Origin of the sequence: Asticcacaulis benevestitus DSM 16100 = ATCC BAA-896 (genome assembly GCF_000376105.1) — a bacterium.
GTDB classification, from domain to species: Bacteria; Pseudomonadota; Alphaproteobacteria; order Caulobacterales; family Caulobacteraceae; genus Asticcacaulis; species Asticcacaulis benevestitus.
Map to the genome: position 1 here is coordinate 1 of NZ_AQWM01000010.1, position 113,263 is coordinate 113,263.

Sequence of the window (113,263 nt, forward strand, 5' to 3'; positions counted from 1 at the left end):
CACCAAGACATTGCTAAAGGATATCGGGCTGGAGCAACGCTCAACGCCCGTCAGAAGTCCTGAATCCAATGGCATGGCGGAGGCCTTCGTAAAGACGTTCAAGCGCGATTATGTCAAAGTAAACCCGCTGCCCGACGCTCAAACCGTCATCGATAATCTACCAAAATGGTTTGAGCACTATAATGAACTTCACCCCCACAAGGCTTTGCGCTATCTCTCACCGAGAGAGTTCAGAGCCATGCAATCGAAAACCTGATCCTGTCCGGGAATTAGGGGGCAACTACACAGGACAGTTGTGCGGGTGAAGTGTGCCGATTTGATGGTCTCGAAAGCCATATTTTCTCAATAAAATCAGCAACTAGCAGCTTCCTAACTGTGCCGATTCACTGTGCCGATTCTATGCGTCCACCACGAGAATCGGATCATGCAGAATCCACCATCAAAAATGATCCGATATCGGACGATCTTTCACGTTCTAAAAAACGACTTGTGAAGCTGTTTGGTCAACGATCTGAGAAGGCTGTTCAGACCGAAAGACTTCCCCGATCCTCCCCTGTGAGATCGAGACGGATGGGAATCATTTCCAGAGGCAAGTCCTATTACGTTCGGCTCAACGTCCCTAAATCGCTGCAAGCCATCGTCGGCAAGACGGAATTTCGACGGTCTCTCAAAACTGGTCGAATGGCGGAGGCCGTCAGGAAGGCTCGAATTGTATCCGCTGAATTTGAGCAATGGCTGCTTGAAGCCGAGGGGAAGGCCGTTGAAGGCATTGCGCCAGTCGCGCTGGCGACGCCTTCGAGCTTCAAACCCGAGCCAACAGGCAAGTCCCTACGGGAGCTTTGTGAGGTCTTCCTGAAAGACCCGACCAAGAATAGGTCAGGCAAGGCCGTTTCTGGCTATTGGAACGCCGTCGAACTGTCAGAGGCGGTTCTGGGGCGTGACAAAGTCATCGGCGCAATTGAAAGGCAGGACTCACATCAAGCTGTTTCCAGAACTGTCGATTAGCGCGACAGGCTATTACAGTGACCCATTCTCGAAATGGTTTACGCGCTTCTTGATTAAGTGCGGCGCGGCGCGCGACAAAACATCATTCCACTCATTTAGACACTGCTTCAGAGACGCAATTCGGGACGCCAACCTTGACCATGAAATCGGACTGGCTTTAGGTGGGTGGACATCGGCTAATGGCAAGGACGCTGAAATCGCATCTAATTATGGCAGAGGATACAACACGAGGTCATTGAAGCAAGCTATTGATAAAATAGCATATACCTCCTTGAACCTGACACACCTACTTAAATAGCTTCAAAATCCAGTCTGGCTCTTGATTTGCCATAGAAAGTGTCTGTGTCGCCAGTTGCGCCTTTACCTGCGCGGCCTGCAAATTGGCACTCTCTTTGCCCATATCAGCGTCAACCAAATTGCCGACCCCTTTAGTCAGGCTATCAGAGAGCTTATTGTTCTGAGTAAGCATCTGGTCGATTGCATTCTGTTGCGACCCAAAATATCCCGCGTAAGTGGAAACCCTGCTTATTGCGCTATCGACGCTATCTAAGATCGCTTGCGGACTCAGGTTATTTAAATTGTTTAGCCCCAACCACTGTGTTGTCATCGGTTGCTTGAATAGAGTAAAATTACCGCCCGCTGGATTAGAAAGAAGATCCACACTATAGTTTTTAAAGGGCGTGATCGTAATGCTTGTCAACGCTACGCCATAATTATCGGGCATGGGATTTGAAACGGGTGTTACGTTAGCCGTTGCGTTAAAATTTACGGTAAAACTTCCAGTATTTGCCTGCCCTTCCCCCATGTATCCTTGTGATACTGAACCATATGAAGACTGCTGATTATATATCTGATCAGAGCCATTGTTCGGAGCACGCACAGAGATACTTTTTGAATCATTATACCAATCACCCGTCATGTTGATTTGAGCAGTAACGACTTCGGAAGGATTGGGGAAACTGCGTGCGAGCGCGTAATATGAGTCGCGCTCAGCAACGGTCACATTGCCGTCTGCGTCAGTGTCGATGTTGGCAAAGACGCCGTCTGCCTGAGCAGTCGAACCGCCAACGCCAGTATACCAGTTTTCAAATTCGGATTGATCGACACCACTGCTGGAGTTCGCATCGAGCGACGCCATGGTTGGCTCCTTGAAGAAAGCGTCCCTTTCAGTCGTCGTCAGATTGCCATCGGCATCACCATCTATTTTATCGAAATAGTAGTCCGCCTGCGCCGTCGAATAGCCCAATGAATTGAAGTAGGTTTCCACGTCAGCTTTTGTAGCCGTAGAAGCCCTATCGTGATCCGCAGCCATATAATCGCGAGCATAGCGAAGGTAATTATGCACGCTGTAATCATAGGTGACCATGCTCGGAGGCCCACTGATTGTCGCGGAATAACTAATGCTTTTTTGGTAGCCTGTCGAAGAACCAGATAGCGTCTGCGCGGTTCCCATCTCTGGCTTCATAAGATTTTGGCCGTTGAAGGTGGCATTATCAACTGCGCTGCCTATTTGTTTTCCAAGCGCATTAAGATCGTTCATCAAGGCGTTATGCGATGTAGCATCCAACGAACTATCATTGAGCGAGACTGCTATTTCTTTCATCCGCACCAGCAAATCGCTGATGTTTTCGGTCGCAGCAGCGGTGACGTCCAGTAGGCTTTTGCCACGGTTCAGGCTGTCGTTTACCGCCTTCCATGAACCGATATCACCGCGAATATTTTGTGCTATCGCATATGCCGCACCATCGTCCTTCGCGCTTGATATCTTCTGCCCTGTGGAAATGCGATTTTGCGCCTCTTGCAAGTCACGATTATTGGCGTTCAATATTTGAACTGCCTGCATCGCGTTCTTGTTGGTTAGGATAGAAGCCATCTACGAATGAATTTTGCCCGAATCAAATCTCGCTATTCGGGTAAATGGTTACACGTCCGAAATACGAAATTGCAACCTCCATCTGCACCGCCACCACCTGCGAGGGCGGACATTCTTCATCGCATCAATACAAGGTCTGACGCGAGACGCCGATCTCTTTGCACAGATCACCAACGATGGTCTCAGGCTTGCCCATCGATGGTTGTGCCAGCCGCAGCTTGGCAGGTCTCATGGTGAACTTCCTGCCGCCGCTACGACCACGCGCACGAGCAGCCGCCAGCCCCGCCATCGTCCTTTCTCGGATCAGTTCGCGCTCGAAGCCCGCAAGGCTGGCGAAGATTCCAAAGATGAGCTTGCCTGATGCGGTCGTCGTATCGATCTCGGCCCCATGACCTGCCAATACCTTGAGGCCGATCCCTCGGTTGGCCAGATCATGCACGGTGTTCACCAGATGGCGCAGGTCTCGGCCGAGACGGTCGAGCTTCCAGACAACTTAGGTGTCGCCTTCACGCAGAGCTTTGAGACAGGCCAGCAAGGCAGGTCGATCATCCTTCTCACCCGACGCCACATCCTGATAGATGTTCTCTGGATCAATGCCGAACTCGGCCAGTGCATCCATCTGCATAGAGGTAGCAAGCTTGAGCTTTTGCTTTTTTTACTGGCGTCTTCAGAACGCGAAGCGCTGTCATTGCGCTGGCATTTGTTAGAATGGATGGCTACTGAATTCCGTTTGCAAACAAAGGGACTTAAATGCGGCCGGTATTATACACGGCGAGCCACACCGCATGGAAGGCCACCGTCAACGAGCCTATCTGGCATGGCTTAGGACGGACAGGAAGGGTCTCAATGACCGTGCCGTCTCGCTGTAGCCCAAGCGCTCAACATGGCCACAGAGGGCTCACAGCCGCCTTCAAGGGGCTGCGTGGAGTGGCCAACGCTCAACAAAGCGTCCACGATTCTTCGACAGAATGGGCCTGCCGTGGTTGATTGAACAGACCATTCGTCGAAAGAACACCATTGAAATTAATGCCCAAATGCCCCCCAAAGCCAAGCTGACAATCACAACCAAAAGCGCACCCGCCGAGTCCACCGTCGCCTTTTATTCCCCGAAGTCTTCAAGACTCCTGCTGGTCTTCCTTCAGGATGCCTTCCAGTTCCTCCCGGGACAGCTTGGCGAAGTTGATCATATCCGGCTCACTTTCGAAAAACTCGAACGAACGGCGCAGAGTCTGAATGTCGTGCGCGCGGAACTTCTTGGCCTTGCGCTCGATAACGGCCTTGGCATAGCCCATGGCGACCATGGCGTCGCGCGCCAGGGTGAGTGAAGAATCGAGCGTTTCGCGGTGGTAATAGTCGACGCCGGCCTTGTGAAGTTCATAGGCGTGACGGCGGTTTCTCGCCCGTGCATAGACCAGCAGCTTCGGGAAGTGCAGCTTGCTCAGCTTGACGATCTCAACCGCGCTTTCAGCGTCATCGACCGCCACCACCAGCATGCGCGCTTCCGCCAAACCGGCCGAACGCAACAGATCCAAGCGCGTGGCGTCACCGAAATAGCCCTTTGAGCCAAAGCGGCGCAGCAGCTCGACCTGATCGGGGTTCTTCTCCAGAACCGTCACCTTGAGCCCCTGCGACAGCATAAAACGACCGACGATCTGCCCGAAACGGCCAAAGCCGGCGATGATCACCGGGTTATGCTCGTTGATGACATCGTAATCGCGCTCCGGTAAGGCGCTCATGAAACGCGGCAGGATAAACCTGGAGAACAAAGTGGTCAGGATCGGCGTGGCGGCGATGGAAAGCGCCACCACCAGCACAAGGAACTTCTGCGCGTGCGGATCGATGATCTTCAATCCGCCGATCAGTTGCAGAAGAACAAAGGCAAACTCCCCGCCTTGTGACAAACCGAGCGCTAGCCCCATGGCGGGCGCGCTATCGAGCTTGAATATCTGACCAAGGCCATACAGGATGACACCCTTGATCAGCATAAGCCCGATCACCGCGCCCACCAATCCGAGCGGGTGATGGGTAAATTCGGTGAAGTCCATCCCCATCCCGACCGAGATGAAGAACAGGCCAAGCAACAGCCCCTTGAAGGGTTCGATATCGGATTCGATGGTGCGGCGGTATTCGGAGTTGGCCAGCACAACGCCGGCAATAAAAGCGCCGAGCGCCGGCGAGACGCCCACCAGTTCCATCAGGATGGTCACGCCGAACACCAGGGCCAGTGAAACAGCGGTGAAGACCTCGCGCAGATTAGCGCGGGCGATGGCCTGAAAGACATAGCGCGACAGATAATTGCCAGCCAGGATGACCGCGGCGATGACGGCGATGACGGCGATCGGCTGCAACCAGGCCGGCCAGTGAGCGATCAGACTGGCGCTTTCCGCCCCCTCCACGACCGGCATAACCCCGAAATTGAGCGTGGTGGCCAGAATGGGGATGATGATGAGGATAGGGATGACGGCGATATCCTGAAACAACAGGATCGAGAAAGACGTTTCGCCAACCACCGAATGGGTCAGGTTTTTTTCGTTGAGCATCTGCATGACCAACGCGGTCGAGGACAGCGCCAGCGCCATGCCGATGGCCAGCGAAGCCTGCCAGCCGTGGCCTAGCACAATGCCTACCACCATCAGCGCCAAAGCCGTCACCGTCACCTGCAGGCCGCCTAAGCCGACAATCTGCCGGCGCAGACGCCACAGAATGGCTGGCTCGAGTTCCATACCGATCAGGAACATCATCATGATGACCCCGAATTCGGCGAAGTGCATCACCTTGTCAGCGTCGCCGATCAGGCCCAGCACGAAGGGCCCGATGATAACGCCGGCGATCAGGTAGCCCAACACGGAACCGAGTTTGAAGCGCTGCGCCAGCGGCACGACGAGACAGCCCGCCAGCAGGAACACAAACACATTGAGTAAGAGATGAATGTCCATGATGCGCCCTCAGAATCTTCAAGAGGCAGTATCTAGGTACGAAGCCCCATATGGCAAGGCAAGATATACCCTTTCGCAAAGGCGCCCTTGACCGCGTCAGGATCGCGGCGCTTAATCAGCCTGTCATGACCGACCATTTTTCCACCGTCGCCCGACAGTATGCCGAAGCCCGCCCGACCTATCCGGCGGCGCTTTTCGATTGGCTGGCCACCCTGACACCGGCGTGCGATCAGGTCTGGGACGCCGGCGCCGGGTCGGGACAGGCGTCATTAGCCTTGGCTGAGCGTTTTCAGCGCGTGCAGGCCACCGATATCAGCGCCGAACAACTCAAGTCCGCGCCTCAGCATCCGCATATCACCTGCAGGGTTGACGACATGAGCGGCCTGGTAGATGCCTCGGCCGATCTGGTGACCGTGGCACAGGCCCTGCACTGGTTCAATCTTGACGCCTTCTATGCCGAGGTCAAGCGCGTGCTCAAGCCGGAGGGCGTCATCGCCGTCTGGAGCTATGGCCTGCTTACGACCGATGATGACGATCTCACCCAGGCGGTGGCGCATCTGCATAACGATATCGTTGGTCCCTACTGGCCGCCGCAACGCCACGACGTCGAGAATGGCTACGCCAACCTGACCTTCCCTTTCGTCGCCCTGCCCGTGCCCGACTTCGCCATGACCGCGCAATGGGACCTGAACCGCCTGCTCGGCTATTTCCGTAGTTGGTCGGCCACGGTACGCATGGAAAAAGACACCGGCGACAACCCGATCGATGGTTACGCGCCCGTTCTGCAAGCGCTGTGGGGCGATCCGGAGCAACCTCGCACTCTCACTTGGCCACTGATGGTGAGGGCTGGCGAAGTCACGGCTTGACAGTTCGCGCCGGCATAGGTTCAACTGAAACCATGCCCTCTGACCATCAGACCACGGACCATCCCGTCTTTGCCTTTCACGAAGGCACGTCGCCGCTCGTCATCGCCGCGCCGCATGTCGGCACCTACATTCCGCCTGATATTGCCGCAAAGCTGAACGACACCGGCCGGGCCGTGCGCGAAACCGATTTCCACGTCCATCGCCTGTTCGATTTTGCCAAAGACCTCGGCGCCACGACGCTTTTCGCCACCCATTCGCGCTATGTCATCGATCTCAATCGTGATCCGGCTGGCAACAATCTCTATCCCGGCAAATTCGAGACCGGCCTCTGCCCCATCAGCGACTTCGACCAAAACCCGATCTACCCCGAAGGCCATAACCCTTGCGCCGCCGAGGTTGTTGATCGGCGCGACCACTTCTGGCAGCCCTATCATGACCAGCTCAAGGCTGCGCTCGAAGCCGCGGTTGCACGTCATGGCAAGGCGCTTCTGATCGACGCCCATTCGATCCGCGGCGTGATCCCCAGCCTGTTCGAGGGGCGCCTGCCCGATCTCAACTTCGGCACCAATTCCGGCCAGACCATGCGTGGCGACACCTTGAAGGCGCTGGAGGATTGGCGATCAAAAACAAAAGTCTACAGTCATATCCTCGATGGTCGCTTCAAGGGCGGCTACACCACGCGGCACTACGGGGCCGTGTCACCACAAATTCAGGCCCTGCAGATTGAAATTGTTCAGGACACTTATCTGGACTCCACCACGCCGCACCTGTATGACGCCCGCATCGCCGCCCCTTTGTGTCATACCCTGCGCCCGCTCGTTGAGGCGCTTGTGGCGGCCCTTTAAATTGCAGGTGTCCCGATGAGTGCTCCCTTCCACCAGAAAACCGCCGAGCGCGGCAACATTATCGATGGTGCCGGTTACGCCAAGAGCCTGCGCGACCGTCTGGCCGTCCATGTTACCAATCTGAAAGAGGCCCATGGCCAGACGCCATGCCTCGTCGTTGTCATCGTCGGTGACGATCCCGCCAGCCAGGTCTATGTCAAGTCAAAGGGCGAGATGACCCAGGCGATCGGCATGGAATCGCGCACCGTCCGCCTGCCCGATACCACCTCCGAAGACGAACTGCTGAAACTGATCGACGACCTGAACCGAGACAATGTCGTCAACGGCATTCTTGTGCAACTCCCCCTGCCGAAGCATATGTCGTCGCTTAAGGTGATCGACGCTATCAACCCTGACAAGGACGTCGACGGTTTCCACGTTATCAATGCCGGCAAGCTGGCTGTGGGCCTCGATGGCATCGTGCCCTGCACGCCACTGGGCTCGCTGATGCTTCTGAAGGACGCGGCGCTGGCCCATGGCGATACGCTGGCTGGCAAGAACGCGGTCATCGTCGGTCGCTCGAACATTGTCGGCAAGCCCATGGCGCAACTGCTGCTGAACCAGGACTGCACTGTCACCATAGCGCACTCGAAGACGAAAGATCTGGCCGAAGTCTGCCGCGCCGCCGATATCCTGGTGGCCGCCGTCGGCCGGCCGAAGTTCATCGCCGGTGACTGGGTGAAGGACGGTGCCTATGTGATCGATGTCGGCATCAATCGCATCGAACTCGATGGCAAGGGTAAGCTGGTCGGCGATGTCGATTTCGATGGCGCGAAGGACCGCGCCCTAGCCATCACGCCGGTGCCGAAGGGTGTGGGGCCCATGACTATCGCCTGCCTGCTCAACAACACGATCAAGGCCTTCTGCCTGCAAAATCACTTCCCGGTGCCTGAAGGCGTTTAAAGTTTTTGCTATGAAGGCCCCTCGCCCGGCCTTCGCCCCCCTCTCCCCGGCCTCGGCGGCAGGCAAAACAGGGAAAAGGACATGATAATCTCCTCGCCCCGCTTCCGGGGAGAGGGTTGGGGTGAGGTGCTTCTTCTGGATACCACACATGTCTCAAAGCGTTGTCATCATTGGCGCCGGTCACGCCGGCGGAGCGGTCGCAGGTACTTTACGTCAGTACGGCCACACCGGACCGATCACCCTGATCGGCGCCGAACCCTACCTGCCCTATCAGCGCCCGCCTTTATCCAAGGCCTGGCTCAAGGGCGACGCCTCGCTCGATGATCTCTATCTGCGCGGCGATTCCTTTTATGCCGATCAAGGCATGACCGTCCGCACGGATACCCAAGCTGTCACCATCGATCCCGCCGGCAAGACCGTCACCCTGCTGAACGGCGAACACATTTCCTATGATCACCTGATCATCGCCACCGGCTCCAAGGCTCGCCCCTTCGCCGTGCCCGGCGCCGATCGGGTGCCGCACCATCTGCTACGCACGCTCGATGACGCAGAAGCGCTCAAAAACGCCCTGCGGCCAGGTCATCGCATTGGTTTGATCGGCGCAGGCTACGTCGGGCTCGAAGTCGCCGCCTCCGCTCGCTATCTAGATTGCGAAGTCACCGTATTCGAGCGCGAAAGCCGCATCCTGGCGCGCGTCGCCTCACAAACCCTGTCAGACTTCTTCACCGATATGCACAAAGGGCGCGGCGTCGGCATCATCACCGAGGCTAGCGTCACCGAACTGTCCCTCGGTCAGGGTGACCGCAAGGTGGTGCATCTGGCCGATGGCCGCACCCACGAATTTGACTTGCTGCTCGTAGGCATTGGCGCATTGGCCAATGACGATCTGGCCGCTCTGGCTGGCCTTGCCACCGCCAATGGGATTATTGTGGACGAACAAGCCCGCACCAGCGACGCGCACATCTTTGCCATAGGTGACGTTACTTCGCGCACCCTGCCCACCTATGACGGCCGCTTCCGACTGGAGAGCGTTCCAAATGCGCTAGAACAGGCCAAACAGGCCGCCGCCGCGATCACCGGCTACAAGCCACCGATCGTTGAGACGCCATGGTTCTGGTCGGATCAATATGAGTTCAAGCTGCAAATCGCCGGCCTGCTGCGCCCGGATTGCCGCGATCTGGTTCGCGGCGACCCGGCCAGTGGTGCCTTCAGCGTCTACCACCTTGACGGCGATGGCCGACTGATGACCGCCGAATGCGTCAGCAGGCCGGCTGATTTCATGGCCGCCAAGCTTTTGATCGCCAAGGGCATCGCACTAGACGACACCATCGCTGATCCGGAGGTTTCACTGAAACCTTTCTTGCAGAAATAGTTAGGTAGAAATAACACCAGCGCCAGACTGTCGCACTGCACAAAATTGAGGTGACATTACTTGCGGTTTGCGCTTAGGTCAGAGGCAGAAACAACCCTCAGCCAGAGGATTCCATGCCCAGTTCCCCCAAAGTCTTCCCCGACGCCAAAACCGCCCTCGAAGGTTTAGCCTTCGACGGCATGACCGTCATGTCCGGTGGCTTCGGCCTGTGCGGCATCCCGGAAAACCTGATCGCGGCCCTGCGCGGTTCCGGGGTCACCGGCCTGACCGTTATCTCCAACAATGCCGGCGTTGATGGCTTCGGCCTTGGTCAGTTGCTGACCACGCACCAAATCAAAAAAATGATCAGTTCTTACGTCGGTGAAAACAAGGAGTTCGAGCGGCAATATCTCGCCGGCGAACTGGAACTGGAATTCAATCCGCAAGGCACTCTGGCTGAGCGCATACGCGCCGGCGGCGCTGGCATACCAGGCTTCTACACCGCTACGGGCGTCGGCACGATCGTCGCCGCGGGCAAGGAGATCAAGCGCTTCGGTGATCGTGATTACGTGCTGGAAACCGGCCTGACAGCTGATCTGTCCATCATCAAGGCGTGGAAGGGCGATGCCCGCGGTAATCTGGTCTACCGCAAGACGGCGCGCAATTTCAACCCGATGATGGCGACGGCCGGCAAGGTCTGCATCGCCGAGGTCGAGGAAATCGTGCCGGTCGGCGCGCTCGATCCCGACACCATCCATACCCCCGGCATCTATGTCGATCGCATCGTGCAGGGCACGTTTGAAAAGCGCATCGAGCAACGCACCGTGCGCTCAAGCAGCGAAGCGATAGCGCAAAATAAAACTGCCAAAGAGGAGGCATAAATGCCCTGGACAAGAGACCAACTGGCTGAACGCGCGGCAAAAGAACTGAAGGACGGTTTCTATGTCAATCTCGGCATCGGCATCCCGACGCTGGTGGCCAACCATATCCCCGCTGGCATGACCGTCACGCTGCAATCGGAAAACGGCATGCTCGGCATGGGCCCCTTCCCGACCGAGGATGAGATCGACGCCGACCTGGTCAATGCCGGCAAGCAGACCATCACCGAACTGGATGAGACGAGCTATTTCTCTTCTGCGGACTCGTTCGCCATGATCCGCGGTGGCCACATCAACCTGACCATTCTGGGCGCCATGGAAGTGGCAGAAAACGGCGATATCGCCAACTGGATGATCCCCGGCAAGCTCGTCAAGGGGATGGGCGGCGCTATGGATCTGGTGGCCGGCGTTAAGCGCGTGGTCGTGGTCATGGACCACGCCAACAAGCTCGGTGAATCCAAGGTACTGAAAAAGTGCGACCTGCCGTTGACCGGCACAGGCGTCGTCAATCTGATCATCACCACGCTTGGAGTTTTCGAGGTCAAGCCCGACCGCTCAGGCTTGAAGCTGATCGAACTGGCGCCGGACGTAACTTTGGAAGAGATCGCCGAAAAGACCGAGGCAGCATACGAAGTGGCTTTGTAAAGAAGATTTTTATCCACCGATAAGCCAGATAGCACAGATGATATGTGCATGTCCTCGTGTGCAGAGAACATGAATTAAAATGGAAAAGGCGGCCTCTAGGCCGCCAATTCTTTATCTGTGCTATCTGGCTTATCGGTGGATAGACGTCCTCAAAGTCCTTCGACCTTCTGGCCCGGGGTCGCCGGCACATTCGGCGCCGGGGGCTGAGCGGCGACGAAGGGCGCCAGCGTGGTTTCGCTGAAATCAATCAGCCCCGCCACGACCTGCGTCGTCGCCTGATTATAACCGTCGGCCATCAAATTCATATCGTTACGGCGTACGGCTACATCGGCGCTGATGAATTTTTGCCCCACGACGACGCGATCGGAAATGCGGATCAGGCGAGCGTCGAGTGCAATCGATACGGTCGGCTTGTTGCGCGTATAGCTGGTCTCGAACTTGCGCACACTGATGTCGATCCGATAGTTGGCCGCAGTGGGCACGCGCGGCTCCAGCGTCACCGTCTTCGCCGTGCGGGCAAATCCAGTCGTGATAGCATCACTAAACAGGCTGGAGGCGCCGGTCGTCCAGCGCGCCTCGGCCACGTAGGAGGCCTGCGCGCCATCGACCGTCAGGATCTGATCTCCGGCACTGTCCTTCGGGAAGGTAACACCGCCAAAGATGACGCCAAGCGGCGACCTGTCCGGCATAACCGCCGTCTGCGCTTTTCGCTCTACCAATTCCGGCTCATAGCCGAAACGATAAAGCTGCGCCGGCTTGGTCTTGGGAAGCAGAGTGACGCAACCGCTCAGACTGACCGCCAGACCCGCGACCATCAGGGTTTTTACGAGCTTTTTCATTGGCTCACCTTTCTTTCCTTGGCGACCGGTTTATTGACCAGGCCCTGCGGGCTGGCCTGCACGCTGTCGACCAGCGAGCGCACCGAAGACGAGGCTTCATTGAGATTGCGCAGAGACTCCTGCAATTCCGGCAGTGTCTGCGTGTTGAGTTGATCGGCAGGGGCCTTCATCGAGTCAGCCAGGGCGCTGACGTGATCAGCGGCATCGGCCAGTTTTTTGGTCGCCGCATTGATCTGCTCCATGGTTTCCGGCAGTTTTTCCGAGGCCACGCCGTTGGTCGAATTAGCCAGCTTGGTCACCGCATCGGCGGCCTGACCGGCACTGATAATGGCTTCGTGAGCGTCATCGATCAGTTGTTCACGGCCCTTAAGCATGGCCGTGATGTCCTTAAGGTTGGTCAGGCTGTCCGAGAAGGTCTTGATGTTTTGATCGGAAAGCAGCCGGTTGACGCGGTTGAGGCTTTCATAGGTATTCTCGATCACAGAACCTGACCCGGACAGCAGCTTTGACAGCGCGCTTTCCTCGGAATGGATGAGCGGCGGCGGCGCGTTAGGCTCATGTTTGAGCAGAGGCGCATTGGCCGAACCCGGCGATATCTGCATGTAATAGAGGCCGGTGATGCCTTGTGGCTCTAGCGAAGCCACCGAATCGACACGCACCGGCGTGCCCTCGTCGAGTTGCACGGTAGCGATCACCTGGTGGGTGTTGGCATTACCGAGGCGCAGGCTCGTCACTTCGCCGACCTTGATGCCGTTGAAGTGGACCTCGGCACCCTTGGTCAGACCATCGACCGGTGTGTTGAACTCGACCTCGTAGGTGCCGAAATTCTTGTTGAAATCGAACTGGATGAACCAGAAGGCAAAGACGAGCAACACCAACGCCAGAGCGAAGGTGGCCAGGCCGACGAGAGCATAATGGGCTTGACGTTCCATAACCTTAAGCCTTGAGTCTACCTCTGGGGCCATGAAAATACTCATGAATCCAGGGATGGGTTGATTTTTCCAGCACCTCGACGGTGCCCTTTTCCACCACGTGCCGTTCCGCCAGAACGGCGATTTCGTCACAGATGGCATAGAGACTATCAAGATCGTGCGTGATCATGAAGACGGTGAGATCGAGACTGTCCGCGAGTTCACGGATCAGGGTATCAAAAGCGGCCGCGCCGATCGGGTCGAGGCCGGCGGTGGGTTCATCGAGAAACAAAAGCTGCGCATCGAGCGCCAGCGCTCGCGCCAAAGCGGTGCGCTTGATCATGCCACCCGAAAGCTCCGAGGGCGCCAGTTCCGCAGCCCGCAATGGCAATCCCGCCAGTGACATCTTCATCAGGGCGATGGCGCGGGCCTCCGTCCGGCTCAGACGGGTAAATTCCATGATGGGGGTCATGATGTTCTCGACCACGCTCAACGTCGAAAACAGAGCGCCGCTCTGGAACAGCACACCGGTCTTGGCTTTTATCTGCCGCGTCCGTTCTTCGCTGCCCTCATAAAGCTTATGGCCGAAAATGCGAATATCGCCCGACGTCGGCTTTTGCAGGCCAAGGATCGAATTGAGCAGAACGGTCTTGCCGGAGCCGGAGCCGCCGACAATGCCCAGAACCTGCCCGCGCTTGACGGTCAGGTCGAGATTTTCGTGGATCACATTCGTGCCGAAGCTGTTATTCAGCCCGTTGATGACGATGGGATCGTCACTTTCATTGTCCAGCGGGGCGAGGTTCTTTCTCTTCATCAGAATACAAATCCATTAAAGAGCATGGCGAAAATGGCGTCGATCATGAAGACGAGGAAAATCGACTGCACAACCGCCGTGGTCACCTGACGGCCGAGCGAAATGACATCGTCCTTGACGGTCATACCCATGCGGCAGCCGACGACGGCGATGGTGATGGCGAGAAACGGGGTCTTGATCATGCCGACGAACAGATTGACCGCCGGCACATAGTCATGCATGCGCTGCACAAAGAACGCCGGACCATTGCCCAGCGAACCCCAGATGGCCAGGGCACCGCCCAGCATGCCGGCGAACATGCCGACAAAGGTAATCAACGGCATCATCACCACGAGCGCGATAACGCGTGGCAGCACCAGAGCCTCGTAAGGATCAATACCCATGACGCGCATGGCGTCGATTTCCTGATTGATCTTCATCGAACCGATTTCGGCGGCGAAGGCCGAAGCGCTGCGGCCGCTGATCAGAACGGCGGCGATCAGCGGACCAAATTCGCGCAACACGCCGATAGCGACCATATCGACCGCGAAAACGGCGGCGCCAAATTGTTTCAATGTCAGCACCAACAGGAAGGCTAGGGTCGCGCCGACGAACATATTGGTAAAGAAGATAATCGGCAGGGATTCAAGCCCGGCACGCTGCATGATGTTGAACAACGCGGCCCAGCGAACGCGTGACGGCCGCACGATCGACAGCATCCATAGGGTAATGACGTGGCCCATGAAGACGGACTGATTGATAAAGCCGCGTCCGAAAGCCGACATGATCCGGCCCAGATGCTCCAGCACATAATAGACAGGATGCAGCCAGAACTTTTGTTTTGACGGGTTATCCTGCTCATAGGCATCGACATCACCCTTGCAAGTCGTCACCAGAGCATAGATGCGGGCGTAGTTTTCATTGTCAGAGAAGATGTCGCCGTCAAGCTTGTCCGCCACCGCCTGTCGCAAGGTAAAGGCGCCGGCAGTATCCACGGCCTCAAGCCCCTCACCCGTAATGCGCACCTTGTCATGCTTTTTAAGCGCTGCGACCAGTCGAGACGACACGCCTTCGAGACGGGTGACGATCCACTGCCCAGTCAGGTTCAGAATGGCGATAGAATCGCCCTTCGCGTCGCCCTTTTCAGGCAACGTAAGGGTAAATTTAGCCTTGATCGCGGATGGTGGCGCCTTGGGCATGGAGTTCGGCAAAGGTCTCAGACATGAAAAACGTAGCTGTTACCGGATCATAGAGGCTTCATATTGATAAAATGGCAATAGTGAACGTAAAAAAACTGTACGGAAGTGTTCACTTTTTGCCACGGGCGGTAACAGATATGAACTTACGATCTGTGTCGCCTTTGAGATTATGCCTTTTGCGGCAGACGCACGCGATAGACGCCCTTAAAGCCTTCCGGCTCAATCGGCTTGCCCTTGCGCAGCACTTCCAGCTTGCCCTGACGCGCCAGGCCGATGATAACGCCGCGCACCTTGGGCAATTCGCGGCGCCACTGTTCGGCATTAACCGCCTTAGCGACATCGTTAGGGCTTATAGACTCTCCGTCTCGCACCTGCGATAAGAGCCCCAAAAGCGTCTCTTCGATAAGCTGAGACATGTGTGATTACTCCGGAGTTGCAAGATGAGTGAGCGTGAGCTGATAAAGGTGACCGAAGGCGATTTCGCGGGTTGGGTGCTGTCGCCCGAAGGCGAAAACTTCAACGGCCTTGTGGGCCCCTATTACTACCAGTCCGATGATCCCGCCAACGTCAAAGTGGCCTTCAAAGCGGAAAAGCGCCATTTAAACGGCGGCGGCACGGTGCACGGCGGCTGTCTGCTCACCCTGGCCGATACCTCTTTGTTCATTTTCGCCCTGCCCCATCTGGGCGATGGCGGCGCGGTCACCCTGCAACTTGACTCGCAGTTTCAGAGCCCCGGCCGCGAAGGCGACATCATCGTGGCGACCGGCGAGATCACCCGCGCCGGCAAGTCGGTCATCTTTGGCCGCGGCCAACTGACCTGTGGCGACCGCATCCTGCTGAGCTATTCCGGCATCATGGCGCGTATCGCCTCCAAGCCTTCGGGCGACGCCTGATAGGTTCGTGTTTGCGGCATCTGCTGTAAGGTTTGTCCACAGATAAGCCAGAGAAGCACAGATTTCACGGTCATTATTTGACGACTGAATATGTGGTTCGCTTAAGCCTTGGCGTCGTATGCACAAAAGCATCTGTGCTTATCTGGCTTATCTGTGGATCACTTCACGTCTTAATATCTAAAGCCCGTACACCGCATTCGGCAGGGCACCGACGATCGCCGCCGACAGGCAGGTCGCCAGGAACGCCGCCGCCAGCGCTTTCCAGATCAGGGTCATGATCTCCGGACGGCGATCCGGCATAAGTGCGCCAAAGCCCGCAACCGTAATGCCGACCGAGCCGATATTGGCGAAGCCGCAGGTGGCGTAGGTCAGCAGGATACGCGTACGCGGAGTCATCTCGGCCACGGGAATCGCCGCCAGTTTGAGGAAGGCGACAAACTCGGTCAGCACCATCTTGATGCCGAGGATCTCGCCGCCCTTGGCCGCTTCGTTCCACGGCACGCCGATTAGCCAGGCCAGTGGCGTGAAGGCCACACCGAGCGCACGCTCGATGGTCACCGGCTGGCCGCCGATGGGGGGAATGACGCTGAGGATCATGTTGGTGAGCGCCGCAAGCGCTACCATAACGATCAGAATAGCAGCGATATTGACCGCCACCATCATGCCGTCGACCGTGCCTTTCGACACGGCGTCGATGGCGGAATCATATTTCAGCGCGCTGTCGTAATCTAGCTTCTCGATCTTGTGGTTCATCAGGTCGGGCACGATGATACGCGCCAGCAGCACACCCGCCGGCGCTGAGACGATGGCCGCCGCCAGAATATGTCCCGCCGCATTGGGCAGGACGTGTTGCAGGATCAGGACATAGGCTACCATGGTGGACCCGGCGACATTGGCCATGCCGACCACGACCAGCACGAACAATTCGGAACGGGTCAGCTTGTCGAGATACCCCTTGATGATGATCAGGCTCTCGACATTGCCGACGAAGATGCCCGACGCCACACCAAGCGACGTGGCGCCGCCGAGCCCGATCAGCTTTTCAAAAGCATAGCCAAAGCCACGAATGATAATTTTAAGCACACCGATATGCCACAACAGGGCCGACAGCGCCGAAATGACGAGGATTAGCGGCAACACCCGAAGCGCGAAGACGAACAACGCGCCTTCATTGACCACCTGATAGGGCTGTGCGCCGCCGCCCATATAGCCAAAGACGAACTGCATGCCCTGATCGGTGGCGGCCGACAGGGACGTCATGCCGTTGGCGATGCCCCCAAGCATCACGTGCGATTGCGGGATGGCGAACAGGGCCAGGATCAGCACAACCTGAAGACCAATGGCGCCCATAGCCAGGAAAACGGGAAACCTGCGCTTGTTCTCGGATAGTCCCCAGCAGATCAGCAGGATGACCACAATCCCCAGCAGGCTCTGCGCGTTTTCAAGACCGTAATGGATGGGCACGTAGGTACTCCTGAGCAGGCAACAAACAAAAAGCTATAGTGACGGCATGTGCAGGATTTGTGACAGCCGTGTGTCTATGCAGAAAGGCGGGCTCCGCCAAGGAACCCGCCTCCCTATCATACGTGTGTAACGAGGCTAGAACGACGAACCGAGGCGCACCCCGAAGGTTTGCGGTGTGTTCGGCACGATATAGTTGCGCTGATAGCAGATGCTGCACTGGACATAGCGTGACAACTCGGCGCGTTCATTAAAGGCGTTGCGCAGGTAAGCCTCCAGCGTCCATGTGTCCCACTCGACGCCAACGGCCAGATTAACGACCTTGAATCCTCGCAGGCGACCAAGCGCCTCTGCCTGGGCGACACGAATATCGGTCGAGGCGCCGGATTGATAGGTGGCGTCGATCTGCCAATAGGGGCTGTACTTGCCAACATCCCAGCTATAGCGGGCGTTGGCGGCCAGCTTGACCTGTGGGGTGATCGGCAGACGGGTGCCGATGGGCGCGGCGATCGAATCCTCGTGAGGGGCGTAGACGTCGGTGGCGACGCCATCCTTATACTGGGTTTCGTGCGTCGTGATGGTACCGGAGCAGTCCGCGTTCGAATCCCCCTCATAGGCGCAGAGATTGCTGGTCGTCTTGGCGTTGGTCAGGGCGCCGCTGGCGCCTATGGTCAGGCCCTGCATCGGCACCCAGGCCAGATCCATTTCCAGACCCTTGATATCTGCATCGGGGCCATTGTGGATTTCGGTAAAGCTGTTCTGACCCAGGAAGGCGAACTGGAAGCTCTCCCACTTCTGATCATAAAGGGCGCCGTTGAGGTGGACCGTCTTGTTGAACAAGGTGGCCTTCCAGCCGAATTCAACATTGCTCAGATAGTCCGGTGCGTAGTTCGGCACGCTGGCGCGGCGGTTGATGCCGCCCGGACGGAAGCCCTTGGAATAGGTGCCGTAGAGCATAAGGCTCGGTGTGGCCTTCCAGGACAGGTTGACCTTGGGCGAGAAACCGCTGCCCTTGGCGTGCTTGGGCGAGATGGAGCCGTCGGCGCTCTGGACTCCAAGATCGGTACAGGGCGTGCCTTCAATACCTCCTTTGGTGAGGAGCGTGCCCGTCGGATCCTTGGGGTTATCGACGCCATAGGTGTCGGTGGTGAAGCAGCGGCGGACGCCTGTGCTGGCACCTAAAGCATTTGGGTTACCAAAGCCGAAGAAGCCGATCAGCGAATTGTCATAGGTGAAGGAGCGCCCGCCCGCGGTCAGGGTCAGTTTCGGCGTGATGTCGAAGCTGACCTCGCCGAAAATGGCGGCGTCGCGGTCGATGCGGCTTTGCTTGGTCAGCCAGAGCGTGCCTTCCCAGCCGTTGACCGATCCATCGACGCCCAGATTGGGCACCTGATAGTCTTGCAGGATATCGTGCGTTTGGTATTGATAGAAGGCGCCGGCGACAAAGCGCAGACGATCGGTCGTGGGTGACGCGATACGGAATTCGTGGCTCTGCTTGGTGAACTTGTCTGTGCCGAAAATGGTCTGACGCGGGTCTATCGTATTGCCATCATTATCCTTAAAAGACTGAACGTTAGCCAGTCCTCCGTCAGAAGCATAATAAGCTTCATAAGCCTCGGCGTAGTCGGTATAGTCGGACTGCGTATTGACCTTGCGTTCCATATAGGCGCCGGCATAGGTCAGGTCGAAATTGCCGATCTTGCCCTGAACGGTGAGCGCGGCCTGAGCAAAGCGGTCATGGCCACTTTCGGGAAAGAAGCGCTGGACCTGCAGATCGCCGAGCGAGCTATCGTAGGCATAGGTGCCATGGCTCTTGGTGTCCTGCGCGATGATCGTCGCCGTCGTCGTCCAGTTGTCATCAAGATCAACTTTCAGCGCGGCGCGACCACCAACAACGTCTGTGTCGTTATAGTCCTTCTTGACGAGCTGATTGTTGTAGACCGTGATACCGGGCAGGTAACCCGTGATATTTTCTTGCTCATCCTTAATCTGCAACCCCTGGAAGGTGCGGGTGCCCGGAATATTGTCGATATACCCGGCGTCATGGTCATACCAGCCGACGAGGCGCAAGGCGGCCTTACTGCCGATCGGGGTGTTGAACATGCCTTCCAACTGGCCACCCATCCCGCCATCGGTAACCTTGTTCACTTCGCTGTCGAAGCGGCCATAGGTGCCGGTCATATCCGGCTTGTTGGTGATGATGCGCAGGGTGCCGGCTTCGGAAGAAGCGCCGTAGAGCGTACCTTGCGGACCGGCAAGCGATTCGATGCGGGCGATGTCATAGACGTGGACATCAAGCGCACCGTCGATCGTGGTGACCGGCTGTTCATCCAGATAGATACCGACGCTGGGGAGCGAGCCGGAGTGGTTGCCATCACCGCCCGAGGCGACGCCGCGGAAATAGACCTTCGTCGAGCCCGGCGAACTGGTCTGGAACGAGACGCTGGGGAGTTGGGCGGCGAAGTCGTTGAAATTGGAGATGTTGAGTTCATCCAGCTTCTTGGTGCCGAGCACCTGAATGCTGATCGGCACATCCTGGAGGCGTTGCGAGCGCTTCTGCGCCGTGACGATGACCTCGATGCCCTCGGAGTCCGAACCTGCGGTGACCGTGGTGGGCGCACTTTGAGCGAAAGCGAAGGCTGGCAGCGTGGCGAGCATGGTGCTCGTCAGAAGGGTGGTGGTTAAGCGACGCGCATTCATAGGTAGCCCCCGTATGTCGGTTTAAGCTATCGAGACTGTGCTTCGCCTTTCAAAGCGTCAATGGCCATCTGTTGCGGCGCAAAATTGAGATCACAAATGTGTCGCAATTGCCGCACTTTTTGCCACAAACACCCGAGCGGAATGTCAGTCACCCAAGTAAATTAAAGGGATGCCGCATATTTTCGCAAGATTGACCTTACGTTATGCTATCTCGCACATGCGAAATGAGAGACGTCAGGATAGGCCTCAAGCACAGGGCCAAGAGCCGCCTTCAGCGGCCCAAGCCACGGCTCGAAACCTTGCCAGCCTTCGGTGCCCTCGCGGAAAATCGGCTTGCGCACCTGTTCGGACGAAGCCGTGCGCACCGCACGTTCGGTTTCGTGAAAACGCAGGGTTGCCGCCTCAAATTCCAGTCCGCAGGCGGCCAGCAGGGCGCGCACTTCCGTCTCGGTATCGTCCACCATGCGCTCATACAGCACGCGCTGCACCCGCCCCGGCAGAACGTCATCGACATGCTTCATCAGCCGCACATAGTCGGCGTAATAGCGGCCAAGATCGTCCAGACTGTAAGAAAAGGCCTGCCCCTTGGCGAAGTGCTGCTTGAAGTTCGAGAAACAGCAGCCGAGCGGATGGCGGCGCGCATCGATGATGATGGCGTTGGGCAGGATCAGATGGATAAAGGGCACATGCGCCCAGTTGTTCGGCAACTTGTCGATGAACAAAGGACGGCCGGTCTTGCGCTGGATTCGGGTACGCGCCAGGTAGCTTTCGCCGAGGTCTCGCAGATGTTCCGGTGTCAGGCCAGCGACGGGATTGGGATAATCCTTCGAGGTGCGCGCCAGAGCCGGAATATCCGGCAGTTCCGAGGTGCCTTCAATCTGGCTGTGGCTGGAAAGTATCTGCTCGACCAGGGTGGAGCCGGCGCGTGGCATTCCCAGAATAAAGATAGGATCGTGGGCGTCGCAGCCCTGCCCTTCACGCGCCTTGAAAAATTCCGGCGTAAACAGGGCGATGCTGCGATCGACAAAAGCCGTGGTGTCTTCGGCTCTGTAGTCGATCGTCTCCCGCCGAAGCATGTTGCCAGCCTCGTAATGCCGGAAAGCTTGCGCGTAGGCCTTCTGGTCTTCGTAAGCCTTGCCGAGCGCGAAATCGAGGTGGAAGCGATCCTCGTCGCGCAAGGTCTCGCGGGCGAGCGCGCTTTCCATCGCCGCCACGTCGTCCGGCGTGAAGCGCACCGTCTTGAGATTGGCCAGACTCCACCACACCTCGCCAAGAGTCGGGGTCAGCTCAAGCGCCTTGCGATAGGCGGCGATCCCATCCTCCTGCCGCCCCACCGTCTTGAGCATATGGCCGAGGCTCATCCATACCTTCGGCTGGTTCGGCGCTTTCGCCACCACGTCCTGATAGAGCTGGATGGCCTCGTCGAAACCACCAATCCTGCTGAGCGCCGCCGCTTTCAGATTGTTGAGGCCGATATTTTCCGACTCGCCGTCAAGCAGGCTATCGAGTTCGGCAATGGCCTCCGGCGCGCGGTTTTGTTTATAGAGCACCGAGGCCAGATTGGCGCGGGCCGCGCCAAAGGTCGGCGCCAGTTCCAGGGCGCGGCGCAGCAGGTTTTCCGAGTCACGATAGCGCCCGATGCGCGCCGCCACCTCGGCCAGCATGCGGATGGCGGCCACATCGAACGGATCGGTTTTGAGGTGCTTGCGCAGCAGCGGCTCGGCGACCTCAAGGCGGTTATCGTAAAGCGCCAGCGCCGCGTTCATGACGTCGGCGTTCTGCATGCCCTGACGGATGGCGATCTGTTCGGGCGTCTCGGGGCTATCAAAAGAAGGGGACATGCCGATTATGTTCAATAGAAACCCGGCATTGTAAACTGAAATTGTTTCATCCACCGGACAGGCGCCATCAAGTGACGGATCAGGACTTTACAAAATTAAAGGAATAGTGATCAGTCAAGCTTTACATATCTGTTTAGAGTCGTCGTAAAGACCCACAGAAAGAACACTGAAATGAGCCTGGCCACAGGGCAGAACGATGCAACCACCCGCCACCTGCTTGTGGTTGACGACGATGACCGCATCCGCACCCTGCTGAAAGAGTTCCTGTCACGGCAGGGTTTCCGCGTCACTGCTGCGGCCCATGCCGACGCCGCCAAACGGATGCTGCAACTGCTCGATTTCGATCTGTTGATCGTCGATGTCATGATGCCGGGCGAGGATGGTTTCTCGCTGTCTAAATGGGTGCGCGCCAATTCCAATGTGCCGATCCTGATCCTGACGGCGCGCGGCCTGCCCGATGACCGCATCATGGGGCTTTCGATCGGCGCCGACGACTACCTGTCCAAACCCTTCGAGCCGCAGGAACTCTTGCTGCGCATCGAGGCGATCCTGCGCCGCACCGGTGTCAAGCCCGCCCTGCCCAAGGCCATCGCCATGGGGCCGTTCAGCTTCGATCTTGAACGCTCAGAACTGAGCAAGAGCGGCACGCTGGTGCGCCTGACGGAGGCAGAATCGCAACTGCTTAAATATCTCGCAGAACGCGCCAATGTGCCGGTCGATCGCATGGATCTGGCCAAGGACAGCGTCGATACCACCGGCCGCGCCGTCGATGTCCAGGTTACCCGCCTGCGCCGCAAGATCGAGCAGGACCCGAAGAACCCGCGCTATCTGCAAACCGTGCGTGGCAAGGGCTATATGCTGGCGCCTGACTAATGGCGCCAAAGATGGCTCAGGGCACACGGCGTAAACTGCCGAAAATCAAGTTCTGGCCGGCCGTGCTGAAACGCAAGTTCCCGCGTACCCTTATGGCGCGTGTGCTGCTGATCATCGTCCTGCCGATCGCGGTGATGCAACTGGCGATCACCTGGGTGTTCTTCGATCTGCATTGGCAGACCGTCACCGCCAAGCTTTCCGAAGGCCTGGCCGGCGATATCGCCTGGGCGGTGCAGGCCTATAAGGAAGATCCCGACGACGACAATCTGAACAAGATCAGGCTCCAGGCCGAACAATCCATGCAGCTTTCGATCACCCTGAAAAAGGGCGAAAAACTGCCGACCACCCTGCGCCCGTCGATTTTCGTGGCACTTAACCGCACCATCGACAAGGCGCTGGGTGACCAACTCCAGGAAACCTACTGGTTCGATACCACGCGCTATCCCGGCTTTGTCGATATCCGCGTCCAGACAGTGCAGGGTGTTCTGCGCTTTATCGCACCGAAGGACCGCGCCTTCGCCACCACCGGCTATATCTTCATCTTCTGGATGCTCGGCGCCACCTGTATCCTCACCGCCGTGGCCATGCTGTTCATCCGCAATCAGGTGCGCGCCATCGAGCGGCTGTCACAGGCGGCGGAGAAATTTGGGCGCAATGAGGAAGACCCCGGCTTCAAGCCCTATGGCGCCACCGAGGTGCGGGCCGCCGCCGAAGCCTTCCTGAAGATGAAAGCGCGCATCCAGCGCCAGATCGAACAGCGCACCACCCTGCTCGCCTCGGTCAGCCATGACCTGCGCACGCCCCTCACGCGCCTCAAGCTCGAACTGGCCATGTCAGAGCAGGATGAGGCCAACAAACGCATGAAGCAGGACGTGTCGGAAATGGCCTATATGATCGACGAATACCTGGCCTTCGCGCGCGGGGAAATGTCCGAAAATACCGACAGCGTATCGGTGCGGGTGCTGATGGACACCATCACCGATAATGTGGCGCGCGCCGGCCACAAGCTGCAAACCGAACGCCTGCCGGAAGATCTGCGTGTCAATATTCGCGAACTGGCCGTCCAGCGCGCCATTATCAACCTGATCATGAATGGCTTCCATTACGGCAAGTATGTCCGCTTCCATGCCGAGGTCGATAGAGCCAGCGCCGTCTTGCGCCTGTTCATCGATGACGATGGGCCAGGCATCGCGCCGGAGCGCCGCGAGGAGGCGTTCAAACCGTTTTCGCGGCTTGATGAATCACGCAACCAGAACATCAAGGGTGTGGGCTTGGGGCTCGCCATCGCGCGCGATATCATTCGGGGCCATGGCGGCGAACTCGTGCTCGATACCAGCCCGCAAGGGGGACTGCGCGCCTCTATGAGCTTGCCGATCGCGCAGGTTTAAAGTGCCCTGACCGTATCTGAAGAATACTGCGCGTCAGCATAAAAGACATTCATTATGGGTGCGGACACCAAAAAGGGCGCCCCCGAATGGAGACGCCCCAGTCTTGGCTTCCTGTATCCTAGTAGCTGTAGGCGAAGCGCAGGATGAAGTTGCGGCCCGGCTCCATATAGTCTTTCTGATACGATGGGCTCTTGCCCTTGGTGGTGTAATAGCGGTGACCATCGAGGATGTTCTGCACGTCGAAATCGACGCTCAGGCCCGAACGGATGTTGTAGCGGGTATGCAGGTCGAGCGACTTGTTCGGCTGCACCCATTTGTCGACCGCATTGTCACGCAGGTCTTCGATATACTTGCCCTGATACTGATAGCTCAGCTTGCCCTCGAAACCGTATTTCTGATAGGTCAGCGAAGTGTTGTAGATCAGGTTCGGCGCCTGAATAAAGGTGATCGGATCGCCCTTGCGGTAGTCAAGGCCGGTCTCGGCTTCCGAGGTCTGCACCGTGATGTTGGCCTCGACGCCGAAGCCGTCAAACGGAGCGGCCAGGCCTTCAAACGACTTGATCAGGTTCAGTTCGACACCGGAAATCTTGGCGTCCTCACCGTTCTTGGTTTCGGTGATCTCAATCGTGCCTGCCTTGGTGTCGGCATTGACCGCTGAGCCGTTGGTGAAGATGAAGTTCTTGATCGCCTTGTGGAACAGGCCGACCGACACCACGCTGGAACTATCGGGATAATATTCCGCCGACAGGTCGAAGTTGAGCGCCTCAGCCGGCTTCAGATCCGGATTGCCACGCGCGATGGCAACGATTTCCTTGGTAATCTTGTCGCGCGTGATCGATTCGCCACGGGTGATGTTGCCATATTCCGGACGCGAGAAGCTGGTCCAGATAGCGCCGCGATACACCACATTGTCGCTTTGACGATAAACGGCGGTGACACTTGGCAGAAAGTTGGAATAATCGGCCTTGGTGTTGGCGAAGTGTGAAACGCCGCCATTTTTGGTGTCTTCGTTGATCCAGCTTGTGTTGTCGACCTGGGTGTTCTCGATGCGTGCGCCGGCCACCACTTCCCAGTTTTCGGATTTCATATTGGCCAGGGCATAGGCCGCATAGATGGTTTCCGAACCATGCTTGTCGTCGCCGTTCTGATCGGCTTCCGAATAGGTGACCGGCGTCGTTTTCATCGCCCCGTCGATGGCGGACGTCACCTTGTCACGGTTCAGGACAGCGCCGTAATAGTAGCGCCCGCCCAGGAAGCTGTCGAGACTGCGTTCGATCAGGCCTGACTGCGCCAGATTGCCCGTGTTGGCGATATCCCCATCCCATAGCTTCGTCTTGTCATATTTGCGCTCGGATTTGGAGTACTTGACGCCCGCCTTGACGTAATCGACAAAGCCGCCAAGATCGTAGCGCGCATCCAGCTTCAGGGCTGTGCGGGCATCTGACTGCTTGTATTTTTCCAGCGAAGCGCCGTCATATTGCAGCAGGCTTGGGTCGGACTGGACCGTGCTGGCGAAAGCCGGCAGTTGCGGCAGAGGGAAGCGCGGATCGAAGGACGACCACAGTACGCCGGTCGAATTAAAGATCGGACCGCAAGCCGCCTTAGCGCCCAGGTTCTTGCCATCGCAATTGTAGCCGATGCTGTAATCGCCGTCGCTGCCCTTTTCACCATAGGAATAGCTGGCGTCATATTCGAGCGTCAGGGCATCCTTGTGCGTTATGCCGCCGGCGTTGATCGTCGCCAGGCTGGACTTTTGATCCTGTGTCTGGAAACTGCGGGCGAACTGCATCGCCTTAGGGTCCCATACCCCGGAACGACCGTTGAGCGACCAGTAACCGCTGCTGTTGCGATCCTGATCCGTTATGATCCCATCACCGACCATAACAACCTTACCGTTGACAGTAGTTTTCTCGGTAAGCTGGTCAACAATCTGGCTGGTCGTATAGCCGTAGATATTGCCTTTGACCGGATCGGAGCCGGTAATCATGCTCTCCGGCGCGCGGAGCGTGGTGTCGTCAATATTGACCTGCGTCAGACGCTTGGTCGGACGGCTGCGGAAGTCCGTGTAGTCGTTGGTGCCAGTACGGTCGAGTTTGGCAAACTGCCCGCGCAGGTAAAGCTGAGTTGCATCGCCATGATAATCGAGCGAGAAGTTGCCACCGTAACGCTTCTGCTCACCATGGCGGAAGTCGAGGTCGATACCCGGCAGATACATCGAGCGCGAGTCGATGGCCTCCTCGGAGTCCTTGCGCCAGCGATAGGGCTCCCACTCGCCGTCGTTCTCGGTTTCCTCGTTGGAATAGGCCGACTTGCCGTAATAGGCGGAGGCGAAGATGCCGAAACGGTTGGCTTCACCGAACTTGCGGGCGAGATCGACCTGAAGCTGCCCACCATCGGCGCCTTCGCCATTATCGGGAGCGCGGTCGTTATGGGTGAGCGCGCCGAATACACGCACCGTCGGCTTCTTGAAATCAAAGGCCGTGGGCGTGACGAAATTGACCGCACCGCCGATGGCGTCGCCATCGAGATCAGGCGTCAGGGTTTTGGACACCGAGATCGACTTCAGGCCGTTGGGCGGCAGGACCGTCATCGACATCTTACGGCTGGCGCTGTCGGTAAGTGCGACGCGAACACCATTGATCGAATAGGCGTTGAACGTGCCGGCCATGCCGCGCACCGAGACATATTCGCCTTCACCGGTTTCCTGATTAACCACCACATTGACACCGGGAATGCGCGCCAGGGCGTCAGCGACATTGGCGTCCGGCAGTTTGCCCAGATCGTCGGCCGAGATGACGTTCACAACGCCGGTGGCTTTCTTCTGCGCGCCGATCGAGTTGGCGTTCGACAGGCGCTGACCGGTCACAACGACCGTCGTCGGTTCTTCAGTGGCCTGCGCCGAATCCTGTGCAAAGGCGCTTAGCGGCAAGGCACAGATCAGGGCCGCGACACTGGCCCCCATAAACTTTGATTGAGAGGTTTGCGATGACATGGGTGTTCTCCAACGGGTCCATAAGCCTAATAATGACGCTTCTTCTGACCACACGCCCGATAGGCGCGCCGGATCGTCACCCCATCCCGCTCCTGGCCCCCGCATGTCGTACAGGCGCAAGGGTTCGCACCTTCTGACACAGGACAGAATTCGATATGGACAGATGATGCCCGGGTCATGATTGTTAATAAGAAGCCGTTACTTCATGTCTTAAAATAAATCTGGTGTAAACCAGTTTAGATAGATTTGAAAAAATTATTTAATAACAATAATTTATTTATAAAAATGTCACATTATAATGCTTTTCTGCAAGGCTGCCCTTTGAGGCAAGCCCATCACGCAGCCGCCCCATAACGACTGCTTGTTCTGAAAAATTGTCTATTTTCAAACACTAGAGCGAATTCCGATCTGATTGGATCAGATCAGATCGGCGCTCTATTTTTATTTGTTTTGACGCGCTTTTTTATCCGAAAATGCGTCACACTTTTCGGAAAGCACTCTAGCCGACGCGAATATCGACGCTGACCTTAAGTGCATCGTGGCGCCAGTATTCCTGATCATATTCGACCACGCGGCCTTGCGCATCGTAACTGATGCGCGTTACCAGAAGCCCCGGCAAGCCGGACTTGACGCGAAGAGCGGCAGCTTCCGCCTGCGTCAGCGCGCAGGGCTGCATATCGATGCGATTGCGTGCGACATCGACAACATATTCCCGCTTGAGCACCTGGGTGAGCGAGCCGTCGAGATCATGATCAAGCAGGCCAGGCGCCAGACGCGGGTCGACATAGATGGTCTCAACCAGCACAGCGCGGTCATCGACATAACGGCGGCGACGCAGTTCATAGAGAGTCGCGCCAGCATCGACACCGAAGATGTCCGCCAAAGCCGCCGTGGCCTGCACCTCACATGTGCCGAGAAGTTCGGTCTTGGGATCGCGTCCCTGCGCCTTCACATAGGACATGAAGCCTTCCCAGCGCGTCGGATCATAGACGATCGGCGCCGGCGACACATACCAGCCGCTACGCTCCTTGCGATAGATCAGACCCTCGGCCTCAAGCTGGAACAGGGCGGCCCGCACGGTGCCGCGCGCTGCACCCGTGCCGCTTTGCAACTGGCGCTCGGACGGCAGGCAGGCGTTGTGCCCCAGATCACCGTTTTCGATGTGGGCGGCTATACTGTCACGCACCCCCAGATAATGGCGTGTATCGGCGCCATCCGGCAGGTCCATCCACCAGTCGGGCCGGGCAAGCGATTTCTTCAGGGTCATGCAGGTCGAGTTCCGGCGGTCAGTTCAAGGCACCACCTGCATACGCGACTCGCGGCGTCTTACCTAGCCTTCTCATCAAGCAGTGACCGGATCATCGGCGCATAGCTGGCGAAGGCCGGCATTTCGGCGCCGACCACCTTGCCCAGTTCATCGTATTTCCGCAATTGCATAGCCGCGTCATGCCTGGGATCAGCCAGAAAGGCGTCGACCTCTTCCGGATCCATGATACCGCCCTGCAGCACGAAGCTTTGCAGGGAGGCTTCACTCAACCCCTCGATATAGGGCGGGTTCGTCGTCGCCAGATAACGCTTGGCGCTGACGTGCAGCGCTATCGGCGCGGTCACACTCGGCGGCAGGATGCGCGCCAGCCAACCTGAGCCAATGCGCTCATGTCGCGTGTCGATACCGCGATCGGCGGCATCTTCGCCGAACTTATGCAGCAGGTGGCCGATGTCATGCAGCAGGGCCGCAATAATCAAAGCGTCATCAGCGCCGTCTATATGGGCATGATAGGCGCATTGCTCGGCATGTTCGCGCTGACTGATGTCCTCGCCGTAGTGATCGTCGCCGCGCGTTGCGTAGAGGTGGAGGATATAATCAACACTATCGGAGGCGGCGGCAGGCTCAGGCGACAGGGCAAGGTCAGGCAGGGACATTAAGATTTACTCGGTTTGAAAGGCATCAGCTTATCTGGTCTATACCAGAGAGATTGTCCAAGAACAAACGCCAAATGGCCGCAGTTAAAAATGTCACAAAAATTTAAAACTACGCCTCCCGTCACTGGTCTATACCAGATCAAATTCTGCTGAAGGGGCCTGATCATGACCAAGACACCTGCATTCGACGCCAGCCGCCGCCAGCTTCTGCAAATGGCCGGTGCGGGCATCAGCCTGGCTTCGCTTGCCTCGCTGCAAAAAGCCATGGCCACGCCGGCGCATAATGTCAGCGGCACCCTCATGGATGTCGAGCACGTCGTTATCTTCATGCAGGAAAACCGGGCCTTCGATCATTATTTCGGCACCTTCCCGGGTGTGCGTGGTCAGGGCGATCCGCGCCCCTTGCGCCTGCGCAACGGCCACAGCGTCTGGCGTCAACCGAGTGACCAGCACCCCGACGGTTTCGTGCTGCCCTACTGGGCCGATTCCAAAACCGCTAATGCCTATGTCGTCGATGGCGCCGATCAGGGCCATGACGCCGCCACCATCATCGTCAATGGCGGCCACTACGATCAGTGGGGCGTATCAAAGCAACTGCAAAACCGCATGACGCACTACAAGGCGTCAGACCTGCCGTTTTACCATGCGCTGGCGGCCAACTTCACCATCTGCGACGCCTACCACTGCTCGACCCTGACCCAGACCTACCCGAACCGGCTGCATCTTTGGACGGGCTGCAATGGCGCGGGCGCGGTCGGCGGCGCGCCGGTGCTTTCCAACTACGGCGAGGACGAGACGCCATCGGCCGACATGGCCGAGGACCGACCGATCAAGGCCTATGAATGGACCACCTATGCCGAGCGCCTGGAAAAGGCCGGCATCAACTGGAAGGTCTATCAGGAATACGACAATTTCGGCGACAACATCCTGTCGGTTTTCAAGCCCTTCCGCCCGTGCGACAAGACCTCGAACCTTTATAAGCGTGGCCGCTCGTGGGTTTCGGAAACCAAACCGGCGCCCGACCGCACCCGCTCGGATGGCCAGCAACTGGTCGAGGCTTTCCGCGCCGATATCGCTAACGGCAAACTGCCGCAAGTGTCGTGGATTGTCACCGCCGCCGCACTTTCCGAGCATCCCAGCTGGACGCCGGCCGACGGCGAGAATGTCTGTGCCAAGCTGATAGAGGCCCTGACCGATCATCCGGAGGTTTTCGCCAAGACCGCCTTCATCATCAATTACGATGAGGCCGGCGGGCTATATGATCACATGCTGCCGCCGATGCCGCCCGCCGACGACACACAAGGCTATAGCGGTGTCAATGTCGCCGGAGAGTTCAAGGACTATGGTCACGAGGCGGGCAAACCCAATCAGGGGCTGCAACCGCTCGGCCTCGGCATCCGCATTCCGGCCATGGTCATCTCGCCCTGGAGCCGTGGCGGCTTCGTCTGCTCGGAAGTCTTCGATCACGTCTCGACCATCAAGTTCATGGAAAAGCGCTTTGGCGTGATGGAACCGAATATCAGCGCCTGGCGTCGCACCATCAGCGGTGATCTGACCTCAGCCTTCGATTTCAAAACACCCAACCGGGACTTAAGCCAGCTCAACCTGCCCTCGACGGACGATTACAAGGCGCGCCTGCTCCACGCCAGTCAGCAGCCGTCTCTGAAGATTCCCGGTGTACAGGTCGCCGGCGGCCAGCCGGCGCAGCAGCGTCCGGCGCGGCCCCTGCCCTATGCCGTCAGCGCCAATATGCGTCAGGTTGAGCGCAACCTTCTGATCGATCTGCTCAACAGCGGCAGCAAGGCCGCCGTCTTCACCATCCACGATTACGGCCCCTACGCGGTCAACGGCCCCTGGCGCTATACGCTCGATGCCGGCCAGAGCCATAGCGCTGGTCACTGGAACAACCCACACCGCGAAATCTACGATCTGGCCATACATGGTCCGAACGGCTTCTATCGCCATTTCACCGGTCGCCTGCGCGACGATGACAAGCTTACACCCGATCCGGTCGCCGTTACCCTGCGCGAAGACAACGCCATGGGCGAACTGGTCGTCACCCTGCAAAACGCTGGCGGCAAGCAGGCCGTGCTTAGCTTAGCCTTTGATCCGCGCTACGCCCGCGGCAATCTTCTGCCCGCACACCGCGACATCGTGCTGGCATCGGGTGAGACGCAAACCCTGCGCTTCAATCTCAGCCCGGCCGATCACTGGTATGATCTCAGCCTGACCCTGGCCGACACCTCCGGCTGGCTGCGTCGTTACGCCGGTCATATCGAAACCGGCAAGGCCAGCCGTACCGATCCCGGCATCGGCGCGATGGTTATCTGATGAACGCGTCTTATGATGTGGCGATTGTCGGCGGCGGCATCGTCGGACTGGCTCACGCCTATGCCGCCATCAAATCCGGCCTGAAGGTGGCGTTGTTCGAGCGTCATCCGCAGGCGCTCGGCGCCTCGATCCGCAATTTCGGCTTTGTCACAGTCACCGGGCAGCAGCGCGGCGAGTTTCATGCGCTGGCCATGCGGGCGCGCGATCTCTGGCTGGAAGTCGCGCCGCATGCCGGCATCGCCGTCGAGCAGCGCGGTCTCTATGTCAGCGCGCGCTATGCCGAATCGGAAGCGGTGTTGCGCGCCTTTATTGATACCGAAATGGGTGAAGGCTGCCGCCTGATGCCGCCTGCCGAAGCGCCTTTTCTGGCCGATGGCCAGCGGCTCGTCCTGCACTCAGCACACGATATCCGCGTTGAATCGCGCACCGCCATTCCGAAGCTCAGCGCCTGGCTCGGCGAACGCGCCACGTTGCGTTATGGCGTGTCGGTTACCGGCATCGACAGCGGCAGGCTGGAAACGTCGATCGGCACGATTCTGGCCGAACGCATCATTGTTTGCCCCGGTGATGACCTTAATGGCCTGTTCGCCGATCGCATCAGGGCCGCACACATCTCGCGCTGCCAGTTACAGATGCTGCGCCTGGCCGATCCCGGCTTTCGACTGCCCGGTGCGGTCATGTCCGATCTCAGCCTGATCCGCTATCTCGGCTATGCCGACCTGTCCGAAGCCGCCGCGCTGAAAGCCCGACTGCAAGCCGAACACGCCGAACAACTGGCGCAAGGCGTCCACCTGATTGTGGTGCAGAACGCCGATGGCTCGCTCGTGGTCGGCGACAGCCATGTCTATGGCGACGGCCCTCTGCCCTTCGCCTCCGAGGCCACCGACCGGCTTATCCTGGATGAATATCACGCCGTTCTGGGCGCCCCCCCGCCGGTCATCGAGCGCTGGACCGGCACCTATGCCGTAGCGCCCGACCGTCTCTATCTCATCGACACACCCATGCCGGATGTCCGGCTGGCCGTCGTCACCTGCGGCGCGGGCGCGTCTACCGCCTTCGCCATCGCTGAAAAAACCTTCTCCACCTTCTGAGGCACTCATGACTTCTCCCATCAAGGCGTTCGTATTCGACTGGGCCGGCACCATGGTCGATTTCGGTAGCATGGCGCCGGTGCGCGCCCTGCAATCGGTCTTCGCTCTGGAAGGCATCGACCTGTCCGCCGCCGAGGCCCGCGCCGACATGGGCATGGCCAAACGCGCCCACATCACCGCCATCCTCGGCCGCGAACCGATGCGCACGGCCTGGCGTGAACTGAAAGGCGCAGAGGCGGGCCCCGCCGATATCGACCACCTGTTCGAGGCTATCGGCCCCTTGATGGAACAGGCCGCCACCGAATGCGCCGTCATCATCCCCGGCGCGGTCGATCTGGTGACCCTGCTGCGCTCGAAAGGCGTCCGCATCGGTTCAGGCACGGGCTACAGCCGCGAGATGATGCGCGGCATCCTGCCCAATGCGGCGGCGCAGGGCTATGCGCCTGATCTGGTCGTCTGCGCCGGGGAAACCGCCGAGGGACGCCCCTCGCCGCTGATGACGTGGAAGGCGATGGTAGATCTTGGTGTCTGGCCGGCGCGCGCCTGCGTCAAGGTTGATGATGCCACCGTCGGCATTATCGAAGGCCGCGAAGCCGGCGTCTGGACCATAGGCGTGGCGGCCTGCGGCAATGGCGTCGGACTCGATTTCGCCGACTTCAACGCCCTGTCACACGATGATCGCATAAGCCGTGTAGCGGCATCTGCGGATGCCTTGCAGGCGGCCGGTGCGGATTACGTTGTGAACAGCGTCGCCGATATCGCGCGCCTGTTGCCTGAAATCGAAGGGCGTATTGCCTCCGGTGAACGTCCCGGCGTCCAAACCGACCCTATCCGGCCTTAGGAGCCTTATATGAGCAGCATCGACGCCCCCCTGACCACGTCGGGTAAACTCTCCGGTTTTCAGGGATGGCTGGCCAAGGCGCCGCCGGCGGTCTTTGCCCTTTATGGCGGACTGATGGCGTTCGGCGCCTATTTCGCCATGTACGCCTATCGCAAGCCTTTCGCCGTGGCCAGCTTCGCCGATGTGGCGGGGTTCGTCGTCGATTACAAAATCGCTCTGGTCATCTCGCAGGTCTTTGGCTACGCGCTCTCCAAGGTCATCGGCGTCAAGGTCATCTCCGAACTGCCGGGGCGTTATCGCGCCATCGCCATCCTGATGCTGATCGGCTTTGCTGAGCTTATGCTGGTGGCCTTCGCTGCCGTGCCAGCGCCCTACAACATCGCCGCCCTGTTCTTCAACGGCCTGTCGCTCGGTCTGATCTGGGGCTTGGTGTTCGGCTTCCTCGAAGGCCGCCGCGTCTCGGAAATCCTCGGCTCTATCCTGTGCGCCAGCTTCATCGTCTCGTCGGGCGTCGTTAAATCGGTCGGCAAATGGGTCATGCTGCAAGGCATCGCCGGCGAATTCTGGATGCCGGCGGTTACGGGCCTGATCTTCGCCCCGCTTCTGCTGATCTGCGTGCTCGGCCTGTCGCAACTGCCGCCCCCCTCACCCGAAGACGAAGCCGCCCGTATCGTGCGTGCGCCTATGAACAAGGCTGCGCGCAAGGCCGCCTTTTCCGCCTTCGCGCCCGGCCTGATCGCCCTCGTCGTGATCTATGTTGGTCTGACAGCCCTGCGCGATTTTCGTGACAACTTCGCTGCTGAAATCTGGACCGATCTCGGCTTCAAGGACAGCGCCAGCATCTTCACGGTATCTGAACTGCCGATCGGCATCGTCGTGCTCTGCGCCATGGCGCTGCTCACCGTTTTCCGTAACAACCGTATGGCCTTCCTGGCCAATCTCGTCATGATCGGTATTGGCCTGGTGCTGGCGGGCGCCTCCACCTTGGCTTATCAGGCCCATTTGCTCGGTCCGGTAACGTGGATGGTACTGCTGGGTGGAGGTCTCTATCTCGCCTATACGCCGTTCAACGGCCTGTTGTTCGACCGCTTCTTTGCCGCCAGCGGCATGGTCGGTACGGCCGGCTTCCTGATCTACGTCGCCGACGCCAGCGGCTATCTCGGCTCAACGGCCTTGCTGCTGTTCAAGAATTTCAGCGGCCTGACCCTTCCGTGGACGCAATTCCTGATGGGTGCAGCCTACGGCACGGCCGGTTTGGGCTTGATCCTGCTGGTCTGGAGCAGCGTCTATTTCAGTCGCCGCCTCAAGGCCTAGCAGGATCACTTTAGACGTTAAGACGCCGAGGGCTGATAGACCGGCTTGCCCTTGGCGACAATGGCGGACCATTGCCCACGCACCATCGATTTCACCGTCTCCGGCATCGGCACGTAATCCAGTTCGGAAGCGTTGCCGTCGCCCTTGGCATAGGCCCAGTCGAAGAATTTCAGCACCGCTGCGCCCTTGCCGGCATCGGCCTGCTCCTTGTGGATCAGGATGAAGGTGGCGCCGGTGATCGGCCACGTGCCTTCGCCCGGCTGATCAAGCAACAGGAGATAGTTGCCCTTGGCGCTGGTCCAGTCGGCGCTCGCCGCGGCCGCAGCAAAGGACGCGCCGCCGGGTGCGGGGAACTGACCGGCCTTGTTGCGCAGAACCGCATAGGCACCACCGGTTTTCTTGGCATAGGCGTATTCGACGTAGCCGATGGAACCTTCGGTTTGCTTGACGAAGGCCGCGACCCCGTCATTGCCCTTGCCGCCCAGGCCAACCGGCCACTCCACCGTATCGGAGCCGCCGACCTTTGACTGCCATTCCGGTGATTGCGACGACAGGTAGGTGGTGAACAGGAAGGATGTGCCAGAACCATCGGAGCGGTGGACGACCGTGATCGGCGTGGCCGGCAGCTTAACGTCAAGGTTCAGGGCAGCGATGGCGGCATCATTCCACTTGGTGACCTTGCCGAGGAAAATGTCGGCCAGCAGCGCGCCGGTCAGCTTGAGTTTACCTGGCTCAACGCCCGTCAGGTTGACGATCGGCACGATGCCCCCCATGACCGTGGGGAACTGGTAAAGTCCGGCCTTGTCGAGTTCTTCCGGCTTCAAGGGCTTGTCGGTGGCACCGAAATCAACCGTATTAGCTTCGATCTGCTTGATGCCGCCGCCGGAACCAATGGCCTGATAGTTCAACTCAGCGCCACCCGTTGTCTTATATTGTCCTGCCCATGCCGTATAAAGCGGTGCGGGGAAGGTAGCGCCGGCGCCTGAAATCTTGGCTGCCGATTGCGCCGGCTTGTCCGGATTGCTGCACGCGGCCAGCGACATCATAAAGGCCAGGGCGAGGACTTTTTTCAACACGAGAGATTCTCCATTATTGAGGGATCGATCTACAGACTTACGCCGATGTTTGCGACGTTACTGTCACAAGCCCATAAGGATGAACCAAGGATCAGGCAACCCTTATGTAAGGTCACCATAAGGGACGCAGACAGCCGCTTTAAGCCAGCATGTTGCGCTTGTGCGCCGGAAGCTTGCCACGCGGCTTCGGTGCAGGTGGTGGTGGTGTCGGGTCTGGCGTTGGATCTGGCACCGGTTCAGGGGTGATCACGGGCGCGGTTCCTGCCGTGTCGGCATCTTTGAGCGCACCGGCCACGGCGGCCTCGATCGTCTTTGACACGGATTCCGGCTTTTTCAGCAGCGGCTTGATCTCTTTACGCGGCTTGCGTTCCAGTTCGTCCTGCGCCGCGATAATCATGGCCATGATCTTCGGCTTGTCGCTCCAGTAGGTGTTGAGCGCCTGCAGGGCCTTCCAGACTTCGAGGTAATGGGCATCGGTCGGCAAGGCCACCTTGACCTTGGCCGGCGCCGGTCCTGGGGCTGGCCCTGTCGCCTTGCCCTCCAGCGCCTTGTCGAGCGACTGGATGATCTTGCCGGGCTTGTTGGTCAGGGCCAGCACATAGCCAAGACGCGCCTCGATCAGATCGCCGACCTCGCGGCCACGCTCCAGAATCACGCCACCGGATGATTTCAGCGCGCGATCGAGATAATAGCGCACACTGGCGTATATGGCCTCCGCCGAAGCCAGCCGATCGGCGGCCAGACGGCGCAGGCCACGCTGACGACCGGCATAGAGCCCACCGGCGCAGATCGCCATGACCACGCCCAACACGACACCGATCAGGACGAGCACCCACAGGTCGATATGCGGCCCGTAATAGCTGGGATCAATATCCGGCGCATCAAATGGTTCTTCAAAACCTCTGTCGATTCCCTGAGCCAGCAGCATCAGTCGGCCCTCGGCTTCTGGAAGGGGCTGCGATCGTCATTACGCGGATCGATCCAGCGCTCGGAGAACATAAGCTGCTGCTGCGCCGCACGGAAGGCTGCTGTCACCACATTGAGATTTTTCCAGTAGCTGAAAAGCTTCTGAACCGCCTTCCACAGCGATTCGCTCTTTTCTTCCGGGCTCATCATATCCGGTTCACCAACGGCATGAGGCGGCGCATGGACTGGCGGGGCACTATGCCCCCCGGCATCACCGGCCGTGGCCGTGCCGTTATTAACCGCGATATTGATCACCGTGCCGCCCGCCATGACGGGGCCGCCACCGTGGCCGGCATGAGGCGCATCCTTCTCGACCGTGCCTTCGAGCGCCTTGTTGAGTTTATCGACCACCTTATTCAGGTCAGCGCTGAGTTTCAGCGTCTGGCCGAAATTCTCGGCAATGGCGTCACTGGCCGCTTGCGTCTGCGCCACCTGCTCGTCCTGACGGGCGCGCGCCGCATGGGACAGCGCCTTCAGCACCACCTTGGCCCGGCCATCGATGGCATCGCCCAAACCGTTGCGCACGCGACGCTCAGCTTCCTTGAAAAGAACGGTGAGGACACAGGCGAGAACGATCAGACCAATGGTGACCAAGGCCCAGAACAGCAGATCATGCTGCACGATCGGATCGGCCGGAAAGTCGCTGGGGGCTTGCGTCGGCGCATCAAAATCATCGTGCATGTCGAACCCTCCCCTCAACGCGCTGCAACTCTGATACTAAGGGTTAACAGATTGCCAAAGGGGAAGCCAGTACACAACGCCTAATTTGCGAAGCCAGTGGTTTTACGCCTCGGCGCCAGCCTGCGCCTTAAGCGCTGCGTCCTCGATCCGGCGCAGCAGACGCTTCATGATGGCGACTTCTTCCGACGAAAAATCGGCAAGCATCAGCTTTTCATACTCAACCGCCGCCGGTGCCACATCGGCAAACAAACGCTCCCCCTCACTGGTCAGAATCAGATGGTGCGAACGCCCGTCATGCTCATGCGGCGCGCGGGTGATCAGGCGGCGCTTGGCCAGGGCTTGCGCGGCGCGAGAAATCGTCACCTTATCCATGCCGGCGCGCTTGACCAGAGCCTGCTGCGTCGACGGACCATCCTCGCGCAAAACCACGATCAGCCGCCATTCCGGTATTTTGAGACCGTAAAGGCTGTCATAAAGGGTGGAGATCAGCGTACTGACCGCGCTTGATGCCACGGCGAGGCGGTAGGGTACATACTCATCCAGAATCAAAGCATCTTGAGACATTAAACGGTTCCTTCGTAGGGAAATTACTCTTTGCCCTGACGGAAGGCCAATTACAAATCAGTTATTGTTAAGATAGGCTCTACCTCAGCTAACGCAGAACGCTGTAATTTGATTTTTTAGCCTCTGAGGTCTGCGTGCAGGCGACAAGCCGGCGAACTACTGGTAAGGGTTTGACCTGTTCGTATTTTCAGGAGCTTACGTGCTTAAACGACTTTACAACTGGCTATTGAAACTGGCCGGCACACAACACGCCGAAAAAGTTCTAGCCGTCGTCTCTTTTGCCGAAGCGTCCTTTTTTCCCATCCCGCCCGATGCCATGCTGATCCCTATGGTGCTGGCCAAACCCGAGCGCGCCTGGCGCACCGCCGCGATCTGCTCGATCGCCTCGGTGCTCGGCGGCTTTCTGGGCTACGCCATCGGCTACTATGCCCAACCGCTCGGTCAATGGCTGCTGGCCCTGTTCGGTCATGCCGATGGTCTTGCCGAATTTCATACCTGGTTCGCCAAGTGGGGCGTTGGCCTGATCTTCATGAAGGGCCTGACGCCTATTCCTTACAAGCTGGTGACCATCGCCGCCGGTCTGGCGCAGTTCAGCCTCCTGTGGTTTTTTATCGCCTCGACCCTTACACGTTCGATCCGCTTCTTTGCGGTTGCGGCGCTGGTGAAGAAATTCGGTCCTGAAATCACAGAATTGCTGGAAAAGCGTTTCTATCTTGTCGGGACTATTGCCGTGGCCGTGCTCGTGCTAGGGATTCTCGCCATCAAATTCATTCCGCACTGAGCCCCATGAACGCCCCCAAATCGAACAAGTTCGGTAAACGTCTGGCCCTCGTCTTCAGCCGCTGGTGGAGCATTACGGCGCTTGTCCTGTCGCTGGCTATGCTGGCCACAGCCTGGTCCTTCCAGTTGTTTGCCCACCTGAGTCCCTGTCATCTCTGTCTGAAACAGCGCGATGTCTACTGGATCGCCGTCGGCGTCTCTCTGGTGGCCAGCGTCTGGGCGCTTTTCACCGGCGCCAAGGGACCGCCGCGCGTCTTCTCGTTCGTGCTGTTCGCCATTTTCACCACCGGCGCGGCCATCGCCCTTTTCCATGCCGGCGTCGAACTGAAATGGTGGACCGGCCCGCAAAGCTGCACCGCTTCGGGTGCCGAGATCAGCCTTGACCAGATGGCGGCCTTCCTCGCCGGCGCCACCACCAAGGCGCCGATGTGCGATGTGGCGCAATGGCGCATGTTCGGCATCAGCATGGCGGGCTATAACGCCATAGTCTCAGCCATTCTGGCCCTGCTCAGCCTGATCGCTTCGCTGCGTTTCCGGCCAAAGCGCAAGATTTACTAAAAGGCGCGTTCCATGTCCGATGCTGCAAAAACGCTTCCCCCTCGCCCCGGCCATGGCGCCTCGCGCCGCCGGCTGGAGGAAATCCTGCGCGTCGATCATGCTGGCGAACTTGCGGCCGTTCATATCTACAAGGGCCAGAGCATGGTCTTCGCCGATACGCCGAAGCGAGCCTTGAGCCAACAGTTCGAGCATATGCAGGGCGAGGAACAGGTCCACCTCGATGCTTTCGAAGGGCTGATGCGCGAAAAGAATGTTCGCCCCACGGCCATGTCACCGGTCTGGCGCCTGGCCGCGCTGGGCCTCGGCGTCGGCACCGCCCTGCTCGGTGAAAAGGCCGCGCACGCGTGTACAGAGGCGGTGGAAAGCGTCATCGCTGATCATTATGCCAAGCAGATCGCTGAACTGGAACCGTCCGACCCGGCGCTGGCGGCGCGTCTGACGCAGTTCCGCGAAGATGAGATCGGCCACCATGATCGCGCCGTCGATCAGGGGGCGCGCGAGGCGACAGCCTATCCCCTGCTGTCGGCCCTTATCAAAACCGGATGCCGCGTCGCTATCAAGATCAGCGAAAAAATATAAACAAATCCGCATAGACTGTGCATCGCTTTGGGAACCTAAGTCGCCATGCCCGTCATCGAACTGCCAGACGCCAAGCCCGAAAAAGAAAAGCCCAAGGGCTTGAAAGCGTTATGGAACTTGCTTGGACCGGGCCTGATCACCGGCGCCAGCGATGATGACCCTTCCGGCATCGCCACGTACAGCCAGGCCGGCGCGCAATATGGTCTGACGACACTATGGACGGCGCTGATCACCTTCCCATTGATGGCCGCCGTGCAGGAAATGTGTGCACGCATCGGCGTGGTCACGGCGCAAGGCCTGACCGGCATCCTGCGCAAAAACTACCCCAAGCCTATCCTGTGGTTGATGGTGCTGTTCAGCTTTCCCGCCATCATTCTCAATATCGGCGCGGATATCGCCGGCATGGGCGCTGTGGCCAATCTGATCTTTCCGAACGTACATCCTATCATCTTCAGCGTGGTTTTCACGGCGCTGTTGCTGGTCGCTATCATCGCCTTGCCCTATTCCAAATTCGCGGCCGTGCTGAAATGGCTATGCGCTATCCTGCTCGTCTATCTGGTTGTGCCGTTTCTGGTCAAAACCGATTGGGTGAGCGTAGCCCGGCATACCTTCATCCCTGCGATACAGTTCAACAAGGACTATGTCAGCGTGCTTGTGGCGATCCTTGGTACGACGATTTCGCCCTACCTGTTCTTCTGGCAGGCCACCATGGAGGTGGAAACCGTCAAGCATGACAAGCGCATCGTGGTCAATAAGCGCTACATCGAAGACGTCGGCTTCGATGTCGATATGGGCATGCTGTTTTCCAATATCGTCATGTATTTCATCATCCTGACCACCGGCACCGTGCTGTTCAATGCCGGCATCCACCAGATTGATACGGTCGAGCAGGCCGCTAAGGCGCTGGAGCCGATCGCCGGCGCCGGCGCCTACTATCTTTTCGCCATCGGCATCATCGGCACCGGTTTCCTGGCCATTCCGGTTTTGAGCGGCTCGCTGTCCTACATTATTTCCGAGACCTTCGGCTGGGAAGAAGGCCTCGACAAACGTCTGCACGAAGCGCCCGCCTTTTATGCCGTCATCATTCTGTCTCTGCTGGTCGGCCTCGGCATCAACTATGTCGGGATCAGCCCGATTCAGGCGCTGATCTGGTCGGCCATCCTCTATGGCGTCACCTCACCGGTGATCATCGCCATTGTGCTGCACATTTCCAACAATAAAAAGGTGATGGGCAAGTTCACCAACGGCGGCTGGTCGAACCTGTTTGGCGGCCTGGCCCTGCTGCTCATGACCGCGGCCGCCGGCTTTATGATCTACTTCACGTTTGCGGGCTAGGTTCCGGTTCGGCTTCGGCTTTCAGGCCGAAATGCCCGGCTACGGCGCGCAGGGCCACGATCACGGTCAGGCAACCGAACAGTAACATCGCCATGGGTGTGCGGTGCCACGCCTCGATCTTGAAAATATAGGAACAGACGCCCCAGATCATCCAGCCGGCGAAAATCCACGACATGACAAATCGGAAAATCCCGCCGCCGACCCGATACGCGATGGCCATCAGAAGCGCGGCATAAGGGGCAATCAGGATCATATCGTAATCGAGGATGCGCGGCGTCATCAGCGGCGCCAGGCCCATGCCGAACAACAGCCGCTCGTCGTCGTCCATCCGGCCCCAGTGCGCGATCGCCATGCCAGCCAGGCCCATAACCAGCATGAAGCCCAGAGCCAGTTGCCAGTTCAGGTCCGACTTGCCCGGCACGTGGAAGACGAAATTGGTCAGTTCGAACCAGCCCATGCCGGGCTGACGCGCCAGGGTGACGGAATGCAGGGTCTTCTGCCATGCCTTGCCGAAATGACCATCTGTCAGGATCATGAGTTGATTAACGCCGATCCCCGCCACGGCGCGCCAGCCAAAGGCGAAAGCGCGTCGCCACAGCGCCACGTCATCCAGCATGAAAACGATGAAATAGACCAGAAAGGTCGGCTTGACACAGGAGCACAAAAGAACGGCGGCGGTGAAAGGCCAGCGCGACAGTTCGCCTTCCTTGTTGCGGAAGAAAAACAGGCTGGCCAAAACGATGGCATGCATGACGATGCCAACATTGGCGCACAGGAAAGTCATGGGCGTCAGGGCGGCGAAACCGAGCCAGCGCCAGCGCATGTCGATATCCGCAAACCTCTTGATCAAGGCGAACCACAACAGGAACAGGGTGGCCGGCCACAGCAAAACCCACAGGAACAGGGTGCGCGTGCCGGGTATGCCCAAATGATCGATGAAGGGCATGAACAGGTACGCTACCTGCGGCGCATAGACATAGGCCGCCGGCCGGACGCCCGCGCAGGTGGGCGGATGGATGGCATAGGGCGAATGACCAGAAGCCAGGGTCTTGGCGCCGCACAGCACCGCGTCGATATCCATCAGCATCCACGCGTGATGGGTGATCATATGGTACATGCCAGCCACCACCGGCCAGGCGCAGAAGGCGATGAAAAGACACAACAGCGGCCTGAAATCCGTCAGGCGGCGTAACACCGACAGAGCATCCATACTTTCAAAGGGCTTCAAAATCATGGCTCTGGCGGATGTGCTCCAGGATGATTTCGCGCACATCGTCATCGACCGCGCCGAGATCGATCTGGGCGTCGCCGCTATCCTGCAAACGTAGTTTCACGCGCTCGCCCATATACATAAAGCTAAGGATCTTTGGGCCGAACAGGCGTTCGCGCTTGATCTCGAACCGTACGCCAAGCGTCGCCTCGAGTGCACCTTGCAACGGCTCCAGCGGGATACGCGTCCGCCCCTTGGGCCGCGGAAACGACACAAGTCCGAAGCGGCGTTCATCGAGGATGAACCGCACAGGTGATGGTGTCTCAGACGACATCTATACCCAGCCCCATTCGCCATGTGAAAGACGATCAGCCTTCCAGTAGCGTATCCCAGTACAGGTAGTCTATCCAACTTTCGTGAAGATAGTTAGGGGGAAAACGCCGCCCCAGTTCCTGAAGCTGATACATTGTCGGGCGGTGTGGATTTTTTGTCGGCATCATGCGTGCCTGCTGGGGAGTTTTTCCCCCTTTACGCAAGTTGCATGGGGCACAGGCCGTGAGGATATTGGTCCAGCTCGACTTGCCACCCTGCGATACGGGCACGACATGATCGAAGGTTAGATCTTCATCAATGCCGCAGTACTGACAGGAGAACTGATCGCGCAGGAACACATTGTAGCGCGTAAAAGCCGGCGGACGGTTCTGATCGATGTAGGTCTTCAGCGACACCACGCTCGGCAGCCGCATCTTCATCGACGGCGAGTGGATTTCGATATCGTAGGTCGACACCACATCGACCCGGCCTTCAAAAACGGCCTTCACAACCTCCTGCCACGGCTTGGTCGACAGGGGGTAATAGGACAGAGGACGGAAATCGGCATTGAGCACAAGGGCGCGCCAATCCGAAGGGGGGCTTTTCAGAACCTGCATGACGATCTCCTGCTCAGGAGACAGCACGAAGGGCGAAGCACTCTACAGGTATCAAAATGTTTGAAGACGTATCCTCCTTATGACAAGCAGGTAGCGACTGTGGATAGTTTGGGCCCGATTCCACAGAAAAGAAACTGGTATTTTTTATGAATTTTTTGCGGCGCTTCATTATGATGCCCCTATGTTGACACGCTTCGCGCCCTCCCCCACCGGATACCTGCATCTTGGTCATGCCTATAGCGCCCTGACCGCTTTCGATATGACGCGGGCTAAGGGTGGAGACTTTATCCTGCGTATCGAGGACATCGACCATACGCGCTGCCGTCCGCCCTATGAATGGACGATCTATGAGGATCTGGAGTGGCTGGGATTGGAATGGCCGAAGCCGGTTCTGCGCCAAAGCGAGCACCTGCCGGATTATGCCGAGGCGCTCGAACGCCTGCGATCCATGGGCGTACTCTATGCCGACCACAAGACCCGCAAGGGCGAGGCCGAAGCGGCTCTGAGCGCGCCACAAGGCGAGAGCGTGACCAATGGCGCCGGCGCCAATCCAGCCTGGCGGTTATCGCTTGAGGCGGCGCGCGATGTGCTGGGCAGCCGTTACGATACCCTGAGTTTTATGGAAAAGGGCGAGGTGCGGAAAACCGATCCGGCGATCAATGGCGATGTCATTCTCGGCCGCAAGGATATCGGCGTCGCCTACCATCTCTGCGTGGTCATCGACGATGCACGTCAGGGGATCAGCCATGTCGTGCGCGGTCACGATCTCTACGATGCCACCCACACGCAGGTGCTGTTGCAGGCCCTGCTCGACCTGCCGACACCGGCTTACCACCATCATGCCCTGCTGCTCGATGCTGAGGGGCGCCGGCTCGCCAAGCGCAAGGGTTCAAAATCTCTGCGTGACTATCGAGAGGAAGGACTTAGCCAAGCTGACATTAAGGCTATGCTGACGGCCACAGCCAAGGGCTAGCAGAGGTTACAAAAAAGCGCAGGCCGCGTGACGCCGCCTGCGCTTTTCTATCTCAGATATAGATGCGTCTCTTACAGAAGCTGGATATCGACCGCGGCGGTCTTGCCACGTTCGCTTTGCAGTTCGTAGGAAACCTTCTGGCCATCGGCGAGGCCTTGCAGGCCTGCGCGCTGAACCGCCGAGATATGAACGAAGACGTCGTTGCCGCCTTCTGCGGGCTGAATGAAACCAAAGCCCTTTGTGGTGTTAAACCATTTTACCGTACCTTCGGCCATGTCGCTCTCCTTGGATCTCGAAGCTGTTACGAGGCGTGAGGCTTTCACCCCTCACAAGACAATCGTGTAGCTCGGTAGCAGCGGGCGAGATTCAAAGGACCGGCACGAAGCCAAAACCCTTAAAATCCCTTAAGCATAGGCAGCAAGACTAACGGATTGTGCCGATATTAAGACGTAGGTTTTTGAGATGGTCAAACAAAAATGCACCTGATTTGGCGAATCTCGCGCGCATTTTACTGAGGATCTTGCCAAAATGTCCCACTTTTTGGCCTTTCGCGGGATTTCTGCCCGTCAGACGCCGGAAATTGAGCGTTTTGACGAGGGTTGAATAGTGCTAGACTCGAGTCCTCCACTTCCCTTGAGGCCTTATGCCCACCTTTGCGAACACCTGGAACACGTCCGGACTGAACACCTGGCTGCTGAAAAAAGCGCTTAGCCTGCCCGCGCCGGTGTTACGCGGCCTGTCAGGCGGTGGCGTCGTTTATAGCCAGGGCCGCACGCTTGATCCGCAGATCCAGTTTTTGTGGCGCAGCCTGTTCACCCCGCCGTCCGGACGCACGGGCCTCAGCCTCACCAACCGCAGTCTGGAGAGCGCACGTCAGGCCTGGCAGGACGCCACCAGCCTTTTCGGTGTGCCCGATAATCTCCGGGTCAGGTACGAACAGATCGGCGCCGACGCGGCAGGCTCAACCTTTGGCGGCGTAGCGCCGATCGGCGGACTGCTGATCCGCCCCGCGCGTATTTCCGAAGATGCCCCCCTGCTCGTCTTTTTCCACCAGGGCGGCGGCGTCCTTGGCGGCCACGATCTCAGCAAGGCCTTCTGCGCCCTGCTCGCTCAGGAAGCCCGCTGCCCTATTTTTCTGCCGGATTATCGGCTGGCTCCCGCCAACCGCTTTCCCGCCGCGCTCGATGATGCCCGAACAGCGTTCGAGTGGGCGCAAAGCAACGCTTTCCGGCTGGGCGCCAAGTCCGGTCGCGTGGCGGTCGGCGGCGCATTGATGGGCGCCAATCTGGCCCTGCGGCTATCGCTCGACCTGCGCCGCGATTTCAAGCCCACGTCCGCCGGTCAACTGTTGATTACGCCGCTGGTCGATCTTTCCGATACCCAAATCAAGGCAGGGGCCTCATTAGGCATGTGGCCGCTCACCACGGGCGACCTTGATACCATGATCAGCCACTATGCCGGTGCCGGCACCAACCTCGACGATCCGTGCATTTCGCCTGCGCTGGAGCCCCTGATCAATGGTCAGCCAAAGACCTTCGTCATCTCGGCCGGGCTTGATCCCTTGGCGGCGCAGGGCGAGCTGCTGGTCAAGCGCCTGAGTGCCGCGCGCACCCAAACGCTCTATCGAAGATACGACACCCTGCCGCTGGGTTTCGACCTGTTCGCCGCCGTGGTCGATGAGGTGCGTGCCGCTACGCTCGATATAGCTGAAAACTGGGTCAATCTGTTGCGATCCGGCACAACAGAAGCCAACGCCGAACAGGCCGTGGTGTAATGGACCTGACGCGCCTCTATGCCGATGCACAGGCCCAAGGATCATTGCCACCGGTCGAGCGCTGGCATCCGCCCTTTTGCGGCGATATCGATATGCGCATCGCCTCTGATGGCACGTGGTTCTACAACGGCACACCCATTGAGCGGACTGCCATGGTGCAGTTGTTCGCCCGCATCCTGCGTAAAGAAGAGGACGCCTATTTTCTGGTCACGCCGGTTGAGAAGGTCGGAATTACTGTCGAGGATGTACCTTTTATCGCCGTGGAGATGACGGCCAGCGACGGTGCCCTCACCTTTCGTACGAGCGTCGGCGATGTGGTGACGGCGGGCGCAGACCATCCCTTGCGTTTTGAAAATGACGAAGACGGTTTCAGGCCCTATATCGAGGTGCGTCATGGCCTTGAAGCCCGCATGAGTCGCGGCCTGGCACAGGATATTGCCGCCCTGGGCATGGTGGTTGACGGCTGGTTTGGCGTCAGATCGTCCGGCGTTTTTTACGCCATAGCCCGAGTAGATAAGGTCTTTTCGAAAGATGAACAAACTTAACCACCATGTTCATGCCGGGTTCAGGTGGCAAAGCTTAGCGTGAGCTCAATGGGGCAACACACAAAGGAGATCGCCATGAAACGCCTTCTTACATCCACGGCCTTAGCTTTCCTCGCCGGTACACTTGCTTTCGGCGGCGCCGCCTCGGCTGAACCACGCCACGACCACGACCGGTATGAACGCGGCTATGACCGCCACGATCGCGGCGACCGATACGATCGTTATGACCGTCACGATCGATATGACCGGTATGACCGGTATGACCGGTATGAACGCCGCGACGACCGCCGCGACTACAATCGCGGCTACCGCTCCGGCTGGCGCGACCGTTCCGACTGGCGCCGCGGCGGCTACGTCTCCTACCATGACTGGAATCGCGGCTATTACGTAGACTATCGCCATCACCACCTTCGCCAGCCGCCACGCGGCTACGAATGGCGCCGGGTCGATGACAATTACGTCCTGGCCGCTGTTGCCGGCGGCCTCATTGCTTCGATCATCTTGTCCAACTAAACTGAAAAGGCGCTTCAAACGAAGCGCCTTTTCTTAAATTTTCAAAGTTTTCAGGCTCTGAACGTCTTCCAGCCTCAGAGCTTTAAGCGCCGTCAGCGTAATGCCGGCCGCATCAAGGCCCGCCTGCGCATACTGGTTGGCCTGCGAATCCTGATCCTGATAGATGTCCGGCAGGGTCAGGGTGCGGATCTTGAGACCGGCGTCAAGCGCGCCCTCGCCCGCCAGATAGTGCAGAACGAATGCGCCGAAACCGCCGACAGCGCCTTCTTCGACCGTGATCAGACATTCGTGGTGACGCGCCAGTTGCAGCACCAGATTCTTATCGAGCGGCTTGGCAAAACGGGCATCGGCCACGGTGGTCGAGAGACCGCGCGCCGCCAGCATATCAGCCGCTTTGAGCGCATCGCCGAGGCGAGTGCCGAGCGACAGAATGGCGACCTTTGAGCCTTCGCGTAAGATTCGCCCCTTGCCAATGGCCAAAGGTGACGCCATCTCCGGGATGGTGATACCGGTGGCCTCGCCGCGCGGATAGCGGAAGGCGGACGGTCCATCATTATAGGCTGTGGCCGTAGCGATCATCGCCGCCAGCTCGGCCTCATCGGCGGCCGCCATGATCATCATGTTCGGCAAGGCGCCGAGATAGCCGATATCGAAGGTTCCGGCGTGGGTGGCGCCATCGGCCCCAACCAGACCGGCGCGATCGATAGCGAAGCGCACCGGCAGGTTCTGCAAGGTGACATCGTGCGCCACCTGATCGTAACCACGTTGCAGGAAAGTTGAATAGAGGGCGCAGAACGGCTTCATGCCATCCGCCGCCAGGCCTGCGGCAAAGGTGACGGCGTGTTGCTCTGCGATCCCGACATCATAGGTGCGCGCCGGGAAAACCTCGGCGAATCGATCCAGACCGGTGCCGGACGGCATGGCAGCGGTGATGGCGACAATCTTCGGGTCGACACGCGCCTGCTTGATTAGTTCGGAGGCGAAGACATCGGTATAGCTCGGCGCGTTGGCTTTCGGCTTGGCCTGTTCGCCGGTGATGACATCGAACTTGGCGACGCCGTGATACTTGTCGGGCGAGGTTTCGGCGGGGCCGTAGCCCTTGCCCTTTTGCGTCACCACATGGACCAGCACCGGGCGGTCATTGATGTCCTTGACGCGCTTCAAAACGGTCAGGAGATGCTCCATATTGTGACCGTCGATCGGACCCACATAGTAGAAGCCGAGTTCCTCAAAAAAGGTACCGCCGGTCACCCATGTGCGAGACAGTTCTTCGGACTTGCGCACCATCTCAAACAACGGGCGCGGCAGGCGTTCGGCCACCGACTTGCCCCAGCGGCGTAAAGATTGATAGGCGCCGCCGGACACCAGATTGGCCAGATAGGCGCTCATCCCCCCCACCGGCGGAGCGATCGACATATCGTTGTCGTTGAGGATGACGGTCAAATTCTTGGTCGTCTCAGCGGCGTTGTTCATCGCCTCATAGGCCATGCCGGCGCTCATCGAACCGTCGCCGATGACCGCGATGACCTTGTTGCTTTCGCCCTTCTGGTCACGCGCCGCGCAGAAACCGAGCGCCGCCGAAATCGAGGTGGCGGCATGTGCCGCGCCGAAGGGGTCGTAGACGCTTTCAGAACGCTTGGTGAAGCCGGACAGCCCGCCGCCCTGGCGCAGGGTGCGGATACGGTCGCGGCGGCCGGTCAGGATCTTGTGCGGATAGCACTGATGGCCGACATCCCATATCAAAATATCTTTGGGAGTCTCGAACACGTGGTGGATGGCCACAGTCAGTTCGACCACGCCCAGCGCCGAACCGAGATGGCCGCCAATCTTCGACACCACGTCGATGGTCTCGGCACGGACTTCCTCGGCCAGCAGCTTAACCTGCGGCACCGATAGATCCCGGATGGCTTCGGGCTGTTCGAGAGTATCGAGAATGGGGGTCTCAGGCATTCAAACGCAACCCGTTGCTGGCGTAACAGTAGACATGAAACTCAGTTGCGCCGATTAAGAACGAAGTCAACACTATCGCGCAAGTATCGTGCGTTTGCGCCGAAAATTTCCAGACGCGACTTGGCCTGTTCCGCCAGGATCTGCACGCGGGCCTTCGCCTCATCAAGCCCCAACAAGGTGACAAAGTTGGTCTTGCCCTTGGCTGCATCCTTGCCGCCCGAAGCCTTGCCGAGCAGATCGGGATCGCCTTCGACATCAAGCACGTCGTCGGCGATCTGGTAGGCGAGCCCCAGGTCCTGCGCAAAGTGCATAATGGCCATGCCGTCCTTTTCGGGCGCATCGGCGATAATCAGGGGAATCTGGAAGGCATAGACGATAAGCGCGCCGGTTTTCAGGCGCTGCATCCGCGCCACGCCGCCGAGATCATCGGACACGCCGATCAGATCGATCATCTGGCCACCGGCCATACCCTGCGCGCCGGAGGCTACGGCCAGCATGCGGATGAGCTCGACGCGCACCTGCGCATCTTCGTGAGTATCTTCGTGCGACAGGATTTCAAACGCGACGCTTTGCAGAGCATCACCGGCCAGAACGGCGGTGGCTTCATCATAGGCGCGGTGAACGGTCAGTTGCCCCCGGCGGATATCGTCATCATCCATGCACGGCAGATCGTCATGGATCAAAGAATAGGCGTGGATACATTCGAGCGCGCAGGCGGCGCGCAGCACCGAATTTTCATCGGCATCGAATAGGCGGGCCGCTTCCAAGGCGAAGAAGGGCCTCAGGCGTTTGCCAGGCCCCAGCGCGGCATAACGCATGGCTTCGGTCAGGCGCGATTCCGGCCCCTCACCGCGCGGCAAAAGCTGATCGAGCGCCATCGTCACCAGATCGGCCGTTTCCGCCATGCGGATTTGCAGCGGCGGCAGGTCTGAATTGGCGGCGATGGGGGTCAAAATGGCTTGGCTCCGTAATCCGTAGTTGTCATCTCCGGATTGTCTAAATCCGGCAAGGGCAAGGCCCGCCCGAGCTTATGCGAGGTAGCCCCGCGGCATCTGAACGCGCTTAAGAAGAAAAATCGGCCGGAGCCACACCTTCAACGGCGCCGATCTTGGACAGCGAAATCTTTTCGACCTGCAGGCGCGCCGCTTCCAAGCGATCCTCGCAAAGCTTCTTAAGACGCGCACCTTCTTCGTAAAGAGCCAATGACTTTTCGAGCGGCGCCTGACCGGATTCCAATTCGCTGACGATCTTTTCGAGTTGTTTCAGGGCCTCTTCAAAGGACAGTTCGGCTGTTTCGCTCATGGCTTCTTCCTTAGTTCGTAACGCCGGCAGCCCCAGTATTTAAAGCCCTGCTCCAGTGTTTTTATATAGCCCATTTTTTTCAGTTCAATACTGATCATCAGATTGAAAAAACCGTGCGCCAGAACGAGCACATCGCCGCCTTCGCTGGCTTTTTCATAGAGGAATTGAGCCATTTTGCGGGCGCGTATCTTTGCCGGTTCGCGCCCTTCTGTATCGCCGTGGATATTGAGATACCACCAGCACACCCGCGCCCAGAACCCCCATGAGTAAGAGTTGGGCGTCAGCTTGATAAAGGAGGGCAGATGCGGTGGCGGCAGCGGCGCTTCGATCAGTTCCGGCAGCGAGGTGAAAGCGCGGTCGCCGCAGATGGCCTGAGCGGTCTCAATCGAGCGCCTCAAGGTCGAGGAGTAGATATAGCGGGCGTCGCGGGCATAGTCGTGCAACAGCGCCGGCGGGGTCTGGCCTTCGAGCAGGCCGGCCTCGTCGTACTTTTTCCACCATTCGATATAGCCGCGCCAATCCAGCTTGACGCGACGCGACAACGCCGGTTCGCCATGGCGCACAAGGGTGATCGCTCCCGGCCTGACCGTGGATGCTTTAGCTTGCTCGATGTGACGTGCGTCGTGCAACGAACCCCCAAACCAGCAAAAACGCGAAAACGCGGATTCGCCGTTGGCCATTTAACAGAGGCCGTTGGTAACGTCCTTACAGGAGGCGGGCAAGGCATTTTTTGCTCAGAGGCCCCAGGGCTCGCGCAAAAGTGCACGGCGGGCGCTCGCCCTTGCCGAGGCGAAATGCCTGGAAGATATGAGCTATGACCTAATCCGCGCGTTGTAGTTCCAGGTGCACGACATTGGTGCGCTGGGCGCGGAAGCCGGCCTCGCAATAGGCCAGATAGAATAGCCACAGCTTGCGGAAGTGCGCGTCAAACCCCTGGATTCGCCCTTCCTTCCACGCCTCCTCGAAACGCTGACCCCATTGTTTCAGAGTTTCGGCATAATCCAGTCCGAACTTGAACGAGGAAATCGCCTTGAGGCCAGCATTTTGCGTCTGCTCCAGCAGCTTTTGCGCGGAAGGCAGCATACCGCCGGGGAAAACGTATTTCTGGATGAAATCGGCGCGCGACTTGTAATCCTCGAACATATCGTCGGCGATGGTAATGATCTGCAAACCGGCCTTGCCGCCTTTTTTAAGCACCTCATGCAGCTTGTTGAAATAGGTGCCCCAGTAGCTTTCACCGACCGCCTCGAACATCTCGATCGACACCACAGCGTCATACTTGCCTTTGATATCGCGGTAATCCATCATCACGATCTCGACCTTATCGGACAGGCCAAGGCGCTTCATGCGCTCAACGGCGAAATCGTGTTGGGCCTGAGAGATGGTGACGCCGGTCACGCGCGCGCCGATCACCTCGGCGGCGTATTGCGCGAAACCTCCCCAGCCGCAGCCGATTTCCAGAACGTGCTGACCGGCTTTGAGATCGACCATCTCGGCCAGCTTGGCATATTTTGCGGTCTGGGCGGCGCTAAGATCCTTGTGGTCCTTGGAGAAAAGCGCCGACGAGTAGGTCATGGTCTGATCGAGCCATTGATCGTAGAAGCTGTTGCCCAGGTCATAGTGCTCGAAGATGTTGCGCTTCGAGCCTTGCTTGGTGTTCTTGCGGAAATGATGGAGCAGATTGTTGATCGTCTGCGTGATGATGTTACCGGTGAAAAGCTGACCGAGCTTTTCCGAATTCAGGCTCAGCACGGTCAGAAGCGTGGCGAGGTCCGGGCTGTCCCACTCCCCCTCCTTGTAGCCATCGCAAAAGCCGATATCGCCGGAATTCAGCACCCGTTTCATGAAGTTGAAGTCCTTGACCAACAGGGTGGCGGCCGGGCCCGGCTGCTTGCCGGTCAGGGTCATCTGGCGCCCATCAGGGAAGACCACCGCCATCGTGCCACACTCCCAGACCTTTTGCAGCGTCTCTACGCCCTTGCGCACGGCAAACGGCTGATCCTTCAGGTCGTAGGGAACAACGGCGGTTTGTGTGGTCATGAACGGTGGCCTTTCCTCAGAATGGGTTAACGCTCTTATACGGTGCGCCCCGCCCTTCTGGATGACGACGGCGCGATACATATCCACATATGTCATAAGATTAACAGAAAACTCGGCAGACGCAAAAAGGCCCGGGCGCAATGACCGGGCCTTTTCACGCAGAGTTTATATAAAACGTTTTAGCGTTTCACGACGACTGCCGCGCCCGTATAAACCACATCCTTGTCGAAGGCGTCATAGGCCGTACTGGCCACGCCCGCCTTGACGAAGCGGACGCGGAAGGTGCGATTGGTGACCATGCCCTTGTAGCTGCCGCTGCGTGCGCCAATGGTCAGTTCGCCGGTCTTGTCGTTATAGTTCAGCGGGATACGCGAGAACTCGCCGCGGACATAGCCATTCGACACGCCGTCATCTTCGTAGAAACTGAAGCTGCCGTCAGCGCCGGTATAGACGTTGATCGTGATCGGGGCGTCGGGCTTTTCATCGACATACTGGGTCACCGGACCGATCGGCACCACCGAGCCCGCCTTGACGAACAGAGGTATCTGATCGAGCGGCGCCTTGACCGTGATCGAAGCGCCACCATCAAAGCGTTCGCCGGTGTAGTAGTTATACCAGCCCGCTCCCGCCGGCAGATAGACGTCACGCGAACGCGCCTCATAGGCGGTCACCGGCGCCACCAGGAAGGATTTGCCGAACATATATTCGTCACTGACGTTCTTGGCCTTGGCGTCGTTCGGGAAGTCCATGGCGAAGCCGCGCATGATCGTGCCCGAATTGTAATAGATGTCCGAAGCAGTGGCATAGATGTAAGGCATCAGGCGATAACGCAGTTCGAGATAGCTGACCATGTTGGCGCGCATATCGGAACCGGCCGGCGAAATCTCGTTGATCTCGCGTTTGACGCCTTCGCCGTGTGAACGGAACAGCGGCGAGAAGGCGCCGAACTGGAACCAGCGCTGGTTCAGCTCACGCCATTCTTTCAGGTCACCCGCCGTACCGGTGCCACCGGCCGCACGGTTTTCTTGAAGGCCGCCTACATCCGAGCCCTGGAAGCGCGTCTCCTGCGCATAACCGCCGATATCATGCGTCCAGTTGGGGATGCCGGACATCGACATCTGCACGCCGGCCGAGATTTGGTCGTGGAAGTTGGCCCAGGTGCCTACGATATCGCCCGACCACACGGCCGAGGCATTGCGCTGCACGCCAGCGAAGCCGGAGCGCGTCAGGATGAACTGACGCGTATCGGGTTGATCGACCTTGAGGCCGTCATACATGGCCTTGGTGTTCATCAGGGCATAGGCGTTATGGACGATGGCGCCCGGCCCCATCTGGGTCGGGGTGATCAGCTTGGCAAAGTCCTCGATACGCTCGTTGGAATTGACATCCGGCTCGGTGTTGTCCATCCACCAGGCGTCGATGCCGAGCGGGATCAGCTTGTCCTTGAGCTGGCGATAGTAGATGTCGCGGGCTTCCTGATTATAGGGCGAATAGTGGCTGTTGAGATAGCCAGCCCCCACCCAGTCGCGCGTGCCGTTCTTGACGTTCTGGGTCCACATGTAGCCCTTTTTCTCGAACTCTTTGTAGTTGTCCGTATTGGCGTAGAACTTGCCCCAGATCGAGAACATGACGTGGGCGTGGTTCTTGTGGACCTCATCGACCATGCCCTTCGGATCGGGAAAACGCTTGGGGTCGAAATCGTGGCTGCCCCACTGGTCTTCCGGCCAGTAGAACCAGTCCTGTACGATGTTATCGATCGGCCACTTGTTGTCGCGGTAGGTCTTGAGAACGCCTAAAAGCTGATCCTGCGTCTCATAGCGCTGACGTGACTGCCAGAAGCCGTAGGCCCATTTCGGCATCATCGGTGCCTGGCCGGTCAGGTGACGATAGCCGCCGATCACGCCATCCAAGCTGTCGGAGGCGATGAAATAGTAGTTCAGGCCGGTGCCGGCTTCCGAGGTCAGGCTGAGCGAATGCTTGTCGGCTTCGGACTGCGGATTGTTGTGGTGCATGGAGATCATGCCGCCCGAAGGCTTCCACTCGACATGCAGCTTGACCGGCTTGCCCTTGGTGAAGCTGGTCTCGAAATTATGGTACCAAGGGTTCCAGCCCTGACGCCAGATGTTGTCGAAGATCGTCTTGTCGCCGACCTTGAGCGTGGCGTAGTCCGAGGAATACATGCGCAGCTTGTGCACACCGTCCTGATCCGACGTCATGGCGCCATCCCAGACGACCTTGACCGACTTGCCCTGTGTGGACGCCTTGCTGAGCGCAGCGTCCTTCGGCCAGTATTCGGCGACATCCTTCAGGTACTGATAGTTGATGTCGGTCTCAACCCGGGTCAGGATCAGTTTGCCGTCGACATAGTATTTCGCCGTCAGGCCGGGCTTGCCATCTTCCGTGGTCAGCTTGAGATCGCGGCTGAGCAGGCCATAGCGCGTCGGATTGCCGAAGCGGGTGACCGAATTGTTGTCCCACAGCACGCCGTAATTCATATCCGACAGGACGAAGGGCACGCCGACATCCATATTGTGCTGGCGCAGTTCGACGTCCTCGCCATTGAGGTTCATCTGGGCGTTCTGGTGCTGACCAAGGCCGTAGAAAGCCTCCTTCGTGCCGGTATTGAACTGGGCGCGCGTGGCGACGAAGGACTGGCCCTCGATGGTGACCGGCGTGATGGCGGCCTGCTTTTCGGTCAGAACCGGCTTGCCGGCGGCGTTATAGAAGGTGACCAGACCGGTCTCCAGCGACACGACGGCCGATGCCTTTCCGGTCTTCAGAGTGACGTCCTTCTTCGTTTCCGAGACGGTGAAAGCGCCTTCGGGCGTAGCCACGGTCATAAGCGACGGCATCTGCTGGCGCGCCGGATCATCGACCGCCAGAACGTGGATGATCGAGTCGCTCATGACCTCAAGGCGGACCTCCTTCGCCGCCCCTGTGTCAGGCTTGACCACGATGCCGGTGGCGGTTTTCTCAAAGGAACCGGCCAGTGCGGCGCCGGCGGACATCACCATGGCCAGTACGGATACCGAAGCCAGAATTTTTGCTGCTTTCATCTCAAGTCTCCCAAGTTCTTTTTTATTATTGTTCATACGTCGCCAGACGGACCTTCAATAGCACAGGCTCGCCGGCAAAGTTGAGGCCATAATCGGTCTGATCGCCGTTCCAGACGCGCGACATGACCCACTTGCCGGCTTCGTAATGGCCTTCCTCGACACGATCGACCAAGATGCCCTTCTTAGCATTGGCTTCACCGGTGCCGAAGGTAATGCGCGCATTCAGGCCCGCCACCAGAAATTCATTGTCGCTCAGCTTCGCCACGGCGATGCCGCCGCTCGGCGTATCAGAGCCTTCGGGGAAACCGTTCCTGTTCTCCGGATCCCACTTGCGCAGGCCAAACTGCCATTCGCGGTAGCTGACCGTAGCGTTCCACTTAGGCCCAAGATCAAGCTTCTGATCCGTGTGGTCGTCCGGCTCGGACACACCCCAGACCTGCGATTCAAAGCTCAGCTTCGCCCACTCCCGGTCCATGCCACCAAACAGCTTGTAGACCGTGGCGAAGGGCTTCACCATCTCTATACCGGTCTTGGTCGTGCCGAGCGGATGGTTGGAGTAGCCGGTGTAATCGAAGCCGAACGGATCAAAACCGATGGCCTGGCGGCCGAGCGCCGAGAAGATATAACGGGCATAGACAGGCCGGTTGCCGCTTTCGGCGACGTAGAGCGCATTGTCCTTGCGGGCATAAAGCTCCAGCGTCTTTTCGTAGCTTTGTGAGGTCGGGGTGTAGAGATCGGGCGCCAGCAGTTCGATATGCGGCGCGGCCGCCTTCCAGACGTCGATCACGCTGTAGACCGGGCCGCCGGAGGCATAGGAGCCTGGCTTGTGATCGGGATTAAGCGGATCTTTGAGCGCGGCGTTGACGTAGGTCGGCAACGGATAGATCGCATCACCAGCGGCCACGATATCGTCGATATAGCGGGCGATCGACCAGGCGTGGAAATATTCGTCGGCATCCTTGCCGAAGACTTCATTCCAATTTCCAGACGTCTTGTTGTATTTCTTGAGCAGGGCCGCCGGCACCGGCTTGGCCATCAGGGCATCGGCCTTCTTGGAATAGTCACGTGCGGAGCCATAGACCCCGGTTTCATTCTCCGGCTGAAGCATGATGACCGTGTGCTGCTCACCATCAATCGCCTTGATGTGCTTGACCAGTTCGACATAGGCCTTCTTGTCGGCCTCGCGCGTGGTGTCATAGAGCGGTGACAGCGCATAGGAGGTCGTGCCGTCCTTATTGGTCAGGCGCGGAAAGCGCTTGTTGTCCGTCTTGACCCAGGTCGGAGAATAGGAAGGATTGGTGTTCTTCCAAGTCGCGAACCACAGGATGACAAGCCGTACATTGTTTTCACGCGCCTGCGTCACCAGCGCATCGACAAAGCTGAAATCGAACTTACCCTCGACCGGCTCGATCTGTTCCCATGCCACCGGCATGGCCAGGGTGTTGGCGTGCATGTCCTTGATGGCCGGCCACACCTTGGGAAGGGCGCCTTCATAGTTGCTTGAATTGTTGGCCTGGCCACCGAGGATGAGATAGGGGGCGCCATCGACCATCAGAGCGAACTTGCCGTTCTTCTGAACGAGTTCTGGGATCGGCTTGGCGGCCTGCGCCTGAACCGAAGCTGCGCTGCCGAGCAGCATGGCGCTCGCTGATAACGCTAACAAAAGACCCTGCTTCTGGGTGGATAAGCGTAGACGTCTCATGTATGTGTTCCCTCTGACCAATGCTGCCCTACTTATCACCGCAAAGTTTTTACCTGCGAACGGACAGTCACCTGTGAAATTGACATATAATGTGACCGCTATCAACGGCAAGCGTCAAATCACGAATCCTGTTTTAAAATAGTATTTTTTCTGTAAGCATTAAAATGCCATGTGCCGAGTCCTTAAAATAGCTAAGGGCTCCGGCCTGATGCAGGGATTTAATAAACTATAGTAAGACCAGAAAGCAGACTTTATGCGCTCCGAACTCGGCATCAGCCTCGCCTACGGGCTCCTCGCATCGCTTGGACAGTCCATCGTTACCGGCGAATTTGAAAAGACCGGCTTCCCCACAGAGGCGGAACTGTGCACCAAGTTTGGCGCCAGCCGCACCGTCATGCGCGAAGCCGTCAAGATGCTGTCCGCCAAGGGGCTGATCAGCTCTCGCCAGCGTCAGGGCACGCGCGTCGAGCCGGTCGAAAACTGGAACCTGCTCGATCCGGACGTGCTGCGCTGGCTGATGGAGCGCCCCTACTCCAACAAGATCTTCCTCGAATTCACGCAGATGCGCCTGGCGATTGAGCCGACCGCGGCCTTTCTGGCGGCAGAATTACAGGACAGGCTGGCCATAGCCGGCATCCGCGAAGGCTACGAGGCGATGGTGCTGCATGGTGGCGCCACGGCCGGCGGCGGCGACAAAGACCTGGCCCTTCAGGCCGATATTGACTTCCACGTCGCCATTCTCAAGGCCTCTGGCAATCCCTTCTTCTGGCGCCTTAAGCCGCTGATCACCAATGCCCTGAACCTGTCGATTCAGCTCACCAACAAAATTGCGGGCCACATGGCCGATCTCGCTTCGCATGAAGCTATTCTGGTCGCCATCGAAAAGGGCGACGCCGCCGCTGCGAAGAATGCCTCAGAGGCTATTCTGTTGGAATCGCTGACCTTTATTGAAACAGCCAAGGCGGTTTAGCCCCCGCAACGCGCTTAAGGGAAGTGTGAAGCAAAGCTCTGTTCTCATAGAAAAAAAATGCCCCGCACGATGGCGGGGCAAGTCTGCACAGGAATAGTGTTTCAGAACGCCTAGAACTTGGCCGAAACGCCAACGCGCCAGGTGCGGCCATAGGCTTCGTTTTCGACCAGTTGGCGCTTGTTGCCGACATAACGTTGCCAGTCGGCCTCGGTCAGGTTCTTACCTTCGACATAAAGCTGCCAGTTCGGCGTCACGGCGTAACCGATCTTGAGATCAACCTTGCCATTGGCGGCCGTATAGACGTCCGTGGCCTTGCTGACGCCCAAGGTGTCGAGATAGGCCGAGCGGTAGGTGTAGGCGACGCGGGCCGACCAGTTGGCCTTTTCGTAGGTCAGTTCGGCGGTACCGGTCAGGTCAGATGTATAGATCAGCGCCACCTTGTCGGAGCGACCAGGCGCGCCATCGGTGCTCGAATCCTGCGCCGTCACGTTGAACGAAGTGCCCAGACCATCGAAAGGCGCCGGCAGGCTGTCGAACTGCATGATGAAGTTGAATTCGACGCCCGAAACCTTGGCCGATTTCAGGTTCTGCGATTGCGTGATCTTGGCGCCGTCATAGAGCGTGCCGTTGATCGTTTCGTTGTCGGCTTCGCGTTCGGTGACGAAGATCGGGTTGTCGATCGACTTGTAGAAGGCGGCCACCGAGATCATGCCCTTCTTGCCGAAATAGTGCTCATAGCCGGCGTCGAGATTGACCGAGGTCAGCGGATCGAGGTCCGGATTACCAACTTCCAGTTCAAGATCGTCCTCATCGTGGTTGATGGCGACGCGCGGCGCCAGATCGACATAGTTCGGACGGCCGATCGAGGTGGTGGCGGCGAAGCGTACCAGCGAATTGCCGTCGAAGTCATAACGGCCGACCAGCGAGGGGAAGAGGTCGGTATAGGATTTCTTTCCGAAGCTGTTGAAGACACCGGCCGCGATCAGATCGGCTTCCGTCTCGATGTCGTCCGTATCAAACTGGATGGCCTTGTATTCGGCCTTGGTCTGCTCGACACGCAGACCGGGGATCAGGGTCAGGTTGCCGCTGTGGATGGTGGCCTGGAAGTAAGCAGCCGCTACCTTTTCGCGCACATCGTAATCGCCGCCCAGCTCGTCAGGAGTGCTTTCGCCAACATTGACTTTCAGAAGCCCCTTAGCTTCGGCATCATCGAGCGATTTGAGGAAATCGACGGTCGGTCCAAACTTCGTGGCGTACAGGTCACCGGCGTCATAGGACAGGTAGTTCGACAGCACCAGACCGCTGACATCATAGTAGCGATAATCGACGGCACTGCGCTTGTGGCGCTCGGAGTATTTGACGCCCATCTTGAAGGTGGTATCGCCACCAAAGGCCGAGGTCGGCAGGGTGTAATCGGCCGAGGCCTGATTCAAGGTTTCGCGGGCGTGGTCGGCTTCCAGTTCGGCGGATTTCGCCGTGTACTTGGTCGCATCGTAACCGGCGGCATCGGGCGTTACCTTAAACAAGGTATCGGTCAGGTCGTAGGTGCCGGATACCGTGCTCTTTTTGGTCGCATAGGCGAAATTGTAGCGCGGGTCATCGTCCTTGATAGCTGTAGAACTGGTGACATCGACCTTCAGCTTGCCGGTGGCGAGCTTGAACTCACCGCCGAGGTTAACTGTCGAGATGTGTTCGTCCTCAAAGCGATATTTAGCATTGCGGCTGGCGGCCTTCGGCGCCTTGGTGAAAGTGCCGGTCGTCCCACTAGCGGGCGTGAATGCGCCTTCGAGGCTGACTCGGAATTCCTGGCGCTGTTCCATATCGGTGAAGTGCGAGAACAGGGTGCGGGCATAGAGGTGCATATCGTCATTCGGCTTGTAGTCGAAATTGATCGCTGCGCCCTGACGGTTACGAATGACGTAATAGTCGCGCAGGCGCCAGTCGTCCGGCTTGCCATTCGTCCAGGCATCCGAGCCCTGGAGATTTTGCGAGGCCTGAGGACGGCGCGAGGCATTGAGTGCGGCCACGATGCCGAACTCATTATTGGCACCAAAGCGCGTGCCGGCGGCCACGTCGGTGTCATAGGAGGTCTTGTCGTTCAGCTCGATATAGCCGGCGCTATAACGGGCGCTGACGAAAGGCTTCTTGCGATCGAAGGCCGACAGGGTCTTGATATTGACGGCGCCGGCGATGGCGTTGGCGTCATATTCGGCGGTCTGGTTCTTGATGACCTCGACGCTGCCGATCAGCCCCGTCGGCACGGTGTCAAGCTTGACCGAGCGCGTATCGGTTTCAGGTGCTGCGGCGTCCTGACCATTGATGCGCACGGCGGCCAGTGACGGATCGAGACCGCGGATAACAACATAACGGCCCTCGCCCTGATCGTCGGCAACGGCCACGCCCGGTGCGCGCGACACCACTTCACCGACATTCTGATCGGGCAGCTTACCGGCGTCGTTGGCGGTGATCACTTCGCGGGTGACATTGGAGCTATGCTTCTGGTCCATCGACTGACGCTCAGCGGCGCGCGTGCCGAAAACGACGACTTCAACCGCCGGCTCGCTGGCGGCAGCGCTCGCCACCTCGTCCTGCGCCTGAGCAGCCGTGGTCGAAAGACCGGCGATCAGGATCAGCGGCGCTACCGCAGCCCCCGTCAGTAAATGCTTCATCGTTGTCATTGGAAATGCCCCATCGCATAAAATTTGAAGTGCAAATACAGATCAATTCTGTATTAACCGATGCAACGAGCTATTAGGTGGAGCATATGATGAATTCTAAACGCTTTTGCGACAGTTCAATGACACGCAGCTTATTGATTATAAGTGTGATGTGTTTGTCATCATGCGCACCTATACATCCGGAGTTGATTTCCGACTCCAAGCTTGTTGATCACGGCACCGGAACGCCCGTAGTGGCCACCATGGAAACCGAGGCCGTCGCCACCAAGGCGCTCGATAGCGCCGATGATCCTGAGATCTGGGTCGATGCGAAAGATTCCCACCGTGCCCTGATCTACGCCACCGACAAGAAGGCCGGGCTGTATGTCTATGATCTGAAGGGCAAGCAGGTGCAGTTCCTGGCTGTGGGGCCGATGAACAATGTCGATCTGCGCAGCGGTCTCAACATCGCCGGTCTGCCGGAAACGATTGTCGCAGCGTCCGATCGCGTCAAAGGTGGCGCGGCTTTGTTCAAGCTCGATCCGGCGACTCTGCAAACCACGCCCTGGGGTTTCGTGGCCATGCCGACCAGTGAGGCCTATGGCTTCTGTGTCGGCGTCACCAAAGCCAACCAACTGACCTTTATCATGGTCGGCAAGACGGGCGACGTCACGCAATCGCTCATCACCACCGAGAACGGCCAGCCCAAGGCCACGGTGATGCGTCAGTTCGCCACCGGCAGCCAGTCGGAAGGCTGTGTCGTCGATGATGTCAGCGGTCGTCTCTATATCGCGGAGGAAAATACGGCCTTGTGGCAATACGGGCTCGATCCGGCCAGCGGCACAGCGCGCACTGCGGTCGAATCCTTGCCTTCGCAAAAGCTGGTCGCCGATATCGAAGGCCTGACCCTGCTGCGTGATGATGGCAAAACCTACCTGATCGCCTCATCTCAAGGCGACTCAGCCTTTGCCGTCTGGCGCGTCGAAGGCGAAGCGCCGGTCTATCAGGGCCGGTTTTCGGTCTATGCCGGCAAGGGTATCGACGCTGTGACCGGCACGGACGGCGTGGCGGCGCTGGGCGGCCAGGTCGGCCCTTATGGCAAGGGCGTCGTGGTGATGCAGGACGATTCGGACACCGATGGCGAGGCACCAGCCACGGCCCGCGTCCGCCAGAACTTCAAGCTGGTGGACTGGAACGAGATCGTAAAGGCGCTGAAGATAAAGTAAGAGCCTCCGGCGGGAAGGGGCACAGCCCCTTCACCCAAATCTAGCCCAGTTCCTTGGAACGCTTGTGGGCGGCATCGACCGAGGCCAGCACCAGTTCGTCAAGCCCCTCGCCCGGTTTGCACAGGATATTGAGCGCGGCTTCCGTGGTGCCGCCAGGTGAAGCCACCTTCTTGATCAAAGCGTCCGGTTCCTCACCGGTTTCATCAAGAAGTCGCGCCGCCGAGATCAGCGTGCCACGCGCCAGATCGCGGGCGTGGCTCGATGACAGACCGTTGGCCCGGCCGGCTTTTTCCAGCGCACGCACAAAAGCATAGACGTAGGCCGGACCGGAACCGGACACGGCCGTCGCCGAATTGATCTGGTCTTCATCGGCCAGTTCGACCGTCTGCGCCATGGGGGCGAACAGGCCCCGCGCCGCATCCCAGGCCGGTTCGCTGTCCGCGTAAAGACTGGCAACGCCCTTGCCGGTCGCAACCCCCGTGGTCGGCATAACGCGCGCCACCGGATGACCGGCGAAGGCCTGCTTGAGCTGGGTGGTTGTCACACCGGCCATCACCGAAACAAAGGCGGCCTTCGGATCGATATTACCAGATAGAATTTGCGCCACGGCATACCAGCCCTGCGGCTTGACGGCCAGGATAATGGTCTTGGCCTCGCGCCAGATTTCCGGCAGCGGATTGAGGCGCGCGCCATCGGCGGCATAGGCTAAAGCTTCACCGCCCGGCTTGAGATCGAGGATCATCACGTCGGCAGGTATCACATGCCCCTGGACGCGGAAGCCCTTGAGTATCGACGAACCCAGAGCGCCGGCGCCCACAAGCAAGATCGGTTTGGCTAAGCTCATCGTATCATTCCTCAGACTGAATAGGTCTGTCTAGTTAGTTACAGTGCGCGCCTTACACAAGCACCCGCAGGGCGCAAGGCGCGCGCTTTTAGGCCTCGCCCACCGTTTCAAACAGACACGCCGCGAAGGCGTCCGCCGGCGTGACAACGCCCTTGAACCAGAAGTCAAACGCCGGGAAGAAGCGATCAACGGCCTCGGCGGCGCTGTTGATCATGTGGGCGCTGGCCACCACCGAAGCGCGCTCGAGCGGATTGAGCGCCACCGTATGACGGAAGATGACATCGTAAGCGCCCGCCCCTTCGGCCACTTCCACATCGCGGAAGACCTCGAAATGGCCAAACCAGACATGCGAATTGATCAAGCACAGCAGTTCATAAAGCCCCGCCAGACGATCGGCCGCCAAAGGCTGGCCGGCGCCGCTTTCGACATCGAGCGAGCAGCACAGTTGCAGACACTCGCCTTCCGGCCGCCACGAAAACCACATTTCGTAGGTGCGCCAGTCGCCGGTCAGGGCAAAGCCCAGATCGCCTTCAGGCGTGCGCTCAAATTCCAGCCCTTCCTCGGTCAGGATGGATTCCACCATATCGAGGGGATCGAAGGCGGCATCGCTGTCGAGGGTCTGTGGGGTATTCATGTAATCTCGTTCTATCTAAATTTTAGTCTTGCGGCCAAATTTAATCCTGCGGAATGTCTGTATCAGGCTTTACGCCCTTGCCTTTGGGCTTGATACTTAAGGCCGCCACGGCCGCACGCAGTTCGGCCACCTCAGCCTTCAAGGCGTCCAGTTCATCACGGCGGACCAGATCCATGTCGGCCACGAAGCGGTCGCCCTGGGCGCGGAAAGCCGCCTTGGCTTCTTCGCCGGCGGCCTGGGCCAGTGACATGGCGCCGGTGGTCATCTTGGCGAGTTCGTCGAGGAAGGGGTTTTGGCTTTGCATGGTAAGGCACTCCGCGGATGATAAGATCGTCTTGTTATATAGGCGCTTATCTCATTTCCGACAAACTTTTCATGATTCTGGCGGCACTGCCTCTCTTTTGTGGCGACGAGTCACAGGGATATTGTTATCAGGTGGAAACCGAGAATGAGAGAACCTAAGCCATGTCCCTGAACCTGCCGGATATCGATCCCATCATCGTCCACCTCGGACCGGTGGCCATCCGCTGGTATGCCCTTGCCTATGTGGCGGGCATCGTCGCCGGCTGGCTTTACATCTCCTCATTGATCAAGAAAGAGGCGCTGTGGGCGCCGCGCGCCGCGCCGGTCGCGCCCCTGCAACTCGACGACCTGATCCTGTGGGTGACGCTCGGCGTCATCCTTGGTGGCCGCATCGGTTACGTGCTGGCCTATGACACAAGCATCATCTGGAAAGACCCGCTGCAGATCTTGCAAATCTGGCAGGGCGGCATGTCGTTCCACGGCGGCTTCACCGGCGTCGTGGTCGCCACCATCCTCTATTGCCGCGCGCAGAAGTTCGACCTGCCACGAATGCTCAATCTCGGCGACCTGCTGGCCTGCGCCGCACCGATCGGCCTGTTTTTCGGTCGTATCGCCAACTTCATCAATGGCGAACTGTGGGGCCGCACCACGGACGTGCCGTGGGGCATCATTTTCTGTAACAAGTATATCGAAAAGCAGTACGGCGGCGATTGCCCGGCCGGCCTCTATCCGCGCCATCCGAGCCAACTTTATGAAGCGCTTGGTGAAGGCCTGCTGATGTTCATTTTGTTGTGGCTGCTGGCCAACCTCTACAAGCAGTTCAAGCGCCCCGGCCTGATCATGGGCGCCTTTATCACCGGCTATGGCCTGATCCGCATCCTGCTCGAAAACGTGCGCAATCCCGATGCGCAGATGACCTCGTTCCAGATCATCACCATGGGCATGATCCTGTCGGTCCCGATGGTGCTGGCCGGCGGCTACCTGATCTGGAACGCCCTGCGCCAGACGCCGGTCACGCCGGAGCCGGTCGAAACAACCAAGCTGGACGGTTAAGCCCTTGTCTCTCAAGGATCGCCTGATCGAACAGATCACGCTGGAAGGCCCGATTCCGGTGGACGCCTATATGGCGCGCTGTCTGCTCGATCCGATCGATGGCTACTATATAAAGAACGTGGCGCTCGGCGCCGAGGGCGACTTCCTCACCGCGCCGTTGGTCTCACAGATGTTCGGCGAGATGATCGGCGTCTGGGTGGCGCAGACCTGGCTTGGCATGGGATCGCCCACCGCCTTCCAACTGATCGAGATAGGTGGCGGCGACGGCACCCTGATGAGCGATATCCTGCGTGTGGCGGCGCGTGTGGCAGGCCTGACCGAGGCCGCGCGCGTCACCCTGGTCGAGCCTTCGGAACGCCTGCGCGCACGGCAATCCGAACAGGTGCCGTCGGCCGTCTTTGCCGCCACGCTCGATGCTGTGGCTGAGGATCTGCCCGTCATCGTCATCGCCAATGAACTGCTTGATTGCCTGCCGGCGCGGCAATTTATTCGCACCGATGACGGCTGGTTCGAGCGTCAGGTCGGCCTGCAGAATGGCCAACTGACCTTCGGACTGGTGCCGGTGGGCGAGGATTTTGCCGCTCCCTATGATGCGCCTATCGGTGAGATTGTCGAAATCTCACCGGCGCAGATGCGCTTTGCCGAAAATTTCGCCCTTCTGATTAAACGCGCTCGTGGCGCGGCCCTGCTGATCGATTATGGCCGCGACCGCCCGCAAACCGGCGATACCCTGCAAGCGCTTTATCGCCATCAGAAGCACGATCCGCTAGCCGCTCCCGGTGAACACGACCTGACCGTATGGGCCGATTTCCCGACCGTGGCCGCCACCGCGCACAAGGCAGGTGTGACCATCAGCCCGATCATACCCCAGGCGCTTTTTCTACAACGCCTCGGCATCGAGGCTCGCCATGCGGCGCTGACGCAGAAAAATCCTGATCAGGCCGGCAAGCTTCAGCGCCAATATGATCGCCTGATGGCGCCCGACCAGATGGGTACGCTGTTCAAGGCGCTGGGGCTGGCGTCCGAGGGCGTTAACCTCTTCGCGCTTGAAGCGGTGGACACCGCCCTGTAGACTGGCAAGTAGACTGGGGACAAGGCGCAAAAAGAGCCCTTCCCCTCGTCTGCGGACACAAAACCGCCGCAGCCCTCCCCCTAGTCTGAAGAGCGGGGGACCCAAAACACACATGACGGCGCTGGCGTCGCGGTATCATCCGCGATGACGACGCCCTTTACTGATACAGGTATCCCTATGTCGCTGCCCTCGCGTATCCTCCACCCTCTCCTCGACCTGGCCCAGATTCAGCACGGTTTTTTCACCAGACAGGGTGGCGTATCGCAAGGCGTGTATGACAGCTTGAACCTGGGGCTCGGTTCCAAGGACGATCAGGACGCCGTGCTGGAAAACCGCAAGCGCGTCGCCGCCTCGTTCGGCCGTCCGGAAAACTATCTGCTCAGCCTGTATCAGGTCCATTCCAATATTGCGCTCAAGGTCAACGAACCGTTTCAGGGCGAACGTCCGGAAGCTGATGGCCTGGTGACCGCGCGCGCCGGCGTCATCCTGTCGGCGCTGTCCGCCGATTGCGCGCCGATCCTGTTCTGCGATCCGCAAAGCCGCGTGGTGGGGTCGTGTCATGCCGGCTGGAAAGGCGCGCTCGGCGGCATTATCGAGTCGACGCTCAAGGCCATGACCCAGCAGGGCGCCAAGATCGAACGCATCCGCGCTGTCATCGGACCGTGCATCCAGCAGGCCTCCTATGAGGTCGGCGCTGATTATGAAAGCACCTTCCTGAAAGACGATTCCGAGTCGAAGCCGTTCTTCATCGCCGGCAGCGAGATCGACAAGCGCCTGTTCGACCTGCCGGGCTATTGCCTGATGCGCCTCAAGCGCGCCGGCGTGACCGAGGCGGTTTCCACCGGCCATGACACCTGTGCCGACAGCGCGCAGTTCTTCTCGAACCGCCGCGCCGTAAAAACCGGCGAGCCCGACTATGGCCGTCTGATAAGCTGCATCATGATCCGCGCGTAATCTTTTTATACCTCCCTGAAATCCTCTTGGATTTTGGGGAGGGGGACCGACGCGTACTTACGCGTTGGTGGTTGGGCTTCTGGCTTTCTTGACTTCAGCAACAATAAAGACAGACACCCCACCACCGCATCTGACCGCGTTGCGGTGTCGTGCGGTCCCCCTCCCCATCAAAGATGGGGAGGTACAAGATTTCTCCCAAGCTGTTATTTTTAACGATTTACGACGTTTTGGCCTTGAACCTCGGCTTTCACCTGCTAAAAGCCGCGTCATATGACCAATCCCCCCAAAGCAGCTACGGGAAAACCCACCATGAAATTACTCTCCGCCAATTCCAACCGGACTCTGGCCCAGAACATCGGTGATTATCTCGATATGCCGCTGTGCAAGGCGCGCGTTCAGCGCTTCGCCGACAACGAAATTTTCGTCACCATCGATGAAAACGTGCGCGGCGAAGACGTCTTCATCATCCAGTCGACCAGCTTCCCGGCCAACGACAACCTGATGGAACTGCTGATCTGTATCGATGCCCTGACGCGCGCCTCGGCCAAGCGCATCACCGCCGTCATCCCCTATTTCGGTTATGCCCGTCAGGACCGCAAGACCGGCGGCCGCACCCCGATCTCGGCCAAGCTCGTCGCCAACCTGATCACCCGCGCCGGCGCTCACCGCGTCCTGACCATGGACCTGCACGCCGGCCAAATTCAGGGCTTCTTTGATATCCCAACCGATAATCTGGTCGCCATTCCCTTCATGGCCAAGGATATCCAGGCCAATTACCAGAACCCGAATGAACTGATGATCGTGTCGCCTGACGTCGGCGGCGTTGTCCGCGCCCGCGCCCTGGCCGACCGCCTCGGCGCCGATCTAGCCATCGTTGACAAGCGCCGTGCCCGCGCCGGCGAATCCGAAGTCATGAACATCATCGGTGACGTTACCGGCCGCGACTGTATCCTGTTCGATGATATCGTCGATTCCGGCGGCACCTTGGTCAATGCCGCCAAGGCTCTGGTCGAGCGCGGCGCCAATCAGGTGTCGGCCTATATCAGCCACGGCGTCCTGTCGGGCCCGGCCATGGAGCGCGTCGAAAACTCGGTTCTCAAAGAACTGGTGATTACCGACTCCATCGAGGCCTCTGATATCGTCCTGAAGCATCCGAAAATCCGCATCGTCGGCGTAGCGCCGCTGATCGGCGAAGCGATCCGCCGCATCGCAAACGAAGAATCTGTTTCTAAGCTGTTCGATTAAGCGTCGGATCGCTTTTGAAACTTCTTTGGCCGCCGCATCGCCAACGAAGAACCTGTTTCCACACTATTCGATTAAGCTTCGAATCGCAACGAAGAGTACGTCTCGAAGCCGTTCGACTAAGCACGGCAGGGCACAGCCCGGTTAACAAGACTTAACCCCATTAAGCGAATCGTCATCAAAAGTTTTTGATGACGTGTCAAGCGTAATTGCGCCTATAGGCAAGCGTACAAGCCTTTGATAAATTAACAAAAGAAGCGCAGGTGTCGAGACCGTGATGACATGGGAAGGGTGACAGCGCCATAATTTCGGCGCTTTTGCTCTTGAACACTGCGCCATACGGTTTAAGCCTTCTGAGGGGCTTGCGGCCTTTTCGCCTAACAATAGAAAATCACCATCCGCATACCGCTTGACGGTTGCGGGCACCTTGGAATTAAGGGGACATTACGTATGAAATTGGCAGTCACGAAGGGCTTTTACAGCAGCCTGATAGCCCTTAGCCTTGCTGCTACCCTGGTCAGTTGTGCCACCGACGCGCCACCGCCGGCACCACCTGCCCCACCGCCCGCCCCTGCCGGTCCGCCGGTAGCGCTCGCCACCGCCATCTCCGATGCCGCCGCTGTTTATAGCGACTATATCGAGAAGGTGTCGGTCATGAAGGGGGAGTTTGCCGATGGCGCCGCCATCCAGGCCCAACTCACCGCCGCCGAATCGTATGAGCCCAACCAACTGGCGCACGGCGCTGTGGCCTATGCCGCCATCGTGGCCATGCAGGAACCGGCTTTCCGCTCATCTCTGCGCGGTTACGCCACCAATGACGCCACCCGCGCCGATCTCGTTTCGCGCCTGCTGGCCAACCCCGCCTATGTCAGCGTCCTGCCGGGTGCGGATATCGCCGCCCGCAGGGTTGTTCTGGCCCTCAGCAGCGATGGCCAGTCGGTCTATAAGGCCGGCGCCGCAGTCAAGCAGACTGCCTACGATATCCAGAAGCAAAAGTGGTCGCGCGAATTTGTGGCGGAGCGCGAAGCCCGCCTCGCCGCTGCCAAGACCAATTCGGTGACGCTGGCGAGCGTGGAATCGGACGATAGCGCCAAGCTGCTGGCGGCCGCCCTCAGCGGCTCAGGTCTCGTCACCCGCGCCACGACCGGGCAAACGACCGGCAGCGCGCCGGCTGCGGGCGGCGACAGCGTCACCTTCACACCCACCAGCGCCACGACGCCAGCCACGCCTGTCGCCACTGACGCCAGCTCAATCGTCGCCACTACCCCCACAGCGCCGACAGTTTTTGATCGTCCGGACCTGTTCAACCAGCCCTACACCCAGGCCGTCAATCGCGCCCTGACCATCGCCGCCCTGGCCATTCTCGGCGAAGGCGGGGAAAGCCGCTCGGCAACCTTGGTCAGCCTGCTCGATGATGGTGACGGCCAGCGCTGCCTGAGCATGAGCAAGCTCAACCTCTACCAATGCCTGGCCGTGGCCAAGCCCCACTACGAGGATGTCTTCTGCCTCGGTCAGCACGTTCTGATGGATACCGGCCAGTGCCTCGGCAAGATGTCGAGCAACGCACTGAGCTTCGATCCGATCAAGCGCGTCGGCTTCAAGGCGGATGGCACCTCGGCCTATGCCGATCCGAAGCCCTACATCAAGCCGGCCCCGCCGGCGAAAAAGAAGGCGCCTGCCAAGAAGAAGGCCGCCGCCAAGAAGAAGTAAGCCGCTTAAACGGCGATTTTAGACGTAAAGGACGCAATTTCTCAGGCTTGAGTGGTTGCGTCCTTTTTCATTGTCGTGTATCACCCGCCCTCTTCTAGCCTGATCCCAGAAAGTTTTTGGCCAGATCGAGGCTTAGGAATATCATTTCCCGCCGTGCCCGGAATGGATGCGCGGCCATTTTGTTTGAGGAAGAGGCTCATGGCCGATATCATTTTGGACGTTGAAGTTCGTGAAACCGCCGGTTCGGGTGGCGCACGCGCTGTTCGTAATGCCGGCAAGCTGCCTGGCATTCTCTATGGTGGTGAACTGGCCCCCGTGCCGATCTCCGTCAACCTGAACGCCTTCCGCAAGGCGCTCTCGACCGGCAAGCTCAACGGTCACCTTGTGACCCTGAAGTACGGCTCCGAGACCCAGAAGGTCATCGCCAAGTCGATCGACTTCCACCCGGTCACCGATGTGCCGCTGCACTTCGACCTGTACCGCGTTGATGAGCACGCCCAGGTTAAGATCTCGGTTCCGGTTCACTTCAAGAACCACGAACTGTCGCCGGGCCTCAAGAAGGGCGCCGCGCTCAACGTGTCGATCCACGAACTCGAAATCCTCGTGCCGGCCGATCACATTCCGGAAGACATCATTGTCGACCTGACCGGTCTTGAAATCGGCGACAGCGTCCACGTATCGGACCTGAAGCTGCCTTCGGACGTCAAGGCGCACGTTGCGGCTACGGACGTTGTTGCTTCGATCACCGCCTCGGGCGCTTCGAAGAGCGAAGAAGCCGAAACCGAAGCCTAATGGGGTTTGGGGCCGATGGCACCAAGTCTTATCCTTTTCAATAAAAAAGCCTCGCCTTTTTGGCGGGGCTTTTTTATTGACGAGTAGAAGGTTTATGGGGCCACAGGCCCCAAACCCCAAAAGTTTAGGAGTCGCCCGTGTATCTGATCGTTGGCCTTGGCAATCCCGGTGCGCAATATGCAAAGAACCGCCACAATATCGGCTTCATGATGATCGATGCGCTCATCCGCGGTCCTTTCTTCGGCCCGGAGAAGAAGAACTTCGACGGCATCACCTCCGAAGGCCAGATCGAGACCGCCAAGGGGCTGAAAAAGGTGCTGGCGCTCAAGCCCCAGACCTACATGAACCTCTCGGGCCAGAGCGTGCAAAAGGCCATGCAGTTCTACAAGATCAAGCCTGAGCGCGTCATGGTTTTCCATGATGAACTGGATCTCGCGCCCGGCCGCCTGCGCATGAAACTGGGCGGCGGTCATGCCGGTCATAACGGCCTGCGTTCGATCATGGCCAATGTGGGCCCAAACTTCATGCGCGGCCGCATGGGCATTGGTCATCCAGGCGCCAAGGAAGACGTTCTACCGTGGGTGCTGGGGGATTTCGCCAAGGCCGACCAGGGCTGGCTCAGTGCCCTGAACGACGCTTGCGTACGCGCCCTGCCTATGCTGCTGGCAGGCACGCCTGACGCCGCCGAGCGCTATCAGAACGAGGTCATGCGCCTGGCGCCCGCCCCCAAACTGGATACGCGGCAAATCGCCAATCAAAAGGATTAGTGGGAACGGAAACATCGGGAGCTTGGATCGAGCAAAGAGGTGCTCCGATTCCCGCGATCGCAAGGTTACTATTCGCGTGCCCATGACGCCAAGGTCGCTAGCACTTGTCACTTAATAAGTAGGTGACGGTTCCTGCAAAAAAATAAAGCGGTTATCTGCATATCAAAAGGCAAATAACCGCTATTTTAGAAATTTTATATTGCAGTTAAGATATTATAAAAAACATCTGTAATATCTAGCACTTCCATGTCGCCACAGTAATAAAATTACTTGTGACATCACCACTGACGAATGTACGCCCAGAACAACTTAACGTACCGCTCCCAGCGTATAGTGTATGCGCCGCATCATAATAGTAGTCCCTCTCCCAACCTTGGGTAGGTGCGGGAGCTGCCGCAACCGCAACAGACGCTGTGGTTAAGCCCGCAGATGCAATGGCTGCTGCAAGCCCCCAAACCTTAAGAAACCGCTTAGTCATTTCACACTCCAATAAATGAGTTAAAGATGTAGCAAGCTGTTCCGGAACAACCATAGGTTACCACATATTTTAAGATTGATGAATGCTAAAAATTGCAAAATAAACTTTTTCGCGCCAAACAATATTTTGCACGAACAGGCACAATAAAATGCCCGTACCTCTAGTTCCAATAACGAAAATGCTTTAGGAGCACACCAAGTCTTTGGCCACGCCTTTTGGCACAATCCATTCATTTCCTTATAAAGCGCATCCTACATGGCCCTTAAAGTTGCAATCGTCGGTCTGCCCAATGTCGGCAAGTCCACCCTGTTCAATGCCCTGACCCAGACCGCCTCGGCGCAGGCCGCAAACTATCCGTTCTGCACCATCGAGCCCAATACCGGCGATGTGGCCGTGCCGGAACCGCGCCTGGAGGTGCTGGCAGGGATCGTCGGCTCAAAGGAAATCATCCCAGCCCGCATCAACTTCGTTGACATCGCCGGTTTGGTGCGCGGCGCGTCAAAAGGTGAAGGCCTCGGCAACCAGTTCCTCGCCAATATCCGCGACTGCGACGCCATCGCCTTTGTGGCGCGCTGCTTCGTTGATACCGACATCACCCACGTCGAGGGCCGCATTGATCCGCTGTCCGATCTCGAAATCATCGAAACCGAGCTGATGCTGGCCGATCTCGAATCGCTGGAAAAGCGCCTGCCGAATCTGGAAAAGCGCGCCAAGACCGGCGGCGACAAGGAGGCCGGCGTCACCGTTTCGCTCATCAATGCCGCGCTCGAAGAACTGCGCGCCGGCAAGCCCGCGCGTCTGGCCTTTGAAAAAGGCAAGGTCGCCAAGGAAGACATCAAGGCCTGGGAGATGCTGCAACTGCTGACCTCCAAGCCGGCGCTCTACGTCTGTAACGTCGAGGAAAGCGCCGCCGACAAGGGCAATGCGCTGTCCGACGCCGTCGCCACGCGCGCCAAGGCCGATCACGCCAACTCGGTCGTCATCTCGGCACAGATCGAGTCAGAAATCGCCCTGCTCGATCCGGAAGAGCGCAAGGAGTTTCTGGAAACGCTCGGTCTTGAAGAGCCCGGCCTCAACCGCCTGATCCGCGAGGCCTACAAGCTGCTTGGCCTGGCCTCTTACTTCACGGTCGGCCCCAAGGAAGCCCGCGCCTGGACGATCCACGTCGGTGACACGGCGCCGCAAGCCGCCGGTGTCATCCATACCGATTTCGAGAAGGGCTTTATCCGCGCCGAGACCATGGCCTACGAAGATTTCGTCAAGTTCAACGGCGAAGCGGGCTGCAAGGAAAACGGCAAGTTCCGTCAGGAAGGCAAGGAATATCTCGTCAAGGACGGTGATGTCCTGAACTTCCGATTTAACGTGTAAAAGTAGCCACCTCCGTCAGCGACGCCCGTCCTTCGGACTTCGCGCTGACACCTCCCACCGTACGCTTCACTAGAGGGGAGGATAATATATAAAAAGCCCGCCGGATGATCTCCGGCGGGCTTTCTTGTTCTTTGTGGCTCAGGCGGGATAGCCCGCTGTGACGTGGCGAAAATGATTGGCTTTCGAGAAACGGAGCGGAGCGTACTCAAGTACGTGAGCACCGTATCGCAGAAAGACGGCCATTTGCAGCCCGTCACAGTAGGGCTATCAGTGTTTGCCGCGCCAGACCTGGCGATACGCCGCGTAAGTCAGTCCCGCCAAGACGAGCAGGAAGGCGATGACCGCAAAGCCCATCTGCTTGCGCTCGGTGGCGTGCGGATCGGACGCCCACTCCAGGAAGGCCGCGACGTCTGCCGCTTCCTGCTTGAGCGTCGCCTTGGTGCCGTCGTCATAGGTCACCTTGTCGGCGACCAGGGGCGGCGGCATGGCGAGCACGCCGCCTTGCGGCACATGGTGCGGATCGCCCGTCCATTGCGTGGCCAGCGAACCGTGGACATAGGGGTTATAGTGCTGCGTATCACCGATCTTGAGGCCAGCGGGGGCATCCTGATAACCCGCCAGCAGAGAGGCGACATAGTTGGCGCCGCCGGCGCGGGCCTTGGTGATGACCGAGAGATCGGGCGGTACGGCACCACTGTTCGACGCCTTGGCCGCTTCTTCGTTACGGAAGGGCGACGGGAAGCGATCAGATGTGGTGGCCTTGCGCTGGATATCGTCACCGGTATCCGGATCAATATCGGTGACCTCGAATTCCGACGCGATCTGTTTCACGATCGGGTTGTCGTTCGGGTTCTTGTACTTCGGATCGTAGAAGGGGCCGCCCTTCTGACCGAGGTTACGGAACGACATCAGGTGCATGCCGTGACAGGCGGAACAGACTTCACGGTAGACCTTGTAGCCACGCTGCAGCTGAGCCTGATCGAAGGTGCCGAAGGGACCTTCAAAGGTGAAGCCATGGTCTTCGGGCTCTTTAGCACCGCCGGAGTTGGCCAGAGCTTGTGTCCCGACCGTCAGGGTGAAGGCGACCGTCAGACCCGCCACAATCTTAAGGGTTTTCGTCATGAAAGCAGACATGTGACTTAGCCCTTTTTTTTATTGTGTGAGGCCAGCACGGCTTCGGAGATCGAAGCCGGCACGGGCAGCGGGTCTTCCTTCAGGCCAATCCATGGCATGATGAGCAGGAAGAAGGCGAAGTAGTAGAACGCCAGGATCTGCGACAGCAGCACTACGGACAGACCGATCGGGTTGCCATGCTTGTCGTTGGTGAGCGAGAACACCATGTCGGTCGGCAATTGCCCGCCGCACCAGCCAAGGCCGATACAGGTGAGGACGAACAGCACGAAGAACCAGCGCATCACCGGACGATAGCGCATCGACTTGACCTTGGAGGTATCGAGCCAAGGCAGGGCGAAGATGACCGCGATGGCGGCAAACATCAACAGCACGCCGATCAGCTTATCCGGCACGGCGCGCAGGATGGCGTAGAACGGCAGCATGTACCACTCCGGCACGATGTGCGACGGCGTTTGCAGCGGATTGGCCTTCACATAGTTGTCGGCGTGGCCCATCGCATCCGGCGCGTAGAAAACGAAGATCGAGAAGACGATGAGGAAGAAGATCATCGCCAGGCCATCCTTGACAGTGGCGTAAGGCGTGAAGGGCAGCGTGTCTTCCTTCGACTTGATCTCGACACCGGTCGGGTTGTTCTGGCCTGTGACGTGCAGCGCCCAGACGTGCAGAACGACAACACCGGCGATGACGAACGGCAGCAGGTAGTGCAGCGAGAAGAAGCGGTTCAGCGTCGGATTATCGACCGCGAAGCCGCCCTGCAACCAGGTCAGGATCGAGGGACCGACGATCGGGATAGCGCCGATCAGGTTGGTAATGACGACCGCGCCGTAATAGGACATCTGGCCCCAGGGCAGGACATATCCCATAAAGGCGGTGGCGATCATCAGGAAGTAGATGATGCAGCCCAGCAGCCACAACACTTCGCGCGGCGCCTTGTAAGAGCCGTAGTAGAGCCCGCGGAACATGTGGATATAGACGGCGAAGAAGAACATCGACGCGCCGTTGGCGTGGACATAACGGATCAGCCAGCCATAGTTGACGTCACGCATGATGCGTTCGACCGAGTCAAAGGCCAGGTCGGCATTGGCGGTGTAGTGCATCGCCAAAATGATGCCGGTGATAATCTGAACACCGAGGCAGAGAGACAGGATGCCGCCAAAGGTCCACCAGTAGTTCAGGTTCTTCGGCGTCGGATAATCGATGAAGCTGTCATAGGCCAGGCGCACGATAGGCAGGCGCGCATCCAGCCATTTTTCGATGCCGGTTGCCGGCGTGTAGGTCGAGGGATGATCGCTCATGCTTAGCCCACCTTGATTTTGGTGTCGGACAGGAAGCTGTACTCAGGGACTTCGAGGTTCTTAGGGGCTGGTCCCTGACGGATACGGCCAGACGTATCGTATTCCGAACCGTGACAGGGGCAGAACCAGCCGCCATATTCGCCGGTGCCGAAATTGGGCACGCAGCCGAGATGGGTGCAGACACCGATCAGGACGAGGTATTGCTCATGCCCTGCCTTGACGCGCTCGGCATCGGTCTGCGGATCGCGCAGGCTCTTGACGTCGACGGCCTTGGCGTCGGCGATTTCTTTCTTGGTGCGGTAACGCACAAAGAGTGGCTTGCCGCGCCATTTGACGACGGCCTGCATGCCCTCTTCAACCTTCGAGAGATCGTATTCGATGGAGGCGAGCGCCAGGGTATCCGCAGCCGGGTTCATCTGGCCAATCAGCGGCACCGCGACCATCGCCGCCGCACCGGCCGCACCAGCGCCTGCCGCAATGTAGATAAAGTCGCGACGATTCGGATCTTGACCGCCGCCATTCTCAGGTTCGCTCACCTTGCCACCTCTTCTGTTCGCAGCCCGTGCATCCCCTCTGCAAGGCGGATACCGGACCTACTCAAATTATCTTCAGCACTGATGACTGATTCTGTTAACAACGTAACGCCATGCGCGTGTTTTGCGCAACTGGAGCTCATGCTAACAGCGTCTATAACCACAATTCCGTGACGGATACAAACCACTCGCGCACTTTTCTTGCCTAAATTTTGCCATGGATTAAGCAAATTCCTGCGAATGACTTGCAGCTAGACTTTTTCGACTGGACACAGGTCCCGGCAAGTTGTGAAACCCGCCCGTCTTCGCCCCCTTCCATGAAAGCCCGCCCTCATGCGCCTGGCGCTTTATCAGCCCGATATTCCGCAAAATCTTGGCGCCGCTATTCGTTTGAGCGCCGCCTTCGAGACCGTGCTTGATGTCATAGAACCGTGCGGCTTTCCGCTCAGCGACAAGGCGATCAAACGCGCGGCGATGGACTATGGAACCTGCGCCAAAGTGTCGCACCACGCATCTTGGGAGGCTTATCTGACTTTTTTGCTGGCTGACATGCCGTCGGCGCGCCTCGTCCTCTTCACCACGAAAGCCGCCGCGCCGCTTTATGAGTTCAGCTTCCGCGACGATGACATCCTGCTGATGGGGCGTGAAAGCGCCGGCGTGCCCGACGACGTCCATGCCCGCGCCGACGCCCGTCTGTTCATACCGATCAGTGCACAGGCGCGTTCGATCAATGTCATCAACGCCGCCGCCATGGCGCTGGGCGAGGCGCTGCGACAGACCAACAGCTTCCCGGCCCGACCTCACACCACGCCTCATGCGACTTTGGAATAACGCGCCAGGCCATCCGGTATTTCCATGTAGCGATCAAACACCGCGCAAACATTGCGGATCAGCATTTTCAACGGCGAGCGCAAGGTGACGGTGCGCTTGTCGATGGTGATCACGCCCAGCGCCTCAAAGCCTTTCAGGCGCTCGAATTCTGCATCGAACGCATCCGATGGCAGGCCATGGCGGGTGAGAATCTCACCGACATCGGTCTCGAAATAGCACATGAGTTCAGCAATGACGGCGCGGCGCACCAGATCATCGCCCCGATAGGCCCAGCCGCGCGCCGTCGCCAGACCCGTTTCACGCACAAGGCGCTGGTAGGTGGTGCTCTGGCTGACATTCTGGGCCAGACCTTCGTCGAACTCACTGATAGCCGAGGCGCCAAAGGCGACCAGGCGGTCATTCGGCTGATCGGTATAGCCCATGAAGTTACGGCGCAAACGATGGCGCTTGAGCGCGACCGCCAGACCATCCTCGGCATGGGCGAAATGATCAATGCCGATGGGTGTATAGCCTGTGGCGGAGAGGGTTTCGGTCATGCGCTCAAAGAGGATCATCTTATGGGCGGCATCGGGCAGGCTTTCGGCGTCGATCAACCGTTGATGCTTACGCACCCAAGGCACATGGGCGTAGGAGAAACCGCTGAGGCGATCCGGATGCAGACTCAAGGTATCGGCCAGGGTGGCGCCAAAGGCGGCCTCATCCTGAAACGGCAGACCGTAGATCAGATCGAGGCCGAGCGACTTGATGCCGGCGTCACGTAGGGCATCGACGCAGGCGCGCACCACCGGCATCGGCTGAACACGGTTGATCGCCTTCTGCACCTGTGGGTCGGTATCCTGCAGGCCAAGGCTGACACGGTTGACGCCCAGGCCGGCATAGACGCGTGCCATATCGGGCGTCACGCGACGCGGGTCGAGTTCTATGGAAATTTCAGCATCGGCCAGAAAAACGAAGCGATCGCGCAGCACATCGAACAGAAGTTCCAGATCCTTGGGCTGCAACAGGCCCGGTGACCCCCCGCCGAAATGCAGGCTATGGACATAGGGGCGCACGCCAATCTCGCGGCTGACATGGGCGATCTCGGCCACCAGTTGATCGACATAGGCGGTGACGGTGGCATAGCGTTTGGTGATCTGGGTGTTGCACCCGCAGAACCAGCACATCTGCTCGCAAAAGGGCACATGGACATAGAGCCCGATACTGCCGCCGGACGACAGCCCACGCAGCCAGCCAGCGTGCGTATCCGGCGTGACGGCTTCAAAATGATGAGCCGAAGGATAGCTTGTATAACGTGGCGCCTCGCGGTCGAGCAGATGACGCGGGTCGTGCTCCTGCCAGGTGCGGGCTGTTTCTGTTCCGGCCATGGAATCTGTCCTCAATATGCGATGGGGGTTTGTAACATCGCAATCCCATAAGTTTTATGTGGCTATTGGTCGCAGCATTTAAAAATTGGGGGTAGCCCGTCGCGTGTGTCCGCGCTATCAGGCTGTCCCATGACACAAGCCGCCCCCCTCCCCGCCGACATGCCCCAGGACCGCCAGACCCAGGCAGCGACCTGGTTCCGATCGTTGCGCGATTCGATCTGCACCGCTTTTGAAGCGCTGGAAGATGAGGCGCCAGCCTCACTTTATGCCGGTGAGGCCGGCCGTTTCGAACGCACGCCGTGGAGCCGTGAAGCCGGTGGCGGCGGCGAAATGTCGATTATGAAAGGCCGCCTGTTCGAGAAGGTGGGCGTGCACATCTCAACCGTGCACGGCAGCTTCTCACCGGAATTCGCCAAATCCATCCCGGGCGCCGACGTCGATCCGCGTTTTCACGCCACCGGCATTTCGCTGATCGCGCACCTGACCAATCCGCATGTGCCGGCGGTGCATATGAACACGCGCTTAATCACCACGACGCAGAGCTGGTTTGGTGGCGGAGCCGACCTGACCCCCTTGATGGCCGCCGACCGCCATCAGGACGCGCCGGACGCCATCGCTTTCCATAAGGCTTTCCAGGAGGTCTGCGATGTCGCCGATCCGGCCTACTACAAAAAATTCAAAGCGTGGTGCGATGAATATTTTCATCTGCCCCACCGCAACGAACCGCGCGGCATAGGCGGCATCTTTTACGATCACCTGAACAGCGGCGATCACGGCGCCGATTTCGCCTTTACGCAGGATGTCGGCAAGGCGTTCGCGCACATCTATCCGCAGATCGTGCGCGGACGTTTGAATCAATCATGGACCGAAGATGACCGCGAGGCGCAACTGGTGCAGCGTGGGCGTTATGTAGAGTTCAATTTACTCTACGATCGCGGCACTATATTCGGATTGAAAACCGGTGGTTATGTGCCTTCCATCATGTCATCCATGCCACCTGTGGTCAAATGGCCATAACGACATGGCGTATGGGACTGATGATCACATCACCACAGACCACAATGGACCATTGAAACAGCAGGACGCTGATCGCCGCTACACCGCGCAAACCATCGAGTGTCTCAAAATGTATTTTCACGCTGTGTCCCTGGTTACATGACATGATGACAGCGTCATTCGCTCTCGGGTTCAAGACGTTTACCCCGTCCAGCGCGTCTTCATGTAAAGACCGCCAGCTTCCAGTTCATCGAGCATATGCCTGATGCGCTTGTCCCGCGTTCCTTCGCGTTTGGCCTGATCAATCCAGCCGATGTAGTCGTTCTGTTGGTAGGGCGGGCGCTCTTCGTACTTGCCGTACAGACCGCGATCTTTCAGAGCCTTGCGGATATCGTCCGGCATGGGATGGATTTCAGGGATCACGTGCCCAGAAACTTCGAGATCGCGCCCAGCAAATCATGACGCTGGCTCGGCTTTTTCAGCGTCTCGACAGCATGATCGACCAGGGCCGGATCGATGCGGATACCGCGTCGGCTGAGCAGAAGGTCGCTGGCGAAATCCTCGCAAAATTCCGGATGACACTGGAAAGACAGTCCCTTGCGGTCGGTATAGTAGAGCGCGCCGTGCGGGGTGAACTCAGAGCCGGCCAGCAGGATGGCGTTTTCCGGCTTCTTCACCACCTGATCCTGATGGGTGACCGCGCAGGCGATTTTGGCGGAGCCTTGGCCCGCCAGTTCCTGCCAGAGATCGTGGGCCTCGACTGTATATTCATGCAGGCCGACACCCCAGCCCTTGGAGGATTTCTCGACATGGCCGCCCCAGGCCTGCGCCATGATCTGATGGCCAAAGCAAATGCCGACAACGGGGGTTTGGGTATCGAGCGCACGCAGCCATTCCATCAACGCCACGATCCACGGATCGCTCTCATAGACGCCCGCCGGTGAGCCGGTAATGACGACGCCTTTCAGCGCGGTCGTCTGTTCGGGCAGTTCGCCTTCCAGCGTTTTGAACACCCTGAAAGCGCGCCCTTCCCGGCTCAGTAATTTCGAGAACATGTCGGCATAGGTGCCGTAGGTCGCGTCCAGCCCCGAAGGCGGCACGCCCGTTTCCAGAATGGCAACATAGTCACCGGCAAACTCTGAACTCTGCATCACATCAAGACCCCGAATACGCCACCAGCGTTGGGCTATTTCGCAGTTGCGTCAAGAGCCCGGTCGATCACGCTTTGTGAAAAATCATGATTAACCCATTCGGTTTCGATTTGTTTAAGAGCCTTGCCGAGTTCGGGGCCGGCCGAATAGCCGCGCTTAATCAGGTCAGCACCTTTGAGCGGAAACACCGGAATTTCAAGGCCTTGCAGCATAGCCATGACGTAGTCAACGGCGGCCGGGTCTTTGTTGAGATGCGCTGCCACCAGATAGAGCGCATCCTCCGTAGCCTGACGACCGTGCAGGTACATCAGGCGCGCGAACGGCGTCTCCTGCGGACCGGCCAAAAGATCGGCCACCTGGCCGGCATCGAGCAGACGGTTATAAAGGCGCTGCGACATCTTCAGCCGCGCCTGCACCGCCTGCAGATCTTCCGCCTTTAATCCGATACCGCAATCGAACAGGGCGATCAGCCGGCGCTCAGGCTCATCGGACAGCCCTTTCATAACAACCAGTTCGGCCAGATCAGCCCCGCTCCAGCCGGGCACGACAAGCGGCATAAAACCATTGACCGCCATGGCGGCGAAGGCCGGCATCGGATCGGACAGTTTGAGCGTCTTGAGCAGTTCCTGCTGGATGCGCTCACCGGAAAGTCCGTCAATGCCGTCTTTCAGCGCCACACAGGCGGCCAGAGAGGCCTCGTCGATCGCCTTGGCATAGCCTGCCGTAAACCTGAAAAAACGTAAAATTCGCAGATAATCCTCGCGGATGCGCTGCTCGGCCTCGCCGATAAAACGCACCCTGGCGCCTTGTGCGTCCGCGATACCCTGCCCCGTTGGGTCAAACACCTGGCCGTCGATATCGGCATAAAGGGCATTGAGGTAGAAATCGCGGCGCAGGGCGTCCTTGTTCCAGTCGGTCGTATAGGCCACCACTGCGCGGCGGCCATCGGTCTCGACATCTTCGCGCAGGGAAGTGATTTCATAGGTCTCAGGAGCCCCGGCTAAAGGACGGCCATCAACCACCGCCGTGATGGTGCCGAAGGCCTTGCCCGTCGGCACGCTGCGGATACCCGCGGCTTCCAGCGCCGCCTCGGTCTCGTCAGGCGTCAGTTGCGTCGACAGGTCGAGATCGCTGATGGGCTTGCCCATCAGGGCGTTGCGCACGCAGCCGCCGACAAAGCGCACGCAGCCTTTCCCCCCCCTAGCTTCAAGCGCAGCAAAAACGGCGCGCGTGGCGGTGGACATCATAGCGTCAGAAAGAGGAATCGTGGTCATGCGTCAACCTAGGCCGTCATGACCGCAAGATCAAATGACCTTGACGACCTGACCGGCAAAAGCGAGATCGGGCTGGCTGTAACGGATCAGCAGGCGGTTGGGATCAACCGGCCCCGGCAGGGTCATGTTCGTCGCCTTGTCGAAACCGAACGGCTTGAAATAGCTCTGCGAACCGACCAGCAGCACAGCGCGCAGACCCTTGGCGAAAGCCGCATCGACGCAGGCGCCGATCAGATGACGTCCGATGCCGCGGCCGCGCTGGTCTTCCTCGACCACGATAGGTCCCAGAAACACCAGGGGTTCATAGGTATTGGCGTCGAAATCATGGATGAAGATCGGCCACATGCGCACGGAGCCCAGAAGGCGCTCGCCCTGCATGGCCACAAAGCTCAGGTCTTGGATGACGTGGGAGTCTTCACGCAGGCGCTCGGCCGTCTTGACAAAACGGCCGGGACCAAAGGCGCGGTCGGTCAGTTCCACGATACGATCGTTCAGATCGGGCGTTTCAAGACCGATCGTAAAATCCAGCGTCATTGCGTCCAGAGCCAAAGCTATACCCTCTCTCAGTCAATAGTGACTGATGAATACTGGCCGCGAAATAGGACGAATATATGAAAAGGTCAATAAAAATGGCCGCATAACAACAGTTGCCGCCAGCAATTAATGCGACTGTTTGTGTCATGCTTAGCATTAAGGTCTTAACGTGACAGGAAAGCCATAAAAGCGGCTTGAGCTTCCGGACTGAGCAGTTGCTGACGGAAGATGGCGCCTTCGGCACGGATCACCTGCCAAAGCTTTTCCGGATCGCGCATGAAGGCCTTGGTGTGGCGCAGGCTAGACGGCGATAATTTCAGCAGCTTTTGCGCCATGCCAAGTGCGGTTTCGTCGAGGTCTTCGCGCGCCACCGCGACATTCACAAGGCCAAGCTGTTTCGCGTCCGCCGCGCCGATCACCTCGCCCAACGCCATCCATGCGAAGGTGCGCTGATGCCCGATACGCTCAGGCAGCAGCAGGGTGGAGCCGGCTTCCGGAACGAGGCCGAGCTTGAGGAAGGGCAGGCTCAGGCGGACGTCTTCCGCCGCCACAACCAGATCGCAATGCAGAAGCAAGGTAACGCCGACGCCGACCGCCTGCCCCTGCACCGCCGCGATCAACGGCTTTTCAAAGAAGGTGATCGCCTTGAGGAACTGGAAGACCGGCATGGCGTCGTGGTCGGTATCCGGGTTTTGATAAGCCGGCAGGTCCTGCGCGAAATCGAGGATATCGTTGCCGGCGCAGAAATCGCCGCCTTCTGCGGCGATGACGACTACGCGAACGGCATCATCGGCGGAGGCCTGCGCCAGTCCGGCTGTCAGGTCGGCATACATGGCCTTGGTGAGGGCGTTTTTCTTGGCGGGACGGCTGAGCCTGAGCGTCAGGATGCCGTTATCGAGATGGGTTTGGATGTCGCTCATTGTTCTGGCTCCCTGTTTCGCTCACCCTAATCGAAATTGACGTTGACGGCAACTATGCCGCAAGGGAAGCTGCTCCATTAACAAAGCTCCAAGTCTTTCGACCAGAAAGACTTGGCAAGGGCGACCGCCCGCCGCGCACGTTTGCGCGTAAGCCATGCTGCGCTTGAGCAGGCATATAATGCCTTGCATTCGCCACATCTTGAAAATAAACCTATTGAAAATTAATCCATCCCGTTGCAAACCGCGATGGTTGTCTACAGGTCTGGAGCCGCGGAGAGTCGCCCCTATGAAAACATCCTTGAATTTCAAAAAGATGGCGCAAAGGGTGCAAACCCTCGTCATCGCTGTCGGCCTGGCGTGCATCGCTAGTGTCAGCACCAACGCGGCCTATGCTGCACCTAAAAAGGAAGTACCGGCCGGTCCGTTCAAGATCGACCCTGCGGTTCAGGCCAAGAGCATGACCGATATTCCGGCAATCATCGCCCTCGCCAAGTTCGATTGCGTCCCCAGCAACGCCTATCTGCTGGGCGCTACCGAATTCGACAAGGCTGGCACCAAGGTCAAGGGGCAGCTTTATGAAGTGGCCTGTAAAACCGGTCCTGGTTTTATCATCACCAGCGTTTCGCCGACCGAAGTCGGTCAGGCCTTCACCTGCTCGCTGGCCGCCAAGCTGAAAGCCACCCAGCCTGACGCCATTCAGTGCGTCCTGCCCGAAAATCAGCCACATTACGCCTGGCTCAACACCGTGGTCCAACCCTATATTCCGGGTTGCCAGGTGAGCGACGCCCGCGTGATTGGTTCGACGTCCGCGGAGCCCCTGATCGACCGCTATGAAGTTGGCTGCGGCGCCAGCGCCGGCGGCATCCTTGATTATCCGCAACTCGGCACTAAGTCACCGATCGAATACAAGAGCTGTCTGACCGTCGAAGGCACGCCTTCGGCCTGTAAATTCACGACCAAGGAACAGCTTCTGGCCACTCTGAAGCCGCTGGCCACCCAGGCCTCGGCCACCTGCCAGGTCAACAATGTCCGCTTCATCGGCGTTTCCAAGGAAAACGACAGCTACTTCTATGAATTCGGCTGTGCCAACCAACCCGGCTTCGTCGTGCTGACCAAGACGGACAACACCTACCAGCGCATGGTGTCCTGTGCCGCCGCCGCCGGTCTGGGCGGTTGTACCTTCACCGACGCCGGCGCGGCCTCGAAAGACGCCGGCAGCGCCTTCTCGACCCAACTGGCCAAAGGCGGTTTCCCCTGCACCGTTGAGGAATACAATGTAATCGGCACACAGGAGCAAACCAAGCGCGACTACATCGAGTTCAAGTGCAAGGAGCAACCCTGGGGCCTGATCGGCTTCGTACCGCAAGCCGGCAGCACCTCATCGCTGCGTCTGAACGATTGCTTCATCGACCAGACGAGCCGCAAGAGCTGCACCTATGTCACTGAGCCGACCCTGCGTGCCCAACTCGACAAGCTGATCAAGATTGCTCAGCCGGGCAAGGGCTGTGATGTCAGCCAGGTGCGTTATATCGGTGAATCCGATGGCATCGAAGGCGCCCTGCTGGCCGAATTGGCCTGCTCGAACAAGCGCGGTTATATTGCCATCGTTTCGGCTGATCGCAACAAGATCACCGAATCCGTGCCCTGCACGATCGCCAAGTCGCACAAGGATCCCATCCAGTGCGAAATCCCCGGTAACGGCACCTATGCCTCCGCTGAATAAGTGATTTTACCTTTAAGATATAAGGCCCGTGAGGTTTACGCCTCGCGGGCCTTTTTCATGTCTATTTGCTGCGCTAGCCTTGACTGAACACGACGGAGACGATGATGAACCTGCGGCTATATATCGTCCTGGCGGCTTTGGGCTTAAGCGGTTGCGACCGTATTACCGACCTGTTGGAAAAGCCGGAGACGGGCCCGACACGGGTGATCCCAGCCCCGCTAGGCGATGGTGATATCCGCCTCTATCCACCGCTGGCTGATGCGAAGGACCAGACACCAGCCGCTCAGGTCCGCTCCGGCGATTGCGCAAAGACAGTCTGCTTTCAATGGGTCAGGAAGCACTGGAAACCTTTGCCAAAAACCGACGTCAAGGCTGAAGCCTATCTATCGGTTATGATGCCGTCTGGCTCGGACTATAGCCCAGACCTTTGGCGGCCCGTGGACAGCACGGGCAAGCGCGTGCTCGTCAGCGCGGCAGGCGTGGACGGCGTGGCACGCGGCCTGTTCGATGGCCTGCGGATCGGTTTGCAGGATGCGTCCGGCGCCACCTATTTCACCGCCTATTCTGTCGAGAGTGGCGCCCTGCTCAAAGCACGCGGCCTGTGTACGCGTGACATGGCGACGGATGCCGGCAATCCCGCCAAGGCCGGCTGCGCTGAAAAGGTCGGGCCCGATCGCTACATCCTGCCCTTCAATGGCGATGTGGTAATTGCGTCGGGCAAGGTGTGGCTGTTGCATCGTCGTCCGGATCGTTCAAGCAACCGCGTCGACCTGTTCGACCTGCCGCGCGGCCCGGCAGTCTGCCTGCCTGGCTTAATCATCGACACCGAGGGCAAGTGGATGGGCACGCCGGAAGCGGCCTTATCACCGGATTTGTTTGTATCGCGTTCGCGGCCTTCGGCGGACTATGAGGCGCATAAGGCCAAGCTTCTCAAAGCCTGCCCTTAAATACTAAGGTTGTTAGAGCAATAAGCCCCACCACCAACGCGCAATGGCGCCTCGGTCCCCCTCCCCGAACAAGTCGTGGAGGTATAAGCATTACAGCGACTCCATGAAACGGCAGGCCTCCCCGAGGCTTGGTTGCACGATTTCGTCGTCACGCATGACGATCTTGCCACGGATGATGGTCGCTTTCGGCCAGCCGGTAACTTCCAGCCCGTCGAAAGGCGTCCAGCCGCAGCGCGAACGCATGTCTTCGTGGCGCAAGATCCGTTTGTGGTTGAGATCGACCAGGGTCACGTCGCCGTCGAAGCCCTCGGCCATGCGGCCCTTGCCGGCCACGCCAAAGACACGCTGGGCACCGGCGGAGGTCAGATCGACCAGACGTTCCAGCGACATGCGGCCATGGGCGACGTGGTTGAGCATCACCGGCAGCAGGGTCTGCACGCCCGGCATGCCCGAAGGCGACGCCGGGTAGGGCTTGGCTTTTTCTTCCAGAGTATGCGGCGCGTGGTCAGAGCCCAGCACATCGGCGATGCCGCCATTGATGCCATGCCACAGGCCATCGACATGATACTGGTCGCGGATCGGCGGGTTCATTTGCGCCAGACCTTTCAGGCGCTCATAGGCTTCCGGCGCCACCAGGGTCAGGTGCTGCGGTGTGATCTCGACGGTGGCGATGTCCTTGTTTTCGGCCAGGAACTCGATCTCTTCGCGCGTGGTGACGTGCAGGACGTGGATGCGCTTGCCGGCTTCACGCGCCAGCCGGACGAGACGGTGCGTCGACTGGATGGCCGACTGAGCGTCACGGACGAAATCGTGGCTTGTCCAGTCGTTTTCGCGCGCCAGCGGACGGCGCTCGGCCAGACGGTATTCGTCCTCCGAATGGAAGGTGGCGCGGCGATTGACGCTCTTCAGCACATTGGCCACGCCCTCGTCATCGGCGATCAGCAGGGTTCCGGTCGAGGCCCCCATGAAGACCTTGACGCCGCAGCAGCCCTTGATGCGCTCAAGCTCGGCCAGTTCGTGGACGTTCTCGTGCGTGCCGCCGACATAGAAGGCGTGATCGCAGTGCATGCGGTGATGGGCGCGCGCCAGCTTGTCGGCGAAGGCCTCGGCATTGGTCGTCGTCGGGTTGGTGTTGGGCATCTCGAAGACCGCCACAACGCCGCCCATAACGGCCGCCTGCGAACCGGTCTCCAGGTCTTCCTTCCACTCAAGGCCCGGCTCGCGGAAGTGGACCTGCGTATCGATCACGCCCGGCATGGCCAGCAGGCCTGTGGCATCGAAGACATCGGCGGCGCTGGCCTGGCTCAGATCACCGAAGGCGGCGAACTTGCCGTTGGTGATGCCGATATCGCCCTTGCCACGTCCGGCGTGATTGATGATGTCGGCGTTGCGGATGATAAGATCGAAGTTTTTCGGCATGGCAGGCACCTGTAGTCCAGTAAAATCAATGCGCAAGACTCTACGAGCCGACCCCGTTCGTGGCAAGGGCGTGCACCGGTTTGTGAAGCAAAAGATTCAGAGACGGGCGCGCTCGGCCATATAGCGCTCGATGGTCGCTGCCACACGGTCAATCGACAGATCAAGCATGTGGCAAACGTTCTGCTTCAGCTTGGGATCGACGATTTGGATATCGGCCAGGCTGCGCGGGCTGCGAATGGTATGGACATGCCCGCCCAGCGGCGCCGTCACCTCATCGGAAGGGCCGTACAGGCCAAAGGTCGGGATGCCCGCGGCAGCGGCCAGATGCAGCCACAGCTCATCATTGCCGACGAAGAACGCCGCGTGTTTCAGGGCAGCATAGGCGCTCAAGGCATTCTGCTCACCGGAAATTTCCATAACCTGCGCGCGCGGCGTGGCCATGCGCAAAGCCTGCAGCGTGTCGCGTTCGCTCTCACCACCGATGATCAGCAGACGATAATTGGCGAACGGACCGTCATCACGCATGAGCCGCGTCGCCAGTACGGCAAACCGCTCGGTCGGCCAGCGCCGTCCCAGCCAGCCGGCACCGGGCGCCATAGCGATCAGCGCCCCTTGCCCGCGCCCGTTATCGATCAGGCGTCGAACACCCGCCTCACGACGCGGCGAGACGCGCAGGCCCGGTGCGATCTCAGCGGGATCAAGTCTGAGCTTGGCGGCGACCTGCTCGACCACACCGGCCGTATCATTCGGATTGAGCGTAAAGCGCGTCTTCGCCTTCATCATGCGCGAGATCAGGGTTGGGCCGATATCGACGCACAGGCCCCACTTGCGCCGGCTCAGTTCGCTGAGCGAACCCAGCGCCTTGAGCTTGAAGATCGGTCCGTCAAAGGCTTGTATCTCGTCGACCAAATCATCATCTTGGAAAAGTTCGGCCGAGGCCGAGCTGGTGGCCAGGGTGATGCGGGCGTTCGGGATTTCCTGCTTGAGGCGCGCAATGACACCGCTTAAGGACAAGGCCTTGGCAGGCTCGCACAAGGCCAGCAGAAGAATCGGAAAATCAGCTCTCATGCCGCATACTTAATCCCTAACCGCGCTATAGCAAGTCCCGCCCCTTTGCTTATCAATGATTGACACACTCATGACACTCCAGATCAGCCCGCTTACGCATCGCGCCCTTATAAAGGCTTCCGGCCCGGACTGGGCCAGTTTCCTGAAAGGTCTGTGCACTGCCCCCATCGATTCCATGGTCGAGCAGGTGACGGCGGGCGTTTTCCATAAACTGCACTACGGGGCTTTTTTGCGGCCCCAGGGCAAGATGATCTGCGACGCCCTGCTCCATGCCATCTCTGCTGACGAAATCTGGCTCGATGTGCCGCTATCCGAACGCGATGAACTGCTGGCCAAACTTAACATGTACAAACTGCGCGCCAAGGTGACGGTCTCTGCTCTGGACCATCCGGTGTGTGTGGCTTTTGGCGGCGATCTGCCAACGGACTTCTTGCTGGATTCGCGCGCATCAATCATTGATGATAAATTCGGTTTTGCCTACGCGCCTCAGACCGCGACCGCTTCGCCCGATGCGTGGCGCGCTTTCCGTTATACCCATACGCTCGGTGATCCGGGAGAGGATTTCCTTAAGGACGAACTCTATGCCATCGACGCCAATCTCGATCTTTTGGGCGCCATAGATTTCCACAAGGGCTGCTATGTCGGGCAGGAGCTGACATCGCGCATGAAGCGGCGCGGCCAGATCAAGAACCGTATCCTTGGATTCAGCTATATCGGCGCAGCGCCCGAAAAAGGTGCGGAAGTGCTGAACGCAGACAAGCGCGCCGGAGAGGTTCTGGCCGCAGCGCATGGCTATGGCCTGGCCCTTATGCGGATTGATCGCCGCGATGGCGACCTGACAGCCGGTGACGCCGCAATCAGGCTCAACATCCCCGCCTGGATCGCGCCGCACCTGCCTGACATCTCACCTGACGCATGAAGCGCATCAACAAAAATGACATAGATACAGGAACCTGACCGTATGTGCGACAAGCCCCGCTGCCCGTGGCCCAAGACCGATCCGCTCTATTGCGCCTATCACGATGAAGAATGGGGCGTACCGGAATTCGACTCGCGTGCCCTGTGGGAAAAGTTCGTGCTCGATGGCTTTCAGGCCGGCCTGTCGTGGATCACCATCTTGCGCAAACGTGATGCCTTCCGCGCCGCCTTTGCCGGTTTCGATCCTGAAAAGGTGGCCCGTTTCGATGACCGCGACATCGAGCGCCTGATGAACAACGCTGGCATTGTACGCTCGCGCGCAAAGATCATCGCCGCCATCGACAGCGCCCGCATAACGCTCGATATGCGCGACAAAGGCACCTCGTTCACCGACTTCATCTGGGCCATTCAGGATGGCAAGCCGCAGGTCAATCATTACGCGTGGGGGCAGATCCCGACCGAAACAAAAACGTCGCAGGAACTGGCTAAGCTGCTCAAAAGCAAGGGCTACAAGTTTTGCGGGCCCGTCATCGTCTACGCCTTCATGCAGGCGGTCGGCATGGTCAACGACCACACCGTCACCTGTTTCCGTCACGCCGAGGTTGCGGGCCTGATGAAAAACAGTTAGCTTTGAGCTTAAGATCAAAACTTGGGGGATACCATGCCATTGATGTTTCAACCGCTCGCGCGCTATTTCGACTTTCAGGGCCGTTCGCGCCGTTCGGAATTCTGGCTGTGGGTCCTGTTCCAGTTTATTGTCGGCATCGTTTTCGGCGTCGTGAAAAACATTGTCGAACCCGCCAATCCGATGGGCACCGTTTTTATCCTGCAAATGCTGTTCTCGCTTGCTATCCTCATCCCAAATATCGCCGTGGCCGTGCGCCGTTTCCACGACATCAACCGTACAGGCTGGTGGTATGTCTTTCCGATCGTGGTGATGATCATTGCCGCTATCGTCTATTTTTCGGCCAATGGCGGTGCCTTTTTCAACGATATCCAGAAGTTCAGCCAGTTAGGCCCGAACCCGTCGCCCGATCAGGCCATGGCCGTCATGTCAGCCCTGATAGGCCCGATGTTGTGGATTTACCTGCCGACCCTCGCCGCTTCGATCGTTACCTTCGTGTTCAACGTGCTGGATGGCACGCCCGGGCACAATCGCTTCGGCCCCGACCCGAAAGGCCGTGGCGGCGACACCAGCGTTTTCTGATAAATTTTGCGTTCAGCCATAGGGGGGCTTTGATGTCTAACGTACCTTTGATGTTTCAACCGCTGGTCAAATATGTCGATTTTCAGGGGCGCGCGCGCCGTTCGGAATTCTGGCTGTGGGTGCTGTTCCGCATTATCGTCGGGGCGGTGACCGGCACACTCAGCATGACGCTTATGTTCAACGGCATGAACTTCCAGAACCCTGACCCGTCACAATTCATGGCGCGTTATTTTCAGGTCATGCCGCTCTTTCAGTTGATCAATCTGGCGCTGCTTTTGCCCACCCTTGCCGTAGCTGTGCGTCGCCTGCATGATATCAACCGTAGCGGCTGGTGGCTGATTATGCCCATAGCGGTAGCGATTGTGGGCTTGGTCCTGTTCATCATCATGTTCGGCACCCAGATTTTCTCCATGGCCGGCGGCTTCGACCATATGACGGAAGAGCAGAGCATCAAGTTCGCGTTCGGCATGTTCGGCTCCCTGTTCCTGTGCATCTTCCTGCCGATCCTCATCTCCCAGATCGTCATGCTGGTCTTCTACTGCACCGACGGCACGCCGACGGCCAACCGCTTCGGCGCCGACCCCAAGGGACGTGGTGTGATCGACACGCCTGAAGTGATGTTTTAACCATAAGGCTTAAGCGCATTTTCAGGGATTTTGTGTAGAGTGGCGGGCAGTTTGCGTACCCTGCCTCCCCTCCACACAGGATACCTGCATGCCCTCCTTCCTGCTTCCCCTCTCTCGCTACGCCGATTTCAACGGCCGCTCCCGCCGCGCAGAATACTGGCAATTCTGGGCTTTTCAGGTTGTCGTCGGAGTCGTTCTCGGCATTGTCGGCGGCGGGAGCAAGAACCCTCTCGCTTTGATCAGCGCCCTGTTCTCGCTGGCCATGATCATTCCCAATCTAGCCGTGGCGATCCGCCGCTTGCACGACACCAACCGCACCGGCTGGTGGGTGCTTTTCCCGTCGGCCATCGCCTGCCTCATGACCATCGTCTTCTTCATGGTTGTCGGCTCCAATATGAGCGAAAGCCTGCAAGATCTGGACAAGGGCTCAGCACCAAGCTTTGCCGATTTCGGTAAGGTTCTGGCGCCTATGCTGGCGCTGGTTATCGTGCCGACAATTCTGGCCGCCACCGTCACCTTCGTTTTCCATGTCCTGCCAGGCACCGAAGGCCCTAACCGCTTCGGTGATGATCCCAAGGGCGACGGCATACATATCGCCCGCGTGTTCGATGCGCCGATTCACGAACCCGAAGTGGACGCCCCCCCTTATAGGCCTGTCTTCGATTTTGGCCCTGCCAACACAACCCAGTACCGCGAAGAACCCGCCACTTCACAGCCCGTTCGTGAAACGCCACCAGCGCCACGACCTGTCAGACCCCCGTCATTTGGCGCACCGGCGCGTCCCGCCTTCGGCAAGCGTGGTTTATAGGCAAGACAAGCCGGTCAAATCGCGATAAAGCGCGAGGCATGGCCGATTTTAGTTTTGAATCTTCTCTGACGGGGCGCATCTGCGGCGTCGATGAAGCCGGACGTGGTCCGTGCGCCGGCCCCCTGTGCGTGGCCGCCGTCATTCTCGATCCTGCGCGTCTGCCAGAAGGCATCGACGATTCCAAGACCCTGACCGAAAAGCGCCGCTTTGAACTGGAACCGCTGATCAAGGAGGCCGCTATCGCCTGGTCGGTCATCACCATGACCGTCGAGGAAATCGATTGCCTGAACATTCTGGCCGCCACTATGGAAGGCATGAAGCGCGCCGTCGAGACGCTCGATCCGTGCGCCGATCACGCCCTGATCGATGGCAACGGCTGCCCGAAGATCGCCCTGCCCTCAACCGCCATCGTCAAGGGGGATTCGCTGTCGCTTTCCATTGCCGCGGCCTCAATCCTGGCCAAGACAGCGCGCGACCGCATCATGATCGAGATGGACATCGTCTATCCGCATTACGGCTTCAAAAAGCACAAAGGCTATCAGGCCGAGACGCATCTGGAGGCCTTGCGCCGCCACGGCCCCTCACCTATCCACCGCACAAGCTGGTCCACAATACGTGAACTAAGCCGGGACGCGACGGTTTAAACAGAAGCCCGCGCGCTCACGTCCCCTCCCAGACAATCAGGGAGGTATAGGAACAAAACGGAATCAAAAGTGAGTCTTTTCGGACTCGCTTCAAAAAAAGCGAATCTCGCGATTCGTCATCATGGTTAATTTAACCCATCATTAACTGCAAAACGATTCTAGTCATTGGATTCAGGGGCTTAACTCCCCTGCGGCCCGGAAACCGGGTCACGACTTACCTAGTGTCAGAAGGATCTTCGTCTTGCGCAAATCGACCGCCCTTAAAATTCCGTCCGTTTCGCAGCCGCCCCTAAAGCTCGACACCATCCACCTTGGCGAATGTGTCGAGGTGCTGAAATCCCTGCCTGACAACAGCGTCGATCTCGTTTTCGCCGATCCGCCCTACAACCTCCAGCTTGGTGGCGACCTGTTGCGTCCGGACAATTCCAAGGTCGACGCGGTCGATGACGACTGGGACCAGTTCGCCAGTTTCGAGGCCTATGACAAATTCACGCGCGAATGGATGCGCGAATGCCGCCGCGTACTGAAAGACGACGGCGCGATCTGGGTCATCGGCTCCTACCACAACATCTTCCGCCTGGGCGTCGCCATGCAGGACATGGGCTTCTGGGTGATGAACGACGTCATCTGGCGCAAGGCCAACCCCATGCCCAACTTCAAGGGCACGCGCTTCACCAACGCCCACGAAACCCTGATCTGGGCCACCAAGGCCAAGGGCCAGAAGCGCTATACCTTCAATTACGACGCCCTTAAGGCCTTCAACGAAGACACCCAGATGCGTTCCGATTGGTCGATCCCGCTGTGCACCGGCGATGAGCGCCTCAAGGACGAGAACGGCAACAAGGCCCACCCAACGCAAAAGCCGGAAGCCCTTCTTTACCGCGTCCTGCTCGCCTGCACCAAGCCCGGCCACGTTGTCCTCGACCCCTTCTTCGGCACCGGCACCACCGGCGCCGCCGCCAAGCGTCTTGGTCGCCACTTCATCGGCATCGAGCGTGAGGAAAACTATCGCAAGGTCGCCAGCGAGCGTATCGCCCGCGTCATACCGGCGACAGCCGAAGACCTGGCCGTCATGGGCTCCAAGAAATCCGAGCCGCGCGTGCCGTTTGGTGCTGTGGTCGAGGCCGGCCTGCTCCAGCCGGGCGACATTCTCTATACCCCCAAGGGTGATCGCTCCGCCCGCGTCCGTGCCGATGGCTCGCTGGTGCATGGTGAACTCAGCGGCTCGATCCACAAGATGGGCGCCATGATGGAACAGGCCCCGGCCTGCAACGGCTGGACCTACTGGCGCTTCAAGACCGACGCCGGCCTCAAGCCGATCGACGATCTGCGCTCGCGTATACGCGCCGACATGAACTAGGCAGGGTCACGGCCCCTGCACCCATATGTTTGAAAGCGCGGACGGCAACGTCCGCGCTTTTCTTATGGCTTATCAGTTAGGGTTTGCGCCAGGCTTCAACACTGACTGAGATATTACGCGCAATAAAATGGCCGCCAACGCCGAACGTGCTGTCCAGTTCCATGCGATAGCCTTCCGGAACCTCGGTGATAACCAAACCCATGAGCACATTCTGGTGATTCCACTCCTCCAGTAATTGCTCGACAATATCCGTCAGCGTAAAGGTCACAAGTGCGTGGCGTTCAAGGCGAAAACATCCTTTTTCATCGACCTCTGATGTCATATGCCACGCATGCAAACTTATCCTTGAGGGCTCAGGACGCCGACGTAAATCTATGCTGACAACTTCGGCATCATGAAATCCGGATCTATAGCCGAACCATTCGATAACGGGTGTCCAATCCATACTGCGTCCTTCAAACGTTTGAGCGAAATAAATCGGGAGTCACGGTCTGGTCTTTCAACTTCAAGGCCTTGGCGAAAACCGTCGGCAGGGCTTTTTCGCTCAGCGGTAAAATCTGCCAGGCATTGTTAGCACGCAACATCGAGGCCGTCTCTTCATCCGACAGACGCCGCACCCAGACCTCTTGGGTCAGGGCAAAGTGCGTGAAAACATGTTCGTAACTGCCAGCGACAACCCACTGATCCTCCCCTGCTTGCGGGGGAGGTGTCGGCGCATCGTCGCCGACGGAGGGGGCGTCCTTAGTAATGGAGTTGCCCCCTCCGTCACGGAAACGCGCAAGCGCATTCCGTGCCACCTCCCCCGATACATCAGGGGAGGATGAAGGCACCCACTCCGTATGCGGCAAACCCAGCATCCCTCCGAGCAAACCCTTGTCAGCGCGGCGCTCGACCACCACGCCCTCGCCTGTCAGCATAACGAACACCACGCCATAGCGGCGCGGCTTGGGCAGCTTGGCGAGTTTGACCGGAAAGCGTTCCGGCGCGCCGCGCTCAAGCGCCAGACACGCCACTGCCAGAGGGCACTGATCGCAGACGGGCGATTTCGGCCGGCAGATCAGAGTCGCCATATCCATCAGGGCCTGCGGCCAGTCACCGGCGCGCTCAGGCAAAACCCACTGTGCTGCCGCCAGCCGGATATCGCTCTTCGCCGCCGGCAGAGGCGTGTCAATCGCATAGAGCCGCGTCATGATCCGTTCGATATTGCCATCGACCACATTGGCCGGCAGGTCAAAGGCGATCGCCGCCACCGCAGCCGCCGTATAGGGTCCAAAGCCCGGCAGCTTAAGCAGGTCCGCCTCGTTCGCCGGGAATATCCCGTCGTAATCTCGCACGACCACCCGCGCACATTCCAGCAGGCGACGCGCCCGCGCATAGTAGCCAAGTCCCGCCCACTCGGCCATGACCCGGCCATCCTCGGCGGCGGCCAGATCGCGCACCGTCGGCCAAAGGGTCAGGAACTTCTCATAATAGGGCGCAGCGTGCGGCACGGTCGTTTGCTGGAGCATGACCTCGGATAGCCAGACGCGATAAGCGTCACGCGCCCCCTGCCGCCAGGCCAGGGCGCGGCCATGGGCATCGTACCAATCGAGCAAGCCGCGCCGTAACCGCGAGACAAGCGCTTCATCCTTCAGTATAATCGCCGTCATGAAACGCCCGTTACCATCCCTTGAAGACTCGCTTCGCATCCTGCGCACGACTCACACCAAGCGTATGCCCAAGGCACCGCCGCCGGTAAAGAAGCAGGTTCAGCCCCTGCTGAAAAGCCTGCAAACGCGCTTTGAACAGATGGATGATGGCACCGGCAAGCTGAAAAACCGCTGGACCGAGATTGTCGGCGAGTCTTTAAGCAAGCTGTGCGAGCCGGTGCGCATCATCAAGGGCCGCGCCGCCTCCAACAAACTCGGTGCCGGCCCGGCCACCGGTGGCGCCCTGGAACTGCGCGTCGCCAATTCCACCCACGCCACCTTGATCCTGCATCACGCCCCCACCCTGATTGACCGTATCAATCTGTTCCTAGGCAGCAAGACGGTCGAGCGACTGCGCATTATTCAGGGGCCGCTGGCCGTCCATAGCAAGGCCCCGCCGATCGCCCGCCCAAAACCGCTCAGCGCTCAGGAAGAACTGGGGCTTCAGCAGTCGCTCAGCGATGTCGAGGATGAAAAGGTGCGCAAGTCCTTGCTGCTGCTGGGCCGATCGATCCTGAAACGTCACAATATGAAGACGCCGTAAGGCCATAAAACGTCTATAATTGGCAAAAAATGCGATGCCATATTTACAGCGCAATCGAACGCTTTAAAAAGACGACACATGCGACTCCTTACAGGAGCGCCTTTGCCATTATAAGTCGGGGTTCATTATGCATATTCTTTCCGGTAAGACCCGTCGCGGCCTTCTGACCGCCTCGGCTGTAGGCCTGGCCCTGGTCGCCAGCGGCTGCAGCAAGGGCGGCTCGAAGACCGAGGTTGCGCCCGATGAAATGTCGATGGGTTCGGCCACCGCGCCGATCACCCTTATCGAATACGCCTCCGTCGCCTGCCCGATCTGCGCGCACGTCAATGAAACGGTCATGCCGGAATTGCGCACCAAATATATCGACACCGGCAAGGTGCGTTATGTCTATCGCCCGATGATGACCGGCGCCCCCACCGTGGCCGCCGCTGGCCACCTGCTGGCCGAATGCGCCGGCAAGGACAAGTATTTCAAGGTTATCGACGCCGTCATGGCCGGCCAGAAGCAGATGTACGTCACCGGCGAGAACGATCAGAACGCGCGCCCGGTCCTGCTCGGCATCGCGCAATCGCTCGGCATGTCGGAAGCCGACTTCAACAAGTGCATTACCGATCAGGCGGCCTTGAAGCGTCTGAGCGACCTCAATGAAAAATACATGTCCAAGGACGGCATCAACGCGACGCCGACCTTTATCGTCAACGGCAAGGAAATGAAGCTGAAGAACGGCGACATCAGCGACTTCGACGCCGCTTTCAAGCCCCTGCTGGCCGGCAAGTAAGCCGTAATTTTCCCCTTACAGAGATATAATATGCAAACCCTGCTTCATAAAGTGCTTAAGGCTACCGGCGTCGCCGCCCTGATGGGCGCCGGCCTGCTGCTGGCAAGCTGCGGTGACAAGATCGCGCCGGTCGGCGAAGGCGATATGAGCTTAGGTCCGGACAACGCCAAGGTCACCCTGATCGAATACGCTTCGGTGACCTGTGCCCACTGCGCTGAGTTCAACAAGGACGTTATGCCCGAACTGATGGCCAAGTACATCACGCCCGGCAAGATCCGTTACGTTTACCGCGAATTCCTGACCGAGCCGCGCGATGTTTCGGCCGCCGGCATCCTGCTGGCGCGCTGCTCCGGCAAGGCCAACTACTTCAAGGTCAATGACGCCCTCATGAAGGCGCAAGGTGAAATGTTCGGCGACGGCACCACCACCAACGCCCTGCCGGTCATGCTGCGTATCGCCAAGTCGGTCGGCATTGATGAGAAGAACTTCAACAAGTGCATCACAGATCCGCAAGGCCTGCTGCGCATCCAGGACAATGTCGACAAGTACGGGAAAGAAAACGACGTCACCGGTACGCCAACCTTCTTCATCAACGGCAAGAAGTTCGAACGCAAGACCGGCACGATCGCCGATTTCGACGAGGCCTTCGCGCCGCTGCTGGCAGGGAAGTAAGCATGAAAAAGCTGGGGATCGCGGTTATGGTTTTGGCTTTTGCGGCTGGCAGCGTCATGGCTGCAGCGCCCGTCGCAGCGCCCGCTCTGGCCACCGTGACGCCGGCCGATCACGTCCTCGGTAACCCCAAGGCGCGCGTCACCATCATTGAATATGGCTCCGTGGCCTGCCCGGCCTGCGCGCAGTTCAATGAAGCGGTCATGCCGCAGCTCAAGGCGAAGTACATCGATACGGGCAAGGTGCGCTATGTCTTCCGTCCCATGCTGACCGGCGTCGGCACCATCGCCGTGGCCGGCACCCGTCTGGCCGAATGCGCCGGCAAGGACAAGTATTTCGCCGTCATCGACGCCATGATGCGCGGGCAGAAGGAATATTACGCCTGGGGTGAGAGCAATATCATCGCTCGCCCGGTTCTGGCGAAAATCGCTCAATCCTTCGGTTTCGATGAGGCGGCTTTCAATGCCTGCGCCGGTGACGCCAATGGCCTGCGCCAGTTGCAAAGCCAGCATGCAGCGGCCCTAGATGCCGGCGTCCGCAGTACGCCAACCGTCTATGTCAACGGCAAGATGCTTGAGCGCCACGAACTGGCCGATATCGAAGCTGCCATCGCCGCCGCGAAGTAAAGAATAGTGACGCTATTAATTTGGAATAATAATTTGTAATTCATTCCAATATAACAACGGGTGCCAAGGTGAATAAATATCAGATTGCCGTTATTTTTCGTCCTTTCGCAATCGCTTTTATTCCGCTCACATTACTTCTATTCATCATCAAACAAGATGTGATGCTTTATTGCTATTTTTTGTTAATTGGTTTTTTCGCGCTATATCTCAGATGCCCTATCTGTCGTAACGGTATATATGTGGACAAAAAGCATCCGTATCGCACGTTGCTCGCTAAGCCTTATAAAAAATGTACGAGTTGCGGCCATTCGTTCGAGTAACGTTTGCCGCTTTCAGACATAAAGCTTCCACAGGAATTAACCCTGTCCCGTCCCAAAGTATCTTGACGCCCGCCTTCAGGCTATGAAGGTGGAAGAATCGTTCATGCGCGCCAAAAAGGCGAATTGGGTCACCCTTGCAGTTTCAGAAGATCAAGCTTTCGGGATTCAAGTCCTTCGTCGATGCGACCGAGTTTCGCATCGATCCGGGCCTGACCGGCATTGTCGGGCCGAACGGCTGCGGCAAGTCGAACCTGCTGGAAGCTTTGCGCTGGGTGATGGGCGCCACCTCCGCCAAGGCCATGCGCGGCTCCGGCATGGACGATGTGATCTTCGCCGGCTCCGATAAGCGCCCGTCGCGCAACTGGGCCGAAGTGACGCTCACCATCGACAATGCCGATCGCCTGGCGCCGCAGCCCTTTACCGATCAGCCGGTGCTTGATGTCGCCCGCCGCATCGACCGTGGCGCGGGGTCTTCGTACAAGATCAACGGCAAGGAAGTGCGCGCCCGCGATGTGCAGCTTCTGTTCGCCGATGCCTCGACCGGCGCCAATTCGCCAGCCCTCGTCCGTCAGGGGCAGATTTCCGAACTGATTGCCGCCAAGCCGCAAAATCGCCGTCGTGTGCTCGAAGAAGCCGGTGGCGTATCCGGCCTGCACACCCGCCGTCACGAAGCCGAACTGCGCCTGACCGCCGCCGAATCGAACCTGTCGCGCCTTGACGATATCGCCCGCGAACTCGACTCGGCCCTCTCCCGCCTCAAGCGCGAAGCCCGTCAGGCTGACAAGTACAAGAAGATTTCCGCCGAAATTCGCGCCCTGCAGAAAGCCATTCTACATGCCAAGTGGCTGGAGGTGCGTGCCCTGCTCGAAGGTGCGGTCAGCGACATGCAGGATCAGAGCCTGCGCGTCGAGGCCACCGCCCGGGCCGCTGCCGTGGCGCAAACCGTAGCTCTGAAAGCCGCCGAGAGCATCCAGCCTTTGCGCGAAGAAGAGGCTGTGGCCGCCACGGTCATGCACCGCCTCAATATCGAGAAAGAGCGTCTCGACCTTGAGGAAAAGCAGGTCGCCAGCGAGATCGAGCGCATGAAGGCGGATATAGCCCGTCTGCGCAGTGATTTCCAGCGCGAGATCGACCTGTCGTCGGATGGTTCGGTGCAGGTCGAGCGTCTGCAATCGGGTCTGACGCGGGTGCAAGAGGAGATCGCCAGCGCTCCGTCGCGCGAGCCGGAACTGAAACGCGCCGTTGAGGACGCCGAAGCCGAGAGGGTCAAGGCCGATCAGGCAATTGAAGCGATCGCCGCCGAGCAGGCGGCTCAGATCGAGCGTCAGCGGCTGGAAGCGTCGCGCTTGGGAGAGGCCAAATCGCGTTTCGACCGCCTGAGCCAGCAATTGCTGTCCGCGCAGAATGACCGCAAGGCCTTGGGCACCTTCGATTACAGCGCGCTCGATGGCCTGAAAACGCAGGCCACGGCGGCGCAAAGCGATCTCGAAGCCGCCCGCAAGGTGGCCGAGGAACTGGAAACCGCCCGCCCGGCCCTCGCCAACGCCGAAGCTCAGGCGCGCAAGGCCATGCGCGAGATCGAGGACCAGCTTGGCCGCCTGACCGCCGAGGCGCGCGGCCTGTCGCAAATCCTGACCAGCGTGCGCAAGGACGGAGCGCCCGTTCTGGATGCCGTGCGTCCTGACAAGGGCTATGAACTGGCCCTGGCCGCCGCGCTCGGTGATGACCTCAATCTCAGCCTGTCGAAGAAAGACGTGCAGACAGCGCTGGCTTTCTGGAGCGACGATTTCGAGAGCAAGGCCAAAGCGATAGATATAGCAGGGCTCGGCGTGGCGCCTTTGAGCCAGAATGTCCGCGCCCCGGCGGCGCTCAGTCTTCGCCTGTCCACCATCGGCGTGGTGTCGCGCGAGGATGGCGACCGCCTGCACAGCCAGTTACCCATCGGCGCGCGTCTGGTCTCCAAGGAAGGCGATTTGTGGCGTTGGGACGGTCTGATCGTTCGCGCCAAGGCGCCGAAGCCCGCGGCTGTCCGCCTGGCTCAGCGCACGCGTCACGATGAACTGGAAAATGAGATCGACGGCCTCAAGCCGAAGATGGCCGAGGCGAAAGACGCGCAAGCAACCGCCGCCGAAGCCCAGCGCGGCCACGAAGACCATCTGCGCACGGCGCGCAACCGCCTGCCTGATCTGGAGCGCAACGCGCGCAACCGCCAGAACGATCTGGAAACACGCCTGCGTGCCCAAACGCAGTTCGAGGCCCGGCTGGAGGCGCTCGACGCCACCCTCGCCCGCCTGACCGGTGAACATGGCGAGGCGAAGACGGCCTATGAGACCGTTCTGGCCAGCCAGTCCGGTGCGCTTGACAATGAAGGCATGAAGGCGCGCCTCAATGACGCCCGTGCTCTGGCCGATACCCACCGTCAGGCCGTCATGCGCGCCCGCGCCGACCTCGATCAGGATGCCCGCGACCGTCAGGCGCGCGAAGGCCGCGAACGCACCCTGACGCGCGAACTGACCGAATGGTCGCGCCGCACGCAGGATTCGGCCGCCCGCCTGGTCAAGTTGGAAAAGGATCAGGAAACCGCGCGTGTCGCGCTGGAAAACGCCCAGTCGGCACCGCGTGAATTTGAAAGCAAGCGCATCACCCTGGTCGATTCGCTGCAAACCGCCGAAAAACGTCTCAGCGAAGCGCGTGACAAGCTCAACACCGCCGAGGCCGAACGCCGGGACGCAGATATCGACGTGCGCGGCCGCGAACAGGAAGCCTCGGCCGCCCGTGAAGAACGCGCCGGCGCGCAGGCCCGTCTGGAGGCCATCCAGAACAAGGCCGCTGAGATTGAGGCCGTCATCCTCGATCAGACGCAAGGCACGCCGGACGAACTCGGCAAGCGCCTCAAGGAAGAAGCCATCGCCACCCCGACCGACGCCTCCGGCGCGGAATCTCTGCTCTCAGGCCTTGAACGCGAACGCGATCAGCTCGGCGCCGTCAATCTGCGCGCCGAGGAAGAGGCTACCGAGTACGAAAGCCGCCTCGATACGCTGAGCCGTGAACGCGCCGACCTGACCACGGCCATCGCCAAGTTGCGCGACGGCATCGACGAACTGAATGCCGAAGGCCGTGAACGCCTGCTGGCCGCCTTCGAGATCATCAACGAACACTTCAAGACGCTGTTCGTCTCGCTGTTCGATGGCGGCTCGGCCGAGTTGCGCCTGGTCGAATCGGACGATCCGCTCGAAGCCGGTCTGGAAATCTTCGCCTGTCCGCCGGGTAAGCGTCTCTCCACCATGAGCCTGATGTCGGGCGGTGAGCAGGCCCTGACGGCCACGGCGCTGATCTTCGGCGTCTTCCTCGCCAATCCGGCGCCGGTCTGCGTGCTCGACGAAGTCGACGCCCCGCTCGATGACGCCAATGTCGATCGCTATTGCCGCCTGCTGGCCGAGATGCGCGAACGCACCAAGACGCGCTTCATCACCATCACCCACAATCCGGTCACCATGTCGCGCATGGACCGTCTGTTCGGCGTCACCATGTCCGAACGCGGCGTGTCGCAACTGGTCAGCGTCGATCTGTCGCAGGCGGAAGCTTTGGTCGCTGAACACGTTGCTTGATAGTCGAACGCTTACGATGGGGCGACCAAAGGCTTCCTCGTTTTTCTTAAGAAGTAGCGTGCAAACGTGCGCGGCGGGCATTTTATATTTTTGAAGGGATTGGCGCCCTTGCCAAATGTCACGAAGACATTTGGAGGAAGTTCAAGGGAATGCCTCGCTTAGTATTTCAAAGTACGTTGCACGATGTAGCGTTTCACCTCGTTGCAAAGTGCTATAGTTAAGCCGGATAATCTTGCTTGTTGTGGGAAATTCTTCGAGTTGCCACACCTGACAGCGCTGTTTCCCATTTATTTTCAAACAACTCCGATTTGTGCCGCGCAATTGCTTGACCTTTGGGAGTCTCTTGAGTAGGTTCCGCGCCGTTCGGAGCCGGATTAACACTCATGTTATTCCGCCTGCCAGGTGCTGAACGTGACAGATGAACCACCCGATACGTCCTCGGATCAAGATGAACTGAAGGACCTCGACAAGCGGCTGAAGGCGATCGAAGCGCGCAAGCGCAAGACGCAGGATCACAGCGGTGAAGTCGGCGCCAACAAGGGCTATCAGGCTCTGGGCGAGTTACTGGGAGGCATACTGGGCGGTTTGGGGCTCGGCTGGCTCAGTGATGAATATCTTCACACGCGACCGTGGGGAATCATCATAGGTGGCATTCTGGGTATGATTGTGGCGGTCTATGCGGTCGTTAAATCAAGCCAGGACAAAGACTAATATGCTCCGCCGGAGCTGACATTGACGAAGAGGTTTTAAGGCTTATGGCCGATCCGTTACACCAGTTTAAGATTGAGACCGTCGTTGCAGGCCCCGTCTTCCAAGTCGGCGGAGTCCATGTCGATCTCTCACTGACCAATTCGGTGCTGGCCATGCTGATCGCCGTCGGCCTGACCGTGCTGTTCTTCGCCCTGACCACCGCCCGCGCCAGCATCATTCCCGGCCGCGGACAGGTGATGGCGGAAGGCCTGTTCGGCCTGATCGACGACATGACCGAGTCCATTATCGGCCACGATGGCCGGAAATTCCTGCCCTACGTCCTGACGCTGTTCCTGTTCATCCTGAGCTGCAACCTCGTCGGCATGTTCACCTATTTCACGGCCACCTCGCAGGTCGCCGTCACCCTGACCCTCGCCGCCATGACCATCCTTCTGGTGCTGGCGGTTGGATTTATCCGCAATGGTCTTGGCTTCTTCAAGATGTTCGTGCCGTCCGGCGTGCCTTGGTACATCCTGATCGTGCTGGTGCCGATCGAAGTCATCGCCTTCATCATGCGACCCGTCACCCTGACCCTGCGGTTGTTCGGCAACATGCTCGGCGGCCACATTGTCATGAAGGTTTTTGCCGGCTTTATCGTCACCGGCCTGACCCTCGGCGGCCTCGGCGCTCTTATCGGTTTCGTCTCGATGTTCACCATCGTGGCGCTTACGACCCTCGAATTCCTGGTCGCTTATCTGCAAGCCTTCGTGTTCGCGGTTCTGACCTGCGTTTATCTCAGTGACGTGGTCAATATCGGCCACCACTAAGTTCTTTTTTCTCAGTCTCTAATCCATCAATCGGAGTTACCCCCAATGGACGCACAATCCGCAACCCTCATCGCCGGCGGCCTTAAGTACATCGGCGCTGGCCTGGCCACGCTCGGCATGATCGGCGCCGGTATCGGCCTCGGCATCCTGTTCGGCAACTACTATGTCGGCGCCCTGCGCAACCCTTCGGCTGCGAAGACTCAGCAAACCAACCTCTTCATCGGCATGGCGCTGACCGAAGCCCTCGGCATCTTCGCCTTCGTTATCGCGCTGCTGATCCTCTTCGGCAACCCGCAACTCTAATATTGAAAAACTGCTTTCCGGCATGGGCTTCTCCATGCCGGACATAGGTTTCTCAAGGATAGAATATGACAGCCGCAACCTCACCAGAGGCCAATTTATCTGCTGACGACGCCTCCGGCGCTTCGTTTTCGGCTACGCCGAGCGTGACCACGGTTGCGTCTCTGGTGCCGCTGAACAACGCCGAAGCGCTCGCGCACGATGCCCATGCCACAACCGAAACGGTTGGCACGGAAGCGCATCATGCCGAGGAAGGTGGTCTGCCGCAGTTGAATACCGATCACTGGGCCGGACAGATCGTCTGGCTCGTGGTTATCTTCGCGATCTTCTACCTGCTGATGGCGAAGGTGTTCACGCCCCGCCTGCGCAATGTGATCAATACGCGCGGCTCCACCATCGCCGAAGACCTGGCCAACGCCCGCGCCAACCGCGACGAAGCCGAAGCCCAGGCCAAACAGGCCGCAGCCGAAACCGCCGAAGCCCATACCGCCGCGCGCAAGCTGGCAGCCGAGGCCCTGGCGCGCTCCAACGCAGAAGTCGCAGCCGCTACGGCGGTTGAGGACGAGAAGCTGAACAAGCGTCTCGGTGAAGCCGAGGTGCGTATCCGCGGCCAGCGTGATGCGGCCATGGCCCATGTCAGTGACATTGCCTCGGAAACCGCTTCGCTCCTGGTCGAAAAGCTGACCGGCAAGGCGGCGACCGCCGCTGCGCTCAAAGCCGCTATCGGAAAGGTCTAGGAACATGATGGAACAATTCGGAGAAGCGGAATTTTGGGTCCGCGCCGCCCTGGTCATCTTCTTCCTGATCCTGGTCGTGGCCAAGGTGCCCGGCAAGCTGTGGACCTCGCTTGGTGATACCGGCAAGGCTGTTCGCGCCGAACTTGATGAGGCCGTCCGCATCCGTCAGGAAGCGACCGACCTGCTCAACTCGATCAAGGCCCAGCGCCTGTCGGCTGAAGCCAAGGCCCGCGAGATCATCGCGTTTGCCGAGGAAGAAGCCGTCCGCATGGCCGCCGACGCCCGCGCCAAACTGGAAGACACGATCAAGCGCCGCGAAGCCCTAGCCGAACGCAAGATCGCTCAGGCCGAAGCCAACGCCACGGCGGACGTCAAATCGGCTGCGGCCGATCTGGCAGCGCAACTGGCCGAGCAGGTTCTGCTCGATCAGGTCGCTAAGGCCAAGACGGACACGCAGGTCGATAAGGCCATCGGTCAACTCGAAGGCCGCTTCAACTAGGCAGGGACAGATCCCTGCACCCATAACTCGACAACGCTTGTTGAGAGGTTGGTGGGTTTGATTGATACTATTAAAAGGTCCGGAGTTCGCGCTCCGGGCTTTTTTTTCTATGGGGGCTCGGTCGTACTGGCATTTCCCCATTTGGCAATAAGCCAAACGACCACGCCCAGCAAAAGAACATATATTGCGGCTATAATGGACGGCAAAACATCATAGATATCGTGAGGGTTAGAATCACCTGCGAAGCCAATATAGGAATTGAGAGCTGAATAGGCCGCACCAAACAGGCCGCACGACAAGGCCAGCCGTCCATATATGGCCAACGGCTTGGAATAGGTTCTCTTGGCCATGCGCAGAAGAGTCCAACCGCATGCAAGCGCAAGACAGATAGTTATTGCAACGGCAATTTTGACGACGAACGTCACGTACAGGAATACGTTCAAAGGCGTGGCCGTTGTAAGGATATCAGCCAGCATAGGTGTCATGTGCATTTCTCCCCTTAGGCAGCCTAACACGTACATACGCAGACACAAAAAAGCCCTGCGGCGAACCACAGGGCTTTTCAGATTACTTGGGCTTGTTAGGCCGTGCGCGGCTTGTGGCGAAACTTGCGACGCATACCGACCAGCATACCGCGTCCTCTCAGGAAGATGCGCTCGAACTTGAGCACCTGTTGCCAGAAGACCGAGGCGACCTGCGGATTGCGACGCAGGAGCTTGCGCAGCGGCATGATCCAGTTGGGGTGGCGACGCTTGAGATGGATAAACTGACGACGCGCCCAGAAGGCATTGCGCAGCACCAGGATCAGGCCGACGACGACGAGGAAGTAGTGACCGGGCACGATGATCAGCAGGAAGCCCGCCGCCATCAGAACGAAGCCGAGCGCCATCAGAAGCCAGCCAAGCACCTTCTTGCTGAAGCGCTTGATGGCGCGCTTCGCCGAACGCCAGCTACGGGCGTCGGGTTTCATGGCGATCAGGGATTTCTGCGGCGCACCGGCGCCATTTTCACTCGACATATCTAACCGGGCGCCTTGTCACGCCGTCACAACTCTAAATTTTTGCACCGCAACATCAGCGCCTGAACCCTCATATGGAGAGCGTTTGGGGCAATGTAAAGGCACGTCCTGAATATCCCGTGAATGTGGATAAAAATTAATTTCCCTGCATCAGCCGGTGATCAGGCAACGTCTTCCGAGGCGCGCGAGAAACGGTTTTTGAAGAGCGATTTCACGCCCTGACGCGCACGGTACATGAAGCGAAACCTCTTCGGCATCACGCCGCGTTCGACCCGAAGCCCCTGCAGCCAGACCAGAGAAATGATCTTGGCGCCCGGGCGCAGCATGATCCGGACAGGGCGCAACCACTTCGGGTGCGCCTTCACCAGCTTCACAAATTGGCGCTTGATCCACACCGAACTGCGTAGCAACAGGATCAGGCCAAACAGCACGAACGGCACGCCGACAGGCCCCGGCAAAGGCGCCAAGACGACGCCGAAGGCCATGAGAACCATGCCCGCCAGACTCATTAGTAATTTAAGAAGTATTGCCATCATCTCTTCCGGCGCGGACAAATCACCCGTGCCAACCTTACGCTTGTGCCATCTCATGTTTTTTTGCCGCGATCGCGGTATGAGGCCTATATAGGGATATCAGCGTTAAGAAACGATGCGGCGAGAGGCCACAACACCTGATTTCGCCATCACTTAATATGACAACTGTTTGCGCGGCTTGTGACCTGGCTCAGCCTTGGGCGTGGGTTTGCGCCGGCGATTGCGCAGGATCGTCCGTATGTCATGGCGAAAACCGTACATAAAGCGGCGCTTCTTGGGCAGCAAACGGCGCTCCAGACGCAGGGTATGCAGCCACATCATGGCGACCACCTTGGCACCCGGCCGTAACAGGGCGCGCACGGGCTTCAGGATTTTGGGATGCTTCCTGACCTGACGCATGAAAAGCCGCTTCACCCACATCGAACTTTTGAGCAGGATGATCAGGCCTAGCAAGATGACAGGTACGCCAAACGGTCCCGGCAGCGGCGTGATGATGACCCCGATCACCATCAGGAGGATGCCAGCGACACTCATCAGCAGTTTGGCGATAATGGTCATACTCATCATATAGGGACAGGCGGCTTCCTCAGCCACCCGTCCCTATATCGACAGAGCATAAATTTACAAGCGGGAAATCCCGCCAATATCGCGCCCAGACCGTGTTCCGATTTGATTGAATCAAATCGGCGCTCTGGATCTTGGCTTTGCGCGCTTTGGGATCCGAAAAGTGCGTCACACTTTTCGGAAAGCGCTTAGGTATAGGACAACCGTGGCGCACGGGCGGCGCGGGTCTCATCAAGGCGCTTGGCGGGCGCCAGGTAAGGCGCGCCCTTGAAGCGGGCCACATCACCGGCTTTAGCCGCTTGCGCCAAGGCACGAAGCACGGCGATGAAGCCGTCCAGTTCGTCCTTCGATTCGGTCTCAGTGGGCTCGATCAGCATGGCACCATGGACGACCAGCGGGAAGTACATGGTCATCGGGTGGAAGCCCTCGTCGATCATCGCCTTGGCGAAGTCGAGCGTGGTCACGTCCGTACCTTCCAGCCAGTGATCGTTGAACAGCGCTTCGTGCATGCACGGCCCCTCAGGGAACGGCACGCTCATCAGATCCTGCAGAGAGGCCTTGATGTAGTTGGCGTTGAGCACGGCGTCCTCGGCGACCTGGCGGAGGCCATCCGAGCCGTGGCTGAGCATGTAGGTCAGGGCGCGGATAAACATCCCCATCTGGCCATGGAAGGCACACATACGGCCGAAGTTTTGAGCCGATACACCTTCATCATGCTCGACCAGATCGAAGCCCGAATCGTGGGAAACCACCCAGGGCTTGGGCGCGAAAGGTGCCAGCGCCTCGGACAGCACCACCGGACCGGCGCCCGGACCGCCGCCGCCGTGCGGCGTCGAGAAGGTCTTGTGCAGGTTGATGTGCATGGCATCGACCCCGAGATCACCTGGACGGACGCGACCGACAATGGCGTTGAAGTTCGCGCCATCGCAATAGAAATAGGCGCCGGCCTCGTGGGTCAGGCGGGCGATCTCGACGATATCGCGTTCAAAAAGCCCGCAGGTATTGGGGTTGGTCACCATGATGGCGGCGACATCCGGACCGAGCTTCGAGGCCAGGTCAGCCACATCGACGCGGCCATCGGCTGTCTGGGCCACTTCCTCGACGGTGTAGCCGACGAAGGCGGCTGTGGCGGGGTTGGTGCCGTGGGCGGAGGTTGGCACCAACACGGTGCGACGGTGCCCCTGCCCCTTGGCCTCGTGAGCCGCCTTGATGGCCAGCAAACCGCACAGTTCGCCGTGCGCGCCGGCTTTCGGCGTAATGGCGACGGCAGGCATGCCGGTCAGGACCTTGAGCCAATGCGACAGCGTATCCATCAGCGCCAGCGCGCCCTGCACGGTCGAGACCGGCTGCAGCGGGTGGATATCGCCGAGGCCCGCCACGCGCGCCATCTTTTCATTGAGACGCGGATTGTGCTTCATGGTGCACGAACCGAGCGGATAGAGCGCCAGGTCGATGGCGTGGTTCTTCTGTGACAGGCGCACATAGTGACGCATGGCTTCCGGCTCAGTCAGGCCGGGCAGAGACAGGTCAGAGCGCAGCAAGCCTTCCAGATCAGACGCGTCAATTGCGATATCGGCGAAATCGACGCCGGTGCGGCTGTAATCGTCTTTTTCGAAGATCAGCTTTTCGGATTGCAGCAGCCCCTTGCCACCGAGCAGGCTCTTGAACAAGGTGGCCTCTACGTTGATTTCAGGGGCGCTTGGACGGCCAACGGAATTCATTTTAGGTGAATCTTGGGTCATTGGGCGACCTCCTTAAGCGTGGCGACAAGGGTAGCGATATCGGCGTCCGAGACGGTTTCGGTGACAGCGACGATCAGGTGGTTTTCGAAGCCGGGCTCGTTTTGCAGGCGGGCGAAGGGCACGCCGCCGAGAACGTTCTTAATCGCCAAAGCCTCCACAACCGCAATGGCAGGTTTTGCTAGCTTGACCGTGAATTCGTTGAAGAAACGCGGTGTCACCACTTCAAAACCAGCGGTAACCAGTTGATCCCTGGCGGCGTGGGCCTTGGCGTAATTGATCTTCGCCACACGTTGCAGGCCGGTCTGGCCGAGCAAGCTCATGTGGATGCTGAAGGCCAGTGCGCACAGGCCTGAATTGGTGCAGATATTCGAGGTCGCCTTATCGCGGCGGATGTGCTGCTCGCGGGTGGAGAGCGTCAGCACGAAACCGCGCTCGCCATCGGCATCAACCGTCTCGCCGCACAGGCGACCGGGAAGCTGGCGCAGATACTTTTCCTTGGCGGCGAAAAGCCCGACATAGGGGCCGCCGTAAGACAGCGGAACACCGATCGACTGGCCTTCGACGGCCACGACATCGGCGCCCATTTCACCGGGCGATTTCAGCAGGCCGAGCGACATGACCTCGGTGACAACCACAATCAGCAGCGCACCGGCGGCCTGGGCCGCCTTGGCGATCTCGGTGACGTCGGTGGCCGTGCCGAAGACGTTCGGGGTCTGGACGACGACGCAGGCCGTGTTGGCATCGATATGTTGCAGCACGTCGGCTTCGTTATCGACGGCGACGGCGCAGGCTTCGGTCTCGATACCAACGGCGTGCGCCAGGGTCTCGACCGTCTCGCGATAGTGCGGGTGCAGGCCGCCGGAGAGCACGGCCTTGTTGCGCTTGGTCACGCGGGTGGCCATCAGCACGCCTTCGGCGGCCGCGGTCGAGCCGTCATAGAGCGAGGCATTGGCCACCGGCATGCCGGTCAGGCGGGCCACCTGGCTCTGGAACTCGAACAGCACCTGCAGGGTGCCTTGCGCGATTTCCGGCTGGTAGGGCGTATAGCTGGTCAGGAATTCCGAGCGCTGGATGATGTGATCGACCGTCGCCGGGATATGGTGGCGATAGGCGCCGGCGCCGACAAAGAACGGCACCTTGGCCGGGCTGATGTTCTGGTCGGCGAAGGCGTTCAGTTGCGCCTCCACTTCCAGTTCGCCGGCGAACTTCGGCAGATCGACCGTGCCCGAGCGTCGGGCCGATTCCGGCACGTCGACGAACAGGGCATCGACGCTGTCGACGCCGATCTTTTCCAGCATGGCGGCGCGATCGCCGTTGCTCAAGGGGAGATATCTCATTGTAAATTCCTGCACTTTATCGCCTCCCCCCGTTTACGGCGAGAGGGCTAGGGTGAGGGGCAATTCCACCGTCTGTAGGCCCCTCACCCGGCTTGCAAGCAAGCCACCCTCTCCCCGCAAGCAGGGAAAGGGGGAGACGGGCAGCCCCAATAATTTAAAGAGTCGCCAGATAGGCTTCGTATTGTTCACGATCCATCAGGCCATCCAGCTCCGACGCATCGGCCAGCTTGATCTTGGCGATCCAGCCGCCGGCTTCCGGCACGGCATTGATGGTTTCCGGCGCGCCCGTCAGGCTGTCATTGGCCTCGATCACTTCGCCCGACACCGGCGCGTAAACGTCCGACGCCGCCTTGACGCTTTCGACCACGGCGAAGCTGTCACCCTTCTTCAGCACCTTGCCGACCTCCGGCACTTCGACGAACACGACGTCGCCCAGCGCTTCGGCGGCATACAGCGTGATACCGACAAAGGCTTCATTGCCGGTGATGGAAACCCATTCATGATCTTTGGTGAACTTCATGATTTTGATCCTTTTTAAGTTGCGCTACCGCCGTGTGACGGTCCAATCCACTGCTTGAGCGCGGTTAAGCTTTAGGTTTGCGGTGATAGCCGTTGGCGACGAACGGCAAGGAGACGATTTCAGCGGCGTAAGGCTTGCCGCGGGTTTCCAGTTTCAGCTTGGTGCCGATGGCCGAGGCGTGCGGCGGCACATAGCCCATGGCGATCGAGTAACCGAGCGATGGCGACGGCACACCAGAGGTGACCACACCCAGATCAGTGCCATCCTCGCTCAGGATCTTGGCACCTTCGCGGGCCGGCGGGCCTTCGAGCACGCGGATAGCGACGCGGACACGCTCCAGCGCACCATCAAGCTGCGCTTTCAGGCGGTCGATGCCCTTGATGTCGCCGCGCGTCAGGCGCGACTTGTTCATGGCGAAACCAAGATTGGCCTCAGCCAACGTGTAGCCGGCGTCCATTTCATGACCATAGAGCGGCATACCGGCTTCAAGGCGCAACGAATCGCGCGCGCCAAGGCCGATTGGCTTCACAATAGGATTGCTCAGCAGTTCGTCCCACAGGTCGCCGACACGCGCGGCCGGGAAGCTAATCTCGAAGCCGTCCTCGCCGGTGTAGCCGGAACGCGAGATATAGGCGACCTCACCGAGTAACTGGAAGGTGCCGCATTCCATGAAGTACATTTCGGTCGCGGCCGGGCAGAGGTCTTTCATGACGTCCTTGGCCTTGGGGCCTTGCAGCGCCAGCAGCGCGCGGTCACTCAGGACTTCAAACTCGACATCGGCGCCGCTTTCATTGTCAGCGATAAAGTCGGCGATGATATCGAAATCCTGATCCTTGCAGGCGGCATTGACCACCAGCATGAAGCCTTCGGCTTCGGGACGTGAGACCATCCAGTCGTCGAGAATGCCGCCCTCGTCATTGAGCAGCAGCGAATATTTCTGCTTGCCTTGGGGCAGTATGGAGAAATCGGTTGGGGTCAGGGTCTCCAGCACGGCCACGGCCCCCTCGCCGGTCATGCGCGCCTGGCCCATGTGCGACACGTCGAACAGGCCAGCTTCGGCGCGGGTCCATTTGTGTTCGGCCAGCACGCCTTCGTATTTCACCGGCATATTATAGCCGGCGAAGGGCACCATCTGGCCACCGAGCGCAACATGGCGGTCGAAAAGCGGGGTGAACTGGAGTTCGGAATCGGAGTCGGACATAGGGCTTCACTCAAAACAGGGGTGACGTTGGGTCGTTCTGCGCCCCCGCTGTCCTTTTGACCTGAGAGATTTAGGCGCTATTCGCGCCGTTGCTCCGTCGGTGGGATGTCTGGCATCCACTTTCCAGCGTTTGAGTTATCCTACGGTCCGTGGGCCTGAGCGTTTCCGGGGCGGTTGCGCCTTCGGCGGTGTAACCGAAGCTACACTCTCTCCCGTAGGGGTATCTCGCTTGTGCGATAGGCCGGGAGAAGAGTCAAGGCAGTACAGTGAGTATCTTCAGCAGGAAGATCGATGGATTTGAAAGAATACACGTAAAAAACTGCTGAGACAGCTCTTGCCTTTCCCAAATTAACCCTATTCATGGGGAGACAGCGTTTCATTTCCACAAGCGAGAAATTTCGATGTCAAATGCCTTCCCTCCTTCTGATAATGAAGAAAAGCTGAGCGTGAAGTTAAGCCCGCTTGGCTTTCATTGGCACGCAGATGGCAAGTACGCCATCAACGCGGCAATAGTTTTGGCATGTCTTCTTTTCATTGGCTTTGTGATCTGGCGTTTGACCTAATGCAGCCACCTCACCAGCCAGAAACCCAGCAGCGCCACGATCCCCACCATCAGCGCGGCCAAGATCAGCATCACCGACAGGCTGGCGATCTTTTGCCCCAGGCCGATCGGCTCGTAGGTATAGGCGTCCGCCGGCCAGACCTTGCTCTGCGCCAGCGCCTTCAGTTCGCCAACGGTGAAATCGCGGTAGACCAGACAGCTATCCGGCCACAGCCACCAGAACGGGCTGACCTTCTGTTCCGCCAGCGGCATAACGCCATGGAGCTTGAGCAGCAACAGCATGTCGTCGATATAAAAGTCGGTTTTGGTATCGTCATCGAGGTCGCCGATCACCCAGGCGTCATCACCGCGCGCCTTGAACCGCTCCAGCGCATCAGGCGACAGGCGCGTCTCCAGCATGGCGTGGAGACCCTT

111 protein-coding genes, 1 pseudogene and 2 riboswitches (1 of these 114 cut by a window edge) are annotated in these 113,263 nt (G+C 58.9%); of the genes and pseudogenes, 55 read left to right on the forward strand and 57 right to left on the reverse strand.

Annotated features, from left to right (window positions below):
* Both B060_RS0111955 and B060_RS0111960 read left to right on the forward strand, forming a co-directional pair.
* Positions 1–256, forward strand: a 256-nt coding sequence (locus B060_RS0111955) for an integrase core domain-containing protein (RefSeq protein ID WP_018082023.1), incomplete at its 5' end; no start/stop codon positions are given.
* A gap of 314 nt (positions 257–570) precedes the next feature.
* Entirely contained in the window at positions 571–1,005 is a 435-nt protein-coding gene (locus B060_RS0111960; protein ID WP_157405636.1) for a DUF6538 domain-containing protein, read from the forward strand.
* A gap of 286 nt (positions 1,006–1,291) precedes the next feature.
* Here B060_RS0111960 and B060_RS0111965 read toward each other — a convergent pair whose 3' ends face one another.
* From B060_RS0111965 to B060_RS0111975, 3 genes and pseudogenes are all read right to left on the reverse strand, one after another.
* On the reverse strand, positions 1,292–2,878 hold the full coding sequence (locus B060_RS0111965) for a flagellin (RefSeq protein ID WP_018082025.1): 1,587 nt from the start codon (positions 2,876–2,878) through the stop codon (positions 1,292–1,294).
* A 124-nt stretch (positions 2,879–3,002) separates the two neighbouring features.
* Positions 3,003–3,503: pseudogene (locus tag B060_RS24380) on the reverse strand (recombinase family protein).
* A 490-nt stretch (positions 3,504–3,993) separates the two neighbouring features.
* A complete protein-coding gene (locus B060_RS0111975; RefSeq protein ID WP_018082026.1) occupies positions 3,994–5,814 on the reverse strand; it encodes a monovalent cation:proton antiporter-2 (CPA2) family protein in 1,821 nt (606 codons plus the stop codon).
* 125 nt (positions 5,815–5,939) lie between these two features.
* Between B060_RS0111975 and B060_RS0111980 the strand changes: the two genes are divergently transcribed.
* From B060_RS0111980 to B060_RS0112005, 6 genes are all read left to right on the forward strand, one after another.
* The gene (locus tag B060_RS0111980) at positions 5,940–6,680 is read left to right on the forward strand and encodes a class I SAM-dependent methyltransferase (RefSeq protein ID WP_031221529.1); all 741 of its coding nucleotides are present in this window, start codon (positions 5,940–5,942) and stop codon (positions 6,678–6,680) included.
* Complete coding sequence (gene hutG, locus B060_RS0111985) at positions 6,677–7,525, forward strand: N-formylglutamate deformylase (protein WP_236621690.1); 849 nt, start codon at positions 6,677–6,679, stop codon at positions 7,523–7,525. The genes B060_RS0111980 and hutG overlap by 4 nt, the downstream gene beginning before the upstream one ends.
* A gap of 15 nt (positions 7,526–7,540) precedes the next feature.
* Positions 7,541–8,467, forward strand: a complete 927-nt coding sequence (locus B060_RS0111990; protein ID WP_018082029.1) for a bifunctional 5,10-methylenetetrahydrofolate dehydrogenase/5,10-methenyltetrahydrofolate cyclohydrolase — start codon at positions 7,541–7,543, stop codon at positions 8,465–8,467.
* A 148-nt stretch (positions 8,468–8,615) separates the two neighbouring features.
* Complete coding sequence (locus B060_RS0111995) at positions 8,616–9,839, forward strand: NAD(P)/FAD-dependent oxidoreductase (RefSeq protein ID WP_018082030.1); 1,224 nt, start codon at positions 8,616–8,618, stop codon at positions 9,837–9,839.
* Positions 9,840–9,952: 113 nt separating this feature from the next.
* A complete protein-coding gene (locus tag B060_RS0112000) occupies positions 9,953–10,699 on the forward strand; it encodes a CoA transferase subunit A (protein WP_018082031.1) in 747 nt (248 codons plus the stop codon).
* Entirely contained in the window at positions 10,700–11,341 is a 642-nt protein-coding gene (locus B060_RS0112005; RefSeq protein ID WP_018082032.1) for a 3-oxoacid CoA-transferase subunit B, read from the forward strand. It begins immediately after the preceding gene.
* Positions 11,342–11,490: 149 nt separating this feature from the next.
* Here the strand turns inward: B060_RS0112005 and B060_RS26085 are convergent, their stop codons facing one another.
* From B060_RS26085 to B060_RS0112030, 5 genes are all read right to left on the reverse strand, one after another.
* Positions 11,491–12,180 carry an ABC-type transport auxiliary lipoprotein family protein gene (locus B060_RS26085; RefSeq protein WP_018082033.1) on the reverse strand — a complete coding sequence of 230 codons (690 nt, stop codon included), beginning with the start codon at positions 12,178–12,180 and terminating at the stop codon, positions 11,491–11,493.
* On the reverse strand, positions 12,177–13,112 hold the full coding sequence (locus B060_RS0112015; RefSeq protein ID WP_018082034.1) for an MlaD family protein: 936 nt from the start codon (positions 13,110–13,112) through the stop codon (positions 12,177–12,179). Before B060_RS0112015 ends, B060_RS26085 begins: the two co-directional genes overlap by 4 nt.
* 4 nt (positions 13,113–13,116) lie before the next feature.
* A complete protein-coding gene (locus B060_RS0112020) occupies positions 13,117–13,905 on the reverse strand; it encodes an ABC transporter ATP-binding protein (RefSeq protein WP_018082035.1) in 789 nt (262 codons plus the stop codon).
* Positions 13,905–15,083, reverse strand: coding sequence for an MlaE family ABC transporter permease (locus B060_RS0112025; protein ID WP_018082036.1), 1,179 nt, complete (start codon positions 15,081–15,083; stop codon positions 13,905–13,907). The genes B060_RS0112020 and B060_RS0112025 overlap by 1 nt, the downstream gene beginning before the upstream one ends.
* Positions 15,084–15,250: 167 nt before the next feature.
* Entirely contained in the window at positions 15,251–15,499 is a 249-nt protein-coding gene (locus tag B060_RS0112030; RefSeq protein ID WP_018082037.1) for a DUF3253 domain-containing protein, read from the reverse strand.
* Between the two features lie 24 nt (positions 15,500–15,523).
* Here B060_RS0112030 and B060_RS0112035 point away from each other — a divergent pair, with 24 nt between their 5' ends.
* Positions 15,524–15,976 carry a PaaI family thioesterase gene (locus tag B060_RS0112035; RefSeq protein WP_018082038.1) on the forward strand — a complete coding sequence of 151 codons (453 nt, stop codon included), beginning with the start codon at positions 15,524–15,526 and terminating at the stop codon, positions 15,974–15,976.
* 177 nt (positions 15,977–16,153) lie between these two features.
* On the opposite strand, the gene B060_RS0112040 is transcribed toward B060_RS0112035, so the two are convergent.
* The 3 genes from B060_RS0112040 to B060_RS0112050 form a co-directional block, all read right to left on the reverse strand.
* On the reverse strand, positions 16,154–17,440 hold the full coding sequence (locus B060_RS0112040) for a NupC/NupG family nucleoside CNT transporter (protein ID WP_018082039.1): 1,287 nt from the start codon (positions 17,438–17,440) through the stop codon (positions 16,154–16,156).
* A gap of 135 nt (positions 17,441–17,575) precedes the next feature.
* Complete coding sequence (locus B060_RS0112045) at positions 17,576–20,137, reverse strand: TonB-dependent receptor (RefSeq protein WP_018082040.1); 2,562 nt, start codon at positions 20,135–20,137, stop codon at positions 17,576–17,578.
* Between the two features lie 206 nt (positions 20,138–20,343).
* Entirely contained in the window at positions 20,344–21,978 is a 1,635-nt protein-coding gene (locus tag B060_RS0112050; protein WP_018082041.1) for a tetratricopeptide repeat-containing sulfotransferase family protein, read from the reverse strand.
* 171 nt (positions 21,979–22,149) lie between these two features.
* On the opposite strand from B060_RS0112050, the gene B060_RS0112055 reads away from it, so the two are divergent.
* Positions 22,150–22,851 carry a response regulator gene (locus tag B060_RS0112055; RefSeq protein ID WP_018082042.1) on the forward strand — a complete coding sequence of 234 codons (702 nt, stop codon included), beginning with the start codon at positions 22,150–22,152 and terminating at the stop codon, positions 22,849–22,851.
* A gap of 11 nt (positions 22,852–22,862) precedes the next feature.
* Positions 22,863–24,239, forward strand: coding sequence for an ATP-binding protein (locus B060_RS0112060; RefSeq protein ID WP_051081070.1), 1,377 nt, complete (start codon positions 22,863–22,865; stop codon positions 24,237–24,239).
* A gap of 118 nt (positions 24,240–24,357) precedes the next feature.
* On the opposite strand, the gene B060_RS0112065 is transcribed toward B060_RS0112060, so the two are convergent.
* The 3 genes from B060_RS0112065 to B060_RS0112075 form a co-directional block, all read right to left on the reverse strand.
* Positions 24,358–27,231, reverse strand: coding sequence for a TonB-dependent receptor (locus tag B060_RS0112065; RefSeq protein WP_155847678.1), 2,874 nt, complete (start codon positions 27,229–27,231; stop codon positions 24,358–24,360).
* Positions 27,232–27,730: 499 nt separating this feature from the next.
* The gene (locus B060_RS0112070; protein ID WP_236621587.1) at positions 27,731–28,498 is read right to left on the reverse strand and encodes a UTRA domain-containing protein; all 768 of its coding nucleotides are present in this window, start codon (positions 28,496–28,498) and stop codon (positions 27,731–27,733) included.
* Between the two features lie 59 nt (positions 28,499–28,557).
* Complete coding sequence (locus tag B060_RS0112075) at positions 28,558–29,154, reverse strand: HD domain-containing protein (protein ID WP_018082046.1); 597 nt, start codon at positions 29,152–29,154, stop codon at positions 28,558–28,560.
* Between the two features lie 165 nt (positions 29,155–29,319).
* On the opposite strand from B060_RS0112075, the gene B060_RS0112080 reads away from it, so the two are divergent.
* From B060_RS0112080 to B060_RS0112095, 4 genes are read left to right on the forward strand one after another with little or no spacing between them, the layout of a single operon-like run.
* The gene (locus B060_RS0112080) at positions 29,320–31,485 is read left to right on the forward strand and encodes a phosphocholine-specific phospholipase C (RefSeq protein WP_018082047.1); all 2,166 of its coding nucleotides are present in this window, start codon (positions 29,320–29,322) and stop codon (positions 31,483–31,485) included.
* Positions 31,485–32,576 (forward strand): TIGR03364 family FAD-dependent oxidoreductase, encoded by a 1,092-nt coding sequence (locus tag B060_RS0112085; protein WP_018082048.1) that lies wholly within the window; start codon positions 31,485–31,487, stop codon positions 32,574–32,576. Before B060_RS0112080 ends, B060_RS0112085 begins: the two co-directional genes overlap by 1 nt.
* Positions 32,577–32,583: 7 nt before the next feature.
* Positions 32,584–33,417 (forward strand): phosphonoacetaldehyde hydrolase, encoded by an 834-nt coding sequence (phnX, locus tag B060_RS0112090; RefSeq protein ID WP_018082049.1) that lies wholly within the window; start codon positions 32,584–32,586, stop codon positions 33,415–33,417.
* A gap of 9 nt (positions 33,418–33,426) precedes the next feature.
* The gene (locus B060_RS0112095; protein ID WP_018082050.1) at positions 33,427–34,731 is read left to right on the forward strand and encodes a DUF5690 family protein; all 1,305 of its coding nucleotides are present in this window, start codon (positions 33,427–33,429) and stop codon (positions 34,729–34,731) included.
* A gap of 17 nt (positions 34,732–34,748) precedes the next feature.
* On the opposite strand, the gene pstS is transcribed toward B060_RS0112095, so the two are convergent.
* The 4 genes from pstS to B060_RS0112115 all read right to left on the reverse strand — a co-directional run bounded on the left by pstS (position 34,749) and on the right by B060_RS0112115 (position 38,018).
* Positions 34,749–35,807, reverse strand: coding sequence for a phosphate ABC transporter substrate-binding protein PstS (pstS, locus tag B060_RS0112100; RefSeq protein ID WP_026172785.1), 1,059 nt, complete (start codon positions 35,805–35,807; stop codon positions 34,749–34,751).
* A 139-nt stretch (positions 35,808–35,946) separates the two neighbouring features.
* Positions 35,947–36,735 (reverse strand): hypothetical protein, encoded by a 789-nt coding sequence (locus tag B060_RS0112105; RefSeq protein WP_018082052.1) that lies wholly within the window; start codon positions 36,733–36,735, stop codon positions 35,947–35,949.
* Positions 36,735–37,454 (reverse strand): hypothetical protein, encoded by a 720-nt coding sequence (locus B060_RS0112110; protein ID WP_018082053.1) that lies wholly within the window; start codon positions 37,452–37,454, stop codon positions 36,735–36,737. Before B060_RS0112110 ends, B060_RS0112105 begins: the two co-directional genes overlap by 1 nt.
* 102 nt (positions 37,455–37,556) lie before the next feature.
* Complete coding sequence (locus B060_RS0112115; protein ID WP_018082054.1) at positions 37,557–38,018, reverse strand: MarR family winged helix-turn-helix transcriptional regulator; 462 nt, start codon at positions 38,016–38,018, stop codon at positions 37,557–37,559.
* A gap of 199 nt (positions 38,019–38,217) precedes the next feature.
* Between B060_RS0112115 and B060_RS0112120 the strand changes: the two genes are divergently transcribed.
* Genes B060_RS0112120 through B060_RS0112135 form a run of 4 tightly spaced genes read left to right on the forward strand, consistent with a single transcriptional unit; the run spans position 38,218 to position 41,270 of the window.
* Positions 38,218–38,799 (forward strand): YqaA family protein, encoded by a 582-nt coding sequence (locus B060_RS0112120; RefSeq protein ID WP_026172786.1) that lies wholly within the window; start codon positions 38,218–38,220, stop codon positions 38,797–38,799.
* 5 nt (positions 38,800–38,804) lie between these two features.
* Positions 38,805–39,356 (forward strand): disulfide bond formation protein B, encoded by a 552-nt coding sequence (locus B060_RS0112125; RefSeq protein ID WP_018082056.1) that lies wholly within the window; start codon positions 38,805–38,807, stop codon positions 39,354–39,356.
* 12 nt (positions 39,357–39,368) lie between these two features.
* Complete coding sequence (locus tag B060_RS0112130) at positions 39,369–39,935, forward strand: demethoxyubiquinone hydroxylase family protein (RefSeq protein ID WP_018082057.1); 567 nt, start codon at positions 39,369–39,371, stop codon at positions 39,933–39,935.
* Positions 39,936–39,980: 45 nt separating this feature from the next.
* Positions 39,981–41,270, forward strand: coding sequence for an NRAMP family divalent metal transporter (locus tag B060_RS0112135; RefSeq protein ID WP_018082058.1), 1,290 nt, complete (start codon positions 39,981–39,983; stop codon positions 41,268–41,270).
* Here the strand turns inward: B060_RS0112135 and B060_RS0112140 are convergent.
* From B060_RS0112140 to B060_RS0112150, 3 genes are read right to left on the reverse strand one after another with little or no spacing between them, the layout of a single operon-like run.
* On the reverse strand, positions 41,254–42,504 hold the full coding sequence (locus B060_RS0112140; RefSeq protein ID WP_157405637.1) for a hypothetical protein: 1,251 nt from the start codon (positions 42,502–42,504) through the stop codon (positions 41,254–41,256). The two genes, B060_RS0112135 and B060_RS0112140, sit on opposite strands and share 17 nt — an antisense overlap.
* Complete coding sequence (locus B060_RS0112145) at positions 42,485–42,814, reverse strand: hypothetical protein (RefSeq protein WP_236621586.1); 330 nt, start codon at positions 42,812–42,814, stop codon at positions 42,485–42,487. Before B060_RS0112145 ends, B060_RS0112140 begins: the two co-directional genes overlap by 20 nt.
* A 34-nt stretch (positions 42,815–42,848) precedes the next feature.
* Positions 42,849–43,409 carry an HNH endonuclease gene (locus B060_RS0112150; protein ID WP_018082061.1) on the reverse strand — a complete coding sequence of 187 codons (561 nt, stop codon included), beginning with the start codon at positions 43,407–43,409 and terminating at the stop codon, positions 42,849–42,851.
* Positions 43,410–43,590: 181 nt separating this feature from the next.
* Between B060_RS0112150 and gluQRS the strand changes: the two genes are divergently transcribed.
* Positions 43,591–44,382, forward strand: coding sequence for a tRNA glutamyl-Q(34) synthetase GluQRS (gene gluQRS, locus B060_RS0112155; RefSeq protein ID WP_018082062.1), 792 nt, complete (start codon positions 43,591–43,593; stop codon positions 44,380–44,382).
* Positions 44,383–44,453: 71 nt separating this feature from the next.
* On the opposite strand, the gene B060_RS0112160 is transcribed toward gluQRS, so the two are convergent.
* Positions 44,454–44,657 carry a cold-shock protein gene (locus B060_RS0112160; protein ID WP_018082063.1) on the reverse strand — a complete coding sequence of 68 codons (204 nt, stop codon included), beginning with the start codon at positions 44,655–44,657 and terminating at the stop codon, positions 44,454–44,456.
* 368 nt (positions 44,658–45,025) lie between these two features.
* Here B060_RS0112160 and B060_RS0112165 point away from each other — a divergent pair, with 368 nt between their 5' ends.
* The 3 genes from B060_RS0112165 (at position 45,026) to B060_RS0112175 (ending at position 47,214) form a co-directional block, all read left to right on the forward strand.
* Positions 45,026–46,156, forward strand: coding sequence for an alpha/beta hydrolase (locus tag B060_RS0112165; RefSeq protein WP_018082064.1), 1,131 nt, complete (start codon positions 45,026–45,028; stop codon positions 46,154–46,156).
* Complete coding sequence (locus tag B060_RS24390) at positions 46,156–46,701, forward strand: DUF1285 domain-containing protein (protein WP_018082065.1); 546 nt, start codon at positions 46,156–46,158, stop codon at positions 46,699–46,701. Before B060_RS0112165 ends, B060_RS24390 begins: the two co-directional genes overlap by 1 nt.
* A gap of 75 nt (positions 46,702–46,776) precedes the next feature.
* Positions 46,777–47,214, forward strand: coding sequence for an RcnB family protein (locus tag B060_RS0112175; protein ID WP_018082066.1), 438 nt, complete (start codon positions 46,777–46,779; stop codon positions 47,212–47,214).
* A 33-nt stretch (positions 47,215–47,247) separates the two neighbouring features.
* On the opposite strand, the gene dxs is transcribed toward B060_RS0112175, so the two are convergent.
* The 7 genes from dxs to B060_RS0112210 all read right to left on the reverse strand — a co-directional run bounded on the left by dxs (position 47,248) and on the right by B060_RS0112210 (position 57,201).
* Positions 47,248–49,164, reverse strand: a complete 1,917-nt coding sequence (dxs, locus tag B060_RS0112180) for a 1-deoxy-D-xylulose-5-phosphate synthase (protein ID WP_018082067.1) — start codon at positions 49,162–49,164, stop codon at positions 47,248–47,250.
* A 41-nt stretch (positions 49,165–49,205) separates the two neighbouring features.
* Positions 49,206–50,117 carry a polyprenyl synthetase family protein gene (locus B060_RS0112185; RefSeq protein WP_018082068.1) on the reverse strand — a complete coding sequence of 304 codons (912 nt, stop codon included), beginning with the start codon at positions 50,115–50,117 and terminating at the stop codon, positions 49,206–49,208.
* A gap of 109 nt (positions 50,118–50,226) precedes the next feature.
* A complete protein-coding gene (locus B060_RS0112190; protein ID WP_018082069.1) occupies positions 50,227–50,466 on the reverse strand; it encodes an exodeoxyribonuclease VII small subunit in 240 nt (79 codons plus the stop codon).
* A complete protein-coding gene (locus tag B060_RS0112195) occupies positions 50,463–51,095 on the reverse strand; it encodes a phosphoglycerate mutase family protein (RefSeq protein WP_236621585.1) in 633 nt (210 codons plus the stop codon). Before B060_RS0112195 ends, B060_RS0112190 begins: the two co-directional genes overlap by 4 nt.
* A gap of 190 nt (positions 51,096–51,285) precedes the next feature.
* Positions 51,286–52,506: an SAM-dependent methyltransferase gene (locus tag B060_RS0112200; RefSeq protein WP_018082071.1), complete on the reverse strand. Its 1,221-nt coding sequence runs from the start codon at positions 52,504–52,506 to the stop codon at positions 51,286–51,288.
* Between the two features lie 179 nt (positions 52,507–52,685).
* Entirely contained in the window at positions 52,686–55,562 is a 2,877-nt protein-coding gene (locus B060_RS0112205; RefSeq protein WP_018082072.1) for a glycoside hydrolase family 31 protein, read from the reverse strand.
* A 25-nt stretch (positions 55,563–55,587) separates the two neighbouring features.
* Positions 55,588–57,201 carry a DUF5597 domain-containing protein gene (locus B060_RS0112210; protein ID WP_018082073.1) on the reverse strand — a complete coding sequence of 538 codons (1,614 nt, stop codon included), beginning with the start codon at positions 57,199–57,201 and terminating at the stop codon, positions 55,588–55,590.
* Positions 57,202–57,517: 316 nt separating this feature from the next.
* On the opposite strand from B060_RS0112210, the gene B060_RS0112215 reads away from it, so the two are divergent.
* Positions 57,518–58,234: a FadR/GntR family transcriptional regulator gene (locus tag B060_RS0112215; RefSeq protein ID WP_018082074.1), complete on the forward strand. Its 717-nt coding sequence runs from the start codon at positions 57,518–57,520 to the stop codon at positions 58,232–58,234.
* A gap of 110 nt (positions 58,235–58,344) precedes the next feature.
* Here B060_RS0112215 and B060_RS24395 read toward each other — a convergent pair whose 3' ends face one another.
* On the reverse strand, positions 58,345–60,912 hold the full coding sequence (locus B060_RS24395; protein ID WP_023447312.1) for a TonB-dependent receptor: 2,568 nt from the start codon (positions 60,910–60,912) through the stop codon (positions 58,345–58,347).
* 185 nt (positions 60,913–61,097) lie between these two features.
* Here B060_RS24395 and B060_RS0112225 point away from each other — a divergent pair, with 185 nt between their 5' ends.
* Positions 61,098–62,117 (forward strand): phytase, encoded by a 1,020-nt coding sequence (locus B060_RS0112225; RefSeq protein ID WP_018082076.1) that lies wholly within the window; start codon positions 61,098–61,100, stop codon positions 62,115–62,117.
* 40 nt (positions 62,118–62,157) lie between these two features.
* On the opposite strand, the gene proC is transcribed toward B060_RS0112225, so the two are convergent.
* From proC to B060_RS0112240, 3 genes are all read right to left on the reverse strand, one after another.
* Complete coding sequence (proC, locus tag B060_RS0112230) at positions 62,158–62,961, reverse strand: pyrroline-5-carboxylate reductase (RefSeq protein ID WP_018082077.1); 804 nt, start codon at positions 62,959–62,961, stop codon at positions 62,158–62,160.
* An 88-nt stretch (positions 62,962–63,049) separates the two neighbouring features.
* Positions 63,050–63,595, reverse strand: a complete 546-nt coding sequence (locus B060_RS0112235) for a type III secretion system chaperone family protein (protein WP_018082078.1) — start codon at positions 63,593–63,595, stop codon at positions 63,050–63,052.
* Between the two features lie 40 nt (positions 63,596–63,635).
* Positions 63,636–63,899, reverse strand: coding sequence for an accessory factor UbiK family protein (locus B060_RS0112240; protein WP_018082079.1), 264 nt, complete (start codon positions 63,897–63,899; stop codon positions 63,636–63,638).
* Between the two features lie 167 nt (positions 63,900–64,066).
* Here B060_RS0112240 and lgt point away from each other — a divergent pair, with 167 nt between their 5' ends.
* The 8 genes from lgt to ychF all read left to right on the forward strand — a co-directional run bounded on the left by lgt (position 64,067) and on the right by ychF (position 73,334).
* On the forward strand, positions 64,067–64,951 hold the full coding sequence (gene lgt, locus B060_RS0112245; protein WP_155847682.1) for a prolipoprotein diacylglyceryl transferase: 885 nt from the start codon (positions 64,067–64,069) through the stop codon (positions 64,949–64,951).
* A gap of 4 nt (positions 64,952–64,955) precedes the next feature.
* A complete protein-coding gene (locus B060_RS0112250) occupies positions 64,956–66,023 on the forward strand; it encodes a class I SAM-dependent methyltransferase (protein ID WP_018082081.1) in 1,068 nt (355 codons plus the stop codon).
* Positions 66,024–66,200: 177 nt separating this feature from the next.
* Positions 66,201–66,977 carry a peptidoglycan editing factor PgeF gene (gene pgeF, locus B060_RS0112255; RefSeq protein ID WP_018082082.1) on the forward strand — a complete coding sequence of 259 codons (777 nt, stop codon included), beginning with the start codon at positions 66,201–66,203 and terminating at the stop codon, positions 66,975–66,977.
* Positions 66,978–67,286: 309 nt separating this feature from the next.
* Positions 67,287–68,222, forward strand: a complete 936-nt coding sequence (locus tag B060_RS0112260; RefSeq protein ID WP_018082083.1) for a ribose-phosphate pyrophosphokinase — start codon at positions 67,287–67,289, stop codon at positions 68,220–68,222.
* Between the two features lie 447 nt (positions 68,223–68,669).
* The gene (locus B060_RS0112265; RefSeq protein WP_018082084.1) at positions 68,670–69,929 is read left to right on the forward strand and encodes a hypothetical protein; all 1,260 of its coding nucleotides are present in this window, start codon (positions 68,670–68,672) and stop codon (positions 69,927–69,929) included.
* Positions 69,930–70,127: 198 nt separating this feature from the next.
* Entirely contained in the window at positions 70,128–70,721 is a 594-nt protein-coding gene (locus tag B060_RS0112270) for a 50S ribosomal protein L25/general stress protein Ctc (protein WP_018082085.1), read from the forward strand.
* A 137-nt stretch (positions 70,722–70,858) separates the two neighbouring features.
* Positions 70,859–71,488, forward strand: a complete 630-nt coding sequence (pth, locus tag B060_RS0112275) for an aminoacyl-tRNA hydrolase (RefSeq protein ID WP_018082086.1) — start codon at positions 70,859–70,861, stop codon at positions 71,486–71,488.
* A gap of 733 nt (positions 71,489–72,221) precedes the next feature.
* Positions 72,222–73,334: a redox-regulated ATPase YchF gene (gene ychF, locus B060_RS0112280; protein ID WP_018082087.1), complete on the forward strand. Its 1,113-nt coding sequence runs from the start codon at positions 72,222–72,224 to the stop codon at positions 73,332–73,334.
* A 267-nt stretch (positions 73,335–73,601) separates the two neighbouring features.
* On the opposite strand, the gene B060_RS0112285 is transcribed toward ychF, so the two are convergent.
* The 3 genes from B060_RS0112285 to petA are packed head-to-tail and all read right to left on the reverse strand — an operon-like array spanning position 73,602 to position 76,299.
* Complete coding sequence (locus tag B060_RS0112285; protein ID WP_201768086.1) at positions 73,602–74,456, reverse strand: cytochrome c1; 855 nt, start codon at positions 74,454–74,456, stop codon at positions 73,602–73,604.
* Between the two features lie 17 nt (positions 74,457–74,473).
* Complete coding sequence (locus B060_RS0112290; RefSeq protein WP_018082089.1) at positions 74,474–75,763, reverse strand: cytochrome b; 1,290 nt, start codon at positions 75,761–75,763, stop codon at positions 74,474–74,476.
* Positions 75,764–75,765: 2 nt separating this feature from the next.
* Positions 75,766–76,299, reverse strand: a complete 534-nt coding sequence (gene petA / locus B060_RS0112295) for a ubiquinol-cytochrome c reductase iron-sulfur subunit (protein ID WP_018082090.1) — start codon at positions 76,297–76,299, stop codon at positions 75,766–75,768.
* Positions 76,300–76,629: 330 nt separating this feature from the next.
* Here petA and B060_RS0112300 point away from each other — a divergent pair, with 330 nt between their 5' ends.
* Positions 76,630–77,127, forward strand: coding sequence for a tRNA (cytidine(34)-2'-O)-methyltransferase (locus B060_RS0112300; protein WP_018082091.1), 498 nt, complete (start codon positions 76,630–76,632; stop codon positions 77,125–77,127).
* On the opposite strand, the gene hemN is transcribed toward B060_RS0112300, so the two are convergent.
* The gene (hemN, locus tag B060_RS0112305; RefSeq protein WP_018082092.1) at positions 77,109–78,491 is read right to left on the reverse strand and encodes an oxygen-independent coproporphyrinogen III oxidase; all 1,383 of its coding nucleotides are present in this window, start codon (positions 78,489–78,491) and stop codon (positions 77,109–77,111) included. The genes B060_RS0112300 and hemN overlap by 19 nt on opposite strands.
* Before the next feature lie 129 nt (positions 78,492–78,620).
* Here hemN and hemF point away from each other — a divergent pair, with 129 nt between their 5' ends.
* Entirely contained in the window at positions 78,621–79,508 is an 888-nt protein-coding gene (gene hemF, locus B060_RS0112310; protein WP_018082093.1) for an oxygen-dependent coproporphyrinogen oxidase, read from the forward strand.
* On the opposite strand, the gene B060_RS28230 is transcribed toward hemF, so the two are convergent.
* The 6 genes from B060_RS28230 to B060_RS0112335 all read right to left on the reverse strand — a co-directional run bounded on the left by B060_RS28230 (position 79,495) and on the right by B060_RS0112335 (position 83,366).
* A complete protein-coding gene (locus B060_RS28230; RefSeq protein ID WP_269078010.1) occupies positions 79,495–79,629 on the reverse strand; it encodes a hypothetical protein in 135 nt (44 codons plus the stop codon). The genes hemF and B060_RS28230 overlap by 14 nt on opposite strands.
* A 59-nt stretch (positions 79,630–79,688) precedes the next feature.
* Positions 79,689–79,910 carry a YdeI/OmpD-associated family protein gene (locus B060_RS0112315; RefSeq protein WP_026172791.1) on the reverse strand — a complete coding sequence of 74 codons (222 nt, stop codon included), beginning with the start codon at positions 79,908–79,910 and terminating at the stop codon, positions 79,689–79,691.
* A complete protein-coding gene (locus B060_RS0112320) occupies positions 79,907–80,638 on the reverse strand; it encodes a GMP synthase (RefSeq protein WP_018082095.1) in 732 nt (243 codons plus the stop codon). Before B060_RS0112320 ends, B060_RS0112315 begins: the two co-directional genes overlap by 4 nt.
* A gap of 35 nt (positions 80,639–80,673) precedes the next feature.
* Complete coding sequence (locus tag B060_RS0112325) at positions 80,674–81,912, reverse strand: CCA tRNA nucleotidyltransferase (protein ID WP_026172792.1); 1,239 nt, start codon at positions 81,910–81,912, stop codon at positions 80,674–80,676.
* A 30-nt stretch (positions 81,913–81,942) separates the two neighbouring features.
* The gene (locus B060_RS0112330; RefSeq protein ID WP_236621584.1) at positions 81,943–82,461 is read right to left on the reverse strand and encodes a GNAT family N-acetyltransferase; all 519 of its coding nucleotides are present in this window, start codon (positions 82,459–82,461) and stop codon (positions 81,943–81,945) included.
* A gap of 149 nt (positions 82,462–82,610) precedes the next feature.
* Positions 82,611–83,366 carry an enoyl-CoA hydratase-related protein gene (locus B060_RS0112335; RefSeq protein ID WP_018082098.1) on the reverse strand — a complete coding sequence of 252 codons (756 nt, stop codon included), beginning with the start codon at positions 83,364–83,366 and terminating at the stop codon, positions 82,611–82,613.
* A gap of 286 nt (positions 83,367–83,652) precedes the next feature.
* Between B060_RS0112335 and B060_RS0112340 the strand changes: the two genes are divergently transcribed.
* Entirely contained in the window at positions 83,653–85,089 is a 1,437-nt protein-coding gene (locus B060_RS0112340; protein ID WP_018082099.1) for a hypothetical protein, read from the forward strand.
* A 104-nt stretch (positions 85,090–85,193) separates the two neighbouring features.
* Positions 85,194–86,036, forward strand: coding sequence for a hypothetical protein (locus B060_RS0112345; RefSeq protein WP_155847676.1), 843 nt, complete (start codon positions 85,194–85,196; stop codon positions 86,034–86,036).
* A 90-nt stretch (positions 86,037–86,126) separates the two neighbouring features.
* On the opposite strand, the gene B060_RS0112350 is transcribed toward B060_RS0112345, so the two are convergent.
* Together B060_RS0112350 and B060_RS0112355 are read right to left on the reverse strand one after the other, a co-directional pair.
* Entirely contained in the window at positions 86,127–87,455 is a 1,329-nt protein-coding gene (locus tag B060_RS0112350; protein WP_018082101.1) for a dihydroorotase, read from the reverse strand.
* A gap of 96 nt (positions 87,456–87,551) precedes the next feature.
* On the reverse strand, positions 87,552–88,523 hold the full coding sequence (locus B060_RS0112355) for a glycosyltransferase family 9 protein (RefSeq protein ID WP_018082102.1): 972 nt from the start codon (positions 88,521–88,523) through the stop codon (positions 87,552–87,554).
* Between the two features lie 70 nt (positions 88,524–88,593).
* Between B060_RS0112355 and ygfZ the strand changes: the two genes are divergently transcribed.
* The 7 genes from ygfZ to B060_RS0112390 all read left to right on the forward strand — a co-directional run bounded on the left by ygfZ (position 88,594) and on the right by B060_RS0112390 (position 94,086).
* Positions 88,594–89,442 carry a CAF17-like 4Fe-4S cluster assembly/insertion protein YgfZ gene (gene ygfZ / locus B060_RS0112360; RefSeq protein ID WP_155847675.1) on the forward strand — a complete coding sequence of 283 codons (849 nt, stop codon included), beginning with the start codon at positions 88,594–88,596 and terminating at the stop codon, positions 89,440–89,442.
* A 42-nt stretch (positions 89,443–89,484) separates the two neighbouring features.
* Complete coding sequence (locus B060_RS0112365; protein ID WP_018082104.1) at positions 89,485–90,069, forward strand: DNA-3-methyladenine glycosylase I; 585 nt, start codon at positions 89,485–89,487, stop codon at positions 90,067–90,069.
* A 33-nt stretch (positions 90,070–90,102) separates the two neighbouring features.
* The gene (locus B060_RS24400) at positions 90,103–90,648 is read left to right on the forward strand and encodes a DUF805 domain-containing protein (protein ID WP_085931820.1); all 546 of its coding nucleotides are present in this window, start codon (positions 90,103–90,105) and stop codon (positions 90,646–90,648) included.
* A 32-nt stretch (positions 90,649–90,680) separates the two neighbouring features.
* Positions 90,681–91,274 (forward strand): DUF805 domain-containing protein, encoded by a 594-nt coding sequence (locus B060_RS26090; RefSeq protein ID WP_081606844.1) that lies wholly within the window; start codon positions 90,681–90,683, stop codon positions 91,272–91,274.
* Positions 91,275–91,362: 88 nt separating this feature from the next.
* On the forward strand, positions 91,363–92,082 hold the full coding sequence (locus tag B060_RS26095; RefSeq protein WP_018082107.1) for a DUF805 domain-containing protein: 720 nt from the start codon (positions 91,363–91,365) through the stop codon (positions 92,080–92,082).
* A gap of 38 nt (positions 92,083–92,120) precedes the next feature.
* Complete coding sequence (locus tag B060_RS0112385; RefSeq protein ID WP_018082108.1) at positions 92,121–92,726, forward strand: ribonuclease HII; 606 nt, start codon at positions 92,121–92,123, stop codon at positions 92,724–92,726.
* 241 nt (positions 92,727–92,967) lie between these two features.
* Complete coding sequence (locus tag B060_RS0112390; protein WP_018082109.1) at positions 92,968–94,086, forward strand: site-specific DNA-methyltransferase; 1,119 nt, start codon at positions 92,968–92,970, stop codon at positions 94,084–94,086.
* Positions 94,087–94,162: 76 nt separating this feature from the next.
* Here the strand turns inward: B060_RS0112390 and B060_RS26100 are convergent, their stop codons facing one another.
* Positions 94,163–94,531 (reverse strand): Imm50 family immunity protein, encoded by a 369-nt coding sequence (locus B060_RS26100; RefSeq protein ID WP_081606845.1) that lies wholly within the window; start codon positions 94,529–94,531, stop codon positions 94,163–94,165.
* 10 nt (positions 94,532–94,541) lie between these two features.
* Entirely contained in the window at positions 94,542–95,735 is a 1,194-nt protein-coding gene (locus B060_RS0112400) for an A/G-specific adenine glycosylase (RefSeq protein WP_018082111.1), read from the reverse strand.
* On the opposite strand from B060_RS0112400, the gene B060_RS0112405 reads away from it, so the two are divergent.
* The 5 genes from B060_RS0112405 (at position 95,734) to smc (ending at position 102,319) form a co-directional block, all read left to right on the forward strand.
* Positions 95,734–96,318, forward strand: coding sequence for a DUF721 domain-containing protein (locus tag B060_RS0112405; RefSeq protein WP_018082112.1), 585 nt, complete (start codon positions 95,734–95,736; stop codon positions 96,316–96,318). The two genes, B060_RS0112400 and B060_RS0112405, sit on opposite strands and share 2 nt — an antisense overlap.
* Positions 96,319–96,445: 127 nt before the next feature.
* On the forward strand, positions 96,446–97,096 hold the full coding sequence (locus tag B060_RS0112410) for a thioredoxin domain-containing protein (protein ID WP_018082113.1): 651 nt from the start codon (positions 96,446–96,448) through the stop codon (positions 97,094–97,096).
* Positions 97,097–97,126: 30 nt separating this feature from the next.
* Positions 97,127–97,768 (forward strand): thioredoxin domain-containing protein, encoded by a 642-nt coding sequence (locus B060_RS0112415; protein WP_018082114.1) that lies wholly within the window; start codon positions 97,127–97,129, stop codon positions 97,766–97,768.
* A gap of 2 nt (positions 97,769–97,770) precedes the next feature.
* Positions 97,771–98,391, forward strand: coding sequence for a DsbA family protein (locus B060_RS0112420; RefSeq protein ID WP_018082115.1), 621 nt, complete (start codon positions 97,771–97,773; stop codon positions 98,389–98,391).
* Between the two features lie 454 nt (positions 98,392–98,845).
* Complete coding sequence (smc, locus tag B060_RS0112425; protein WP_018082116.1) at positions 98,846–102,319, forward strand: chromosome segregation protein SMC; 3,474 nt, start codon at positions 98,846–98,848, stop codon at positions 102,317–102,319.
* A gap of 217 nt (positions 102,320–102,536) precedes the next feature.
* Here smc and B060_RS27175 read toward each other — a convergent pair whose 3' ends face one another.
* The gene (locus tag B060_RS27175; RefSeq protein ID WP_155847674.1) at positions 102,537–102,704 is read right to left on the reverse strand and encodes a hypothetical protein; all 168 of its coding nucleotides are present in this window, start codon (positions 102,702–102,704) and stop codon (positions 102,537–102,539) included.
* A gap of 26 nt (positions 102,705–102,730) precedes the next feature.
* Between B060_RS27175 and B060_RS0112430 the strand changes: the two genes are divergently transcribed.
* The 5 genes from B060_RS0112430 to B060_RS0112450 all read left to right on the forward strand — a co-directional run bounded on the left by B060_RS0112430 (position 102,731) and on the right by B060_RS0112450 (position 105,372).
* Positions 102,731–103,030 (forward strand): AtpZ/AtpI family protein, encoded by a 300-nt coding sequence (locus B060_RS0112430; protein WP_236621583.1) that lies wholly within the window; start codon positions 102,731–102,733, stop codon positions 103,028–103,030.
* Between the two features lie 44 nt (positions 103,031–103,074).
* Positions 103,075–103,836 carry a F0F1 ATP synthase subunit A gene (locus B060_RS0112435; RefSeq protein WP_018082118.1) on the forward strand — a complete coding sequence of 254 codons (762 nt, stop codon included), beginning with the start codon at positions 103,075–103,077 and terminating at the stop codon, positions 103,834–103,836.
* A gap of 45 nt (positions 103,837–103,881) precedes the next feature.
* Positions 103,882–104,139 carry a F0F1 ATP synthase subunit C gene (locus B060_RS0112440; RefSeq protein ID WP_018082119.1) on the forward strand — a complete coding sequence of 86 codons (258 nt, stop codon included), beginning with the start codon at positions 103,882–103,884 and terminating at the stop codon, positions 104,137–104,139.
* A 65-nt stretch (positions 104,140–104,204) separates the two neighbouring features.
* Entirely contained in the window at positions 104,205–104,873 is a 669-nt protein-coding gene (locus B060_RS0112445) for a F0F1 ATP synthase subunit B family protein (RefSeq protein WP_018082120.1), read from the forward strand.
* 4 nt (positions 104,874–104,877) lie between these two features.
* Entirely contained in the window at positions 104,878–105,372 is a 495-nt protein-coding gene (locus tag B060_RS0112450) for a F0F1 ATP synthase subunit B family protein (RefSeq protein ID WP_018082121.1), read from the forward strand.
* A 107-nt stretch (positions 105,373–105,479) separates the two neighbouring features.
* Here the strand turns inward: B060_RS0112450 and B060_RS0112455 are convergent, their stop codons facing one another.
* The 8 genes from B060_RS0112455 to gcvT all read right to left on the reverse strand — a co-directional run bounded on the left by B060_RS0112455 (position 105,480) and on the right by gcvT (position 112,287).
* Complete coding sequence (locus B060_RS0112455) at positions 105,480–105,857, reverse strand: hypothetical protein (RefSeq protein ID WP_155847673.1); 378 nt, start codon at positions 105,855–105,857, stop codon at positions 105,480–105,482.
* 95 nt (positions 105,858–105,952) lie between these two features.
* A complete protein-coding gene (locus B060_RS24420; protein WP_018082123.1) occupies positions 105,953–106,390 on the reverse strand; it encodes a hypothetical protein in 438 nt (145 codons plus the stop codon).
* Between the two features lie 161 nt (positions 106,391–106,551).
* Positions 106,552–106,980: a hypothetical protein gene (locus tag B060_RS0112465; RefSeq protein ID WP_236621582.1), complete on the reverse strand. Its 429-nt coding sequence runs from the start codon at positions 106,978–106,980 to the stop codon at positions 106,552–106,554.
* Positions 106,981–107,076: 96 nt separating this feature from the next.
* Positions 107,077–107,481: a PGPGW domain-containing protein gene (locus B060_RS24425; protein ID WP_018082125.1), complete on the reverse strand. Its 405-nt coding sequence runs from the start codon at positions 107,479–107,481 to the stop codon at positions 107,077–107,079.
* Between the two features lie 194 nt (positions 107,482–107,675).
* A complete protein-coding gene (gcvPB, locus tag B060_RS0112475; protein ID WP_035423148.1) occupies positions 107,676–109,208 on the reverse strand; it encodes an aminomethyl-transferring glycine dehydrogenase subunit GcvPB in 1,533 nt (510 codons plus the stop codon).
* Between the two features lie 17 nt (positions 109,209–109,225).
* Positions 109,226–110,566 carry an aminomethyl-transferring glycine dehydrogenase subunit GcvPA gene (gene gcvPA, locus B060_RS0112480; protein WP_018082127.1) on the reverse strand — a complete coding sequence of 447 codons (1,341 nt, stop codon included), beginning with the start codon at positions 110,564–110,566 and terminating at the stop codon, positions 109,226–109,228.
* 154 nt (positions 110,567–110,720) lie between these two features.
* Positions 110,721–111,086 (reverse strand): glycine cleavage system protein GcvH, encoded by a 366-nt coding sequence (gene gcvH, locus B060_RS0112485; RefSeq protein ID WP_018082128.1) that lies wholly within the window; start codon positions 111,084–111,086, stop codon positions 110,721–110,723.
* A 64-nt stretch (positions 111,087–111,150) separates the two neighbouring features.
* A complete protein-coding gene (gene gcvT, locus B060_RS0112490) occupies positions 111,151–112,287 on the reverse strand; it encodes a glycine cleavage system aminomethyltransferase GcvT (protein ID WP_018082129.1) in 1,137 nt (378 codons plus the stop codon).
* A gap of 38 nt (positions 112,288–112,325) precedes the next feature.
* Positions 112,326–112,420: riboswitch (glycine riboswitch) on the reverse strand.
* A riboswitch (glycine riboswitch) is annotated at positions 112,421–112,512 on the reverse strand. It lies immediately after the preceding riboswitch.
* Between the two features lie 176 nt (positions 112,513–112,688).
* Here gcvT and B060_RS27180 point away from each other — a divergent pair.
* Positions 112,689–112,850, forward strand: coding sequence for a hypothetical protein (locus B060_RS27180; protein ID WP_018082130.1), 162 nt, complete (start codon positions 112,689–112,691; stop codon positions 112,848–112,850).
* Here B060_RS27180 and B060_RS0112500 read toward each other — a convergent pair.
* Positions 112,847–113,263: the 3' portion of a hypothetical protein gene (locus tag B060_RS0112500; RefSeq protein ID WP_018082131.1), read on the reverse strand. Its footprint extends 18 nt past the window's final position; only the last 417 of its 435 coding nucleotides appear in the window; its start codon lies off the right edge, out of view — the gene reads right to left on this strand; it ends in the stop codon at positions 112,847–112,849. The two genes, B060_RS27180 and B060_RS0112500, sit on opposite strands and share 4 nt — an antisense overlap.

Bases quoted from the DNA above. Each gene is read 5' to 3' on its own strand.
- gcvPA (WP_018082127.1), bottom strand. From the start codon at position 110,566: ATGAGATATCTCCCCTTGAGCAACGGCGATCGCGCCGCCATGCTGGAA.
- gcvT (WP_018082129.1), bottom strand. From the start codon at position 112,287: ATGTCCGACTCCGATTCCGAACTCCAGTTCACCCCGCTTTTCGACCGC.
- B060_RS0112140 (WP_157405637.1), bottom strand. From the start codon at position 42,504: ATGATTTTGAAGCCCTTTGAAAGTATGGATGCTCTGTCGGTGTTACGC.
- B060_RS0112045 (WP_018082040.1), bottom strand. From the start codon at position 20,137: ATGAATGCGCGTCGCTTAACCACCACCCTTCTGACGAGCACCATGCTC.
- B060_RS24400 (WP_085931820.1), top strand. From the start codon at position 90,103: ATGCCATTGATGTTTCAACCGCTCGCGCGCTATTTCGACTTTCAGGGC.
- B060_RS0112385 (WP_018082108.1), top strand. From the start codon at position 92,121: ATGGCCGATTTTAGTTTTGAATCTTCTCTGACGGGGCGCATCTGCGGC.
- B060_RS0111990 (WP_018082029.1), top strand. From the start codon at position 7,541: ATGAGTGCTCCCTTCCACCAGAAAACCGCCGAGCGCGGCAACATTATC.
- B060_RS0112075 (WP_018082046.1), bottom strand. From the start codon at position 29,154: ATGTCCCTGCCTGACCTTGCCCTGTCGCCTGAGCCTGCCGCCGCCTCC.
- B060_RS0112320 (WP_018082095.1), bottom strand. From the start codon at position 80,638: ATGCAGAGTTCAGAGTTTGCCGGTGACTATGTTGCCATTCTGGAAACG.
- B060_RS0112445 (WP_018082120.1), top strand. From the start codon at position 104,205: ATGACAGCCGCAACCTCACCAGAGGCCAATTTATCTGCTGACGACGCC.
- B060_RS0112345 (WP_155847676.1), top strand. From the start codon at position 85,194: ATGAACCTGCGGCTATATATCGTCCTGGCGGCTTTGGGCTTAAGCGGT.
- B060_RS0112125 (WP_018082056.1), top strand. From the start codon at position 38,805: ATGAACGCCCCCAAATCGAACAAGTTCGGTAAACGTCTGGCCCTCGTC.
- B060_RS0112130 (WP_018082057.1), top strand. From the start codon at position 39,369: ATGTCCGATGCTGCAAAAACGCTTCCCCCTCGCCCCGGCCATGGCGCC.
- B060_RS0112235 (WP_018082078.1), bottom strand. From the start codon at position 63,595: ATGAATACCCCACAGACCCTCGACAGCGATGCCGCCTTCGATCCCCTC.
- proC (WP_018082077.1), bottom strand. From the start codon at position 62,961: ATGAGCTTAGCCAAACCGATCTTGCTTGTGGGCGCCGGCGCTCTGGGT.
- B060_RS0112240 (WP_018082079.1), bottom strand. From the start codon at position 63,899: ATGCAAAGCCAAAACCCCTTCCTCGACGAACTCGCCAAGATGACCACC.
- B060_RS0112020 (WP_018082035.1), bottom strand. From the start codon at position 13,905: ATGAAGAGAAAGAACCTCGCCCCGCTGGACAATGAAAGTGACGATCCC.
- B060_RS24395 (WP_023447312.1), bottom strand. From the start codon at position 60,912: ATGACAACGATGAAGCATTTACTGACGGGGGCTGCGGTAGCGCCGCTG.
- B060_RS0112000 (WP_018082031.1), top strand. From the start codon at position 9,953: ATGCCCAGTTCCCCCAAAGTCTTCCCCGACGCCAAAACCGCCCTCGAA.
- gcvH (WP_018082128.1), bottom strand. From the start codon at position 111,086: ATGAAGTTCACCAAAGATCATGAATGGGTTTCCATCACCGGCAATGAA.
- B060_RS0112205 (WP_018082072.1), bottom strand. From the start codon at position 55,562: ATGAAAGCAGCAAAAATTCTGGCTTCGGTATCCGTACTGGCCATGGTG.
- B060_RS0112145 (WP_236621586.1), bottom strand. From the start codon at position 42,814: ATGTCGTCTGAGACACCATCACCTGTGCGGTTCATCCTCGATGAACGC.
- B060_RS26095 (WP_018082107.1), top strand. From the start codon at position 91,363: ATGCCCTCCTTCCTGCTTCCCCTCTCTCGCTACGCCGATTTCAACGGC.
- B060_RS0112335 (WP_018082098.1), bottom strand. From the start codon at position 83,366: ATGAGCGACATCCAAACCCATCTCGATAACGGCATCCTGACGCTCAGG.
- B060_RS0112400 (WP_018082111.1), bottom strand. From the start codon at position 95,735: ATGACGGCGATTATACTGAAGGATGAAGCGCTTGTCTCGCGGTTACGG.
- B060_RS0112290 (WP_018082089.1), bottom strand. From the start codon at position 75,763: ATGAGCGATCATCCCTCGACCTACACGCCGGCAACCGGCATCGAAAAA.
- B060_RS0111995 (WP_018082030.1), top strand. From the start codon at position 8,616: ATGTCTCAAAGCGTTGTCATCATTGGCGCCGGTCACGCCGGCGGAGCG.
- B060_RS0112175 (WP_018082066.1), top strand. From the start codon at position 46,777: ATGAAACGCCTTCTTACATCCACGGCCTTAGCTTTCCTCGCCGGTACA.
- B060_RS0112435 (WP_018082118.1), top strand. From the start codon at position 103,075: ATGGCCGATCCGTTACACCAGTTTAAGATTGAGACCGTCGTTGCAGGC.
- gcvPB (WP_035423148.1), bottom strand. From the start codon at position 109,208: ATGAATTCCGTTGGCCGTCCAAGCGCCCCTGAAATCAACGTAGAGGCC.
- B060_RS24390 (WP_018082065.1), top strand. From the start codon at position 46,156: ATGGACCTGACGCGCCTCTATGCCGATGCACAGGCCCAAGGATCATTG.
- phnX (WP_018082049.1), top strand. From the start codon at position 32,584: ATGACTTCTCCCATCAAGGCGTTCGTATTCGACTGGGCCGGCACCATG.
- B060_RS0112095 (WP_018082050.1), top strand. From the start codon at position 33,427: ATGAGCAGCATCGACGCCCCCCTGACCACGTCGGGTAAACTCTCCGGT.
- B060_RS26090 (WP_081606844.1), top strand. From the start codon at position 90,681: ATGTCTAACGTACCTTTGATGTTTCAACCGCTGGTCAAATATGTCGAT.
- B060_RS0112450 (WP_018082121.1), top strand. From the start codon at position 104,878: ATGATGGAACAATTCGGAGAAGCGGAATTTTGGGTCCGCGCCGCCCTG.
- B060_RS0112085 (WP_018082048.1), top strand. From the start codon at position 31,485: ATGAACGCGTCTTATGATGTGGCGATTGTCGGCGGCGGCATCGTCGGA.
- B060_RS0112080 (WP_018082047.1), top strand. From the start codon at position 29,320: ATGACCAAGACACCTGCATTCGACGCCAGCCGCCGCCAGCTTCTGCAA.
- B060_RS0112200 (WP_018082071.1), bottom strand. From the start codon at position 52,506: ATGACCACACAAACCGCCGTTGTTCCCTACGACCTGAAGGATCAGCCG.
- B060_RS0112455 (WP_155847673.1), bottom strand. From the start codon at position 105,857: ATGACACCTATGCTGGCTGATATCCTTACAACGGCCACGCCTTTGAAC.
- B060_RS0112070 (WP_236621587.1), bottom strand. From the start codon at position 28,498: ATGACCCTGAAGAAATCGCTTGCCCGGCCCGACTGGTGGATGGACCTG.
- dxs (WP_018082067.1), bottom strand. From the start codon at position 49,164: ATGCCTGAGACCCCCATTCTCGATACTCTCGAACAGCCCGAAGCCATC.
- hemF (WP_018082093.1), top strand. From the start codon at position 78,621: ATGACACAAGCCGCCCCCCTCCCCGCCGACATGCCCCAGGACCGCCAG.
- B060_RS0112215 (WP_018082074.1), top strand. From the start codon at position 57,518: ATGCGCTCCGAACTCGGCATCAGCCTCGCCTACGGGCTCCTCGCATCG.
- B060_RS0112355 (WP_018082102.1), bottom strand. From the start codon at position 88,523: ATGAGAGCTGATTTTCCGATTCTTCTGCTGGCCTTGTGCGAGCCTGCC.
- B060_RS0112160 (WP_018082063.1), bottom strand. From the start codon at position 44,657: ATGGCCGAAGGTACGGTAAAATGGTTTAACACCACAAAGGGCTTTGGT.
- B060_RS0112365 (WP_018082104.1), top strand. From the start codon at position 89,485: ATGTGCGACAAGCCCCGCTGCCCGTGGCCCAAGACCGATCCGCTCTAT.
- B060_RS0112410 (WP_018082113.1), top strand. From the start codon at position 96,446: ATGCATATTCTTTCCGGTAAGACCCGTCGCGGCCTTCTGACCGCCTCG.
- B060_RS0112055 (WP_018082042.1), top strand. From the start codon at position 22,150: ATGAGCCTGGCCACAGGGCAGAACGATGCAACCACCCGCCACCTGCTT.
- B060_RS0112035 (WP_018082038.1), top strand. From the start codon at position 15,524: ATGAGTGAGCGTGAGCTGATAAAGGTGACCGAAGGCGATTTCGCGGGT.
- B060_RS0112420 (WP_018082115.1), top strand. From the start codon at position 97,771: ATGAAAAAGCTGGGGATCGCGGTTATGGTTTTGGCTTTTGCGGCTGGC.
- B060_RS0111965 (WP_018082025.1), bottom strand. From the start codon at position 2,878: ATGGCTTCTATCCTAACCAACAAGAACGCGATGCAGGCAGTTCAAATA.
- B060_RS0112210 (WP_018082073.1), bottom strand. From the start codon at position 57,201: ATGCTGCTCGGCAGCGCAGCTTCGGTTCAGGCGCAGGCCGCCAAGCCG.
- pgeF (WP_018082082.1), top strand. From the start codon at position 66,201: ATGTCGCTGCCCTCGCGTATCCTCCACCCTCTCCTCGACCTGGCCCAG.
- B060_RS0112115 (WP_018082054.1), bottom strand. From the start codon at position 38,018: ATGTCTCAAGATGCTTTGATTCTGGATGAGTATGTACCCTACCGCCTC.
- B060_RS0112415 (WP_018082114.1), top strand. From the start codon at position 97,127: ATGCAAACCCTGCTTCATAAAGTGCTTAAGGCTACCGGCGTCGCCGCC.
- B060_RS0112440 (WP_018082119.1), top strand. From the start codon at position 103,882: ATGGACGCACAATCCGCAACCCTCATCGCCGGCGGCCTTAAGTACATC.
- B060_RS26100 (WP_081606845.1), bottom strand. From the start codon at position 94,531: ATGGATTGGACACCCGTTATCGAATGGTTCGGCTATAGATCCGGATTT.
- B060_RS24425 (WP_018082125.1), bottom strand. From the start codon at position 107,481: ATGACCATTATCGCCAAACTGCTGATGAGTGTCGCTGGCATCCTCCTG.
- B060_RS0112465 (WP_236621582.1), bottom strand. From the start codon at position 106,980: ATGAGATGGCACAAGCGTAAGGTTGGCACGGGTGATTTGTCCGCGCCG.
- B060_RS0112265 (WP_018082084.1), top strand. From the start codon at position 68,670: ATGAAATTGGCAGTCACGAAGGGCTTTTACAGCAGCCTGATAGCCCTT.
- B060_RS0112025 (WP_018082036.1), bottom strand. From the start codon at position 15,083: ATGCCCAAGGCGCCACCATCCGCGATCAAGGCTAAATTTACCCTTACG.
- B060_RS27175 (WP_155847674.1), bottom strand. From the start codon at position 102,704: ATGAGTGTTAATCCGGCTCCGAACGGCGCGGAACCTACTCAAGAGACT.
- B060_RS0112190 (WP_018082069.1), bottom strand. From the start codon at position 50,466: ATGAGCGAAACAGCCGAACTGTCCTTTGAAGAGGCCCTGAAACAACTC.
- B060_RS0111960 (WP_157405636.1), top strand. From the start codon at position 571: ATGGGAATCATTTCCAGAGGCAAGTCCTATTACGTTCGGCTCAACGTC.
- B060_RS0112050 (WP_018082041.1), bottom strand. From the start codon at position 21,978: ATGTCCCCTTCTTTTGATAGCCCCGAGACGCCCGAACAGATCGCCATC.
- B060_RS0112300 (WP_018082091.1), top strand. From the start codon at position 76,630: ATGCGCCTGGCGCTTTATCAGCCCGATATTCCGCAAAATCTTGGCGCC.
- B060_RS0112005 (WP_018082032.1), top strand. From the start codon at position 10,700: ATGCCCTGGACAAGAGACCAACTGGCTGAACGCGCGGCAAAAGAACTG.
- B060_RS0112260 (WP_018082083.1), top strand. From the start codon at position 67,287: ATGAAATTACTCTCCGCCAATTCCAACCGGACTCTGGCCCAGAACATC.
- B060_RS0112405 (WP_018082112.1), top strand. From the start codon at position 95,734: ATGAAACGCCCGTTACCATCCCTTGAAGACTCGCTTCGCATCCTGCGC.
- B060_RS0112105 (WP_018082052.1), bottom strand. From the start codon at position 36,735: ATGCTGCTGGCTCAGGGAATCGACAGAGGTTTTGAAGAACCATTTGAT.
- B060_RS0112065 (WP_155847678.1), bottom strand. From the start codon at position 27,231: ATGTCATCGCAAACCTCTCAATCAAAGTTTATGGGGGCCAGTGTCGCG.
- B060_RS0112165 (WP_018082064.1), top strand. From the start codon at position 45,026: ATGCCCACCTTTGCGAACACCTGGAACACGTCCGGACTGAACACCTGG.
- B060_RS24420 (WP_018082123.1), bottom strand. From the start codon at position 106,390: ATGTCGAGTGAAAATGGCGCCGGTGCGCCGCAGAAATCCCTGATCGCC.
- B060_RS0112350 (WP_018082101.1), bottom strand. From the start codon at position 87,455: ATGCCGAAAAACTTCGATCTTATCATCCGCAACGCCGACATCATCAAT.
- B060_RS0111980 (WP_031221529.1), top strand. From the start codon at position 5,940: ATGACCGACCATTTTTCCACCGTCGCCCGACAGTATGCCGAAGCCCGC.
- gluQRS (WP_018082062.1), top strand. From the start codon at position 43,591: ATGTTGACACGCTTCGCGCCCTCCCCCACCGGATACCTGCATCTTGGT.
- ychF (WP_018082087.1), top strand. From the start codon at position 72,222: ATGGCCCTTAAAGTTGCAATCGTCGGTCTGCCCAATGTCGGCAAGTCC.
- B060_RS0112015 (WP_018082034.1), bottom strand. From the start codon at position 13,112: ATGGAACGTCAAGCCCATTATGCTCTCGTCGGCCTGGCCACCTTCGCT.
- B060_RS0112285 (WP_201768086.1), bottom strand. From the start codon at position 74,456: ATGACGAAAACCCTTAAGATTGTGGCGGGTCTGACGGTCGCCTTCACC.
- B060_RS0112030 (WP_018082037.1), bottom strand. From the start codon at position 15,499: ATGTCTCAGCTTATCGAAGAGACGCTTTTGGGGCTCTTATCGCAGGTG.
- B060_RS0112325 (WP_026172792.1), bottom strand. From the start codon at position 81,912: ATGACCACGATTCCTCTTTCTGACGCTATGATGTCCACCGCCACGCGC.
- B060_RS0112150 (WP_018082061.1), bottom strand. From the start codon at position 43,409: ATGCAGGTTCTGAAAAGCCCCCCTTCGGATTGGCGCGCCCTTGTGCTC.
- B060_RS0112110 (WP_018082053.1), bottom strand. From the start codon at position 37,454: ATGCACGATGATTTTGATGCGCCGACGCAAGCCCCCAGCGACTTTCCG.
- B060_RS27180 (WP_018082130.1), top strand. From the start codon at position 112,689: ATGTCAAATGCCTTCCCTCCTTCTGATAATGAAGAAAAGCTGAGCGTG.
- B060_RS0112060 (WP_051081070.1), top strand. From the start codon at position 22,863: ATGGCTCAGGGCACACGGCGTAAACTGCCGAAAATCAAGTTCTGGCCG.
- B060_RS0111975 (WP_018082026.1), bottom strand. From the start codon at position 5,814: ATGGACATTCATCTCTTACTCAATGTGTTTGTGTTCCTGCTGGCGGGC.
- B060_RS0112135 (WP_018082058.1), top strand. From the start codon at position 39,981: ATGCCCGTCATCGAACTGCCAGACGCCAAGCCCGAAAAAGAAAAGCCC.
- B060_RS0112340 (WP_018082099.1), top strand. From the start codon at position 83,653: ATGAAAACATCCTTGAATTTCAAAAAGATGGCGCAAAGGGTGCAAACC.
- B060_RS26085 (WP_018082033.1), bottom strand. From the start codon at position 12,180: ATGAAAAAGCTCGTAAAAACCCTGATGGTCGCGGGTCTGGCGGTCAGT.
- hemN (WP_018082092.1), bottom strand. From the start codon at position 78,491: ATGGCCGGAACAGAAACAGCCCGCACCTGGCAGGAGCACGACCCGCGT.
- B060_RS0112270 (WP_018082085.1), top strand. From the start codon at position 70,128: ATGGCCGATATCATTTTGGACGTTGAAGTTCGTGAAACCGCCGGTTCG.
- ygfZ (WP_155847675.1), top strand. From the start codon at position 88,594: ATGACACTCCAGATCAGCCCGCTTACGCATCGCGCCCTTATAAAGGCT.